General features: G+C 33.6%; 78 protein-coding genes and 3 pseudogenes. 49 read left to right on the top strand and 32 right to left on the bottom strand.

What is annotated here, in order from left to right; all coding sequences use genetic code 11:
- Positions 1-607: 607 nt before the first annotated feature.
- Entirely contained in the window at positions 608-1066 is a 459-nt protein-coding gene (locus Q4500_RS14070; protein WP_303600272.1) for a cold-shock protein, read from the top strand.
- A gap of 15 nt (positions 1067-1081) precedes the next feature.
- The gene (locus tag Q4500_RS14065; protein ID WP_303600271.1) at positions 1082-2029 is read left to right on the top strand and encodes an EamA family transporter; all 948 of its coding nucleotides are present in this window, start codon (positions 1082-1084) and stop codon (positions 2027-2029) included.
- Here Q4500_RS14065 and Q4500_RS14060 read toward each other — a convergent pair.
- On the bottom strand, positions 2010-2594 hold the full coding sequence (locus Q4500_RS14060; RefSeq protein ID WP_303600270.1) for a pseudouridine synthase: 585 nt from the start codon (positions 2592-2594) through the stop codon (positions 2010-2012). The two genes, Q4500_RS14065 and Q4500_RS14060, sit on opposite strands and share 20 nt — an antisense overlap.
- Before the next feature lie 120 nt (positions 2595-2714).
- Between Q4500_RS14060 and Q4500_RS14055 the strand changes: the two genes are divergently transcribed.
- The gene (locus Q4500_RS14055) at positions 2715-4268 is read left to right on the top strand and encodes a DEAD/DEAH box helicase (protein ID WP_303600269.1); all 1554 of its coding nucleotides are present in this window, start codon (positions 2715-2717) and stop codon (positions 4266-4268) included.
- 97 nt (positions 4269-4365) lie between these two features.
- Here the strand turns inward: Q4500_RS14055 and Q4500_RS14050 are convergent, their stop codons facing one another.
- From Q4500_RS14050 to Q4500_RS14030, 5 genes are all read right to left on the bottom strand, one after another.
- Positions 4366-4752 carry a hypothetical protein gene (locus Q4500_RS14050; protein WP_303600268.1) on the bottom strand — a complete coding sequence of 129 codons (387 nt, stop codon included), beginning with the start codon at positions 4750-4752 and terminating at the stop codon, positions 4366-4368.
- Positions 4753-4817: 65 nt separating this feature from the next.
- Positions 4818-5351, bottom strand: a complete 534-nt coding sequence (locus Q4500_RS14045; protein ID WP_303600267.1) for a carboxymuconolactone decarboxylase family protein — start codon at positions 5349-5351, stop codon at positions 4818-4820.
- Positions 5352-5463: 112 nt separating this feature from the next.
- Positions 5464-5640, bottom strand: a complete 177-nt coding sequence (locus Q4500_RS14040; RefSeq protein WP_303600266.1) for a hypothetical protein — start codon at positions 5638-5640, stop codon at positions 5464-5466.
- 90 nt (positions 5641-5730) lie between these two features.
- Positions 5731-6573, bottom strand: a complete 843-nt coding sequence (locus Q4500_RS14035; RefSeq protein ID WP_303600265.1) for an AraC family transcriptional regulator — start codon at positions 6571-6573, stop codon at positions 5731-5733.
- Positions 6574-6653: 80 nt separating this feature from the next.
- A complete protein-coding gene (locus Q4500_RS14030) occupies positions 6654-8906 on the bottom strand; it encodes a TonB-dependent receptor plug domain-containing protein (RefSeq protein ID WP_303600264.1) in 2253 nt (750 codons plus the stop codon).
- A gap of 213 nt (positions 8907-9119) precedes the next feature.
- On the opposite strand from Q4500_RS14030, the gene Q4500_RS14025 reads away from it, so the two are divergent.
- A complete protein-coding gene (locus Q4500_RS14025) occupies positions 9120-10220 on the top strand; it encodes an alkene reductase (RefSeq protein WP_303600263.1) in 1101 nt (366 codons plus the stop codon).
- Positions 10221-10281: 61 nt separating this feature from the next.
- On the opposite strand, the gene Q4500_RS14020 is transcribed toward Q4500_RS14025, so the two are convergent.
- The gene (locus Q4500_RS14020; protein ID WP_303600262.1) at positions 10282-10563 is read right to left on the bottom strand and encodes a hypothetical protein; all 282 of its coding nucleotides are present in this window, start codon (positions 10561-10563) and stop codon (positions 10282-10284) included.
- A 205-nt stretch (positions 10564-10768) separates the two neighbouring features.
- Between Q4500_RS14020 and Q4500_RS14015 the strand changes: the two are divergent.
- The 4 genes and pseudogenes from Q4500_RS14015 (at position 10769) to Q4500_RS14000 (ending at position 14585) form a co-directional block, all read left to right on the top strand.
- A pseudogene (locus Q4500_RS14015) lies at positions 10769-11376 on the top strand (SDR family oxidoreductase).
- A gap of 153 nt (positions 11377-11529) precedes the next feature.
- Complete coding sequence (locus Q4500_RS14010; protein WP_303600261.1) at positions 11530-12717, top strand: sorbosone dehydrogenase family protein; 1188 nt, start codon at positions 11530-11532, stop codon at positions 12715-12717.
- A 123-nt stretch (positions 12718-12840) separates the two neighbouring features.
- Positions 12841-13740 carry a sugar phosphate isomerase/epimerase gene (locus tag Q4500_RS14005; protein ID WP_303600260.1) on the top strand — a complete coding sequence of 300 codons (900 nt, stop codon included), beginning with the start codon at positions 12841-12843 and terminating at the stop codon, positions 13738-13740.
- A 5-nt stretch (positions 13741-13745) separates the two neighbouring features.
- Entirely contained in the window at positions 13746-14585 is an 840-nt protein-coding gene (locus tag Q4500_RS14000; protein ID WP_303600259.1) for an aminotransferase class IV, read from the top strand.
- Positions 14586-14589: 4 nt separating this feature from the next.
- Here Q4500_RS14000 and Q4500_RS13995 read toward each other — a convergent pair whose 3' ends face one another.
- Positions 14590-15432, bottom strand: a complete 843-nt coding sequence (locus Q4500_RS13995) for a hypothetical protein (RefSeq protein WP_303600258.1) — start codon at positions 15430-15432, stop codon at positions 14590-14592.
- 322 nt (positions 15433-15754) lie between these two features.
- Between Q4500_RS13995 and Q4500_RS13990 the strand changes: the two genes are divergently transcribed.
- The 10 genes and pseudogenes from Q4500_RS13990 to Q4500_RS13945 all read left to right on the top strand — a co-directional run bounded on the left by Q4500_RS13990 (position 15755) and on the right by Q4500_RS13945 (position 28626).
- Entirely contained in the window at positions 15755-15946 is a 192-nt protein-coding gene (locus tag Q4500_RS13990) for a cold-shock protein (protein ID WP_027067037.1), read from the top strand.
- Between the two features lie 247 nt (positions 15947-16193).
- Positions 16194-17579: pseudogene (locus tag Q4500_RS13985) on the top strand (AAA family ATPase); the annotation flags it as partial.
- 96 nt (positions 17580-17675) lie between these two features.
- Complete coding sequence (locus Q4500_RS13980; protein ID WP_073244317.1) at positions 17676-18122, top strand: KTSC domain-containing protein; 447 nt, start codon at positions 17676-17678, stop codon at positions 18120-18122.
- Between the two features lie 31 nt (positions 18123-18153).
- The gene (locus tag Q4500_RS13975) at positions 18154-19455 is read left to right on the top strand and encodes a DEAD/DEAH box helicase (RefSeq protein ID WP_303600257.1); all 1302 of its coding nucleotides are present in this window, start codon (positions 18154-18156) and stop codon (positions 19453-19455) included.
- Positions 19456-19492: 37 nt separating this feature from the next.
- Positions 19493-21043 (top strand): SDR family NAD(P)-dependent oxidoreductase, encoded by a 1551-nt coding sequence (locus Q4500_RS13970; RefSeq protein ID WP_303600276.1) that lies wholly within the window; start codon positions 19493-19495, stop codon positions 21041-21043.
- A 121-nt stretch (positions 21044-21164) separates the two neighbouring features.
- Positions 21165-23123 carry a hypothetical protein gene (locus Q4500_RS13965; protein ID WP_303600256.1) on the top strand — a complete coding sequence of 653 codons (1959 nt, stop codon included), beginning with the start codon at positions 21165-21167 and terminating at the stop codon, positions 23121-23123.
- Between the two features lie 3 nt (positions 23124-23126).
- The gene (locus Q4500_RS13960; RefSeq protein ID WP_303600255.1) at positions 23127-23960 is read left to right on the top strand and encodes a DUF2490 domain-containing protein; all 834 of its coding nucleotides are present in this window, start codon (positions 23127-23129) and stop codon (positions 23958-23960) included.
- A 22-nt stretch (positions 23961-23982) separates the two neighbouring features.
- Positions 23983-24819 carry an MORN repeat-containing protein gene (locus tag Q4500_RS13955; protein ID WP_303600254.1) on the top strand — a complete coding sequence of 279 codons (837 nt, stop codon included), beginning with the start codon at positions 23983-23985 and terminating at the stop codon, positions 24817-24819.
- Positions 24820-24988: 169 nt separating this feature from the next.
- Positions 24989-27988, top strand: coding sequence for a hypothetical protein (locus Q4500_RS13950; RefSeq protein ID WP_303600253.1), 3000 nt, complete (start codon positions 24989-24991; stop codon positions 27986-27988).
- Positions 27989-28122: 134 nt separating this feature from the next.
- A complete protein-coding gene (locus tag Q4500_RS13945) occupies positions 28123-28626 on the top strand; it encodes a GreA/GreB family elongation factor (RefSeq protein WP_303600252.1) in 504 nt (167 codons plus the stop codon).
- An 82-nt stretch (positions 28627-28708) separates the two neighbouring features.
- Here the strand turns inward: Q4500_RS13945 and Q4500_RS13940 are convergent, their stop codons facing one another.
- The 3 genes from Q4500_RS13940 to Q4500_RS13930 form a co-directional block, all read right to left on the bottom strand.
- The gene (locus tag Q4500_RS13940) at positions 28709-29266 is read right to left on the bottom strand and encodes a DUF4494 domain-containing protein (RefSeq protein WP_303600251.1); all 558 of its coding nucleotides are present in this window, start codon (positions 29264-29266) and stop codon (positions 28709-28711) included.
- A 188-nt stretch (positions 29267-29454) separates the two neighbouring features.
- On the bottom strand, positions 29455-30129 hold the full coding sequence (locus Q4500_RS13935; RefSeq protein WP_303600250.1) for a LytTR family DNA-binding domain-containing protein: 675 nt from the start codon (positions 30127-30129) through the stop codon (positions 29455-29457).
- A complete protein-coding gene (locus Q4500_RS13930; RefSeq protein ID WP_303600249.1) occupies positions 30122-31219 on the bottom strand; it encodes a sensor histidine kinase in 1098 nt (365 codons plus the stop codon). Before Q4500_RS13930 ends, Q4500_RS13935 begins: the two co-directional genes overlap by 8 nt.
- A gap of 190 nt (positions 31220-31409) precedes the next feature.
- Here Q4500_RS13930 and Q4500_RS13925 point away from each other — a divergent pair, with 190 nt between their 5' ends.
- The 8 genes from Q4500_RS13925 to Q4500_RS13890 all read left to right on the top strand — a co-directional run bounded on the left by Q4500_RS13925 (position 31410) and on the right by Q4500_RS13890 (position 37973).
- Positions 31410-31691: an EF-hand domain-containing protein gene (locus Q4500_RS13925; RefSeq protein WP_303600248.1), complete on the top strand. Its 282-nt coding sequence runs from the start codon at positions 31410-31412 to the stop codon at positions 31689-31691.
- Between the two features lie 27 nt (positions 31692-31718).
- Complete coding sequence (locus Q4500_RS13920; RefSeq protein ID WP_303600247.1) at positions 31719-33182, top strand: CotH kinase family protein; 1464 nt, start codon at positions 31719-31721, stop codon at positions 33180-33182.
- A gap of 91 nt (positions 33183-33273) precedes the next feature.
- A complete protein-coding gene (locus tag Q4500_RS13915) occupies positions 33274-34026 on the top strand; it encodes a hypothetical protein (RefSeq protein WP_303600246.1) in 753 nt (250 codons plus the stop codon).
- Between the two features lie 36 nt (positions 34027-34062).
- On the top strand, positions 34063-35124 hold the full coding sequence (locus Q4500_RS13910; protein WP_303600245.1) for a YHYH protein: 1062 nt from the start codon (positions 34063-34065) through the stop codon (positions 35122-35124).
- Between the two features lie 10 nt (positions 35125-35134).
- On the top strand, positions 35135-35773 hold the full coding sequence (locus tag Q4500_RS13905) for a hypothetical protein (RefSeq protein WP_303600244.1): 639 nt from the start codon (positions 35135-35137) through the stop codon (positions 35771-35773).
- A gap of 117 nt (positions 35774-35890) precedes the next feature.
- On the top strand, positions 35891-36679 hold the full coding sequence (locus Q4500_RS13900; protein WP_303600243.1) for a YHYH protein: 789 nt from the start codon (positions 35891-35893) through the stop codon (positions 36677-36679).
- 2 nt (positions 36680-36681) lie between these two features.
- A complete protein-coding gene (locus Q4500_RS13895; RefSeq protein ID WP_303600242.1) occupies positions 36682-37302 on the top strand; it encodes a toxin-antitoxin system YwqK family antitoxin in 621 nt (206 codons plus the stop codon).
- Positions 37299-37973, top strand: coding sequence for an SCO family protein (locus Q4500_RS13890; protein WP_303600241.1), 675 nt, complete (start codon positions 37299-37301; stop codon positions 37971-37973). The genes Q4500_RS13895 and Q4500_RS13890 overlap by 4 nt, the downstream gene beginning before the upstream one ends.
- Positions 37974-38049: 76 nt before the next feature.
- On the opposite strand, the gene Q4500_RS13885 is transcribed toward Q4500_RS13890, so the two are convergent.
- The 5 genes from Q4500_RS13885 to Q4500_RS13865 form a co-directional block, all read right to left on the bottom strand.
- The gene (locus Q4500_RS13885) at positions 38050-38727 is read right to left on the bottom strand and encodes a type 1 glutamine amidotransferase domain-containing protein (protein WP_303600240.1); all 678 of its coding nucleotides are present in this window, start codon (positions 38725-38727) and stop codon (positions 38050-38052) included.
- A 45-nt stretch (positions 38728-38772) separates the two neighbouring features.
- Entirely contained in the window at positions 38773-39771 is a 999-nt protein-coding gene (locus Q4500_RS13880; RefSeq protein WP_303600239.1) for an NADP-dependent oxidoreductase, read from the bottom strand.
- Positions 39772-40003: 232 nt separating this feature from the next.
- Positions 40004-41404, bottom strand: coding sequence for an NAD-dependent succinate-semialdehyde dehydrogenase (locus Q4500_RS13875; RefSeq protein WP_303600238.1), 1401 nt, complete (start codon positions 41402-41404; stop codon positions 40004-40006).
- Between the two features lie 20 nt (positions 41405-41424).
- On the bottom strand, positions 41425-42165 hold the full coding sequence (locus Q4500_RS13870; RefSeq protein WP_303600237.1) for an SDR family oxidoreductase: 741 nt from the start codon (positions 42163-42165) through the stop codon (positions 41425-41427).
- Positions 42166-42524: 359 nt separating this feature from the next.
- Positions 42525-43421, bottom strand: coding sequence for an AraC family transcriptional regulator (locus Q4500_RS13865; protein WP_303600236.1), 897 nt, complete (start codon positions 43419-43421; stop codon positions 42525-42527).
- Between the two features lie 197 nt (positions 43422-43618).
- On the opposite strand from Q4500_RS13865, the gene Q4500_RS13860 reads away from it, so the two are divergent.
- The 14 genes and pseudogenes from Q4500_RS13860 (at position 43619) to Q4500_RS13795 (ending at position 55962) form a co-directional block, all read left to right on the top strand.
- Positions 43619-44674 (top strand): L-dopachrome tautomerase-related protein, encoded by a 1056-nt coding sequence (locus tag Q4500_RS13860; RefSeq protein ID WP_034666740.1) that lies wholly within the window; start codon positions 43619-43621, stop codon positions 44672-44674.
- Between the two features lie 18 nt (positions 44675-44692).
- The gene (locus tag Q4500_RS13855) at positions 44693-44992 is read left to right on the top strand and encodes a putative quinol monooxygenase (RefSeq protein ID WP_034666738.1); all 300 of its coding nucleotides are present in this window, start codon (positions 44693-44695) and stop codon (positions 44990-44992) included.
- Positions 44993-45168: 176 nt separating this feature from the next.
- Positions 45169-45948: pseudogene (locus tag Q4500_RS13850) on the top strand (glycine betaine ABC transporter substrate-binding protein).
- Positions 45949-45961: 13 nt separating this feature from the next.
- A complete protein-coding gene (locus tag Q4500_RS13845; protein ID WP_303600235.1) occupies positions 45962-47059 on the top strand; it encodes an L-dopachrome tautomerase-related protein in 1098 nt (365 codons plus the stop codon).
- Between the two features lie 11 nt (positions 47060-47070).
- Positions 47071-47646: an alpha-ketoglutarate-dependent dioxygenase AlkB gene (locus Q4500_RS13840; RefSeq protein WP_303600234.1), complete on the top strand. Its 576-nt coding sequence runs from the start codon at positions 47071-47073 to the stop codon at positions 47644-47646.
- Positions 47647-47745: 99 nt separating this feature from the next.
- Positions 47746-48045, top strand: a complete 300-nt coding sequence (locus Q4500_RS13835) for a putative quinol monooxygenase (protein WP_299799646.1) — start codon at positions 47746-47748, stop codon at positions 48043-48045.
- 210 nt (positions 48046-48255) lie between these two features.
- Complete coding sequence (gene nfsB / locus Q4500_RS13830; protein WP_303600233.1) at positions 48256-48915, top strand: oxygen-insensitive NAD(P)H nitroreductase; 660 nt, start codon at positions 48256-48258, stop codon at positions 48913-48915.
- A gap of 217 nt (positions 48916-49132) precedes the next feature.
- Complete coding sequence (locus Q4500_RS13825) at positions 49133-50248, top strand: esterase-like activity of phytase family protein (RefSeq protein ID WP_303600232.1); 1116 nt, start codon at positions 49133-49135, stop codon at positions 50246-50248.
- 205 nt (positions 50249-50453) lie between these two features.
- Complete coding sequence (locus tag Q4500_RS13820) at positions 50454-51080, top strand: MarC family protein (protein ID WP_303600231.1); 627 nt, start codon at positions 50454-50456, stop codon at positions 51078-51080.
- 35 nt (positions 51081-51115) lie between these two features.
- A complete protein-coding gene (locus Q4500_RS13815; protein ID WP_303600230.1) occupies positions 51116-51646 on the top strand; it encodes an NAD(P)H-dependent oxidoreductase in 531 nt (176 codons plus the stop codon).
- Between the two features lie 60 nt (positions 51647-51706).
- Positions 51707-53611, top strand: a complete 1905-nt coding sequence (locus Q4500_RS13810; protein ID WP_303600229.1) for a monovalent cation:proton antiporter-2 (CPA2) family protein — start codon at positions 51707-51709, stop codon at positions 53609-53611.
- A 179-nt stretch (positions 53612-53790) separates the two neighbouring features.
- A complete protein-coding gene (locus tag Q4500_RS13805) occupies positions 53791-54381 on the top strand; it encodes a DUF6515 family protein (RefSeq protein ID WP_303600228.1) in 591 nt (196 codons plus the stop codon).
- A 165-nt stretch (positions 54382-54546) separates the two neighbouring features.
- Positions 54547-55164: a DUF6134 family protein gene (locus tag Q4500_RS13800; RefSeq protein WP_303600227.1), complete on the top strand. Its 618-nt coding sequence runs from the start codon at positions 54547-54549 to the stop codon at positions 55162-55164.
- Between the two features lie 30 nt (positions 55165-55194).
- On the top strand, positions 55195-55962 hold the full coding sequence (locus tag Q4500_RS13795) for a patatin-like phospholipase family protein (RefSeq protein ID WP_368389763.1): 768 nt from the start codon (positions 55195-55197) through the stop codon (positions 55960-55962).
- Between the two features lie 11 nt (positions 55963-55973).
- Here Q4500_RS13795 and Q4500_RS13790 read toward each other — a convergent pair whose 3' ends face one another.
- The 6 genes from Q4500_RS13790 to Q4500_RS13765 all read right to left on the bottom strand — a co-directional run bounded on the left by Q4500_RS13790 (position 55974) and on the right by Q4500_RS13765 (position 60846).
- Positions 55974-56585 carry a DEAD/DEAH box helicase gene (locus Q4500_RS13790; protein WP_303600226.1) on the bottom strand — a complete coding sequence of 204 codons (612 nt, stop codon included), beginning with the start codon at positions 56583-56585 and terminating at the stop codon, positions 55974-55976.
- Between the two features lie 122 nt (positions 56586-56707).
- The gene (locus Q4500_RS13785; RefSeq protein ID WP_303600225.1) at positions 56708-57607 is read right to left on the bottom strand and encodes an EamA family transporter; all 900 of its coding nucleotides are present in this window, start codon (positions 57605-57607) and stop codon (positions 56708-56710) included.
- Between the two features lie 139 nt (positions 57608-57746).
- Complete coding sequence (locus Q4500_RS13780) at positions 57747-58904, bottom strand: iron-containing alcohol dehydrogenase (RefSeq protein ID WP_303600224.1); 1158 nt, start codon at positions 58902-58904, stop codon at positions 57747-57749.
- Positions 58905-58945: 41 nt separating this feature from the next.
- Complete coding sequence (locus tag Q4500_RS13775; RefSeq protein WP_303600223.1) at positions 58946-59578, bottom strand: NAD(P)H-dependent oxidoreductase; 633 nt, start codon at positions 59576-59578, stop codon at positions 58946-58948.
- A gap of 10 nt (positions 59579-59588) precedes the next feature.
- Positions 59589-60260, bottom strand: a complete 672-nt coding sequence (locus Q4500_RS13770) for an NAD(P)H-binding protein (RefSeq protein ID WP_303600222.1) — start codon at positions 60258-60260, stop codon at positions 59589-59591.
- A 1-nt stretch (position 60261) separates the two neighbouring features.
- On the bottom strand, positions 60262-60846 hold the full coding sequence (locus Q4500_RS13765; RefSeq protein ID WP_303600221.1) for a TetR/AcrR family transcriptional regulator: 585 nt from the start codon (positions 60844-60846) through the stop codon (positions 60262-60264).
- 245 nt (positions 60847-61091) lie between these two features.
- Here Q4500_RS13765 and Q4500_RS13760 point away from each other — a divergent pair, with 245 nt between their 5' ends.
- From Q4500_RS13760 to Q4500_RS13745, 4 genes are all read left to right on the top strand, one after another.
- The gene (locus Q4500_RS13760) at positions 61092-62303 is read left to right on the top strand and encodes a patatin-like phospholipase family protein (RefSeq protein WP_303600220.1); all 1212 of its coding nucleotides are present in this window, start codon (positions 61092-61094) and stop codon (positions 62301-62303) included.
- A 124-nt stretch (positions 62304-62427) separates the two neighbouring features.
- Complete coding sequence (locus tag Q4500_RS13755) at positions 62428-62997, top strand: hypothetical protein (protein ID WP_303600219.1); 570 nt, start codon at positions 62428-62430, stop codon at positions 62995-62997.
- A gap of 553 nt (positions 62998-63550) precedes the next feature.
- Complete coding sequence (locus tag Q4500_RS13750) at positions 63551-64591, top strand: leishmanolysin-related zinc metalloendopeptidase (protein WP_303600218.1); 1041 nt, start codon at positions 63551-63553, stop codon at positions 64589-64591.
- Positions 64592-64790: 199 nt separating this feature from the next.
- A complete protein-coding gene (locus Q4500_RS13745; RefSeq protein WP_303600217.1) occupies positions 64791-66119 on the top strand; it encodes a DEAD/DEAH box helicase in 1329 nt (442 codons plus the stop codon).
- Between the two features lie 291 nt (positions 66120-66410).
- Here the strand turns inward: Q4500_RS13745 and Q4500_RS13740 are convergent, their stop codons facing one another.
- The 7 genes from Q4500_RS13740 to Q4500_RS13710 all read right to left on the bottom strand — a co-directional run bounded on the left by Q4500_RS13740 (position 66411) and on the right by Q4500_RS13710 (position 75071).
- A complete protein-coding gene (locus Q4500_RS13740; protein ID WP_303600216.1) occupies positions 66411-66809 on the bottom strand; it encodes a response regulator in 399 nt (132 codons plus the stop codon).
- 13 nt (positions 66810-66822) lie between these two features.
- Complete coding sequence (locus tag Q4500_RS13735; RefSeq protein WP_303600215.1) at positions 66823-69456, bottom strand: PAS domain-containing sensor histidine kinase; 2634 nt, start codon at positions 69454-69456, stop codon at positions 66823-66825.
- A gap of 474 nt (positions 69457-69930) precedes the next feature.
- A complete protein-coding gene (locus tag Q4500_RS13730; protein ID WP_299799672.1) occupies positions 69931-70791 on the bottom strand; it encodes an RNA polymerase sigma factor RpoD/SigA in 861 nt (286 codons plus the stop codon).
- Between the two features lie 345 nt (positions 70792-71136).
- Positions 71137-72414 carry a TRAP transporter large permease gene (locus Q4500_RS13725; RefSeq protein WP_303600214.1) on the bottom strand — a complete coding sequence of 426 codons (1278 nt, stop codon included), beginning with the start codon at positions 72412-72414 and terminating at the stop codon, positions 71137-71139.
- Positions 72415-72424: 10 nt separating this feature from the next.
- The gene (locus Q4500_RS13720; protein ID WP_303600213.1) at positions 72425-72877 is read right to left on the bottom strand and encodes a TRAP transporter small permease; all 453 of its coding nucleotides are present in this window, start codon (positions 72875-72877) and stop codon (positions 72425-72427) included.
- Positions 72874-73857 carry a TRAP transporter substrate-binding protein gene (locus tag Q4500_RS13715; protein WP_303600212.1) on the bottom strand — a complete coding sequence of 328 codons (984 nt, stop codon included), beginning with the start codon at positions 73855-73857 and terminating at the stop codon, positions 72874-72876. The genes Q4500_RS13720 and Q4500_RS13715 overlap by 4 nt, the downstream gene beginning before the upstream one ends.
- Positions 73858-74228: 371 nt before the next feature.
- Positions 74229-75071 carry a helix-turn-helix domain-containing protein gene (locus Q4500_RS13710; protein WP_303600211.1) on the bottom strand — a complete coding sequence of 281 codons (843 nt, stop codon included), beginning with the start codon at positions 75069-75071 and terminating at the stop codon, positions 74229-74231.
- A gap of 226 nt (positions 75072-75297) precedes the next feature.
- On the opposite strand from Q4500_RS13710, the gene hxlB reads away from it, so the two are divergent.
- Entirely contained in the window at positions 75298-75882 is a 585-nt protein-coding gene (hxlB, locus tag Q4500_RS13705) for a 6-phospho-3-hexuloisomerase (RefSeq protein WP_303600210.1), read from the top strand.
- 50 nt (positions 75883-75932) lie between these two features.
- The gene (gene hxlA / locus Q4500_RS13700) at positions 75933-76562 is read left to right on the top strand and encodes a 3-hexulose-6-phosphate synthase (RefSeq protein ID WP_303600209.1); all 630 of its coding nucleotides are present in this window, start codon (positions 75933-75935) and stop codon (positions 76560-76562) included.
- Between the two features lie 227 nt (positions 76563-76789).
- On the opposite strand, the gene Q4500_RS13695 is transcribed toward hxlA, so the two are convergent.
- On the bottom strand, positions 76790-77521 hold the full coding sequence (locus Q4500_RS13695; RefSeq protein ID WP_368389760.1) for a nitroreductase family protein: 732 nt from the start codon (positions 77519-77521) through the stop codon (positions 76790-76792).
- A gap of 205 nt (positions 77522-77726) precedes the next feature.
- On the opposite strand from Q4500_RS13695, the gene Q4500_RS13690 reads away from it, so the two are divergent.
- From Q4500_RS13690 to Q4500_RS13680, 3 genes are all read left to right on the top strand, one after another.
- Entirely contained in the window at positions 77727-78470 is a 744-nt protein-coding gene (locus Q4500_RS13690; protein WP_303600208.1) for a hypothetical protein, read from the top strand.
- A gap of 153 nt (positions 78471-78623) precedes the next feature.
- Positions 78624-79928 carry an NCS2 family permease gene (locus Q4500_RS13685; RefSeq protein ID WP_303600207.1) on the top strand — a complete coding sequence of 435 codons (1305 nt, stop codon included), beginning with the start codon at positions 78624-78626 and terminating at the stop codon, positions 79926-79928.
- On the top strand, positions 79919-80704 hold the full coding sequence (locus Q4500_RS13680) for a 5'-methylthioadenosine/adenosylhomocysteine nucleosidase (protein WP_303600206.1): 786 nt from the start codon (positions 79919-79921) through the stop codon (positions 80702-80704). The genes Q4500_RS13685 and Q4500_RS13680 overlap by 10 nt, the downstream gene beginning before the upstream one ends.
- Before the next feature lie 240 nt (positions 80705-80944).
- On the opposite strand, the gene Q4500_RS13675 is transcribed toward Q4500_RS13680, so the two are convergent.
- Together Q4500_RS13675 and Q4500_RS13670 are read right to left on the bottom strand one after the other, a co-directional pair.
- The gene (locus Q4500_RS13675) at positions 80945-82972 is read right to left on the bottom strand and encodes an NADPH-dependent 2,4-dienoyl-CoA reductase (protein WP_303600205.1); all 2028 of its coding nucleotides are present in this window, start codon (positions 82970-82972) and stop codon (positions 80945-80947) included.
- Between the two features lie 253 nt (positions 82973-83225).
- Positions 83226-84086 carry an outer membrane beta-barrel protein gene (locus Q4500_RS13670; RefSeq protein ID WP_303600204.1) on the bottom strand — a complete coding sequence of 287 codons (861 nt, stop codon included), beginning with the start codon at positions 84084-84086 and terminating at the stop codon, positions 83226-83228.
- Between the last annotated feature and the right edge of the window lie 199 nt (positions 84087-84285).

Genomic DNA, 84285 nt, shown 5'->3' with positions numbered 1-84285 from the left:
CTTGATGATGCCCATTGTACTCTTTTACTATTCTTAAAACTTGAAAAGAATGAATTTCTTCTTGTTTCTGTCGGTGTATTTCTGATAAAAGTTCTCATGATGTTTGATTTTATATTGATGATTAATAATTTTCTTATACTTACAAGACGAGGGTATTTGAAATTTGTTACAGTACTATGCATAAAAAGGTACTGTTTTTAACAGAAAACTATTTGATTATTTTGTTTATATACTGATTTACAGTAAGTTAAATTAATTCAAAGATTTTGTAATTTTAACATTATTTTCGAAATCCATTAATATAATTTGATTTTAAGGGTAGGAGAAAGGGCTAAAAAAAAATATAAAAGCATATATAATATGATGTGAATTAAAAATTATCATAAAGTCTCTTAAAAGTTTGCTAGTTTGAAGCCTACTAATGCTAAATAATTGAAATACAAATCATATCTTTGCAGAACTTTAAAGGGATGCAGATGATTCTTGCAATGACCTTACAACAAGTGGCATTAATAAGTTTACTCAAAATACTTACCATTTGTTATATACGTCAACACGTATTTCAATTCCTTTACAGTAAAATCTATTATTATCATTAAAATTACGAATGGCAAAATCACAACAGACATTTAATAAAACTGAAAAAGAAAAAAAACGCTTAAAAAAGCGTGAAGAAAAAAAGAAAAAAATGCTTGCTCGTAAAGCAGCTACTAAAGAGAGTGGTACTTCTGGTATTCCACTTGCTTATGTAGATTTCAACGGAAACTTGGTAGATACTCCGCCAGATCCAGCAATGAAAGTGGAAATTGAGGCAGAAGATATCGTTTTAGGTATTCCTAAAAAAGAAGAAGGTGATGTTGAAGAATTCGATCCAGTAAGAAACGGTAAAGTTTCTTTCTTCGATACAACAAAAGGATTTGGTTTCATTATAGACGCTGAGAACAACGAAAAATACTTTGTTCACGTTAGTGGTCTGATCGATGAAATTATGGAAAACGATAAAGTTTCTTACGAGTTAGAAAAAGGCATGAAAGGTATGAACGCCGTTCGTGTAAAGAAAATTTAGTTTTAAAGATTTTTAATGGCGAAAATGCAACGAAACACCGTCCTGGTAGTATTGTCATTTTTCGCCATTTATTTCATTTGGGGTTCTACCTATTTATGGAATAAAATTGCAGTAACAGAATTACCAGCTTTTATGTTGGCAGGTATTCGTTTTGTAATTGCTGGTATTCTTATTTTTATTATATCAAGAATATTAGGCTTCTCTCTTAAAATTACCAAACAACAATTCAAGAATACTATTCTTGCAGGCTTTCTATTTCTGACTTTTGGAAACGGAGTTGTGGTATGGGCTCTTAAATTTGTAGATAGCAGCTTTGCCGCTCTCGAAGTATCAGCTCAACCTTTAGTGGTTTTAATAATGATGCGCGTATTTCAAGGAAAGAAAATACAACCAATGTCAATAGTGGGTGTAGTTCTCGGGATAACAGGTATTTTTCTTTTAGTCGGACAGAAAGACATCATTGCACAAGACGGAGCGATATTGGGCATGGTATTAATTTTTTTCTGCATGCTTAGCTGGTCTTATGGTAGTTTATTTGTTGGCAAAGCCGATTTACCAAAAAACTTCTTTGTAAATACTGGTTATCAAATGCTAACTAGCGGATTGTCGCTTTTGATAATAAGTATAGTTCTAGGTGAACAATGGTCATCACCAACCACATGGAGTACGCCTGTACTTTGGTCTATGTCTTTATTGATTGTTCTCGGTAGCATCGTAACTTTTACTGCATTCAATTACCTGCTTCGTTTAGTATCTCCAGAAAAAGTTGCTACTTCTACGTATGTAAACCCGATAATTGCAATGATTCTGGGTTGGTATTTTTTAAACGAAGATATTACCATGCAATCAGTGATTGCGTCAGTTGTATTATTAACAGGTGTCTATTTCATTAATAGTAAAAAGAGCTTAACAATATTCTCAAGATTTTCAGGAAAACGTATTCCTAAAAATCCGTTAGATTAATGCTAACAGCAACTACTTCTCTTGGTGTCATATTCTCTAATTGAATATCACCAATGCGTACACGAATCAACCTAACTGTTGGAAAACCTACAGATGCAGTCATTTTACGAACTTGACGAAATTTCCCTTCTTTAATGATAATGCTTACCCATGAAGTTGGTCTGTGCCTACCAATTCGTAATGCCGAATCTGCATCGGGTAGAGATGGTAAATCGCTTAAAACCTTTATTCCACAAGGTTTGGTCTTGTATTTCTTTCCGAATATTCCGATAGTTACTCCTTCCGCTATTTTTTGAATTGCATCAGGTGTGATTAAGCCATCCAGTTGAACTAAATATTCTTTTTCAATTCCTGAACTATTTATAGTATCGCTCAACTTGCCATCAGTGGTCATTAATAGTAATCCTTCAGATTTTTCATCTAACCGTCCAATTGGCATTATCCCATCCGGAAAATCATAAAGCTCACTTAAAAATCGTTTTTTTCGAAGCTGCCGATCTTCTCCAGAGCTCATCTGACTCAACATTGCGAAGGGTTTATAGATTTTAAAATGGCTGTGTTGCATTAATTTTACCCCTTACGGTTTATTTTGATGACATATGGTCGCAAAAGATACCCTTTTTAACGCATGAATTAGTAATCTACTATAGAGAATGTTACCTTTGTACGCTCCAGAGAAGATTTTATGCAAGAGACAGTTTTTGAATTACAAGATAGAAAGACCGACAAGGAACTTTACAGCTATCAACAAGGAGCAATTCAACAAATTTTTGATAAGTTCGATTCAGAACGAGATGATTATCATTTACTATATCAACTACCGACCGGTGGTGGTAAAACAGTGATTTTTTCTGAAATGGTACGTCAGTATTTAAAAAACCACAACAAGAAAGTTCTGGTAATGACTCACCGTATTGAACTTTGTAACCAGACTTCTTCAATGCTAACCAGTTTTGGTGTTGTTAACAAAGTAGTCAATAGTAAGGCAAATCTTGATGACCATGAGCGTTACAGTTGTTATGTAGCCATGGTTGAAACCTTAAACAATAGGTTGAACGATGATCAATTAGATATTTCTGATGTTGGTCTTGTTATTATTGATGAAGCTCACTATAATTCTTTTACCAAACTTTTTAAGTTTTTTGAAAATTCTTTTGTTCTAGGTGTTACGGCGACCCCGTTAAGTTCTAATAAGGACTTGCCTATGAATAAAAACTATGATGAGCTTATACCTGGTGAAACCATAGAAAATTTAATAGCTAACGATTTCTTGGCTAGGGCAGAGGTATTTCAGTATGACATGGGACTTACATCTCTAGAAATTGGTTCTAATGGTGATTACACCGTTAAATCATCTGCTGATTTATATACGAGTCCCGCAATGCTTGGCAAGCTTTTAGAAGCTTACACCAAACATTCTAAAGGAAAGAAGACATTAATTTTCAATAACGGTATTGAAACATCTATTCAGGTATATCATACTTTCGAAGCTGCAGGTTTAAATATTAGGCACCTAGATAATACTGCTACTAAAAAGCAGCGTAAACAAATATTAAAATGGTTTAAAGAAACACCTGATGCTATTCTAACATCGGTTAGTATTTTAACCACAGGTTTTGATGAACCTACTATTGATACCATTATTTTAAACAGAGCAACAAAATCATTAACACTTTACTACCAAATGATAGGTAGGGGTTCTAGGGTTTTGAATAACAAATCGAAATTTACGGTTATCGATTTAGGTAACAACCTTTATCGTTTTGGACCATGGGGTGCAGACTTAGATTGGGGAGCTATATTTAAGTCTCCGAATTTCTACATGGATCGTATTAAAGACGATGAGGATATTGAAAGTGATTTCAAACTTGAGCTTTCTGATGAAGTTAAAGAAGAATTTAAAAACTCTAAGGAAACTTATTTCGATATCAAACAAACCTACGAAACGGCAACGTTTGCTGGGGAATCTTCTAAAGTTGTTCTAGAACGTTCTATTGCTCACCATGCATATATGTGTATAGAAAATAGCGAAGATGTTTATGATGCATTAGCCTTAGCTAAATTACTAAAAGAAGATATTGATAATCGTATTCATGTATACGGAAAATGTATTAGCAAGAGTACCTACAATTTCTTAAGCTGGTTAAAAGATGATTACCAAAAGAAACTTAACGCTTATTTAAGAGAGAACTTTGATACGGTTTTTGAAGATATTCATGGGCATCCGCCAGAAGATTAATTTGAATTGAAATTTTCTATTTCTTTAAAGAATTTTATAACATAAAAAAGGGCTGTTCAAAAATGAACAGCCCTTTTTATTTATAACTAATTAATGCTTACTCTACAATAAGACTGTACTGTGGTGTTGGATTTAAAGGACAGAAATATATGTATTCTCCTTTTTCCAGTTTAGTTTCTTTTGAATGACCTTCAGTATTATTCTTTACTGCAGCAGTTACATATGCTGTTTGAATATGATTTTCAGGTTTAGATGCATCTTTACCTTTTTTTACCAATACCAAACCAACATCTTTACCTACGTTGTTATTTGCAACATCGAAAACATAAGTTCCTTCGCTAACAGTAATTGATTTCTGCGTAAACTCACCAGTTGTCTGCTCTAACGCAATCTTCTTAACTGGTTGCTTCATCATTTTATCTTGCGCGTTTGCGTTAAATGAGAATGCCAATACGATAACTAAAATTGATAATACTTTTTTCATGTGTTTTAAATTTAAAGAGCTTTTGCTCAAATGGATATATTAATAATTATTGTTTATACTATTTTTTATAATGAAACTGCTACAGGAAAATCAACTGGTACTTGTGTCGTACTATGAATGTAGTTGGATATTGTTTTGTCACCTACTAATGAAATGGTGTCAATTAAATTTGCTTTTGTATACCCTGCTGCAAAATAGTTTTCTAAAACTTTTTCGTCTGTTCTACCTCTGTTTTCAGTAACATTCTTAGCCAATTTTGCTAAAGCGTCTAATTTAGAATCAAATGATGCCTTACCTGCTCTTAGTTCAATAATTTGCTCATCATTAAATCCGTTCATTTTACCTATTGCCGTATGTGCAGATAAACAATAGATACAGTTATTTACTTCACTAACCGCTAAGTTGACAACTTCTTTCTCTTTAGCTGACAAAGATGTTTTTGCGTTGGCAAAATTCAAGTAATTTTCTAATGCCGTATCACTATTTGCATATGTTGCATATAAATTAGGAACAAAGCCTAAAGCTTTTTCTAAATTATCGAAAATTGCTTGATTGTTTTCACTTACTTCTTCTCTTGTTGGTACGTTAAATGTGCTCATGTATTTTGTTTTAATTTTATTGATTTATTCTTTGATTTATCTTGTACAAAGGTATGTTCGCTATGAAGTACTTATCATGTAAAGACTTCCTTTCTACATGTCAATTTTTTCTTTATAGAAATGTATTGAATACTTTAGTTAATCTAGAAGAGCTATCAGAATCACAGTAGTAATCTGATAAATGGTTTCGGTGACAATGTTTTTCTACATTGATAGCATTAGTCACCACCGCCTTTTTAGACGTAAATATTTCTATTAAATTGAATATTGATTTGTGTTTTAAATTCATGTCTTTGTTGTTTTATTTCTACACTACAAAGATCTAGTTATTATGAATCTTAAAACGGACAATTTTACCCAAGGTGTTGTCGATACTTCCCTAAAATGATTTTTTGAGTTGTTTCTTGAAATCAGACGGAGATTGCTGTGTTTGGTTTTTAAAAAGACGACTTAGGTGCGAGGCATCATCGAAACCAATTTCATACGCTATTTCTTTTGCTGTCTTATCGGTATAAATAAGTAATCGCTTTGCTTCAAGAATTATACGCTCATGAATAATTTGCAGGGGAGTGGTATTAAATTTAGAAAAGGTATTAGATAAAGTTTTTGGAGATTTATATAATTTGTCTGCATAGAACGAAACTGAATGTTCTGACTTGTAATACTCTTCAACCAATAAATTGAATCCTCTTAGCAAATCAACTTTTACATCGTTGGCAGCTTCACTGAAACCTTCTTTAGCTTTTAGTAATCTTGTGCTCATAATCATAAAACGAGCCATGAGCATACGAAGCATTTCTGCTTGTATAGTGTCTTCAGTTTCTAATTCATCTACGAATACCTCATGTAAAGTGTCAAACTTTCGTTGATCTTTTTCGCCTAAATCGATTACAGGAATATGGGCATTTCCAAAAAATAACAATCCGGCACAGCTTACTTCTTGATCATGGTCTTTAATACAATAAAACTCTCTATTAAATTGATATACAATTAAGTCGCTGCCTTCTGTATATCGAAAAAACTGGATAGGTGTTAGTGCCAATAAACTATGTTCAGAAATTGTATACGGAACACCATCTACTTCTATAGAAGCTTTTTGATTAGTGGTTCTAATAAAAATATAAATTCCTGCTTGCTTTGGTTTTCTATATGATTCTAGCAATAACTCATTACCAATTTTAAGTAATCCACCTGTACTAAAATCTTTAAAAACTTCTTGCATGAAAACTTGGTCTAAAAAAAGGTTAATTCATTACATGAGTAACAAATCAACCTTTAAAAATTCTTTAAACAACAAACTTTTTAAAACCGCACAGAAACCTTACCTCTTAAATAAAACGGAGTACCAGGTGTAAAATGAATTTCTTCTACTGATGCGGTTTCGTTGAACAGTCTACTTTCTGTAGCAAACTGAGTTTCGTTCCATTCGGTATCAAATAAATTTTCAACAATTACACCAACTGTCCAGTTTTTGATATGGTAGTTTAGGTTTAAATCTGTTACGAAATAACCCTCTGCAACAATACTATTATCTTCATTTGCAGCTCTATCACCCAAATATCTATAGTTTAAGTTACCTGAAAAATTACCAATATCACTGAAAGACAATCCACCTACAGCTGTAAAATCGGGAGCTAACGGAATATAATCCTCACCATCAGCTTCTTCTGTACTTCTTGCATACGTATAGTTTACATCACTATATAGATATAACCAATCTAACATTTGGTAACGACCACCAACTTCAACACCAACTCTTCTGGTTTTACCACTTGGCTCAACAATACCGGCATCGCCTACATAAACAAATTCTTGATCCAAGAACAATCCCCATAAAGTTGCATTAAGCACTAGTTTATCTATTGGCTTAATGATAGTTCCGAAATCTACACCATATGCTTTTGGCAGCACATCTCTACCTTCATTTGCCGTTACTACTCGAGCATCGTTTGAATGAAATCCTAAACCGGTTTTTAAGAATAATTGCGAATTTCTATTCACGGAATATAAGGTGTTTAATTTCGGACTCACTAATGCCTTGCTTTCGCTTTTGTTATCATACAACTCGCTTAGCTTGTTTTCATATTCGAAATTGAAATAATCTAATCGTACTGAAGGATTAAAGGTCCAGTTTCCTGTTTTGTATTCTCCATTCACAAACCCATAGATATTGGTTTCGTCTACATCACCAAATGCATACTGCTCTAAAGATGTTTTTCGATTTAATGTATGCTCTAAAGTAACATCATCTACATTATCATTTCTAAATCCGATACCAGTAGAATATTTGAATCTATCATCAGATCCTACCACTATATCAATCTGTTCGAAAACAGTTTCGGCACCCATTATGGTTCTATCTTCATACTGTCGTATTTGGTCACCATTTATAGGATCTTCTAGAAAGAATGTGAAATTTGAGAACAACTCAAAATCATACTTGCTCACAAAAGCCCTTGTCTTTAAAAATTGATCCTCACCTAAGAATTTGGTATGATTCAACATTAAGTTCGTTCTGCTAGTTTGTCCGCCTTCAGTGTCATCAATAGCTCCAAAACGACCTATTATGTTTTGATCAATTGCGCGTTGCGGAATTTGACCAGAGGCATCCCACTTGCTTTGAAAATGAGAAGCGGTTAATGTCAGCTCTTCTTTTCCGATATCTTTATAATGATAGCGACCCAAAATGTTTACACGATTAAAATTTTGCGGCGAATCAAAAGGTCCGTCGGTCAAATAAATTTCTGAGGCTAAATACGCATCACTTTTACTACTTTCAAGAATATTGAAAAGACCAACAAATCGATTGGTGTTAAACTGACCCGACTCGTAAAAAATCATGCTTTTGTCAACACTTTTCTTAAGACTTAAATCGACATAGCCAGCAGTATTGAAATCTCCTTTATCTGCGTAATATGGTCCTTTTCCGAAGTTAATATTATCTATAGTTTCTGGAATTACAAAGTGTAAATCAGCATACCCTTGTCCGTGAGCATGAGATACCATATTTACGGGCATACCATCTACACTTATTGCGACGTCTGTGCCATGATCAATATCAAATCCTCTTAAAAAAATCTGTTCTGCTTTGCCGCCACCTGCATGCTGACCAATTAATAGACCGGGTACTTTTCTTAGTATTTCTTGAGATGATTTTACAGGGTTGTTCTGTACATCTACATTCACAATTCTACTCATGGCATCAACTTTAGAAACGACCACAACCTGATCTAAATTAATACTAGATTCTTCTAAAGTGATATTAACACCCTCTTTTAAATGGTCTTGATTTACTACAAGAATAAATGTTTTAAAACCTAAATTAGAAAAATAAACAGAGTCATTTACCGATGTAGAAGTGAGTGAAAATGCTCCTGATAAATTAGTATGGCTGTGCTGCCCTGATGTTTGATTAAAGATACCGACATTCTCTAAAACGGCACCCTCTTTATCGGTTACTTTTCCTTTAAGGTTCTGTGCTTCTACATTAATTGATGCAATAAAATAAAAGGGAAATATTAAAAGCTTTAATGCCCGATTATAGCTGTAAATCATAAAATAAAATCTAGATAAGGTTGTCTTTTAATCTACCTACGATAAAAAATGACAAAGGTTTTAAAATTTATAGAAAGGCAAACACAAGGTTTGGGCATATGAAACTAATTTTGATACGTTTTATAACAATGTTTTAACGATAAGAGTCAAGCAATTTTATGTAATTATTTGAACTTTGCGCGACAAACAATACACTTTACAAATTAAAAATATATGAATAAGCAAGCATTATTAACTCCGTTTCATAAAAACTTAGATTTAAAGAATAGGGTAGTTATGGCACCTATGACTAGAAGTAGGGCGGCAAATGAAGGAAACATACCTACAGAAGATTTACATGTACCATATTACGCTCAAAGAACATCTGCAGGATTACTTATTACTGAAGGCTCACAAGTCTCTAAAGATGCCGTAGGTTATATTAACACTGCAGGTATATATTCTAAAGAACAGGTAGAAGGCTGGAAAAAAGTAACGAAAGCCGTTCATGATAAAGGCGGAAAGATTTTTATTCAATTGTGGCATGTTGGTCGTATGTCTCACCCAGATTTTCACGATGGCGAATTGCCATTGGCTCCGTCAGCATTGAATCCTAATGCGAAATCATTCACAACTGGAGGATTTAAAGACACAGTGACCCCAAAGGCAATGACCATTGAAGACATTAAACAAACAGTTGAAGATTTTAAAAACGCTGCTATCAATGCTATTGAAGCAGGATTTGACGGAGTAGAAATCCATTCTTCTAACGGGTATTTATTTCACCAATTTTTTAATGGAACTTCTAATATCAGAACAGATGAATATGGAGGGAATATAGAAAATAGAACACGCTTCTTTTTTGAAGTTTTAGATGCTATGAAAGCCGTAATTCCACAAGAAAAAATAGGAGTACGATTTAATCCGTCGTTGAACGATATGTTCGGTATCACTTTAGACGAAGAAACAATACCAACTTTCGAATATATTATCAAGAAACTGAATGATTATGATTTGGCTTACGTTCATTTATCCGAACCATTTAATGACGTTTCTAATGTACCATTCGCTGTAGAACATATTGCGAAACATTTTAGACCTCTTTATAATGGAACTTTAATGATCAACGCTGGTTTTGATCAAGAATCTGGTAATAAAGTTATTGAAGTAGGTAGTGCAGATTTAGTTGCATTTGGTAAGCCGTTTATTTCTAATCCTGACTTAGTTGAGCGTTTCGAGCATAATTACCCGCTTGCAGATTGGGATGCAGACACTTTCTATACTCCTGGTAAAGAAGGATATATAGATTACCCTGAATACAGTGAAGCAAACTAAAACTTTTTTAAAAATTAATTAAAAAATAAAAGCAGCCAAATGGCTGCTTTTATTTTTCCTACTATCTAATTGTATCGGTGTCTTGTTCTAAATTTTCATTTTCGGCTCCGCCTTGACTATATAGTTGATTTTCTTCATCCTTTAGGTTCATTTGATTTTTTGGCAAACTACGTCCAGGTACATCTAAATCATTTCCTGCAAAATCAACATCATTTTTTCGATTGATTAATTGAACATCATCGCCACCATCTGTTCTTGTATTTTTAGTCTTTTCTCCTAATGCAGATAAATCTTGTTCTGTAACATCAGAATTATATTCCGCTTTATTATTTTCACTTTTCATAATTATTTTTTTAAGTATTATCAGCACAAGGTATAAGTACTACATTTTTATCCTTATCGCTTTCAAATAAAATTTATGCTCTTTTAAGAAAACCTATGTTGCATAACCTCATGTCAGTAGAAAAATGTAATTGTGTTAAGAAAAAAAGGTAAAGCATTAAGGTTAACGGTAGTATTTAGCCAACTTGCAAATAAATAATTTGAAGATGGAAAATGTATTAGTAGCTGGTGCCAATGGTACCACAGGAAAAAAAAAAGTAAACCTTTTAAAAAGTTCTCAATATTTTGAACCTATTGCAATGGTGTGTAAAGAAGAGCAAAGAGAACAGTTTGAAAAAGAAAATATAAAAACAGTTTTAGGTGATTTAGAAAAAGATTTATCACATACGATAGATAATATAGACAAAGTAATTTTTGCAGCTGGATCCGGTGGTAAAAAAGTAGTTGAAGTGGACCAAGAGGGTGCCAAAAATCTAATAGATGTTTCTAAAAAAGCAAATATTAAAAAGTTTGTAATGTTAAGTTCGATGGGGGCAGATAACCCTGAAGAAGCCAGTGACTTAAAAGAATATTTGAAAGCAAAACACAATGCAGACGAATATCTAAAATCTGCGAATATAATGCATGCCATTGTAAGACCTGGTTCTCTAACAAATGATGCTGGTACTGGTAAAATTGAATTAAAATCTAAATTAAATAAGCAAGGTTCAATTACCAGAGATGATGTTGCACAAACCTTAGTAAGGTCGCTATAAATTCAACTTTTGAAATAATACAGGGCGAAACCTTAATCGGGAAAGCTATGGATGCTTAATAAACAACTAAAAAATAGTCTCTAAACAAGATATAAAAGTCAATACTCATAGTATTGACTTTTTTAAGTTCAATAAAATTCCACCATTACTATTTAAAGTATCTATACTTAACCATGTTATGTATCTTCGTACTAAACTAAACAACCTAAAATATGAAAAGTTTATTTTTAAAGATAACTATGGCGCTCGCCGTAGTAATAGCGCTAAATTCTTGTAAAGAGAATAAAAAAGAAAACAATGACAGTGCCACAACCCAAGTAGAACTTGATAGCACAGATTTGGCTTTGCTAGACTTAAACTTACCTGAAGGTTTTAAAATTGAGGTTTACGCTAGGGGAGTAGATGGTGCGCGTTCTATGGCTATGGGTGATAATGGAACCTTATTTGTGGGTACGCGTACAGAAAACAATGTGTACGCTATTCAAGATACTAATGCCGATTTTAAAGCTGATAATATTATAGTCCTTGATACGATGGAAGTACCAAATGGTATTGCCATGAGAAACGGAGATTTGTATGTTGCTCAAGTGAGTAGCCTTTGGAAATATCCAAATATTGAAGATCAGATTGGTGGTGAGCTAGAAAAGGAATTAATTTATAATGATTTTCCAACGGAATTTCATCACGGATGGAAATATATAGCCTTCGGACCGGATGATAAGCTTTATGTTCCTGTAGGAGCACCTTGTAATATTTGTAATAAGACGGATGAAGATGAGCGATTTGCAACTATCTCAAGAATGGATCCTGACGGTAGTAATCGTGAGATTTATGCTAGAGGAGTTAGAAACTCTGTCGGGTTCACTTGGCATCCTGACACAAAACAAATGTGGTTTACAGACAACGGTCGCGACATGTTAGGTGATGATATTCCGCCTTGCGAACTAAACACAGTAACCGAAGCTGGTCAACATTTTGGATACCCTTTTTGCCATGGTGGTATTGTTAAAGATCCAGAATTTGGAGATTTACGCCCTTGTTCAGATTTTGTTGATCCTGCTTTACAGTTAGATGCTCACGTTGCTCCACTTGGTATTAAGTTTTATACAGGTAATATGTTCCCTGCGGAATATAAGGGTAAAGCTTTCATTGCAGAACACGGTTCTTGGAACAGAAGTAAGAAAGTAGGCTATCGAATTATGATGGTTGATATTGAAGATGGCGAAGTTGTTAGTAGCGAAACTTTTATTGATGGTTGGTTAGATGAAGTAGTTCAAAAAGCTACCGGAAGACCAGTTGATTTATTGGTATTAGAAGATGGTTCTATGCTTATCTCTGATGATTACGGTGATGCAATTTATAGACTATCATATAGCAATACAGCGGTAGCGAGTAACTAACAAGAATAACTTCTAAGATTTTAAAAAAGTAGCCTTTTTGGGCTGCTTTTTTCGTTACAAAATGTTTAAGTTCTTTTCGCAACCCTTATATTTATACTCCTTATTTATTTAGAACATCTTATCATGAACGACTCAAATTCTCGTAGAACATTCTTAAAACAAACAGGTGTACTTTCGGTAAGTTCTATGCTAACCTTATCTGTATTGCCAATGGATTATAAATATAAAATGGGTTTGCAGTTATTTACCATTCGCGATGCAATGGCCAAAGACCCTATCGAGAGTATTAAATATGCACGTGAATTAGGATATGTTGACGGGGAGATTTATGGCTATGATGTTGACAACGATACGTATTACGGTATAAAATCTAAGGAATTCAAAAAACAGATAGATGATTTGGATTTTACCATATCTAGCGGACACTACGATTTTTCTAGTCTTTTTAATGAGCCAATAGAAAAGCTTGAGCGTTATGTAGACCAATGCATAGAAGGTGCTATCACCCTTAATAGTAAATACATTACATGGCCATGGTTGGCACCAGAATATCGAACAATTGAAAATTTTAAAATTCTGAAGGATAAATTAAATGTAATAGGAGAACAGGTAACCAATGCCGGATTACAGTTCGCTTATCATAATCACGATTTTGAATTTACAGACCATAATGGTGAGCAAGGCTATCATATAATTTTATCTGGTACAGATTCAGATTTGGTAAAACTACAAATGGACATGTACTGGGTTGAGCATTCCGCAGATAAGAGTCCGGCTGAATTAATTGCTGAAAACCCTGGTCGCTATGTTATGTGGCATATAAAAGATATGGACAAAGTAACTCGAGATTATTCTGAAATGGGTAATGGATCTATTGATTACAAAAGTATGTTGTCATCTATCAACAAAGATGATTTACAATATTATTATATAGAACAAGGCGGTAATTTTGCTAAGAATTCTATGCAGAGTATTAGCGATAGCGCTACTTATTTCAAAAAACATCTTCAACGTTATTTATAAGCTATATGAGCTATCCTGATAAAGTATACCTAAACGGAAATATTTTAAATTCTACAGATGCTAAAATATCTGTTTTCGATCGCGGATTTATTTTTGGTGATGGTTTATACGAAGTAATGGTTCAGATAAATGGCAAATTCTTTTACGAAAAGGAACATCTAGAACGCTTACAATCAGGACTCCAAAAAATCAATATAGAATTTAATGTTATTGTGCTCTCAAATGAAATTGCCACTTTATTAAAGTCAGTAGGGCTAACCGATAAAGATTGTATGCTTTATATTCAAATTACTAGGGGAGTAGCACCAAGACAACATTCATTTCCTGCAGATATAAAACCTACAATTATGATGTATGCCGTACCAAAGGTTTTGCCTGAAATAAATACTGTAAATGCCCATGTAATTACCAGAAAAGATTTTAGATGGTCTCGTTGCGATATTAAAATGACGTCTCTTTTAGGTAATGTGATGTTGAATGAAGAAGCCATGCAGCATGAATGTTACGAAACTATATTACATAGAGACGGAGTATTTACTGAGGCATCTCACAGCAATCTGTTTTTTATCAAAAATGGAGTAGTATATACACATCCGGCAGATGAATATATTCTTAATGGTATTACTAGAATTGTAGTAATTGAGCTTTGTCACTCTTTAGGTATAGAAATTAGAGAAACTCCTATTTCATTATCAGAATTGAATACTGTTGATGAAGCATTCTTAACAGGTACGAGTACACAGATTGCTGCAATTCAACAAATTGATGACTACAAACTATATACAGGAAATGAAAAAGGCCCCGTAACACAAAGATTACAAGAGGCCTTTTTAAAACTTAAGTAAAATCTTAATCTACCTTGAAGTACGTAAAAAACTCATCTGTATCCTTAATATCCATAAGGTTTAAAATGTAGCATACTTCACTTAAGTCAGAAAAATCAAGTCCGCCTTCAGCAACACTTTCATTTAAATATCTACCATCTTTTCCGTTATACTTGTTTCCTAAACGGATAGCGGTATCCCAAACTTTGGTTAAATGTTCATCGTTTAACTTAGATTCCCAATCTACCTTACCATCAGACTTTAAACCTGGTGTACCATTACCCAATTCATTACCATCTGCAATTTTATGGTAATCTGTAACCGTTTTTGTATACATAAGTTTAACAGGTTTGGTAACAGATTCATTCCAATCGCTATGCTGAACTACATGAACACTTTCTCTTGTTTTAATCGAAAGATTTTTTCTTGACAACTCTTTAACCCATTCTGAAGTGAAATCTGACTGACCGGCTTCTGCCACCCAAATAGAACCTCCATTTTCAATGATTTTCAAAGCCTTAGTTACCACTTTAACTACCGAAGTTTTCCATTCTTTATCTGCATCTAACCAATTTTCATGGAAGACCATTGGCATGATTTCGTTTGGTGGCACATACAAACCTTCTTGAATACCATAAGTACCTGCAACTACGAGATAATTCAGATCTTTATAATCTGGGTGATTTAGTAGCGTAGCAAAACCTGCTGCGGTATGTAAATCGTCAATATCGGTTTTACAGTCTAACTGCACTAGCAATAAATCTTTATCAATATTGAATGCTGTTTTTTGTGCATTTAATCCCATACTAAAGAGTAGGGCAAATGTTAAGCCTAATATTATTCCATTTACACTGATTGCTTTTTTCATTTTAGGAAATTTGAGTTAATTGATTTGTTGTTTCTACTAAAGTATCAAATATTACCTTGATTATCATAGAATTTATAGCCACGCTAACCATGCAAACTTCGATTCTAATGGAGAACTAGTCCTATTGGAGGGTAAAAATGTGACTATTATGGAGTGGTTAGCTGCTCAAAAAAAGTAAGAATTGCCTTAATTATACTCAAAACAAGCAAAAACTCTTAAAGTATTCACAAAATTTCGATTTAAAATAAGTTTAAACGCTGTTTGTCAACTATTGGCGCCATCTTTGCTGCCTAATAAGTATTATAAATTAAATTACATTACAATGAGTAAAGGAACAGTAAAATTTTTCAATGACACAAAAGGATTCGGTTTTATCACTGAAGAAGGAGTTGAAAAAGACCACTTTGTACACATTTCAGGTTTAATCGACGAAATTCGTGAAGGCGATGAAGTTGAATTCGAACTTAAAGAAGGAAACAAAGGATTAAACGCAGTGAACGTTAAAGTTATCTAAGACATATATACTTTCAAGTTTAATAAAAAGCTCTTCAGAAAGGAAGAGCTTTTTTTATTACCGCTCATTTTTAAGTCTATCGAAATCTTTTTCTAATTGAAATAACTTCTCTTCTAGATTAAAGTTGGTCTCTGGTAATCTGTGATAGAACACGTATCTAACACGCCACATCTCTTTTATTTCTTTAGGTTGTAATTCTACATCATCTACATTTTTGTGCTCGGCACGTAAAACATAAGTATCATTTCATGAAACTATTGTTGAAGGAGTTTATTCGTTCAATTATCATGATTTTATTTCTAGAATGAATTTATTTGTTTCAGATGAAGTCCCCGCATTTTTAAAGTTTAAAAAGACAAAACACGAAATAACCGAAAAGCTAAAAATTGATTTAAAGTTAGAAGAATTTAAGCCAAGAGTGCTTACGTCTTTCGTACGTAATAAATTAATTGATGAAGTATATCTTCCAATTTTCGGTAACAATTTAGCGAAACAACTAGGTACGGTAGGTGCAAACAAACGTACCGATAGAATGGGTATGTTGCTTTTGATATCGCCACCAGGTTATGGTAAAACCACCTTGATGGAATACATAGCAAACCGACTTGGTTTAATTTTCGTTAAAATAAATGGACCGGCAATTGGTCATGAGGTTACCAATGTAGACCCTGCTTCTGCAAAGAACAGTGCTGCTCGTGAAGAACTTAAAAAATTGAATCTTGCTTTTGAAATGGGAAATAACGTGATGCTATATATTGATGATATTCAGCATTGTAATCCAGAATTTTTACAAAAGTTCATTTCCTTATCAGATGGTACTCGTAAAATAGAAGGTGTATACGAAGGTCAGCCTAAAACATACGATTTACGTGGTAAAAAATTCTGCGTAATAATGGCAGGTAATCCATATACGGAAAGCGGAGAAAAATTTCAAATTCCAGATATGTTAGCCAACCGTGCCGATATTTACAACCTTGGTGATATTATTGGCGAAACAGAACACTTGTTCAGACTAAGTTTAATTGAAAATTCACTTACCGCAAATCCTATTTTGCAGCAATTGGCAAGTAAGGAATTTGACGATGTGTATACATTGGTAGAACAAATAGAATCTAAATCTGACGAAGGTCAACTTATTGGTAACCATTCTAGTCAAGAAGTTGAAGAATATAAAAAGGTACTTGAAAAAGTACTACGGGTTAGAGACGTTTTGTTGAAAGTAAATGCAACATACATTAAAAGTGCTGCAATGCAAGACGAATATCGTACAGAGCCTTCTTTTAAACTTCAAGGCTCTTATAGAGATATGAATAAATTAGTGGCTCAAATTGTACCTATCATGAACGAAAAAGAACTAAACACCATGTTACGTTCTCATTATGAAAACGAAGCACAAACCTTGACAGGATCTGCTGAAGCTAATTTACTAAAGTACAATGAGTTAATAGGAAACCTTTCAACAGAAGAAGATATACGTTGGAGTGCTATTAAAGAACAATTTGTAAAGAACAATAAGCTAAAAGGATTTGGTAATGCTAATGAAATGGCACAAGTACTTTCCCAAATGATGGAATTTTCTGAAAATTTAGCGGGTATCAAATCGGTTCTTGAAAAAGGTCTGAATAACGAGTAGCTATCAACGAGAGGTTATTTTTTTCTTTTATTACTGAATTTCAAGCTTTCACGTCAAAATAAAGATGTAGTTTTGCACCCGCAAAAAAGCTGTATTATGAAGCGCATTAATGAATACAAGAAACTCTTCGGGGTTGAAAAAGAGATTGAACTTAAAGCACTTAAGTCCACGTATAGAGGCTTAGTTAAAGAATGGCACCCAGACAAGTTTCAAGAAGGTGATGAAAAAAGAGAAGAAGCTGAAGTTCAAAGTCGTCGTATTATTGACGGATACCACTTTTTGGTAAGTATCGCTCCTGAAACCAAAGAAGCTAATAAAGAAGTATACAACGAGTCTATAAACTCTGGTGTTGCTGATTTTCAGCATAATGGTTTAGTTTTAGAAGTTACTTTCGTTGATGGTGCTACGTATGAGTACTTCGGTGTAACGAAGCCTATTTTTCAGAAAATGATCAATTCTAACAAGCTGAACAGATTCGCGAAAAGAACAATTTTCCCAAATTATTTGTACAGAAAATCGAAACGTGACCTTCAAGAGGCATAATCGTATATAAATTAATGGTTATCAAAAACGCATGAAAAATCAAAAAGAGATTTTATCAAAATTGAATATTGATGCGTTAAATCCGATGCAAGAGAGTGCGTTAGATGCTATCTCATCATCGAATAATACCATTTTACTTTCTCCGACCGGTACAGGAAAAACTTTGGCTTTTCTTTTACCGGTTTTAGATTTTATGGACCATAACGATCCTGAAGTTCAGGTATTGATTTTAGTTCCTTCTCGCGAATTGGCTATTCAGATAGAACAGGTTATTCGTAATATGGGTACTGGTTTCAAAGTGAATGCCATTTATGGTGGTAGGGCAATGTCCAGAGATAAGATAGAGCTAAAACATACTCCTGCAATTTTAGTTGGAACACCTGGTAGAATTCTTGACCATTTTATGGCAGATCGTTTTACCAAAGAGCATATTAAAACTTTAATTCTTGACGAATTCGATAAGTCTTTAGAAGTCGGATTTGAAGAGGAGATGACTGAAATTCTTGCGGATTTACCAAATCTTAAAAAGCGTATTCTTACTTCTGCAACGGAAGCTGTTAAAATTCCCAAGTTTGTTGGAATGGAAAACCCTAGAAGAATCAATTATCTTAAGAAAGATACACCTTCAAAACTTACCATTAGCACAGTTATCTCTGAAGAAAAAGATAAGTTGAAAACATTAGTTCAACTTTTAAAATATATTGGAGAAGAACCAGGTATTATCTTTTGTAATTTAAAGGATAGTATTGAAACTGTTAGTTTGTTTCTAAGTCAGAAAAATATTCTACATGAGTGCTTTTCTGGTGGTATGGAACAGAAAGACCGCGAACGTGCTTTAATTAAATTTAGAAATGGTAGCAGTCGTATTTTAGTTGCAACTGATTTAGCTGGTAGAGGTATTGATATTCCTGAATTAAATTTTATCATTCATTACGAATTACCACAACGTATTGAAGAGTTCACGCATCGTAATGGTAGAACTGCTCGTGTAAATGCAACAGGAACTGCCTATGTTATAAAATGGGATCAAGAATCGTTACCAGGGTTTATTTCAAATTCAAAACCAATTAGCATCGGTAAAACCAATAGGTTAGGGGACCCTTTTTGGGAAACGTTATTTATTTCTGGTGGTAGAAAAGATAAAATATCTAAAGGTGATATTGCGGGACTTTTCTTTAAACAAGGTGGTTTGAACAGAGAAGAATTAGGAGACATTGAACTAAAACAAGATTGCGCTTTTGTAGCAGTGCCTAAAAGCAAATCAGATAAACTTGTAAACGAGTTAAACAACTCCAGATTAAAAAAGAAAAAAGTGCGTATTACCGTACTTTAATCATAGTTAGTATTTTTGCCCTTTTTAAGGTAGTATGATGAAGGATAAACAACACGAGAACGAAACTGAAATCGATTTAACTGAGATTGAAAGTTGTATTGAAATTTTAAATCGTTTGGTAACAGATACCAATCAAATATTTGAAATTCCTGAAGATAGAAGAATTGCCTTAATTAAAGTTGCTGGTCAATTATCTCGCCCAAACAAGCAAGAGTTCGCTAAAAGGGTAAAGGATGCCAAACGTAACGAAAAAAGAAAGCAAGCTGTTCGCGATAAGCATGCTCGTAAAGAAACAGGTATAAGAAGCGCACGTGAAGCTCATGTATTTGTTGCTCCAAAATTACTACCCGCTGCTGAATTGGCAAGTAAAGATTTACCAGAACTAACAACACCTCGTAATTGTTACGTTTGTAAGGCTGAGTTTACTAAGCTGCATCATTTTTACGACACCATGTGTACAGATTGTGGTGATTTCAATTATGCGAAAAGATTCCAGAATGCCAATGTAAAAGGTCAGGTTGCGGTTATTACCGGATCTCGCTTAAAAATTGGTTATCATATTACGTTAATGTTACTTCGTGGTGGAGCTACCGTTATAGCTACCACACGTTTCCCTGTAGATTCTGCGCTTCGTTTTTCTAAAGAGGAAGATTTTATGGAGTGGGGGCATAGACTTAAAATTCACGGTTTAGATTTACGCCACATCCCTAGTGTTGAAATATTCTGCAATTTTATTGAGCAGCAATATGACAAGCTCGATATATTAATAAACAACGCGGCACAAACGGTACGTAGACCCGCAGGTTTCTACCATCACTTAATGGAAAATGAAGAACGTGAGTTTTCTTCATTGCCAAAGTTTGCCCAAATGGTTTTAAGCGACCATGAAAGTTGTTTAGATGAATTAAAATCATTCAGCTCTAAAGCTTCTCCAAATCAAAACATGCCGGTTACTTGGCACGGACCAGAACCTGGTATCGGTTTACGAGCTTCTGCGAAACTATCTCAAATTCCGTATAGTTTTGATAATGCCTTAGTTGCGCAAGAAGTATTCCCTACGGGTGAATTAGATGCCGATTTACAACAGGTAGATTTACGAAAAACGAACAGCTGGCGTTTAAAATTAGGCGAGATAGAAACCACTGAAATGATTGAGGTTCAGTTGGTGAATTCCGTAGCACCATTTGTGTTATGTAATCGATTGGCAGAGTTGATGAAGAAAGAGAACACTGGTCAGAAACATATTATTAATGTAACTGCGATGGAGGGTAAATTCCACCGTTTCTTCAAGGAATCTCGTCACCCACATACCAATATGGCGAAGGCTGCATTGAACATGTTAACGCATACTGCTGCTGGTGAATTGGCAAAAGACGGAATCTTCATGAATGCAGTCGATACGGGTTGGGTAACTGACGAAGACCCTGCAGAATTGGCTAAGAAGAAGCAAGAAGTACACGATTTTCAACCGCCTTTAGATATTGTTGATGGTGCTGCTAGAGTAATGGATCCACTTTTTGACGGTATCAATACGGGCAAACATTGGTGTGGTAAATTTTTAAAGGATTACTTCCCAATTGATTGGTAATATCACAACGTTTAAAAGCTTTTATTGCTTCATTCTCAATTGTTTAGAAACGTTTAATAAAAAGTTAAAATTTATACGTTTCTAATTTACTAGTCTGAATCTATTTTCGTTTTTTTGCGGAATGATTAGGCTAACTACCAAAGTATTACTACAATTTCTTGCATTTATTATCGTCGGAATTTCTATTCCAATGAATGCTCAAGAAACTCAAACGTATAACGGACCTTTACAAATAGGTAAGTATGACGGTAAAGCAACTTACTCTTACAAACTTGTTGAGAACGACACTGTTCTTGATGGCGATTTTACAGTATTACGTTCCAATCTTCAAGAGCTCTTAGAGAAGCAAGATTATTCGTTTCAATTTAAGGGTTCTTTCGTAAACGGTACTGCTAACGGACCATGGAAATTTCAATTCGGAGAATTCAATTCTAAAAGTCAGTCTGAAGTAATAGATTATCAATACCGTGTTCTAGTTAGTGGAATTCAGAAATCTGCTATTGGTAAAATTAAAATGGGCAAGCCCAATGGTAAATGGACTATTTTAGAAGAAGAAATAGAAAATTCTGAGATATCTAAGACCTTATTTAAAAGTGTTATCTCTTTCGATAACGGTGTACCACAGCAAAACTTTAGTATCAATAATGAAAACTATACACTTGTAGGTAGATTTCTGCGTGATGGTTTGGCGCATGACGAGTGGTCGTTGTTTCCTTCTAATGGTATGGACCAATCTGAAAGTTGGTATTTTAAAGATGGTCTATTACAGTCTATTAGAGTAGATGATGAAAGTGATCATAAAACTATAAAGGCTTATGAAGGGTATAACGGTCAAACTAAAATCATCAATCTAAATGCGGGTTATATTAAAGCTTTAGAAATTCAACTTTCGCAAGTAGATGTTGATATTCTTCATCATAATAGTCTACCAGAACTTTTAAAACAAAATGCAGCACGTTATCAAGAAGTAGATGAGATATTATCTGAATTGGGTAAATCAAAGTTTCTACCAGAGTTGAAAGTTAAGGTTCCTTATTACCCTCTTGATTCATTAGAGGTTACTAAAGTTGATAGTATTGTATCTTATTATAAAAAAGCACATGAGTTAAGCGAATCTATCTTGCATAATTCACAATTGAATATCCTAAAATTATCCGATAATAATACAGCATATCAATATAATACGGTACTTCAATTGAAGGAAAATTTCTTAAAACCTATTCAAGAAATTGTAAGTTATGATTCTTTAAAAATTTTAGAATATACATCGCCAGAGCAACTAGTAAACCATGTGTTTCCTACCGGAATGCCAAGATCTGAAATGGATATTAAAATCAAAATAGATAGTGTTGAAGCATCTAAATTGTATTCGATTCCATCTACCGCTTTAATCAATTTCGAAAATTCAAATATCGAGAATATTGAAGCCGTTGCTAAAATGGGTTATGACGGAATATTAGCTATTGCGAATGAAGTAAAGGAATCGCTGGCTCAGGAAAAACGGCAGAATGAGTTAGCGAGTTTAGAAGAAGAAATCATATCACAGAACGATTTATTAGTAACTTTTATTGAAGCGATAAACGATAGTATTTCACTAAAATATGCCAATTCTTTACATCAGATTAAACTTTTTGCTAGTACTACGTTGAACGATTACTCAAAAGTAAAATCTGCTCAAAACAGATTAGCTGCTGCTAGAAATACGGTTGGATGTCTTGACAATTTAAACGATTTATCAAGAACAATTTCGCAAATGCCAGTATACCATACGGCTATAAAAGAAAGTTATACCGATCGTATATGGAATCCGTTTATGGCAACATTGATGGATGAGGATATTAAAAAGAAAATCACTTCAGCTTACTCCAAAATTTTAGAACCTTACTTCTTAACTGAAATAGAACAACATATATCATGTGAGACTATTGAAGATTTAAACAACACTATTACGGCTACGTACAAAAAGGTTCTAGAACTTAAAAATCAAGACACCAAAAAGCTGGAACGAAAGCTCAAAAAAGAAAGAGACCCTGTTACCGTATTAGAGATGTTGAATGTACAAAACACTACAAAGCAATAACCTATGAAAACGTTTCGTAGACATATCGTAAAGCTTTCTTTTTTAATGCTTTTCGCCTTATTTTTTCAAGGATTAGCGCAAGAAAAGGAAGCAGTAGAATTGCCAGAATATTCGAAGTATAAAGATTTAGGTACCAAAACCTGGATCAATACTTACGGGAATATTAGAATAAGCAAACGCTTATTTTGGGACGCACAAACACACCTTAGGTTATTTGAAACGGAAGCTACACCATTTTTCGGGCAAGTAGCTCAAGTTTATAATAGACATGCCATTGGATATATACACTCGAAATATTTTAATGTTCGTTTAGGCGGAGTATTACGTTTAAACTTCAATACAGACGAAACCTCTACGGACCGAAATTTAGTGCCTGAATGGCGTATTTGGCATCAGTATCAGTTTGCGCAGTCATTGGCTAGTATGATGATTTATCACCGTATTCGTATTGAACATCGTTGGACACAAAGTTTTGTGGAGAATAGTGAATACATATTTAGAAACCGATGGAGGTATATGTTTAGAATGAAAATTCCGTTGAACGATCACAAGCTAAAACCTAAGACATTATATGTTGCACCTGAGGCTGAATTAATTATGCAAAGTGGAAAAGCCGTTGTCGATAGTCCTATGGAAGATTTACGATTAACAACAACGTTAGGTTATATTCTTACACCAAGATTGACCGTTGCTGCCGGTGCAATGTATTCACAAGGTCAAGATCTAAAGAACGGCGGATATTACAAGCAAAGTTGGGCGATGCGTTTTCACGTATATTTCTCTCCAGATTTCAGAAAGGTAAAAAACAAGCTTCCAGAAATTCACTTAACAGATTAATACCATAGAGCAAAAACACACTATGAAAAAAAGAGATGTAACATTGTACGGTCTGTTAGCCATCATATCCGCATTGGCAATTTATTTTGGTATCAAGTCAAGTACGCTTCAAAATGAAATAGGAGAGAGTAGCAAGGCAAAAAAGGAGTTAGATGTTCTTGTAACCGGCAATAAGGAGTTAGTTGCAATCGACTCTGTTTTAATGAAAGGTGATTATAATAAAGCTATTGAATCTTACAATACTACACTTCAAAATCACGAAGAGTTGAACGCTGTTATTCCATTACGTATTGCTCTTGCTCAAAAGTTAATGCAAAACAATATTGTAAATGCTACTGATAAGGAAACCGAAAAAACTTCCATCGATTCAATTGCTATTGACCCAGTTGCGCAAAGTGAAATTAGAAGTATCGATTCTTTAAGTTTTGCATTAGAAAAAGCCCGCGTTCAGTTAAGTAATATGCGAAAGCAGCTTAATAACAAATCGTTTGGTGAATACCTTAGTTTTACTAGTAAAAAAGGTACTGATTTGCATTATGTTGGGCAGGTAAAAAATAATAAAGCCAATGGTGTTGGTATTGCCGTACTTGAAACGGGTAGTAGGTACGAAGGTGAATGGAAAGACAATCTACGCGAGGGCAATGGAACATTTTACTGGCCTGATGGTGAATATTACATTGGTAGTTACAAAGATGACTTGCGAAATGGTGAAGGCACTTATTTTTGGCCTAACGGTGAAAAATATAAAGGACAGTGGAAAAACGACAAGCGAAATGGCAAAGGTATTTTTCACAAGAAAGAAGGCTCTGTCATAAGTGGCATTTGGGAAAATGATAAGCTTAAAGATACTGACAAGTAGATAATACACTATCATAACAGTATATTATATAAATTTCTGCAACGAGATTAGATCAAACCTCAATATGTAATGGTCATATTAAGAAAATCGCAAAAATCATCTTGAACGTATGTTTTGCATAATGGTTTAAGTAACTTTAGGTCTTAACCAAACTATTATTCAAACCTAAATGAAATCGTTCTTTCGTTACCTAACCGTTGCATCGTTTGTATGCATTTCTTCATCCCTTTTTTCTCAAGATTTTTCAGCATTGGAGTATCGTACTATTGGTCCGTCACGAGGTGGTCGTGTTACCACTGTTACCGGTACACCTGTTTTACCGGGTACTTTTTACCTAGGCGCTTCTGGTGCTGGAGTATGGAAAACCGATGATTATGGTACATCTTGGAACAATGTTTCTGACGGTTTTTTTGATACGGCCTCTATTGGTGGTATTGAAGTTGCCGTCAATGACCCTAATATCGTTTATGTTGGAACTGGTTCTGACGGACTTCGTAGTAATATTATTAGTGGTAAAGGAGTTTATAAATCTATAGACGCCGGAAAAACCTGGGATCATATCGGATTAGCAAAAGCAGGACAAATTGGAGCTGTAGAAATTGACCCTACCAATAGTAATATAGTTTGGGTTGCAGCAATTGGCGATGCGTTCAAAGCAAATGAAGAACGTGGTATCTATAAAACGATTGATGGTGGTGTTACTTGGGAAAAGATGCTACACATATCTAACACAACCGGATTTGCAGATTTAGAGCTATTACCCGGAAACCCTAATGTTGTTTATGCTGCTGCTTGGAAAGCACAACGTACACCTTGGACTATCATATCTGGAGGAGAAAACAAAGAAGGCGGTATTTATAAGTCTGTAAATGGTGGTAAAGACTGGATTAAACTAGAAACAGGTTTACCGCAAGGATTAATAGGTAAAATAGATTTAGCCGTTTCTGCTATTGATTCAAGTATTCTTTATGCTGTAATTGAAGCACCTGGTGATCAAGGCGGTGTATACAAATCTGTAGATCAAGGTAAGACTTTTGTACAGACATCTAATCATAAAGGGTTGGTCAATAGACCTTTCTATTATATTAATATAGAATTAGACCCTACCAATCCTGATATAGTGTATTCAAATGCCAACCCATTATTAAAATCTACCGATGGCGGAAAAAATTGGACAACGATGTCGGTTCCACACGGTGATAATCATGATATATGGTTAAACCCTAATAATCCAGATTTATTAATTCAATGTAACGATGGTGGTGCTAATGTTTCTCATAATGGTGGTAAAACATGGTCATCGCAATTCAATCAACCAACAGCAGAAATATACCAAGTTTCTGTCGATGATCAATATCCTTATTGGATCTATGGTGCTCAGCAAGATAATACCACCATAGCGATACCAAGTTCAGCACCTAGTGGAACTTCTGCTCAGGGTACTCAAGTTATGATTGAGGTGGGTGGTTGTGAAACTGGTCCGTCAATACCAAAACCGGGCAATCATAATATCGTTTATAACAACTGTAAAGGTCGCTTTAGCGTTTATAACAAAATTACCGGAGTAGGTAGGGAATATTCTATTGGTGCTTCTAATATTTACGGTCATAATCCTAAAGATTTAAAATATCGTTTTCAGCGTGTAGCTCCTGTTCATGTTTCACCACATGATCCAGATGTTGTTTATATGGGGTCTCAATTTGTGCATAAAACAAGAAATGACGGAGTTATTTGGGAAACCATTTCTCCTGATTTAACAGCTTTTGAAGCTGATAAGCAAGTGATTTCCGGCAGTCCGATTACCAGAGATATTACAGGTGAAGAATATTACAGTACTATATATTCCATAAGAGAATCAAAAATCAAAAAAGATTTGATCTGGACAGGATCAAATGATGGTGTGGTTTCTTTGACTCAAGATGGCGGACAAACTTGGACGACCGTAACGCCTAAGAAAATGCCTAAAGGTGGTAGAGTGGAGTCTATTGAACCTTCTCAATTTAATCCTGCGACAGCATATATATCTGTAGATAGACATTTATTAGGTGATACTACCCCATATTTCTATAAAACGGCAGATTATGGTAAAACATGGGAATTATTGAGTACTGCTACAAACGGAATTCCGTCTGACTATACCGCTAAAGTATTACGTGAAGACCCTGAAACGGCGGGAATCTTATATGCAGGTACTGAATACGGCATGTTCGTTTCTTTAAACGATGGCCAAGATTGGAAATCTTTTCAGCAAAATTTACCGGTAACACCAATTACCGATATCATTATTAAAAGAGGAGATTTGGTTTTAAGTACTATGGGACGTGGTTTTTGGGTATTAGATAATATTACCTCCTTAAGAAATACAGATATTGCGACACTTTCGGATACTCCTGTTTTGTTCAAACCAGATAATACGATTAGATATCGTACACCAAGAAGAGCAAAAGGTTTTCCTGACTATCCTTCAACCGGAGTATTAATTGATTATTACTTGCCAAAGGAACTTAAAAGTGAGGTGCAATTAGAAATTTTAAACGCTAACAAACAGTCTGTCGCTTCTATTTTAAGTGATTCTACAAAGATTAAATCAAATAAGGAAGAAGTTGAAAACATGGGGCTTAGTATGACTTTTAGTTACTTTGATACAAAGCTTGAAACCAAAAAAGGTATTAATAGATTTCAATGGGATATGCGCCAAAAAGGAGCGTGGAGCGACAAGGAATCTAGAAGCTACAAAAATGGACCAATAGTATTGCCAGGAACTTACACGGCAAAACTTATAGTAGGTAAAGAAACATTTGAGCAACCTTTTGAAATTCTGGTTGATCCAAGATTAGCTGAAGAAGGTATCGATGAAACAATTATAAAAGAACATTTAGTTTTTGAAAACAAAGTGTTAGCGCTACTGACCGAGGCTAGAAAATTTCAATCGCAATTAGAGAAAGAAATCAAGAAAACAACAGGAGACAAAAAAGCTTCTTTAGAAAAAACATTAAAAGAAATCAAGAATGATGAAGGAGCTTATCCACAGCAAATGCTAGTGCCTCAAATTGCATATTTATCTTATATAGTTGGAGGTGCAGATAAAGTACCTGGTAATGAAGAAGTAGAGCGTCTAAAAGATCTTCAACGGCAATTTACTGCTATTAAAGAACAGGTAGCATTCTAGTTTCCTATTTATTAATAATTAGCCCTTCGTAAGTTTATAGATTTTTTTGAAAATATTCTTTGAGACAATTATTTAATTAATGTCATTAATGCTATCTGTACATATGTTTTAATTTTATTTGAAATAAGTATATAATGAGCAGAGGGTTTGTTAAAGAAGAAGATCAGGAAGAAATACCAATGGTGCCGCCAAGGGCAGATTTACCCAACGGAGCAGTTAATTATGTCACCAAAATAGGGTATAACAATTTGTTGGAAGAAAGAAATGCCTTATCAGTAGAAAAAGATTCTTTACAACACGACAATGAGAAAGAAAGACGTATTGCGAGTAATTTGATTAATGCTAAATTACAATTGTTGAATGAACGAATTTCAAGTACTAAAATTGTAACACTAAACGAACAACCTCAGAATGAAGTGCGTTTTGGTGCGACAGTTACAGTTATAATCAATAATGCTGAAACATCACAACAATTTCAAATAGTTGGTGTTGATGAAGCAAATATAGCGAAGGGTAGAATTTCATTTCTATCTCCTATTGCTCGAATATTAATCTCTAAACATATTGGCGATACTGCAACATTACAACTAGGTAAAGTAGAACGCGTGTTCGAAATTATGGAGATATCGTACACGTGATAAAGTAAATTATAATCTGCTATGAATAAAAACGAGGACCTAATTGGTCCTCGTTTCTTATAAACTAAATATCTAACTGCGCTTATTCTTCACTTGACATTGCGTCACTCATTTCTAATTCTTCATCCATTGAATTATCAACCGGAACTGAATCTTTTAAAACATTGAATTTCTCTACTCGTTCCATATCATCTTCTTCACCAGAGAAATAGGGAAACACATCCATAATAGGCGATTCTGCTATTGAAGGTACCGAGTATTCACCCATGGTATCTTTCATTACACTAATCGTATTATCATAAGCTTCTTTTACGTCATTCGCCTGTATCAATAAATACATGTTCGTTTTACGTTCTTTACCACTTTCTTCATCAAAAGCAATTAAAGACACTTTAGATTTAAACCATCTATCTGAATTCTCGAACGGATGAATCTCGGCAAAATTAGCGACCTTAATATTGGTGATTTTAATTTCTTCTGTATCGCTTAAGTAAACTGACATCTCTTCAGTAATTCTACTTTCGGCTTCGGTATAAGAAATGGCATCAACCAAAAAAGGTTCTGTTTTTACCTTTAACATTCCTGAAGCTTCGTCTAGCTTTCTATATTTTATTTTACACTCGTACCAAGTTGCGCTCATAATTTCCTTTTATTTTGGGGTGCTAAATATACTTCTTAGTCATAGTTTGAAAAGCTAAAAAACATAATAGATATTCACAATTTAAAGGTGATGAGTATAGTCTACTTAAAATTAGACACTTAGGTGTTCTTCAAGAATTTTAAAAATTTTGAATAATTGGATAGTATAAAAATGAAAAGGATTAGTAATTAAAACAGTTCATCTTTTACTACATCATAGTATGAGTCACTTACGGGTATAATAACATCTGAAAGCAGTAAATCTCTACCCTTTAAGCCTGTTACACTGTTCTTATTAATGATATATGATCTATGCACTCTCATGAACATAGAACTTGGTAACTCTTGTTCTAAGGCTTTTAAACGTTGATTGCTTATAATTTTCTTATCAGCCATATGAAATGTAACATACTCGCTATCGCTTACGATATACTGAATATCTTCAAATTTCACTTTGTGCAAATCATAACCAGATTTAATAGTAAATGATTCAGACTTTTCTACTGTTTTATTGGTTTTCACCTTATTTACGGCAGTAACAAAGCGTTCAAACGTAATAGGTTTTAATAGATAATCTACTGCATTTAATTCATATCCTTCTAAAGCGTATTGAGAGTACGCTGTGGTGAAAATTATCTTAGTGTTAGAATCTACCATTTTAGCAAAATCCGTACCCTTTATCTCGGGCATTTGAATATCCAAGAACAAAACATCTACATCATGTTCTTTCATTAATTGTAAAGCCTCTAACGGATTTTCGGCCTCACCTACCAAATTCAAAAAATCTAACTTTTCTATATAAGTTATTAGTAAGGCTCGTGCCAATTCTTCGTCATCTACGACTATACAATTTATACTATTCATTCAACTGCAGTTTTAAATTCACTTTAAAAGCCTCTGTGGTTTCATTTATGACCAATTCATGACGGTTTGGATATAGAATTGTCAAACGTTTCTTTACATTATCTATCCCAATACCGCCAACATCATCCTTTACTATCTTAAATTCAGGTTTACTATTCTCTAATTCAAAATCAAGACTATTTTCGGTAGCATTAATTTTCAGATTAATAAAGGTGCCTGTTACTTTTTCAATATTACTATGCTTTAAGGCATTTTCCAAAAAAGGAATCAATAACATGGGCACAACTTGAATATTCTGATTTTCTATAGAATATGTAGTAGTTATAGGATATGTTTTACTACTCTTAAGACAAAACAATTTTATATAATTTTCAATATAATCTATCTCTTTATAAAGCGGGACAATTTCTTGCTCACACTCATACAAAACATACCTAAGCATATCAGACAAATAACTAATACTCTTTTGTGTTCTTCCAGAATCTATTGCAGATAATGCATATATGTTGTTTAAGGCATTAAATAAAAAATGCGGATTGATCTGTGACTTCAACAGCTTTAATTCTGTCTGTAAAGCTTCATTTTTATTGATTACGATTTCCTCTTCTTTGCGCTGAGCTAATAGAAATATCTCCACAAGCGTAGCAATCACGTAGGCAATTGCAATCAATAATAAATTAATAAAAAAACGTGATGGAGGTCTTCGGTTACTTTCTAATGGTGGTCCATTCTCAAATCTAGGTCCTGACCCTGGTCCAAGCCCTTCGGGTCTCGGTCCTAATCTAGGTCCAGGTGCCTGACCTATGGTATTTTCTGGTCCTAGTATCTGATCTGGAACAACATTAGTTAATATTAGGGTGACTACAAAAACCGTAATTATAGAGACTACAGTAAATGCTATATACTTTTTCTTAAGTAATAATTGTGGAACCGTATAATAGATTAATATGGCAATTACTAAAATCTGAAACACGAGCGCCATTCCATTTTCCGCTGCAAATTGAATATCACTGCCACTAAAAATCCAAGCAGTTGACCAAATCAGTAACCAAAGCGCTACGTGAAATATAAAATTCTTATGTCTGTTCATGTTGCAAATAAAAGGAATAAAAATTCAAACAAACCCCGTAAACAAGGGTATAAATAGGTGATTCTAAAGAGTTCGCTGTTTATAACATAGCATTCACTTAAAAGTAAACGGTAAACACTTAATGCGCTCATATTACATTAAAGATTCTTACATCTTTGTTCTCGAATATTAATTATTAAAATTAAAACATATGAAACGTATTACATTAAAAACAGGATTATTATTTGCCATGTTGGTTGCTTTTGGAACCGTTACCGCAAATGCACAGTCTAAAGGAGATAGAAAAGAACCACCAACGACTACTGAGCTTTTAAAGCAAATGGATAAAGATGAAGACGGTCAACTTTCTAAAGAAGAAGTAAAAGGACCTTTAAAAGATGATTTTGATAAGATTGATGCGAATGAAGATGGTTTTCTTTCTAAGGAAGAATTAGATAACGCTCCTAAACCAAAAAGAAGATCTAGAGACTAATTTACATTAATCCTTAAAATTTTACACATGAGTTATAAAGATATCAAGTCTGTTTTTCCAATTGAAAAGATGTTGTTTTTCTTATTTATTTCTGTTTTTATTGCTTGTAGCGATGATGACACGATAACAACTACTGACGAGGATGATGAAGAAATTGTAGAAGAGGAAGAAGTTAGTACAACTGTTGACGATACCGATTTTGAGGCTACAGATTGGACCACGGCAACACACAGTAAAGACGCCGACCCAGATTTTGAAGAGGTATTTGAAGATAATGCTGTAAAACGCCTTGATATTGTTATAACCGAAGAGCGTTGGGATAGTATGTTAGATAACATGACATCTCTTTATGGTTCTTTTGGCGGATCTAACCAAGGAGGCGGACCAGTGGGCACTACATCAACTGATGAGGATCCTATATTTGTTCCTGCAGAAGTATTCTATGAAGGTATAGAATGGTATAGAGTTGGTGTTCGATTTAAAGGAAACTCTAGCTTACAATCTACTTGGCAAGCTGGGAACTTAAAACTTTCCTTTAAACTAGATTTTGACGAGTATGAAGATGATTATCCTCAAATAAACAATCAACGCTTTTATGGATTTAAGAAGTTAAGTCTTAAAAATAACTTTGACGATAAATCAATGCTTCGCGAAAAAGTGGCTGCAGATGTGTTTCGCAGTGCAGGGTTAGCCGTTTCAAACACTGCATTTTACACGGTTTATGTTGATCATGGAGATGGTCCTATTTATTTCGGATTGTACACCCTTGTTGAAGAAGTTGATGATACCGTAATAGATGAGCAGTTTTCTGATGATGACGGAAATTTGTATAAGCCAGATGGTGATGCCGCTACTTTTGCCGCAGGTACTTATGATGAAGATGAGTATGTTAAAAAAACAAATGAAGATGATGCTGATTTTACTGATGTAGAAAGTCTTTTAAATATTCTACATGATGCGTCAAGAACAACAGATGCTGCAGCATGGAGAACAAATTTAGATGCTACGCTTGATACGGATGTGTTCTTGAAATACTTGGCTACCAATACCGTTATACAAAATTGGGATACTTATGGTAGAATGTCTCACAACTACTATCTATATAATAATCCAGATAACAGTAAGTTAACGTGGATACCATGGGACAATAATGAAGCTTTACAAGCTGGGAAACAACAAGGTTCTGCAGAGTTAGATTTCTCAAATATTACAGCATCGCAATGGCCATTAATATCATACTTGTATACTGATGATGTTTACCAAGCAAAGTATGATGCCTACGTTCAAGAAGTTATTGAAGGTCCGTTTAACGAAGCAACGGTACAAGCATTGTATGCTACTTATTCTGCACTAGTAGAGCCTTATGCAACTTCTGAAATTGATGGGTATACATTTTTAAATTCTAGTACAGATTTTCAAAATGCAGTAAATGAACTAAATGCACATGCCACAAGTAGAACTGCGGCCGTAAATAGTTACTTAAATAGATAATAATTGTTGTTGAAGTTAGCTCAAAGCTTCATGAGAAATCATGGAGCTTTATTTTCAAACAGTCTTACGACAGATTATATAATAACTTTCAATGGTATTATTCAGAAAAGTTAGACGAAAATTAATAGACTTAGAAAAATTCAAAAGTTATTTTATTTATGCCCTTGGTGAAGTGTTGTTAATTGTTGTTGGGCTTTTAATTGCATGGAAAATAAACAGCATTAATGAAATCAAGAAGAATAGAATCGTTGAACTAAAAATATATAAAAGTTTAAGTCAAGAACTGGATACTAATTTAATTGTTCTAGATAGTGCCATTGTAAAATATACAAATAGTATACAAAAGCTTCAGAATACTATTAATTATTTGGGTATTCCTACCAATGAATTATCACAAGAGGCTAAAGCCTTAATAGTGAATTTAAACTATGAGAGAACTATAGTGCGCGATGAAGCTATTAACTCGATAAATGTTACTAACAAATTTGAATTTATTGATAGTGATTCTCTTAAACAATTGATTGCTGCTTACCCTAATGAATTGGATAGTTTTGATAATCAACAAGATAAAATTGAAAGTATTATATCGAATAGGTTAAAACCCATTATAGAAAAGCATATTTCATTAATTGAAATTCTGCCTCAAAATAGCTATAACTACAATAGAATGAAAGTATATGGCAATCAATCTAACTATACCGAATTACTAGTAAATAGAGAGTATCAAAACAGTATCATAGATAGACTATTGCAAACTAAAGGACAATTGACTATTGCAAAGAATTTAAGACAGAAAACAGAAACAATTGCCACAAAGTTGAATCAAGAGTTGAACAGACCCTAATCACTTTAAAATAATAACAATTTAATACATAAAATTATGATCCATAAAAATAAATACTTGATTTTGGCTTACTTTCTTTTTGCCTTTACCGCTATAACCTTTGTAAGTTGTAGTGACGATGACTCTTCGTCTACAGATGATTCGGTAATTGAAGATGAAGACGATACAGTTACCGATGGCACTGACGATGACACCACTGATGAAAATATAAAAACAGTAAGTGTTGATGCTTCTTATTTTTATATTACCGATGGCTCTGTAACTATTACAACTGTGCCCTGTACTTTATCTGACGGTACTGAAACAGATTGTTATCAAATAGTTACGACCAGTCTACCTGGAGATCATGAAATGGGACCATGGTGCCCTGGTAATATTGAAGATGACGCTTCAACAGGGGGTATTTGGCTAGAAGATGGAGAAGTATACGATGTAGATGGTGCTTTCGTTGAAAATATGGCAACATTCTATAATGATCCAAATTGGTTAATGTACGATGCCAACGGAGATATTTATATTACCGATACCCAAGAAGATTGTGAAAATGCCGCCAACCCTGATGTAGGAGAAGAATATGAGAACTTCTGTGTTGAATGTCTACCTTCCTATATCACTGATTTAACGCAAACATGGACTATTCCTATTACTCCGGTTTCACAAGATACTCCTGTACTATTTACTACCACAGGTGGTGGCCCTGGAGATCCAGGAACAACAACAGCTCCATCAACACGTGGTGTTGCTTTAAATGGTATCGAATTTTCTGCTCCGGCGCCAGTTGATAATATTCTTGGTGCCTATACTTTAGCTCCCTTTGATGATGCTGGCGGACATATTAACGTTCACCAAGGTTATCATTACCACGCAGCAACGGGCTTTAGTACTAAAGTAGCGCAAGATGACGGGCATGCTGCCTTAATTGGTTATGCTTTGGATGGATTTGGAATTTATGAATTGGTTGATAGCAGCGGTGTCGATGCTACTGATTTGGATGAACTACGAGGACATTCTGATGATACTAGAGGTTACCATTACCATGTAGATGCTGCAGGTAACAACAACTTTATTGATGGATTAAAAGGTGCTTACGTAAACTAAAAATATTATTATGAAAAAGTATATCCTAATTTATATAACCGGGCTATTTTCATTGCTAGGTTATGCCCACAACCCAGATGCCTCTACAACTATGCTAGTTGAGAAGGAAAACAACACCTGGGTGCTACAGATCAGTTCTTCTTTAACCGCTTTTCAGCAAGAAGTACGAACACATTTTGCAGAAACTCCGTATAAAACCCCCGAGGAGTTTCAACAAATGGTATTGGAGCACATTAAAAACAATTTGGATATTAGTTTCAATGATGGTTCAAAAATTACATTAGGTCAAGCAATGGTTAAACTAGGTCATGAGACAAAAGTAGTGTTTGAAGTATTTGGTATTCCTTCAGATTTACAATCCTTAAGCGTAAAAAATGAAACTTTTAAAGATATTGGTAGAAGTCAAAGTGCTTTGTTCATTTTTAAAGATGGCTTCAGTAAAGATCAATTCATTTTAAATAATGACAATGACCATACTATAAATTTAAAAGTTAATGGAAATAAGTTCGTTGAACCGAGTCAACAAAATGCAGGAGTATCTCCTTCGTTAATCATCTTGGGTTTAATAGGTATCACATGTTTAGGTCTATTGATAAAAAATATTTTTCTGTTGAAAGAAAAATCTGTGAGTGAAAATGTTTCATCTTAATCTAAAACCAGATTCACTTAATAGAACGTGTAATTCACTGATTTCTAAAATCTGGTATGCACTTAGTTAGTAGTATTGTAGTGTTGAATCGCTGAAATCAAGCTCAAATTAAATATTATGAAAAAAAATAGTCTAAAAAGAATTTCCCAAGTGTCATTTGTTTTGGCATTATCGTTCATTACCTTAATTGCATGTAGTAGCGACAGTGTTGATGATGACATTACAGAAGACATTGCTAATAATGATGACGATGATTCTGAAGAAGTCGTAACAGAATTACATGCTGCCTATGCTGCATTTAATTCAGATGCTGTAACTGTTTATTTAGATGGCTCTGAAGTTGTTATAGAAACTACAGGGTTACCTAATCATGAAACAATTTATTGGGGTGAAGGTAATGCTTTGTATAGAGAAGAACCTGACGTTAACAAAACCCCAAGTATTATGTCAAGTAATAATAATGCCACAACTATTAGAGTAGATGCAACACCTAATTTAACCGGCAGTACAATTGAAACAGAATTAGGTACTATTGGTATCGCTGTAAGTGGTTCTTCATTATTTAATGACCAAGAAGGTGGTGGTGCACTAGATCAAGCAGCTGCTAGTTTAGATTGGACGGGAGCTCATATCGGTCCTGGGGTATATCATTATCATTTAGAGCCCGTTGCGTTTTCAGATGATGATGAAAAATTAGTAGGTGTTTTATTAGACGGTGTTTTTCTTTATGGTCGTAAATGTAATTCTACAGGTGATTATCCTTCAGATCTAGATGCTTCTGGGGGGCACACTTCTACTACTCAGTATACTGATGGTGAAGAAGAATATCATTACCATATTATAAATGAAATTTATTCAACAACAGGATCATACCTTGCATTTGCAGGTCCTTACCAAGGATATTAAGAATGAGAATAGTTCACTTCCATATTATTTGTTTTATACTAATTTTTCAAGTTGGTTGTAAAAATACAACTGAGCATAAAGCTTTGGTTGAAGAACCAATAGTGATTAAGCAAGAAACTAAATTTAAAGAAGAATTAAAGCTAAATCAATTGGAAGGAACTTGGTATTACAAAAACTCACCTTATGATGGTTATTCAATAGCCTTACATGAAAATGGAACTTTAGCTGAAAAGGTGGGTTTTGTAAAAGGTAAAAGAGAAGGCGTTGTACAAAGATGGTCAGATACCGGTGTATTACGAGTTGAATTTCATTATAAAAATAATCGTCTAGAAGGTTCGTATAAAAGTTGGTGGGAGAATGGGCAATTAGCTCAAGAAGCTAACTATGCTAATGGAAACATGAACGGAGTAGAAAAGAAATGGTACGCAGATGGTCAATTGGCAAAAGAACGGCAATTGGTTAACGGTAGAGAAGAGGGATTACAAAAAGCGTGGTTAAAAAACGGAACTTTGTATGTGAACTATGAAGCTAAAAACGGACGTATTTTTGGATTACGTAGAGCAAATTCTTGCTATCAATTAGAAGATGAAGTTGTAATTAGATCAGAAAACGAATTATTATGAACAAGACAATACTTTCTATAGTTGTTATACTTCTTTTTGCTGCTTGTAAACAAACAGTAAAAAAAGAGAACATACAGGTTAAAGAGACCAGTAGGGTAGAGCACTTGCCTTATTATAATGATGAATCATTTACCCCACATTGGATAACTCCGAATACTGAAGAAGAAAAACAATTTCACAAAATTCCTGATTTTAAATTGGTGGATCAGTTAGGAGATACATTGACCCAGAAGTCTTTCGAAAATCAAATTTATATTACTGATTTCTTTTTTACTACCTGCCCAGGAATTTGTCTTAAGATGACGAATAATATGACAAAGGTACAAGAGGCTTTTTTAGAAAATGATGAAGTAGCTATTCTTTCACATTCAGTAACTCCTTCAATAGATTCTGTATCCGTACTTAAAACATATGCCGAAAAAAACGGAGTAATAGATTCTAAATGGCACTTAGTTACTGGTGATAAGAACGAAATTTATAATTTAGGAAGAAACGAATATTTTGTAGAAAATGATTTAGGCATACCTAAGGATATCAATGATTTTCTACACACAGAAAACTTTTTGCTCATTGATAAAAATAAGCACATACGCGGTATTTATAACGGATTGAATAGAGCTTCTATAGCGCAATTGATTACCGATATAAAAGCCCTATTAAAAGAGCGTTGATAGAGATTGATTAAGTAGTAAACACAAAAAGCCCGTAAATTAATTTTACGGGCTTTTTCATTTAATATTCTGAATGCTATTTCAAAGCTGCCAATAACTTCTCTGCAACCAATTCAGATGATGCAGGATTTTGACCTGTAATTAAATTACCATCTTGAATTGCGTATGCTGCCCAATCTTCTTTTTTAGAATAGATTCCGCCATTTTCTTGTAGCATGTCTTCTACTAAGAAAGGAACAACATCTGTTAATTGCACTGCCGCTTCTTCTGTATTGGTAAAGCCAGTTACTTTTTTTCCTTTTACTAAAGGATTTCCATCAGTTCCTTTAACACCTTTTAATGCTGCAGGCGCGTGGCATACAAATGCAACTGGTTTCTCTTGCTCATTAAATGTTTCAATCAATTTAATTGATGTCGCATCGTTCGCTAAATCCCATAACGGTCCGTGACCACCTGGGTAGAATACCGCATCAAAATCAGATGCATTTACCTCTACTAATTTCTTGGTATTGTTTATAACGCTTTGCGCATCTTTATCCTCCTTATAACGCTTTGTATCTTTTGTCTGAGCGTCTTCTGAATCACTACTTGGATCAATTGGTGCTTGACCACCTTTTGGAGTAGCTACTGTAATCTCAGCACCTTTGTCTAAAAGTGCGTAATATGGAGCTGCAAACTCTTCTATCCAAAATCCTGTTTTCTTTCCTGTGTCTCCCAATTGATCATGAGAGGTTAATACGAATAATATTTTCATTTTATTTTTTGTTTTTAAGTTATTGATTTATAATAAGTCTTGTATTTAGACTTTAACTATCATTTTTCCTTTATTCTTACCATCCATCATATCTAAGAACGCTTGTGGTGTATGCTCAAAGCCTTCAACGATGGTTTCTTTATATCTTAATTTACCTTCACCCAACCAAGTAGATAATTGCTTCATGGCTACTGGGAATTTGTCTGCGTAATTAGAAACTATAAAACCTTGCATTAGTGCACTATTCTTAACTAAGAAAGGTTGTACAGCTACTGCCATCGGAATTTCTGTTTTATTATAGACTGAAATAGCACCACAGTTAATAATTCTTGCAAACTGATTGATATTGAATAATACCGCATCAGAAATTGGTCCGCCTACGTTGTCAAAATATATATCAACTCCGTTTGGTGCTACTTCTTTAATAGCAGCATTCATATCCTTGGTAGTTTTATAATTGATACCATGGTCGAATCCGAATTCAGATTTCAACATATCAATCTTTTCATCTGTACCAGCTATACCTATTACTTTAAGTCCGAGAATTTTACCTATTTGACCTACAACGCTACCAACGGCTCCTGCAGCACCTGAAACAACTAAAGTTTCACCTTTTTTTGGTTTCCCTATTTCGTGAAGACCTAAAAAAGCTGTTAAGCCCGTCATGCCGACGATACCTAAATATGCACTAAGTGGAGCCTTACTTTTATCTATTTTCTGCAAGCCTTCACCTGTTGAAACCTGCTTTTCTTTCCATTGTAATAATCCTGATACAAAATCACCTTTCTTAAACTTGCCGTTGTTAGATTCGATAACTTCAGCAACCACACCAGAGCTTATGGGCTCATCTAAATTAAATGGTGGTACATACGACTTAGCATCGCTCATACGACCTCTTAAATATGGGTCAACAGAAATATATTTGGCTTCTAACAATAGTTGACCATCAGTAATACTAGGATTAACATCAGTTTCAACAAATTCAAAGTCAGAAAGAGTAGGAGTACCTACCGGACGTTTTTTTAAATTAATGGACTTATTCATAAGTTACTATTTAAATTCTATACTAAATTATTGTCTATAGAGTTATGTGATAATAAGTACTATTTCTAGTTTGCTTCTATATAACTAATAGCAAATTTATAATCTATATTTCTTAGACAGTTCAAAGATATTACAAAAAAGAATGAACATTCATTTTTTAACAAAGGTTTATAAAAATGCAACTATATTATATAAAAGGGGCAGTCAAATGACTGCCCCTTTTTAATTGCTTTTATTTATTATCCATAATAACGATGGACTTAACATTTACAAACTCTTTCATTCCAAATCCGCCATGTTCACGACCGTAACCAGAATCTTTTACTCCGCCAAAAGGCATTGAAGGTTCTGCTAATCCGAAGGAATTTATAAATACCATTCCCGTATCAAAATGTTTCTCTGCCAATTCAATTGCCTTATCAACATCTTTAGAAAAGATTCCGCCGCCTAATCCAAATCTGCTATCATTAGCGATACGCATAGCATCTTCATTGTCCTTTGCTTTAATTAATGAAGCAACCGGTCCGAATAGCTCATCATCATATGCTGGTTGACCTGGCGTTACATTGCCTAAAACCGTGGCAGGGTAGAAGTAACCATCCCCTTCAGGAATTTTTCCGCCGCATAATATTTCTGCTCCTTTATCTACACTTTCTTCAAGTTGTTCATGAATTTTTTTTCTCAAATCTTCACGAGCCATTGGTCCTAGTTCCGTTTCCTCTTTTTTGGGATCACCTACTTTTAAGGCATCCATAGCCTTTACGAATTTCTCTTTAAACTCGTCATACACTTTTTCTGTAGCAACAAATCGTTTTGCGGCTATACAGGTCTCTCCATTATTGTAGATTCTCCCCATAACACTCTTTTCTACAGCCAAATCAATATCTGCATCATCTAACACCAAATAGGCATCATTACTACCCAATTCTAATACTGTCTTTTTCAATTGTGCACCAGCCAATTCGCCAATTTTTTCTCCTGCAACCGGACTGCCGGTTAAGGTAACACCTCTAATTAATTTGTGTTCTATTATCGCATTAGACTGCTCATGATCAATAACCATGACATTGAATAAATTCTCAGGTAGACCAGCTGTATCAAATATAGATTTCAATAATTTTGCCGTACCTGTAACGTTAGATGCATGTTTTAGCAAAATACTGTTACCAGCCATTAAGTTAACAATAGTATATCTTAATACTTGATAACTTGGGTAGTTCCATGGTTGAATACCATATATAATTCCCATGGGTGAATAGGTTATAATTCCTCTTCCTCCATCAGATAATTTTCTTTCTTCATTTTTTAAAAATTCTGGAGCGTTCTCTGCAGAATAATCGCAAATTGATTTACAAAGGTCGACTTCATGCTCGCTTTGAGAAAGTAGTTTACCCATTTCATCGGTCATTAATTCTGACAATTCCTTCTTATAATTCTGTAATTCTTTACCTATAGATTTTATAATCTCGCCGCGTTCTTCAATGGATTTCATTTTCCATTTCAAAAATGCTTTTTGAGATTTTTGGATGCTTTCCTCCACCTGGTCATCTGTCATATAGGTATGAGAAGCTATTTCTTTGCCTGTTGTAGGGTTAATTGTTTTGAATGTATCTTGTTTAATTGTCGTAGACATAATTTGTTTTTAAATTTTATTTATTGTTGTTCACTTGGTACCAAATACACATCATTGATGTTTACTCTATTAGGTTGCGTTAAAACATAGTAGATGCTGTTAGCAATATCTTCTGCTTCTAAGGTTTCCATCTTTTGCATTTCTTTCATCATCTCTTTAATATCTTCATCACTAATGGTGCTTGTCAAATTAGTAGCGACTGCATCAGGTTCTATAGAGGTGATATTAATTCCGAATTTCGGTGCCAATTCTTGACGCAGTCCTTCTGAAAACATTTTCACTGCAGATTTGGTTGCACAGTACACTGCACCACCTGGAAAATATCTATTTGCAGCCATTGAAGAAATATTAATGATATTACCGCCTTTATTCGCTTTTAGCTCTGGTAATACTGCAGCAACCCCGTTCAGGACTCCTTTTATATTCACATCTACCATCTTATCCCACTCGTCAGTTTTAAGTTTTTCAACAAATGATAAAGGCATTAATCCTGCGTTGTTTATTAAACCTGATATTTTACCGTATTCGCGTTTAGTTTTAGAAACAACATTATCGAAATCTGCTTTCTTTGTTACATCGCCGGCTACTACTAAAGCTTCTCCTCCTTTTTTAATTATGTTAGATTTCAGGTCGTTTAACTCATCTTCGCTTCTCGCCATTAAAACAACCTTAGTTCCATTTTCGGCTAGTTTTATTGCTGTTGCTTTGCCAATTCCGCTTGATGCTCCCGTTATTATAATTACTTTATCTTCTAATTTCATAGTGTATTAATTTTGATTTGAAGACAAGTTAATAGGTATGAAATGACTCTTTTAGCTAGATTAAATGAAGTATTGACGGATATGGGAATGAGGTAAGATTGAAACTTTACGAGTCAAAAAAACCAACGAAATAGAACCTCCTAGCAAGTACACAAGTAATTACACTAGCAATATGATAAATGCTATCGTTAATAATTGGGTAGGGTATTCAGTGGTCATTTAATATATGACCGTAAGCTGTATGATAGCATGTACAGCAATGCATTAAGTTGTTCTAGACCCAAAAAAAAAGTAGAAAACAGACAATTATCGACACCTCTATATCGTCGGCAACACGATTAATTAAAAAAAAAGATTGTTTAAACACTTGCGGTTGGTGTGCAAGAATTTCGTTTCAATAACATATATTCTCCATTATTTTTAAACTCACGAATGGAAGTGCCAGCGTAACGTTTAAAAGTTTTTGAAAGATGACTTACATCGGTAAAACCTAAATCATCTGCAATTTGTGTTAATGTGTAATCTGAATTTAAAAGGCGAATCTCTACTAACTTCAGTTTTGCCTTAATGATATATTCTCGCAAAGACATGCTCACTTGCTTTTTAAAATATTCGCTTACATACGTAGGTGACATCATAAAAACATCGGCTAAATTTTCAACTTTCAATAATTCAGTCTTGTCAATATTGGTATTTATATAAGTCAGCATTTTAGTAATTCTTTCATCAGAGTTGTTCTTTGGTAATTCAAAGTAGCTACTTTTTTTAATATTGCGTATTAAAATCTCTAAGATGCTGGTCATTAAACTGGTAACTAGGTTTACAGACTCTTCACCGTAATTTCTAGATTCTTGAAGAATCATATTAATAAGATTTTCTAAATAATTTCGATCCAATTCATTTTTGATGATATCTCCAGGTAATTGGTTATAATTAGATAAAACATATGAAGCTTCTTTAAACCACTCGTTTCTATCAATACTTAATCTATTAGCACTTTTAAAAAAAGAATCGGTAAATTTTAGAAATACAAATTTGGTAGGTTTTTCTATAGTAAACGAATGACATTTTAAGGGTGGTAACAAAAACATAGTATTCTTGCTATAGACATAATCGTTATAGTTTATGCATTGTGTGCCTTCGCCATCTTTTATCAATACAAACTCGAAAAAATTGTTCTTAACCGGGCGTTGTTTCCACTCAGACAATTCAATTTCTTGTATTTCAAAAGGTTTATACACTTCTAATACTTGCATTTGAGTCAATTTTAATTGCATTTGAGTCAATTTTGATAAGAATTTCAGTATATTTAAGTAATTCAAATAAAATCAGGTAAATAACAACATATTAACCTTTTAATATACATAAATATCCTTTAGGTATACAAGTTAAAAGAGGTGGTCTGCCAATAACTTTGTCTTGCACTTAAATATTAACTTTTAAATATAGAGATATGAAAAGAATACTATTGCTTACAGCATTATCATCTGTGATGGTAATGTGTAAATCTGCAAACGAGAAAAAAGAGGTGACCGTTCAAGAATCAGCGCCAACGGAAAATGTTTCACAAGAAGTAAAAACTGTAGAAACTATTTTTGCTAGTGATACCATAAGACCTGGTAATCTAGCTTTAACTGGTAATGGCAGATTATTTGTTACCATGAACCCTATGATGTCACCTGACACTAAAGTTTTTGAAGTGTACAAAAATGGTAAAAGTAAGGCTTACCCAAACGCCGAATATGCGACTGGAGAAAACTCGGTTTTTAAGGCAGTTATTGGCATAAGAGCTGACAGCAATGACAATCTTTGGTTATTGGATATGGGAAACAAGCAATTTGTGATTTGGGATACTAAGTCAGAAAAATTAGTTAAGACTATAAAAATTCCGGCAAACGTAGTAAAACCGGCTAGTTTTTTACAGGATTTTGTGATTGATGAAAAACACAACCGTGTGATAATTGCAGATATGACCCAGGGTGATTTAAAAAGTGCGCCTGAGCCTGCATTTATTGTAATCAATACCGAGAATGGGGAAGCTAAGAGAATGGCACAGAGTCATCCATCATTGATGCCAGAAATGGAAGGTGGTTTCGCGCTAAATCCAATAGCTATTGATCCACTATATAACTGGGTATATTTTGGAGCCTTACACGGCAACACCATGTATAGGGTACCTGCAGCTAACTTTGGTAGCGATGAAGAACTAGTAAATTCTATAGAAACATATGGTAAAAAATCATACTCAGACGGCATGGCAGTAGATGCTGTCGGAAATGTGTATGTAACTAATGTAACAGATGGGGAAATAGGGCTATCTACTAAAGAAGCTTATGTCCCTTTAGCAAAAATTCCTGAAGGGCAATCTTGGCCAGATGGTCTTTATGTAGCTAACGATGGATTTTTATACGCTACAATTGATCAATTAAATAGAATACCACCTATGAACAATGGAAAAGATGATAGTGAAGGCCCTTATTTAGTAGTTAAAACAGAATTAGTAAAGTAATTTATAAAACAAAACATCATGAGAAAATCATATTTGACAATAATAGCAAGAATTTTAGTAAAAGAAGAGCATAGAGAGTTTGTAAAAGCAGAATTACTTAAACTGTTAGATGTTACTAGAGCTGAGGAAGGTAATATTAGTTATGACCTTCACCAAGACAATGAAAATCCTAATTTTTTCTTATTTCATGAAAAGTGGGTTAATCGTGAGTTATGGCAAAAACATATGGATAATAAATATTTGGCCCATTATATGAAAGTAACTGATGGCAAAGTGGAAGAGTTTATATTAAATGAAATGACGGAAATAGGGAACTAATAAATTTTTAAACACACGCAAGTATTACTGCGTGTGTTTTTGTTTAAAACTAAAAATTTTTTCAGTAACCATATGTAATTGTACAGATTTAGGTAAGTAAATTGTCTTTCTTTTATAAGCTACTTCTATCTAGATTAAAGGTGCAATTTCATGTTTCATTTTTAAAATTATAACAGATGTCGAAAACAATAAATTTAGGCGTAACCGATTTGTCTTTTCATCGTATAGCGGCCTCTTTGGTAGCCAACACATTGGAAGAAATAGGTTTTACCGTAAAACGCACATATTCACCTCACGAAGAGAATTTTGAGCGATTAAAAGCAGGCGATGTAGATATGTTGGCTTCGGCATGGTTGCCTTCCAGTCACGGTATTTATAAAAATGAGGTCGAAAAAGCAGTTCCTTTAGTAGAATTAGGACTTCACTATAAACCGTATGCTCTTTAGGGAGTGCCAGATTATGTGCCAGAAAAAGAGGTTTCAAAGATTGCAGATTTGCTGAAACCAACTGTAGTATCAAAAATTAAAAAGGATATCCAAGGGATAAACCCAGGTGCAGGCATTACGCGTTTTTCTATTCAGATGATGAATGTTTACGGACTTAATGACGCAGAATATTCATTTCATACAGGTACTGAAGAAGATTGTTTCAGTGCTTTTGAAAATGCGGTTGAAAAGAAAGAATGGATAATTATCCCTCTTTGGAAACCTCAATTTTTACACTATAAATACAAAATAAGAGAACTAAAAGAACCTAAAGGTCTATTAGGTAGTGTTGACAAAGCTGTCTTATTGCTACGCAAAGACAAAGAAAATATGTTCACCAAAACTCATCTGCAAAAATTAGATGGTTTACAATTCACTAATGACATTATTGCAGAATTAGACTATAAGGTTTCAAGAGAAGGTAAAAATATAGATGAAGTAACAAAACGGTTGTTGAAAAATCACCATTAAAAAAGAACACACAATGAAAAAACATATATTTATTTTGACTACAATTTTAACAGGCATGACGGCAAATGCACAAACAGAAGCTGAAGTTTTTACCACAACAGATGAAGCCGTGGGGAACATAACATTTACTAATAATGGCGATTTGGTATACAGCCAACATCCTTTTTTTGAACCTGTAATCAGAGTTAAGATTATGGATGCCAAAACTAAGGAGAGTAAACCATTCCCCAATGAAGCATGGAACACACCTAGAGATACAGACGATAATTATTTAAGCAATGTATTAGGCATTAGAAATGATGAAAACGGTATTATTTGGATGCTAGATATGACACAGCGTAATAATGTTACTCCAAAAATTGTCGGTTGGAACATGATTACCAATCAATTGGAACGTATCTACTATTTACCTGAATCATCTGCGCCAAAAGAATCACAACCAAATGATATGGTTGTAGATACTAAAAACGGATATTTTATTATAGCGGATGAAGGTATTGGTAATGGGGGAAATGGTAGTAAAGGGGCTTTTATTGTAGTTGATATGAAAACCGGTAAAACACGACGTGTTTTAGAAGGTACACGTACAACTTCACCAGAAAATACTCCTACTGTTATTAATGGTGAACATTTAGCTGTTGACGGTAAAGATTTGCTGATTGGTAATGACGGTATAACCGCCGATGCCAATTTTGAGTATATCTATTACGGCCCATTGAACGGAACTAAAATTTATAGAGTTAAAACGGTTGATTTGGTAAACGAAAATTTATCCGAAGATGAGCTCGACAGTAGAATTGAAACGTATTCTGAAAAGCCTAATAATGGCGGTATGAGTATCGATAAAGACGGTAACCTATATCTAACTGCTATAGAAACAAATAGAGTCGCTGTGGTACTAGCAAAAGATAGAAGTGTAAAAACTATGGCGCAAGACGAAAATATGGTTTGGCCGGATGGTGTAAGCTATAATCATGTAGATGGTTACATGTATGTATCTGCAGCTCAGGTAAACAGAGGTTCTGCCTTCAATGAAGGTAAAAGCGTTGCCACCAAACCCTTTTATATCTTTAGATTTCAACCTTTTGTAGAGGGCGTTTCATTTAGATAATTAGAAAAGAGATGGATTTATTTAGTCAAACAGACCTATTTTTCACAAATGAAGTCCGTAAAATAGAATTTGATCTACCAGGAGCCGATGTTACTTTATTTGAGAATTTCTTCAGTTTAGAAGAAAGTAATAAGTTGTATGCTAGCTTACTTCAAAATACACCTTGGCAGCAAGAGCAAATTACCATTCACGGTAAAGAGGTTGATTATCCTAGGTTAACTGCTTGGTTTGGAGATGTTACCAAGGAGGTTAAATATACGAACACAAAGAGTAAAATGCACTTATGGAATGCTGATTTACTTTTTATTAAAGAACGTATAGAAAAGGAAGTACCTATTAAATTTACACGCTGTTTGCTCAATTATTGTCGCGACGGAAAAGATAGTGTAGTTTGGCATCAAGATTATAAGGGAGATCAACGACATCATACCGTAATTGCTTCTGTTACCTTTGGTGCAACCAGACCCTTTCAATTAAAACACGTATCAAAAACAGATTTAAGACGTATAGACATTCCATTGGCAAATGGTAGCCTTCTATTGATGCAAGGTGCTACCCAAGAAAACTGGAAACAAAAAAACCTATAGCCCCAAGAATTAACCTAACCTTTAGATGGATTGGTTAATTTATTCGGCATCAATCTTTACATTTGACTTTCAAACGTTATAACCAATTTGAAACATCTTATGAAAAAATCTTATCTAACCTTAGTCGTTCATATTTTAGTAAAAGAAGAATTTAGAGAAGAAATAAAAGCTGAATTGTTAAAACTTGTCGGTCCCACTAGAGGGGAGGAAGGTTGTATTGCTTACGACTTACATCAAGACAACGATAACCCGAATTTGTTCTTGTTTCACGAAAAATGGGTAAATCAAGATTATTTGGCCAAACACTCGCAAAGTGAGCATATTGCAGCATACAGGTTGGTTTCTAAAGATAAATTAGAAAATGTTAGCGCATACAAGATGACAGAACTTACTAACTAGGTTTGTATTAATAGAGGTTTAATTCTAAAATTAAGGTATACTAAACAGTTATTTCTATCAGAATTTGGTTCATTTTGGCAATTTTTTAAGATTTACCCTCTTAAAACCTTTCTTTTTACCTTAATCTCCTTTTTTTGTACTCTTACTTTAGTGTTTTGTGTATATATCTTTGTTTTAAAATAAGAATCAACGGTATTAAAATTTAAAAAGATGAATTTACAAGAAACATTAGATTGGAGATATACAACTAAGGAATATGACACAAGCAAGAAAATATCTGATAATGATATGGCTGAAGTCAAAAACTTGTTAAGAATGAGTCCTTCAAGTGTAAACCTTCAGCCTTGGCATTTTATAGTTGCCGAAACTACAGAAGGTAAAGCACGTATAGCAAAAGGAACTCAAGGTTTTTTTAGTTTTAACGAACCAAAAGTGACCAATGCTTCAGCTGTTGTTTTATTTTGTTCAAAAATTGATGCAGATGATGCCTACTATCAGCATATTGCAGATACAGAAGATGAAAGCGGAAGATTTCCTAACCAAGATATTAAAAACGGCTTCTTAGGTGCTGTTAAAGCATTTGCAGGTATTCATAAATACGATTTAAAAGATCTTCAACATTGGATGGAAAAGCAAGTATATCTTAATATAGGAAGTTTTTTATTAGGTGTTGCTAGTCTAGGTATTGATGCTACACCAATGGAAGGTATTGATATGAAAGCATTAGATGAAGAGTTCGGATTAAGAGAAAAAGGGTTTACTTCATTAGTAGCCGTTTCTTTAGGCTATAGAGCTGAGTGTGATTTCAATTCTACAGAAAAAACACCTAAATCTAGACTACCAGAAAACGAGCTTTTTACGGTAATATAACATTCATCTAATATGAAAGTAATAGGATATAAAGAGAATTTTCCAACTGAAGATGTTAACTCACTTCAAGATACAACTCCGATTACTTTTATAGTAATGGAATAAAAAAATTCTTGCTTGGTAATATAAAAGTATTGAAACGTTCAGAACTTAAACACGAACAGTGATTTAAGAGTAATTTTACCACTGTTAATATGGGCAACTATAGATTAATCAAATGAGTAAACTAGCTAGAAATTTATTGGTGTTCACAGTATTATTGGTGATTTCATGCGGTACTAAAAATGACACTACTAAGATTGAAACCAGTCTTAAATTACGTTTTGTTGATGAATATATTTTATCAGACGAAACCACATTTGAAAATACTAGAGTAGGAGGATTATCTGGTATCGATTATGCAAATGGCACCTGGTATGCTATAAGTGATGATAATGATTCTCCAAGGTTTTATAAGGCAATCGTTTCATATGATTTAAAAGGATTTAATACTATTCAGGTTACAGCAGTAACTCACTTTAAAGACGAAAATGGAAATAATTTATCTAAAGGAATGGTCGATCCCGAATCTATTCGATATGATAATAGTGCTTTTATTTGGACAAGTGAAGGGAACATAAAAGATGGATTAAAACCTTTTGTACAAGTTGCAGATTCCAACGGAATATTTGTTAAGGAGTTTATTTTAGCTGAACGTTACTTACCTAATACAGATGAAAATTTTGGTCCTCACCATAATGGTGTTTTTGAGGGTATAACATTGAGTTACGATAAAAAAGGATACTGGGTTGCGATGGAATTACCGTTGAAAGAAGATGGAGTAGAACCAACTTTAGAAGACACAGATTCACCTGTAAGAATCGCTTTTATAAATAGAGAAACAGGGCATTTTGAAAAGGAAATAGTTTATGAGCTAGATAAAGTGTCAAGACCAGCTATTAACGGGTCTGCGTTTGAATTGAATGGTATTGTAGAGATCCTAGAATATAATAAAAATAAGTTTTTTGTTTTAGAACGTTCGTATTCTATGGGATACGCTGACGGAGGTAATACCGTTAAAATTTACGATGTAGATGCTAGCAAAGCTACCGATGTAAGCAGTATCAATAGTTTAAAAGGTGCTAGCTATACCCAAGTTACCAAAAGTCTTCTGTTCAATTTTGAGGATATTCGTAAAGACTTAACAAACGGAATTGTTGACAATATTGAAGGAATTACTTTTGGTCCTAATTTTGAAAATGGTAATCAATCATTAGTCGTAGTAGCCGATAATAATTTTAGCCTTTATGGTCCTCAGCTTAATCAATTTATCTTGTTTGAAGTAGAGAAGTGAAAATGTAGTAAATACTAATAAATTAATTTTAAGTTTAAAATAGTATTTAGACTAAAAATATTCTATAAAATTCATTACTCAGCTGAGATTAATATAAAATTTTCTTAGCTTAACTCCATTTCTGATAATTCTAAAAATATTCAAAATATCCTTGCAATTTTAGCAAGAAATCAAGTTCTTGCACGATTAAATTTTGCTCAAAATAATGGATGATTTAATTACATTTTCTATTGCTGTTTTTACTGGTTTCTTTGCCATTACAAACCCAATTTCTAACATGACGGTTTTTCTGTCTTTGACTCAAGGGGCAGATGAAAAAACAAAGGCTGATATCAATAAAAGAGCAAATATTATTGCCTTTATTATTGTACTGGTATTTGTCCTTTTAGGAAAATATATATTCGAATTATTTAATATTAGCATTCCTGCCTTTAAAATTACAGGTGGTATCTTAATATTCTATATCGGTTTTGACATGCTGCAATCAAAACAGTCTAGTGTTAAAAACATTAAACATGTAAATATTGATGAAAATATTGCAGTTTCGCCATTGGCCATTCCTATTTTAGCTGGCCCTGGTACTATTGTTACAGCTATGAACTTTGTATCTAGTGCTCAACCTGTTCATATAACTATAGTTATTGCGATTTTTGCTTTCATGAGTTTACTAACTTATTTTACCTTTAGATTAAGTAATTTAATCGTTAAGCTAGTGGGCTACAATGTTATTTCGGTAATTGGTAAAATTATGGGTTTAATCATTGCCATTATTGGTACAGGTATGATCATAGAAGGAATAAAAATTTCTTTTAATCTGGTTACCAAACAATAAGCAGCTTTAGCAATCTTTCTTTAACTTACTGAAATATGAAAAAAGTTCTTGTCTTATTTGCTCATCCTAAGTACGAAAAATCTCGGGCGAATATGGTTTTAGTAAATCATATAAAAAATAAAGAGGGCGTTACTTTTCATGACTTGTATGAAGAGTATCCAGATTTTCATATAGATGTGCCTTTCGAGAAGAAATTGTTAAAAGAACATGATGTTATTATATGGCATCACCCAATGTATTGGTACAGCTGTCCGCCGTTATTGAAACAATGGATAGATATGGTGCTGGAGTTTAATTGGGCGTACGGACCTAAGGGTAGAGCATTATCCTCTAAAATTTGCTTAAACGCTATTACCACAGGTGATAGTAAAGATTTATATTGTACCCAAGGAAACAATAGCTATACCATAACAGAGTTTTTAAGACCTTTTGAACAAACTGCTAATTTATGTTTAATGAACTATAACAAACCCTTTACCGTGATGGGCACATACAAATTAACAGATGAAGAACTAGAGGTTTATGGAGCACAATACAGCTCATTTATAGACGGGCTACAAACTTAAAACCAATAATTTCATTACCCAAGTATTGTCTACAAATACATTACTAATAAACCAACCAATATGACCGGCAGCTTATTATTTGAGGCAATTGTTTTCCTATTAGGAGCAATCATTTGTGTTTCTATTGCGAAAAAATTAGGACTCAGTTCTGTTATCGGCTATCTAATGGCAGGTGTAATTATAGGACCATATGTATTAGGGTTTATAGGTGAAGAAGGTCAAGATATTCTTCATTTTGCTGAATTCGGAGTTGTGGTTATGCTATTCTTAATCGGACTTGAAATTGAGCCAAAGAATTTCTGGAATATGCGAAAGTCTATTGCTGGTTTAGGCGGGCTACAGGTTGGTGCAACCATGGTACTATCATATCTCTTTTTTATATTATTAGATTTTGATTGGAAAGTAGCTTTGGTTATTTCTATGGCGGTAGCGCTATCATCTACTGCAATTGCCATGCAGACCATAAAAGAGAAAGGATTAATGGATACTACCTTTGGTAATTCTGCCTTTTCTATACTATTATTCCAAGATATTATCGTCATCTTCATGTTGGGTGCCATTCCGTTACTTTCAAATACAAATGTGGCGGCAACTACCGATACCCATGACGCAAGTAGTAATCTTTTAGATGGTTTACCAATGGGCTATCAAACACTCGCAATTATATTATCTGTGGCATTGATTATAGGTGCAGGGCAGTATTTAATAGTACCGATGTTAAGAAAGGTAGCACAGACTGGGGTACGAGAACTATTAATTGCTTCTGCGTTATTAATAGTATTCAGTATTTCTTTTTTAATGGAATATGTAGGACTATCGCCTGCTTTAGGAGCATTCTTAGGTGGAGTAGTGCTATCTAATAGCGAATATAAACATGAGCTAGAAAGTACCTTAGAACCTTTTAAAAACTTGCTATTAGGATTGTTTTTTATTGCCGTTGGAGCATCCATAAACTTTGTGGTTATTGCCAAAATGCCATTGACCATCGGCGGAATATTAATTGCCGTCATTTTAATTAAAGCCTTGGTTCTATTTGTTATTGGTACGGTATTTAAAATGAAACTAGATCAGAAATTATTACTGACCTTCGGCTTGGCACAAATTGGGGAATTTGCTTTCGTACTTCTTTCATTTGCTTTTCAGTTGAATATTCTAGAACAAGAACAAATGGATATTTTACTGGTAATTACAGCATTAACAATGTCCTTAACACCAATTATAAGTATCATAAACGAACGATTGATTCTACCTAAAATTGGAACAAAAGAATCTATTAAAAGACCAATGGATCACATTGCTAAATCGCAAAATGTTATTCTAGTCGGCTTCGGTCATTTTGGTAGTACGGTTGGTCGTTTTCTAAGATCTCATGGTATAGAAGCCACTATTCTAGATCAAGATTCTAACCGTGTTGACTTTCTTCGTAAAATGGGGTTTGAAGTATATTACGGCGACGCCACACGTATAGATCTATTAGAATCTGCAGGTATTGCACAAGCTAAAGTATTAATTTGCGCAATTGACAACCCTAGTGTTACCAAAGAAATTACAAAAATGGTAAAAGAAAAGTACCCGAATGTTGAACTCATGATTCGTGCTCAAAATCGGTATGATGCCTATGAATATTTGAATATGGGCTTCGAAAATATTTATAGAGAATCTCTAGATACATCTTTATCATTGGCCAAAGATGTATTGAGCAAGCTTGGCTTTAGAAAATATACCTTAAACCAACAGGTACAGAATTTTATTAAATATGATGAAACAAGTTTAAGAAGATTGGCCGCTGAACCAAAAGGAGAAGAGAACTATATTTTTAAAGCTCGTAAAGAATTAGAAGAGCAGCAAAGATTGTTAGAAGAAGATTTCAAAAGAGGCATTATTGAATATGGCAATCATTGGGACAGTGAATCTATTAGAAAAGTATTAGAGAATCAGCAAGATGATAATCCGAATTCTAACTAATTTCCATTTTTATATCTAAATAATAAATTTTCTACTTCTATAGAATCCCGAGATTCATAGATAAAATTTACCTACCCGTCGATTTCTAATTTAATTGTAGGATAGTAGATTAAACCATTATTTAATTCATATGTCAAAGTACTGAACGCAAAAAAGTATAACCTTTTAAATTCAAGACAATGATAACAAATACTAAAACATACGCAGTACTAGGTTTATTTCTAATAGCTTTTGCTTTACCTAGCACAGCACAAACACGTAAAAGAACAGCAACAAAAACAACAACTACAAGAACTACAACTGTTACTAAAACACCAGGAAGAGTTTCTAGTAAAAAAGTTCAATATAGAACGCCTACTAAAAAAGTAGTTTCGGTTAGAAATGTACCAAATAGAAGTGTTGTTAAACATAATGGTCAAAATTACTACTACGCTAATAACAGGTATTACACGCAATCTCGAGGTAGATATATTGCAATTGCACCTAAGATTGGGTTTAGAATAAATAACTTACCTCCAAATTATGCAAGAATCAATTACAACAATCATTTATACTTTAATGTTGGTGGTACCTTCTACGTAGAATCAAATGCTGGGTACGAAGTCGTAGATCCTGAAATAGGAACTATTGTTTACGAATTACCAGATGGATATGAAAAAGTAACTATTGACGGCTTAACATATTATGAATATTCTAATATACTTTATGAAAAAGTACAAATAGATGGTTCTAGAGCTTATGAAGTGGTTGGGATCATTGATATGGAGTAACATATAATTTAGTTTTAAAAATGAAAAGGCTTACGAATTACTTCGTAAGCCTTTTTTTTATTTCAATCTATAAAACATGATATTGGTTAGGTTCAAGAAAAACCGAATTACTTACTTTTACATTGGTTCCCGGAATACATTTCTAAATTTATTAAACATTTTAAGATGCCTCCAATTAATCAATTTGTTATAGCTTTTGCACTTCTTTTTTTAGGTACTGTTGGTTTTTCAGATAAAGACGTAGCGCCAATAAAAAATACATTTTACTTTGATATTATACATAAAGACAATGTGATCGGTAGTTTAAAGGCATCAAAGACCATTAAAGATTCTAAAGTTCATTACCAAAGTGTAACTACTATAAACACAAGGATCATCAAAGAAATAGATGTAAATTATTTATATAATGTTACCTATGAAAATGATAAATTAAAAAGGGCAAACGTACTTATAGATGTTAATGATAAACCCTATGCCGATATTCTTACCAATTGGGAAATTGATTATTACCAAATATCTAAGAATGACAAAAATGAATTAGTGGTAGAAGAGGATATCAACTACGCCACCATATTGCTATATTTTGATGAACCTATAAATGTCAAGCGATGTTATTCTGAACAAGACGGAAGTTTTAACACTATCATACCTTTAGGCAATCATTCCTATAAAAAGATAAATTCTAAAAATCATGAGAATATTTACTACTATAAAAATGGCTTTTTAGAAAAGGCTGAAATTAATGGAGGATTAATAAAATTTGACATTATTGCTCAAAAATGATTATTTTAAAAGGTAATAAGAACATAAATTATGATAAATACCGGATTAGTACTATCAGGCGGAGGCATTAGGGGAGTAGCCCATATAGGTGTAATCAAAGCCTTAGAAGAGCATAGTGTTTATGCAACTCATATATCTGGCACAAGTGCAGGTGCTATTGTTGGTGCCTTATATGCCGGCGGAGTAAAATGGGAAGATATTTTAGAGTTCTTTAAAGTAATCCCGATTTTTCATGCCAAGAAATTCGCTCGTAATAAACCCGGATTTTTAGACACCGAGAAGTTTTATGATGAGTTTAAAAAATTCTTTCCTCATGATTCTTTTGAATCATTACCTAAAGAATTATTTATTACGGCTACCGATATTATTAAAGGCGAATTAAAGATTTTTAAAAAAGGAGAATTAATAAAACCTGTGCTTGCTTCTGCAACTTTCCCTGGTGTTTTTTCTCCAATTAATATTGATGGATCATTCTATGTAGATGGTGGTGTGTTAAACAATTTTCCTATTGAACCTTTAAAACCATCATGCGACAAAATAATCGGTAGCTATGTAAATGCTCTAAAGGCTATTAAAATAAAGGACTTAAAACATTCTTATAATGTTTTAGACAGAGCCTATAAAATAAAATCTGCCTCTGAATCGATTGCTAAGTTTCCAGAATGTGAACTAATCATATCACCAGAAGAGCTTTGTGAATATGCTACATTTGATATGAGGTCTATAGATGCCATTTTTGATATTGGCTATAATAGCACTATTGATGCACTAAAGAAACAGGGGTATTCAAAGAAATAATAAAGCTTATTTTATAACTTCACATGACTGGCACGTTCCATGAAATAATCTTCAAAACGTTCTAATTTAGGGTGCATTTTTTCTGAATATATCACATATTGGCATTTCATAATACTCTGTGCAACAGTAATCATTGCTGTGTAGTCTGATTTCTGGATTAAAAAGTCACCATCATCAATACTACATATTTTTAATTGTGAAGTACTTACACCATTTAATAAAAACAATTTGTGTAGGGTAGTAGGGGTCGTAATCAATATATCTATACCTTCAAATATTTCTGATTTTTGAATGTCTATATGTAGCTCTTTATAACTTGCATATACACGTAACGAACAGTATTTGGTATACCTCAAAAATTCATCATAAAGTTCAAGTACTTTTTCTTTATTCTGAACTACTACAACAGCTCTAGGTGCATTACCTTCTGCCTTACATTTTAATTTTTGTAAGGTTGTCAAAATCAAGGTGGTTGTTTTGCCACTGTCCTTTGCTGCCGTACAATATACATTTGCACCGCTTTTTATAATAGGAATACTTTTCTTTTGAAATGCTGTTGGTTCTTCTATAGAAAACTCTTCTAAAGTTTCAAGTATGTATGGATTCAGTTTTTTAAAAGACATAATATGTTTTATAAAATTCTACGTTTATTAAGAATATATAAGTTTGCAAAGATACAGCCTACCAACGGGCTTACCGTATTATAGCGCTCTAATTTCTTATAACAAGAAAGCAATACAATTTCTTATGAATAAAGAATAAGAAAGACACCAAGCATAATACCTGCTAGAGGTACGAGCTTTTTACGTTTGTTGTGTTCTTTGAAGATAAAACCACCAACGACTACAGCAATCAATATTTGGCTTCGCTTAATAGCAGATAACAACATAATCAATGCATCTGGATCTTGTAACGCTTTAAAATAGAAGTAGTCTGCAGTTTGCAATAATATACCCACCATTGGTATGGTCCATCGCCATTTAAAAGAGCCTTTTAAATTCGGGTTTGTGGAACGTGTAATAAGTACTACCATACCAATAATTAACATAGTATAGGTACAGAACCAAAATTGCAGGGTAGGTGGGTTCAACGCTAAACTTTGTATTAAAAACTTGTCGTACAAGCCACTTGAAGCCCCTAAAAAGGTAGCTCCTATGATGGCAAATATCCACTTATTGTTCTTAAAGTTTATGCCTTCTTTTTTTCCGATTTTGGAATATAGAAAAACAGAAAATATAATTAAAAAGAAGCCGATCCACTGCAAAAAATTAGGGCGCTCTTGATATATTAAAATCGCACCGATAAAAGTGAAAAACGGACCAGCAGAACGTATTGGTGTTACAATGGTAATTGGTAAATGCTTTAAAGCTTGATAAGCCAATACCCATGATGATGCCATAATCATAGATTTGATTATGATAAAGCCATGTGTTTTCAATGAAATATCGGATACAAATAATTCTAATGCCTGTAATTCCTCCGGATAATATTTAGAACCAAAAAACAAGGGTAAAAACAATAAAAAACCTGTTATCAAAGTACCTAGTAAAACAGAAAAAGCATCATTGCCTTGTACTGCATGTTTCTTACATAAGTTGTGTAATCCTAAAAAAAGCGCTGCTAAAAGTCCGAGGTACATCCACATAATGCGCGCGAAGATATTGGTTTTTGACTGTTCTTCCTTCCAGAATTCAAAATCAAATTCTATTTGTAATTGGCACAGCCGTAGATAAAAAAAGGACTGTCTAAAATTAGACAGCCCTTTAAAAAAAAATCTATTTAGCTTAGTAAGCCATTTTCACAATCTTCTGCGCATCTTCAGGCATTAAAGATTGACGCTCACCTAATTTCCATCCACGGTTTGTAAAACGTTTTGCAATTTCTTCGGCAGTACCTTCATAATCTTTGGTATAATCTGACAACTTGGTATCGATACCTAATTCATGAAAGAATGCCTCGGTTTTCTCTATTGCAGCATATGCCTTGTCGTCTATACTACCTTCGGTAATATTCCAAACACGTTCACCGTACTGCGATAATTTTTCTTTTTTAGCCTCAAAATTGTACTTATAGTGACTTGGTGCGATTACAGCTAAAGTACGTGCATGATCAATACCGAATAATGCCGTTAACTCATGACCCATCATATGTACTGCCCAGTCGCCCGGAACTCCTTTTTGAATTAATCCGTTCAACGCCATAGTACAACTCCACATAAAATCTGCAGCTGGCTTATAGTCCGTTGGATCTTTTAATACTTTAGGTGCCACTTCAATTAGCGTTTGCAAAATACTTTCCGCAAACCTGTCTTGTAACAATGCATCAATTGGGTAAGTCATGTACTGTTCTAATACATGTGTAAAAGCATCTGTAATTCCGTTTGCCAATTGACGCTCAGGAATTGATTTTATTACTTGAGGGTCTAATATTGAAAACTCAGGAAATAATCCTGGTCCGCCCATAGCTAGTTTTTCCTTAGTCTCTGCTCTAGTGATAACCGAACCAGAATTCATTTCTGATCCTGTTGCCGGTAAAGTTAAAACGGTACCAAATGGCATACCTTTTTTGGTTCTAATGTTTTTCGTTAAAATATCCCATGGGGTATCTCCATCATATACTGCTGCTGCAGATAAAAATTTAGTTCCGTCAATTACAGAACCACCACCAACTGCTAATAAATAAGTGATTTTTTCATCTTTAATAAGCTGTAAAGCTTTCAACAAAATTGCATACTCAGGGTTGGCAGGTATACCACCAAATTCAACTACCTCAATGCCTGACAATGAAGTCATTACTTGATCGTAGATTCCGTTTTTCTTAATACTACCACCACCGTAGAGCATAAGTACTTTAGCATCTTCAGATATTTCTTGATTTAATTTATCTATCGTATCCTTACCAAAAATAATTTTAGTCGGATTTTTAAATTCAAAATCATTCATTTTCTTTTTATTTTTTATTGTTCACTTGCATTAATGACCGCTTATTCAATAACAGTTACCAAATCTTCCATTGGTTTTCTAACCTTTACTAAATTCACCAACCAATCTTCACTTTCATTTCTATACCCCAATGGTAATAGCACTGCACTGCGCAATCCTTTTTCGCGTAAGCCTAAAATTTTGTCTACAGCAGCTGGATCAAAACCTTCTATAGGTGTAGCATCTACTTCTTCAAATGCCGCAGCAACGATCGATTGAGAAAATGCGATATAAGCTTGCTTTGCAGCATGATTAAAGTTTTCTTCAGGATCTTTCTGAGGATACATATCTAACAACATTTTTCGGTAATTTTCCCATCCTTCGTTTTTAAAACCACGAATTTCATTGGTTAAATCGAACATATAGTTGATTCTATCTTCGGTATAATTATCCCAAGCTGCAAAAACCAGTAGATGAGAACAATCTGTAATCATAGACTGGTTCCAAGCTACAGGTCTAATCTGTTCTTTGATATCTTGATTTTTAACCACTATAATTTCAAACGGTTGTAACCCACTAGAAGTAGGAGCAAGGCGAGCTGCCTCTAAAATACGTTCTACTTTTTCTTCAGCTACCTTTTCTCCGTTCATTGCCTTAGCGGCATATCTCCAATTTAATTTATCTAATAATTCCATTTTAATCTTTTTATTTTAAGTTACGTTTTGCTAATTGTTCTATATCGTTTGATGTTATGATAACATCGGTATTACTCGTTGTATTTGCTAAATTCAACATTGCCTGAGCAATGCTTTCTGCATTGATAATTTTATACTTTTTCAGTGTACCAATAAATAGCGGCTGAATAACTTTGAATAGTACCAGGCCTATTTTTTCTAAAACCCTTTGTTCTTCTCTATCACCTCCAATTAATGAGGGTCTTAGTATTGAAGTATTTGGAATGCCTTGGTTGACAACATCTTGCTCCATTTCTCCCTTAGTTCTGTTATAGAACACACTACTTTTTTTATTGGCTCCCATTGCAGACACTACTAAATAAGTTGGGATACCGTTTTCTTTAGCTAATGTCGCTGCAGCTACAGGTATACCATAATCAATGTTTTTATACATTGTTTTATCTGGCGTCTTTTTGGCTGTGGTGCCTATACAACAATACACTTCATCTGCCGTAAATTCATTTTTGAATTTTTCTAACTCCAAAAGATTACCAATGTACTGTTGCACTTTGATTGGTAGCCCTTCTATTCTCGATCTAGAAAATAATTTAATCGTTTCGTACCTGTCATCGATAAGTAGTTTTTCTAATAATAACCCACCTGTTAAACCCGATGCCCCTAATATAATTGCCGTCTTTTTCATCTTATTCACATACCTTAATACTGCTCCAAGCTGCTTGATATGCTTGTTCTAATTCTTCTTTATCCATTTTTACCGAACCGCGAATTTGCGTAATCATTAGAAAAGAAAGCGGGTTAATTGAATAAGCATACAGCATATAATCTGATAAAGGCTTTATAATGCCTTCTTTTTTACCACGCGCCCACAAATCGAGCAAAGGCTGTAAATGCTTAATACCCTCTTGTCTGCTTTCTTCATCTATCATCGGTGTATTATCGCATTGTGCAAGAAACATTGCATTAGCACTTTCTTTAAGTTTAAACTCCGCAATACGTTTCCAAATTACTTCAAAACCTTCTTCAACAGACATAGTCTCATTATAAGTAGCAAATGCATAGGCTGTGTAGCTAGTCTTAACTTCGATATAGGTCTTGTTCACTAGATCTTGCTTATTTTCAAAATAGAGATATATAGTCGCCGGAGAGACACATGCCATTTTTGCAATCTTGCTCATGGGTGTCGCATGAAAACCGTCATTGTTTACCAATTCTATAGTGGCATTTATCAATGCGTTTCGTTTGTCTATACTTTTTTGAAGTGCTGCCATTTTTATTATTTCAGAGTACAAAGATATAGAAAATGAACGTTCATTCTTTTTTATTAACAGAACTTTAATTTGTAAGGCAGAAATAGTAATTAAAAAAACATAATATCCTTATAAAAACTAAGCACATTCTGCAAACATGGTATTTCTTATTTCTATAACTTTAAGAAGTAGTATATAGGTAGTTCCCCGTCCTTTTCAATTTTATATTGAATCTCTTAACTTGTTATTCTAAATAACTATACTAAATGTATAAAATTCTATCGTTAGATGGCGGCGGAAGCTGGGCTATTATTCAACTACTTACCCTAAAAGATAGATATGGTAATATTGAAGGTCGCGAAATATTAAAAAAGTTTGACCTCGTTATAGCCAATTCGGGCGGAAGTATTGTGTTAGCGGCTCTTGCAGAAAACTATACTCTAGATAAGGCAATCTCCCTTTTTAAAGAAAAGCAAAATAGAGAGCAAATTTTTCATAAGAACTCTTTCAAAGATCGTTATTTTCCTGTGGATTATTTGGGACTTTTTAATGCAGGATTTGGACCAAAATATAGTGCTACCAAAAAAAAGGAAGCTTTTGAAAATCTGTTTCCAGAGATTGATAAAATTCAGATGGATGAGCTGCCAAATCTTATTGGCAAAGCATCACTGAAAATAGTGGTTGCTACGTATGATGCATTAAATAACAGAGCTAAATTCTTTAAATCGTTTTCAACAAATCCTGAAGGATATGATTCTGTTAGATTAACTCAAGCTATAAACGGCTCATCTAATGCTCCTGTTCAATATTTCGATTTTCCGGCACGTTTTAAAGCTAAGCAAAGTGAAATATATTATGAGTTATGGGATGGTGCCCTAGGCGGATTCAATAACCCTATTTTAGCCGGAATCATAGAAGCCCATAAACTAGGTGTAGACTTAAAAACGGTTCAGATTATATCTCTAGGCACCAGTAATTCATTAATGTCGTCTGAAGCGAAACAAAATTTTTGGGATTGGAAACAGATTGCACTAATTTTTAGAAGAAAGAAATTTGCTTTCTCTAAATGGAAACCGCAATTCAACTTCTTTAAAGAAACGGTATTACACCAAGCAAAAACTATTTTATACCAACCACCAGATACGGCCAACTATATTGCTATGATGTTTTTACAGGTAGCTACGAACAAATTACTTAACGAGCAAATTATACGCTTATCGCCCTTAATTCATTATGATAAACAAACTGAAACATCAATAATTCCTTTAGTTCAAGATTTATATAAATTAGATATGGACCTAACCAAAGATGAGGAAATTGAAACGTTGATTAATTGTTTTAATGCTTGGAAAAGCGGACAATTATATAATCAACCAATAGAATTTAAAGTGGAACGTAATAACAATTTATCTTTTATTAAAGGTGATAAATGGTATCAAGAGGGGATGGATAGGTGGAGGAGTTGGGAAGCTACTTAATAATCTCCCTATTAAAAATCCCCTACCTAGAACTAAAACTCTTTATAAAATAGTCAGCTTAGTTATTGTAGTAAAGTTTATCAATGCTTTTGCCTATTTTTGAGAAACTAGATAACTCAACACCATGACACTAAAACAGCAACTTTACATCATAACTTTTTTATTTGCATTACCACTTATTGCTCAAGAAATTAGCCCTTCTGAAGTATTTTGGAACACTTTAAAATCTCATTGCGGTAAAGCATATGAAGGTAGTTTAGCTTTACCTGAAGAAGATGAAAATTTTGGTGGTAAAAAACTTGTTATGCATGTTAGATCTTGTAGTGATAACGAAATTAAAATTCCGTTTTATGTAGGAGACGATAAATCTAGAACATGGGTTATAACTAAAGATAATGACATTCTTACTTTAAAGCATGACCATAGACATGAAGATGGTACCGAAGATGATGTCAATTTTTACGGTGGTACAGCCAGTAATGCGGGTAAAGAAGATATTCAGTTTTTTCCAGCAAATGTCGCAACTCAAAAAATGATACCTGGTGCTGCTACCAATGTTTGGTGGATCACATTAAACGATACTACCTTTACTTATAATTTAAGAAGACTTGGCATTGACCGAGTCTTTAAAGTAGTAATGGACATCACTAACCCAATTGAAGAACCAGAAGCTCCGTGGGGTTGGATTGATTAAATATTTGATTTGAAACCTAATATTTAAAAGGTTATATAAATCAAAATTAATGTGTTTTCTACTTCAGATAATTTATATCATTAATAGATAGATTGATGTGACTGCAAACTATATTGCTATGATGTTTTTGCAAGTAGCTTCTAGGATATTACTTATCTAGCAAATTATAATCTTAACGACTTTTATTCATATTGATGAACAAACTGAAACATCAACCATTCCATTGGTTCATCTGTTTGTATAAGTTAGCAATGGACTTCATTAAAAATGAAGGAATTTAATCATTGATTAAATATTTCGATGTCTGGAAAACCGGACATTTATATAATTAGCCTGTAGAGCTCAAGTAGTGCGCTTTAATGATTTATCTCTAATTAAAGGGGATATATGGTACAAAGAAGTAGTGGATAGGTGGAGAAGCTGGCAGAAAAATAAAGTCAGTTTATTATATTCTACCAATTGTTATTATGCTTTTTTTATGTTAAATTTAACAAAACATAAACATTATCTTTAAACTATAACATAAATATTTAACATTAAACACTATATTGATATGAAGAACACGATTAAAAAAACGGGCAAAATTTTAGCCTTAGGTTGTACATTTGGCGCAATGCTATTTACTTCTTGCACCGAGGATAAATTGGCATCTGATGTAGAAGAAACACAAGAAGTGAAATCTTTAGAAATCAAATTAAAAGCGCCCACTAATACACCTATTATTATAGATGATCTTGGAGTTACAGATTTGCAAACGGCAAAATCAAGTAATGCTACCAAAGGTCGTTACAACATTACATTGAAGTATTTATTACCTCCTACGGAAAGGCAAGTGGAAGTATTTGAAGCTGCAGCCGCTCGCTGGGAAAGAATTATTATTAAGGATGTGCCAGATGTTGCTGGTCCAATACCTTCAGCTTTTGCAGGTTTCCCAGATATTGATGCTATCGATGATTTGGTTATTGAAGTAGCGTTAGCTCCTATTGATGGACCAGGAGGCATTCTTGGTCAGGCAGGTCCACAATTCGTAAGAACAGATGACTTTCTATCTTTGACAGGAGTTATGTTCTTTGATGTTGAAGATTTAGACTTCCTTGAAGAGATTGATTTGTTCGAAGAAGTTATCGTTCATGAGATGGGTCATGTATTAGGTATAGGTACGCTTTGGAATACAGCTCCTTTCGGATTTGATAGAACGCTAAGAGCTGGTCCTGATAGCAACCCTTACTTTACAGGTAAAAAAGCAAACGTATTTTGGAATGCCGAAGGTGGAACGGATGAATTACCTATTGAGAATATGGGTGGCCCTGGTACTGCTTTGGGTCATTGGAGAGAAGCTACTCTAAATAATGAACTAATGACAGGATTCTTAAATCTTGGAGAAAATCCTTTAAGTAGAATTACAGCGGGGTCAATGAGAGACCTTGGTTACGGTTCTGCTTCTGTTGGCGAGTCTTATGACTTACCACGTGGTACAGCAGGTGTTGACCTTAGTGATTTAGGTGATGAAGGTACTGCTGAAAATCCAGGTTTAAATATTGCTAAAATGGAAGAATTAGTTCCTTTAAGAGGTTTTGTAAACGTTAAAAAATAATGCTTAACTAATATTAGTTTTTACTCAGTAGCATTACTTATATAAAGCTTGTATCATTAATTATGATGCAAGCTTTTTATTATTATATCCTGATTAAAACCCATTACTCTTAAAAAATCTTAATTACTTTAATTATAACCTTTTGTCGTTAATACCCTTACCCAGTAAAACTGTACCTATCTTTGCATAAAATTATTTTATGTCAAGCCAATTTTCGGATTTAGGAATCAATATTGAAATTCAACAGAGTTTAAAGGAATTACAAATTTCTGTACCTACAGATATACAGAAAAAATGTATTCCTGTTGTCCTAAATAAAAAAGATGACCTTGTTGCATTAGCAAAAACAGGAACTGGAAAAACAGCTGCGTTTGGCTTACCATTACTTCAATTAATCAATACAGAAAATACAGCAGTACAAGCTGTTATTTTAGCGCCAACAAGAGAATTGGCACAACAAATACACGCCAACCTAATTTCATATGCCAAACATAGTCCGGCGATATCTATTGCTTCAGTATGCGGTGGTATACCTATAAAACCTCAAATAGAACGCTTAAAAGAGGATACTCATATTGTAGTAGCTACGCCTGGTCGTTTAGTTGATTTGGTAAAACGCGAGGCTATAGACATTAAAAAATTAAAGTACTTAATTTTAGACGAAGCCGATGAAATGGTAACTGCCCTGAAAGAAGATTTAGATACTATAATTGAAGGCATTCCAAAATCTCGCCGTACTTTATTATTCACTGCTACCATGTCTGGCGCAATTAAACAGTTGGTTCAAAATTACATGTCTAAACATGTAGTTCATGTTGAGGCAGATATGTCTACACTTGGTCATCAAGGTATTGATCATAAATATGTGGTAGTTGAGCCTATTGAAAAATTAGATGTGCTTATGCACTTTTTAAATACAAAAGAAAGGCAACGTGGCATCATTTTCTGTAAAACAAAAGCGGCAGTAAACAAGTTGGCTAAAAAATTAGCTATAAATAAATTTTCATCAGGTGCTTTGCACGGTAGTTTATCTCAAGGAATTCGTGATCGTATAATGGGTCAGTTTAGAGATGGGCATATAGATATATTGGTCGCTACCGATTTAGCTGCGCGCGGTATCGATGTAAAAGAACTTGGGTACGTAGTTAACTATCATTTACCTGATACATACGATGCCTATGTTCATCGAAGTGGTAGAACAGCTAGAGCAGGGGCGAAGGGACTTTCATTAACCATTCTACAAAAAGAAGAAGTTGCAGAAGTATTTAATTTTGAAAAAGAATTAGGTATTTCTTTTTCAAAATACCAAAAGGCAGATGCACAGAGTATAGAAGAGAACAACACATTGCTTTGGGCTAAAAAAATCTTTAAAACCAAGCCTAATCGCGAAGTATCTGAAGAATTCAAAACTAAGGTAAGAACCATTTTTCATCACTTGACTAAAGAAGAATTAGTGGAGAAAATATTAGCGAATTACCTAGCTCAAAATGCAACCACAAATTCAAAATCTGAGGATTCTAAACAATAACGATTTATTAGTTATGGAGAACCTGATAGTGCTGCACTCTATTTAACCTGGTATGTTTATTTTGGTGGTCAACCTTTAGATGCTTGGTTAAATAATAGGTTTTGAAGATGAATAGAGGTATTTAAATAGCTTAGATAGCGGCTAAACTACGTGTAAATATCGGTTTATAGATACTTTTTTAGTAATACGAATTTGGTGGTTTTTTTATCTAATTTTCTTAATAGAAGTCTGTGAAAACTATACTACGGATAGCTTTTCGAAAATCAGAAAATATCAAAAAATTTTTTAATATTATTTCTTTTGAATTAGTATATCCAACACCTTAGTTAATTTATCTTTATTGAGAGGTTTTGACAAATAATCTATAACATGTTGGTCATTACTAGCTGCTTCCATATCTTCATTACTTATAGAGGAGCTTAACATTACGATAGCACAATTTGCTTTTTTATCGACTGTAAATTTTGAAAATTCAAGTAAAAATCCAAACCCATCCATAATGGGCATTTTAATGTCTAAAAATATAAGTTCAGGAAAATTATCGGCTTTAGTTTTCAAATATTCCAAAGCTTCTATTGCTGAAGACTTTACAGTGATGGTCTCTGCAATATTTTCTTTTTCAGTAACAATTTTAGAAACGTAATTATCTATAGAATTATCATCGACTAGCATTATCTCCTTTAACTTCATAGCAAATTTTTTATTATAAGGAATTAGGTAATATGATACTGAATTTAGTTCCTTTTTCAAATTCAGATATTATATGTATAGAGCCTTTTAGTTTCTCTATTGTTTCTTTTACGATATATAGTCCCATTCCTGAGCCTGTAGATAACGTAGTAGCTCTATGAAACATATCGAATACTTTATCAATGTACTCTTCTTTGATACCTATACCGTTATCTTCAATATCAATTATAACATTTTTATCATCGACTGTAATGAAGACATTTAGAAAATGATTTTTTTTGTTCTTGTCATGATATTTAAAGGCATTTGATATTAGGTTATTTAATATTATTGATATGCGTTTTGGGTCAGAAAGAAAATCTACAGTTTGCTTTATATCCAAAGTAAGCTTTGGTTTGTAATCGAGGTCCATGTATTTTAAATCTTCATAACTAGATTTTATAAGCGATTCAAAATTAATTTTCTCATGTGCTAACTCTGTTCTTGTATTTAATGAATAATCTAAAATGTCAGCTATGAACTTATCCATTTTATCTATGGTTTGGGTCATTAAGTTAATAGGTTCTTTATCAACTTTTCCAGAAGTATCTATTTGCATTTCAAGAACTTGGATTAAGCCTTGTAATGAAGTTAATGGAGATCTTAAATCATGAGACGCACTATACACAAAACGATCTAATTCAGTATTAATTTTAAGTAACTCTTCGTTGCTTTGAGTTAATTCATCACTTATCAATTTATCTTTAGTAATATCTTGTATAGTGCCTTTTAATATTACATTACTATTTTCATCTTTTACTATTTCACCAACCTCCTGAATATATTTTTGGCTAATTTCATTTGAATTTATAAAGTACCCAATAGTATATCCGGTTTCATTTTTAATTGCATTCGATACCAATTCATCAATAGCATTTTCATTTTCGAGAATACATTTTGATTTATACCTTTTATATAAATTTTGAGGTGAATTTTTGTCCAATTCAAAAATTTGATAAATTTCATCTGAGAAAAAGATTTCCTTGGTTATAGGGTTATATTCCCAATTACCAAGTTTAGCCATTCTTTGGGCTTCCTTTAATTTCAAATTTGTACGTTCTAACTTCTCTTCAGTAATTTTAAGTTGGGTTATGTTGTTATGTGATATAACCAATTTATCCAATTCAGTACCAAAGGGCTCTACATGCATTGTAAACCAACGCTTTTCATCTTTATAATGACATGGATATTCTATTTCAAAATGTCGTGTCTTTTGGTTGAGAACAGACATTAATCCATCCAATATATTTTGCGACAATTCATCTCCTTCAGATATCCCATGCTTACATACTTCTATGTAATTGCTTCCTACTAAGGTACTTTCATAATTGTGTCCGCCATTGTTTACAGAATAATCATTCCAAGCTTTATTCACGGCCAAAACCTCGCCAGTTTTATCGATTACAGCAATATGAGCCGTTAACGATGATAGAATACCTTTATTAAAAGCTTCACTTTCAACTAAGGCTTTTTCTATTACTTTTTTCTCTGTAATATCTGTAAAATAAATAGTCAACCCATCTGGGGTAGGGTATATTCTATTTTCAAACCATTTACCATAAGAAGAAAAGTATTCTACTGAAATATGTGCTTTTTGAGATTTAAAGGCGTTTAAACAGGCATTATAAAAAGGAAGGCTGACTACCTCTGGAAATTCGCTCCATATATGTTTGCCCATCAAACTTTCAGGGGTTCTACCCACAAATTTCCCTGCTTGTTTATTGACGTAGGTATAACACCAATTAGTATCTAAAGTTGTGATGCCATCAGAGATACTGGTTAAGGTTTTCTCATACTGAGCACTAATCTTCTTCTCACTAATTTTCTTTTCAACTTTAAGATCAAGGTATTTTTTTTTATAATTTAAAATTGAAAGGACTTCGCGGTTTTGATTGGCTATAAATGAAGTGGTTTCGAAAACTTTATCTATGTACTTTAAATAAAGAAACAGTATTAACGAAAAGATTACTGCAGATAATGTTTTTGCAATAAAATTACCTATTAGAGCAACTGTGTATTTCGAAGTACCAAAGAAAAGTACTGTATGGAATGCAAACGCATCAAAAATGAGTACGGACCAAAGTGATAAAAGAAGTATTAAAAAGTAATGTTTTTTATCAATCTTAGAAATCAAAAATTGATAAATACTAGTTAATAAGATAAAGTCAAAAAATAACAGAAATGTTCCAATGAAAAATACTTTAAAATTTAAATTGGGAAATAAAGTGAAATTTACATCGCCAGTTCTATTAGTATTTCTTATAAAATAATCTTGAATAGCTGCGATTTCAAATAAACCAATAATGAAAGCACTTGAAATAAGAATTGCAATAATTAATATTCTAGCACTTTCGACACCCTCTTTTATATAAATTAATAAAACAGCAAATAACATAGCACTAAACAATACAATAGATTGTGGAAATACTGGAAATTCTCCCAAAATCATATATGGTTCTATGTAATCAATATTAATTTGAAAATATTGTATGCCACCTAGTAAAATATATAGTGGAGCTAAACCTAATCTATTTCTTAAATTGAATAAAAGAAGAATACATGTAGACACTATCAACAATAGTATTAGAGTAGAAAGGACAACATACATAATAACTATTTTAACATGAATTTAAGAAATATTTTAACCAATTGAAAATTGTTTTAAGGTGAAAAACAACTAAATAATGTTACTTAAACGCTAAATATTACCTAATTAGTATTGTAAGAAAAATATTACTATAATTAATATTGAATTACCGTAAATACAGCAAATGCTATTTCTTGGATTTAAAGCACGTTCAGTTTTTTAATATATAATAGCAAAAAAGAAAGGACTAGATAATAGAATATTCAATAGTTCATAATTCTGTTCAAGAATAATTTAAAAAACAGTAAAAAATACTATTTCGTTATGCTTTAAAATTATTTAGCAGCAGCCAAGCAATATAGAAGAAAAATTTTCGCTCATATATTATTAGAATACTAAATATCAATAAATTGAATCACCATTTAATTTTTTATCAAATAGAAAAGCCGACTTTATAAGTCGGCTTTTCTATTTGATATATGTAAAGTAACGGGGCTACAAATATGCTTTCAACATTTCGTTTTGAGACTTGTTACGCAATTTACGTACTGCCTTTTCTCTAAGTTGTCTAACACGCTCTCTTGTTAAGTCAAAAAGTTCTCCAATTTCACTTAAACTTTTTGGGTGACTCTCACCAATACCATAATAGAGCTTAATTATTTCACTTTCTCTGCTTGGTAATGTATTTAACGCTTGATTAAGATCAGTTTTAAGTGAATCCATCATCATACCTGCATCTGGTCTGTTTGCATCTTTAGAGCTAACCACATCATATAAATTAGATGATTCTCCTTCTTGAAAAGGGGCATCCATAGACAAGTGTCTCCCTGAATTTTTTAAAGCAAGTTTTACTTGCGTGCTACTCATATCAAGTTCTCTCGCTATTTCCGTAGTACTTGGTGGTCTTTGTAAAGATTGCTCTAGTGTAGAGTATACTTTATTTATCTTACTGATTTCACCAATTTTATTCAGTGGAATACGTACCATCCGTGACTGTTCTGAAATCGATGATAGTATTGATTGTCTGATCCACCATACGGCATATGATATAAACTTAAAACCTCTGGTTTCATCAAAACGTTTTGCAGCCTTCACTAAACCAATATTTCCTTCGTTGATTAAATCTGAAAGTCGTAATCCGCTACCTTGATATTGTTTAGCCGTAGAAACTACAAATCGCAGATTGGCGTTTACTAATGTATTTAGGGCATTTTGATCTCCTTCGCGTATTCTTCTAGTTAGTTCCACTTCTTCATCTGCGGTAATCAAATCAATTTTTGATATTTCTTGAAAGTACTTTTCTAATGATTTAGTGTCTCTGTTTGTAATTTGCTTAGTGATCTTCAGTTGCCTCATATATTGTCTTTGTTTTTATCGTTGTTATAATTTAAGCTATTTTTTAATAATATCCTAATGAATTCAAGTATTTGTTGTTATTATTTTAATTATTTTTTAAAATCGTCTAATTAAATCTAATATTTATCCTGAAATAGATAAGATTTTATCAAATTGATAATAGATAGGCAACAACGTATTATTGTATTTAGATATCCAGAAAATTTAAAGGTATAGATGAAACTATGATTGTGTACTTTAAAAATAATTCACTTTCATAAATTTAAAGCAATATGTAATATTTGTTATGTGTCGTGTATAGAATTAAACTCTAAATACTAAAAAGTAAATAACAATTGAGTGACACTAATCAGCCATCAAAAGTTCAGGTAAAAACAAGGTTATTTGTGGAAATAAAGTAACTAAAATAAGTACTAAGAAACTAATACCCAAATAAGGTAAATTGGCGATGCTTACTTTCTCTAAAGGTACTTTCCCTATACCAGATGCTACAAATAAACAAACCCCTAGAGGAGGTGTCGTTAAACCAATAATTAAATTCAATAGTGCAATAATTGCAAAGTGAATTGGATCTACATCAACACTTATAGCAATTTTTAATAAAATTGGGAATAGAATAAGTAATGCCGCTATCGTCTCCATAAAGGTACCTACAAGAATCAAGAGAATATTTATAAGTAGAAGAACTACATATTTATTATCCGAAAAACCCAAAATCATATTAGATATTTCATGAGGTACTTTTTCTGAAACCAATATATAACCAAACAAGTTAGCAAAACCGATAAGGACCATTAAACTCGCAGACGTTTTCATGGCATCAATAATAATTGCCATAGTTCTTTTAAAATTCAATTTCTTGTACACAAATGCGCCCACTACAAAGGCATAAAGTACTGCTATAATTGAGGCTTCAGTCGGCGTAAATACACCTCCTATTATTCCGAAAAGAATAATAAAAGTCATTAATAATGACCAAAAGGTATCTATGAATCCTCTAAAAATTTCTTTCAAAGAACTACGCTCGTGCTTGGGATAATTTCTTTTTTTAGCAATGTAATACGTAAGAATTAACATTGCCACACCCAATAATAAACCAGGTAATGCACCGGCTAAAAACAATTTACCAACGGACAGACCACTTAAGGTTGCAGCTATAATCATTGGTACACTTGGTGGTATAATTGGACCAACGGTAGAGGAAGATGCGGTAACCGCGCAAGCAAAGTCTGCATCATAACCCTCTTTTTTCATAGCGGGTATCATTACCGAACCTATACTTGCAGTATCTGAAATAGCTGTGCCAGAAATACCCGCAAATAGCATAGAAGACCCAATATTTGCCAATGCAAGCCCACCAGGAACATGACCTATTAAATGATTACAGAATCTAATGATTTTTGCGGTTAACCCACCTTGGTTCATTAAATTACCTGCTATAATAAACCCTGGTATACTTAACAAAACAAAAACATCTATACCAGAATACATTTTCATGGGCATTACAATCAAATCTGTCCCATTAAATATCAAAAATACCATACATGATATACCAAGTGAAAATGCTATTGGAAATCGTAATAGGAGGCATACAACAAAAACCACAAAAAGAATTGTAATCATAAGTTCGATATTAATTTTTTGGTTTTTGATCTAATAGATGTACTAAAATGGAAAGTCCCATGATCGCTATTCCTGAAAATGATATGGCCATTTTAAATTTTAAACTTGGCGATTTTTCTATTAATCCCAACATTAAAAAATCTATAGCGTAATAGGTAAAAAGAATAATGAATATAACAGTTACACCCCAAACAAAATAAGTAAGCCGTTTTTGTAAACGAGGTTTTAGTTTTTGAGCCAAGAAACCAAAATCGACGTAATAAGAACCCCTAACCGCTAAACCGGACGCAAAAGCAATCGCATAAATAAAAGCTACCCTTGCTGCTTCTTCTGACCAAGAAGGTGCCTTGACCATAAAAAACCGACCATATATTTGAATCAATGTAATCCCTATAAATAATAAAGTACTGGTAATTGTACCCCATATCATCAATTTTCTAAAAGTTTTAATTAGTGATTTCAAGGTAAATCTTCTTTAACTGAATTATATATTATCTGCATTTCTGGTGAAAGAATATCATACATGGTGGTACCACATTTTTGTACAAATGCCTCGTTGTCAACATCAACAAAAATCATACCTTTAGCTTCTAATTCTTTCCGTATTTTCTTTTCATTTTCTAGAAATAAGGTTTGATGATAATCAATCATCTCTTTTGATGTTTTTAAAAAAATATTTTGTAAATCTTTCGGAAGCTTATTAAATGATTTCTCTCCAATAACTGGGTAGGTCCAGCTTACTACATGGTTCGTAAGGTTCACGTATTTTTGAACTTCATAAAATCCTGATACTTTAATTAGTGCTAATGGATTTTCTTGTGCATCTATAGTTCCTTGTTGTAATGAAGTAAATACTTCTGAAAATGCCATCGGAGTTGTTTTTGCCCCCAAGGCATCCCATGCGGTTACAAAAGATGGCACATTGGGCACTCTCAAAATTAATCCCTGTAAATCATCTGGATGTTTTATTGGTCTATTAGAAGTAAGTTGGCGAACACCTGCTTGAAAATATCCAAGTGGTATTAAGCCTGTAATTTCTTGCATTTCTTGAGAAATACGTTTACCTAAAGGTCCATTCATTAATATTTCAACGTCATCTGGACTCTTTAATAAAAAAGGCAACTCGCAAAATGTCATAATTTCTGTCCAGTTACTAAGTAATGAACTGGTAGTGGTCATATCCAGAACGCCCGTCTGAATCATTCGTATAGCTTCTACCTCTTTAGCCAACTGTTCAGAGGGGAAAGTTTCTAATTGTAAACGACCATTAGATTCAGCTTTTAAGCGTTCTCCAAAAAATATAAATGCTTTATGCCAAGAATGATCTTCGCTTACTAAAAGACTTGCTTTTAAAACAAAGTTGTTTTGATTTGTTGTCCTGCAACCTAATAAATTTATTAGAAGACAGTAAAAAAAAATAATCCGAAACTTTTTAAAAACCATAAAACCGGTTGAATTATTTAATTATTTAGTAGTCAATATACAAAGATTAAAGCTATAATAGAGCCCTCCTTTTTAAATACACTTCTAATAATCAAATTGTTAAATAACTAATTCTATAGAATTAAGTATACTTTGAAATAATTCTTGCCTAAACCGTAATTGTTTTGATGATTTATTGTAAAAAGAGTATTTCTTAATACCTATTTACCCTTTAAATTTTAGGCTTAGTTATGAAAATATCAACTTTTAAGTGAATTAAGAAGCTATTCGGTAAAAATCAAAATTAAAATTTACTGGCAATCCTTGAAGCATTAAAATATCGATTATTAAGTAAAAGGCAAAACCAAGTATACAAACAACTTTGAAATACGTTAACTATACAAGGTATTATCATGCGAGATAACATGCTCTTTTACTTTATTCTGAAACTCTTGCGGAGTTTGTTCTGCGTGTTGTTTAAAGAAACGACTAAAATAGGAGTGATCTTTAAAATCTAGGTTATACGCAATTTCCTTTATCGTACTCTCACTATGTATAATCTGTCTTTTGGCTTCTAGAATTAATCGATCATGAATTAATTGTACTCCGGTTTTATCTAGCTTTTCTTTCAATATCTGATTCAATCGTTTTGCGCTAATACCCAATTGCTCTGCATAGAACTTGGCATTACGCTCTTCTTTATAATTGTTTTCAAGCAAAAGCATAAACTCATAAACACGCTTTTCATTAATATCTTGAAGTGTAAAATGTTGTTCTTTTAAATGAATCAACTTCAATAAAAAAACTTTTAAAAGTGCTTTCACCATGATTAAGTTTACAGTCTCTTTATTGTAATCATCTTTTAGCAATTGCAGAACGGTAGCCAATCCTTTACTGGTCTCTTCATTTACCTGTAAACAAGAAAACTCTCCTTGAATATTGAAAATTCTAAAAACATCTAACAAAAACTCCTTTAAATCACCTTCCAACAATTCTTGCTTAAAGGAAATGAGCACTCCGTTTTTTCCTGCTTTATTCAATTGATGAACCCTGTGAGGGGGAATCAAATAAATCCAATCCCCTTTTAAAGTTTGAAAATCATGCTGTGGTTCATGAAGCGCATCCTCATTAACCAACCATACAATTTCATAGAAATCTCTTCTGGCAGGGTCATTTAAATAGGCTGGGGGACAGTTGCCTAAATCTTTAATATATAATACTTGATCACTCAGCATAATTCTATCTTTTTAGCACTTCAATAGTCATTTTCAACAAGTAATTATTACATGTTATAATTCAGTCATTTCCAAAATGTACCACAAAAATAGAAAATAATACCATTGATATTTGTGTTATGGGCAGATTGTACCACACATCTATCAAATTGTATAAGTAATAGGATAAGTACGGCTATAACTTTGTACTCGAATTAATGAAGCAGTAAAAAATTACACAGTAATTATGGAAAATTTACTTAAAAACAAAGATACCCAGTTGGTTGAAAGTGCTATGAATATCATTATAAATGAGCACATAAAACTAGTACATGCCATAAATTATGAAGAAGTAGCTGCACTGATTCCTATTATAACCAATGCTAAGCATATTTTTATAATGGGCGCTGGTAGAACAGGGCTAATGATGAAAGCCGCCGCTATGCGTTTAATGCACTTAGGCTATAGTGTTCATGTAGTAGGCGAAACCACTTCACCAGCAATTACAGAAGGGGATGTGTTAATTGCAGGTTCTGGATCTGGTACAACTGGCGGTATTGTAAATGCTGCAAAAACTGCGAAGAAAGTTGGTGCAGATGTCGTCTGTATTACAACTAATAGTAGTTCTCCATTGGCTGAGTTATCAATACAAACAGTATTAATACCTGCTGCACAAAAGCAAGAGCGTGACGAAAATGTTTCTCAACAATATGCTGGTAGCCTTTTTGAACAATCGTTGCTTTTGGTATTTGATGCATTAATACAAACGCTTTGGGATCTTGACGGTAGTTCTGCTTCTGAATTATGGAAACGTCATGCGAATATGGAATAATCACGAATAGAAAAATAGATACAAATTAATAACATTTTAAATAGAATATTATGGCAAGATTACAAGTAGCAATAGATTTATTAAACATTGATGACGCTATTGCATTAGCAACAAAAGTTGCTCCGTATATAGATATAATTGAGTTAGGTACACCGCTTATTAAAAGTGAAGGTTTAGCAGGTATTAGAAAGATGAAAGATGCTTTTCCTGATAAATTGGTATTGGCTGATTTTAAAACTGCCGATGCTGGTGAACTAGAAGCTAACATGGCTTTCGGTGCTGGTGCGGATTATATAACAGTTTTAGGTGCAACTGGCGATTCAACAATTGCAGGTGCAGTAAAGTCAGCAAAAGCACATGGTAAAGGTGTAGTTGTAGATACTATCGGAGTAAAAGATAGAGTAAAACGTGCACAAGAAGCTATTGCTTTAGGTGCTGAGTTCGTAGAATTGCATGCTGGTTTAGATGAGCAAGCTGAAGACGGATACTCTATTCAAGTATTAATTGATGAAGCAACTAGAGCAGGAGTGGCAGTTTCGATTGCAGGCGGTGTTAATTTAAGCAGTATTACCGCGGTTAAAAACTCTGGCGTAACGGTTGCAGTAGCTGGTGCAGCTATCTATGGTGCAGAAGATCCTGCTAAAGCTGCCAAAGAATTACAAGCATTGGCAATGGCTTAAGTAGTAGAAGACGATAGTTACACTTTTACAGCAACACAAATCCTCATTATTTTAATGGGGATTTGTTGTTTTATAAAACTACCCATACTTTCAGATTTAAATTAATTCATCTCAAAATGTGTATAAATCGTAGATAATCAAATATTTAAAATCTAAAATCAATTACAACCAAAAAATCCTATCTAAACTATTATTAAATAGGATTTAAAATATCTTTACTTAAAGTATTACTCATAGAATTTAGAAACCTCATCTAATGATTTTCTTTCAATATCCGGCACATAGGTTGGTGTCTTGGGGTAACCAACTGGCAACAGTAAAAATGCGCGTTCATTACTTGGCCGACCCAATAACTTTGCTAGAAAGTTCATCGGACTCGGAGTATGTGTTAGTGTAACCAATCCGGCATTGTGTATTGCTGTAATTAACATACCTGCAGCAATACCCACAGATTCGTTTACATAATAATTTTTTACTTTTTCACCATTAGTATCTAGATTATGTACTTTTTTGAAAATGATAATAAGCCATGGGGCATCTTCTAAAAACGGTTTGTACATATTCGTACCCATCGGTTCTAAATCTTTCAACCAACGGTCGCTCATTCTACTTTCATAGCTTTCTTTCTCTTCTGCTTCCGCGGCTTCTCTAATCTTTGTTTTCAATATCGGGTTAGATACCGCACAGAATGTCCATGGTTGTTTATGCGCACCTGATGGTGCTGTAGAAGCCGTTTTAATCAACGTTTCTATCACTTCTTTTGGCACAGGTGTATCTGCATACTCCCTTACCGATCTTCGTTCATCTAAAAGCCTATAAAATTCTTCGCTCTGTTTTATAAGTTCCTGTTGAGACAAGGCATTTTCTTTATAGAGTACATGCGTATGTCCGTTTATAGATATATGAGATTCGGTTGCCATTTTTTTAAGTGTTGTTTGTATTACATTTTCTACTCTCAAAGATATTGCTTTTTTAAAGTATCAATTAGCACAGTTGTTTTGATTACTAAAACGATAGTTATCGGCTAGTAAAAGTGAAAATCTAATTCATTTACCAGCAAATATGATACGTTCACTGAGAGCTACTGTAGAGCCACTTAAACTTTGCATCTTGCTTTAGCATTAGTGCTAAGTTTGAAACCATAATAAACAATAGTATTTAAGTATGAGATTATATTTTCAAGTAATGATAGTTTTAGCACTAGCAACAAGCCAGGCGCAAAATACAGAAGACAACATCACTTACAGCAGTTTTATTGCTGACGAAAATGTTCACGTACAATTAAGCACTGTAGACCAAGCAACAATGCTTACTATGTTACATAAAGGGTTTTATGTGTATTTTGATGTTAAGGGCAAGCGAAAAAAGAATGTCTCGGTACAATATCCAATTAACATTGCACCTCCTGAACGCCCAAATAGAAACGATAGAGAAAATGTTAATAGAGAGGAGCTAGACCAAGATGAAAGAAGAGGGCCTGATTTAGTTAAGTTGGTCTCCGAAATGCCAAAAAAGGCTGAATTCACCAACCTAGATTTGGTACAAGAGTTTCATTTAGACTTAAACAAACTAGGGGTTTCCATTACTTATAATTATAATGAAGATAGCAAAGAACTTCAGTACGAACTAATCATTCCTAAACAGGAAATTAGCGACGCTAACTTCTCTAAACTATCCATTGGTATCGTAACACCTAAAAGGGAAAAAGAATCTAAAGATAAAGATTCAAACATCAGTTTTGGCGGTGGTGGTCAAGGCGGTGGAGGTGGTGGTAGAGGAGGCCAGGGCGGTCCCGGTGGAGGTCAAGGCGGCGGTGGTCGCGGCGGATCTCAAGGTGGACCATCACAGCAAAATGATAGACCAGCAGAAACATCTCTTGATATTTGGTTTAAGGCTGACATAGGTTAAATAGACTGTTGTACGTTTTAAAATCAATAATTATTGACTCACTAATAGCTTTAATCCCTAAAATATATAGTTATAAATGATGATTCGAAAAATGTTCTAAGATTCCGTCAACGATACGTGTAAAATGCTTCTTTTCTTACTATTTTAATTTTCATGGAAGATAGAAGTAAGTTTATACGAACTGAAATACTAGCAGGTATTAGTTCATTTTTAGCAACATTTTATATCATTATTGTAAATCCATCAATTCTTTCTGCTTCCGGTATGCCCTTTTCTGCAGCGGTAACCTCAACGGTTCTAGTTTGTGCCTTTGGTAGTATTATGATGGGGTTATATGCAAAGAATCCCTTTATTATCGCACCAGGAATGGGTTTAAATGCTTTTTTTACCTATACCGCCGTATTAGGCTTAGGTTTGAGCTATCAAGCTGCCTTAGGTGCCGTATTCTGGGCAGGTATTTTATTTCTATTATTAAGCGTTCTTAAAGTCAGGGATAAAATTGTACTTGCCATACCACACTCCCTAAGATTTGCTATTGCCGCCGGTATTGGACTTTTTATTTCTTTTATAGGTTTCCAAAATGCAGGTTTTATTATTGATGACAAAGCTACCTTAGTTGGTCTGGGTTCACTTAAAGAGCCTATGTGTCTTACTTTTTTAGTAGGACTACTCATTACTGCCATATTAATAGCTAAAAGGGTTACGGGAGCTATGATTATAGGTATACTATTAACTACTATTCTTGCCTGGCCAATTGGTAGATTGTGGGGAGACGCCTCTATTGTAAATTATGGTATCCCTACTATTGTTAATTACTCAGGAGTTTTCTCGATGCCAGACTTCAGCTTATTATTTAAAGCTGACTTATTAGGATCTATTAAATATGCATTTTTACCAGTCATCTTTGTTTTTGCATTTACAGATTTATTCGATAGTCTTTCTACATTCGTAGGTTTATCAGAAGCATCTGGCTATAAAGATGAAGACGGAAACCCAAAAAATCTAAAAAAATCTTTAATGGTTGACGCGATTACCACCATATTTTCAGGTTTGGTAGGCACGAGCTCAGGTACTGCATATATAGAATCTGCTGTTGGTATTCGAGAAGGTGGTAAAACGGGACTTACAGCAATTACTGCTGGCATTCTTTTCTTACCGTTTCTATTCTTCTCTCCATTGTTATCCATAGTTCCAAGTATAGCCAGTTCTATTGCATTGGTTTTAGTAGGTTCTTTTATGATGAAACCGTTAACCAAAATTGATTGGAATACGGCAGATGAAGCTATTCCGGTTTTCTTTACCATGATACTAATGCCATTAACCTACAGCATAACCACAGGAATCATTTTTGGCTTTCTAATATATACTTTACTCAAGCTCTTTGTTGGCAAAAAATCGAAAATAAACCCAGTGTTATTAATTATAAATGCATTATCAATTCTTTACCTATGGCTATAAGACACTATCTAATTTTTCTAATGCTATTTACTTTATGCGGAGTAAAAGCCCAACGTATTGCAATTATGGGTGCGATGGACGAGGAAATAGAACTTCTAAAGGGGCAATTAGAAAACAAAGAAGAAATAGAGAAAAACGGAATTATATTCTATACCGGTAAACTTAAAAATAAGGAAGTTGTTCTATTAAAGGCTGGTATTGGAAAGGTAAATGCGGCATACAGTACTGCAATACTTACTACACATTTTAAACTTAATGCGCTAATTTTTACTGGTGTCGCAGGCGGATTGCACCCAGATATACAACCAGGTGATATTGTTATTGCCGATAGTTTGGTTCAATATGATTTTGGGCAATTACAGGATGATAAATTTATAACATGGCCAACACGAAATCTTATTAAGAATACTAAAAATCCTTTATTTCTTTCTGTAGATAGCACATTACTTAATACTAGTAAAATAGTCTCCAATACTATTCAACTAAAAGCATTTAAAGGTAGAGTGCCTAAATTCTATGTAGGTACTATTGCTACTGGTGATACTTTTGTAAGCGATGCTATGAAGGCTAAAGCTTTATACTCTAATTTTAATGCGCTTGCCACTGAAATGGAAGGAGCGGCTGTAGCTCAGATTTGCACAATGTTGGATCTACCTTATATTGTAATACGTAGCTGTAGCGATAATGCAAATACCAACGCTCATACAGATTATTATAAATTTGTTGAAATAGCTGCCGTAAATTCAGCCCAAATGGTTTTGGCTTTACTTGAATGAAGTAAGAGAAGATGTAAGTTCTAATGTTTTGAATAGTTAAACAGACCTTTTTTGATAAATAAGATGTCGATTAATTTTTAAGGAAAATAACATCCTTGAATTAGTTGGGACCTATATCGATGGAGACTTAAATTCCCCATACTACCGATAAAATTTTAAAATTTACCTATGAATACGGAGCGTTTTTATCACTAAGCGAATAATTCATTTTAAATAATGCCTTTGCATACATAAACAGTATTAAATTTCAGCGGCTAATCTACAAGCTTGATTTATGGCACGTTTAGCATCTAATTCTGCAGCAACATCGGCACCACCTATTACATGTACTTTTATACCTTTTGCCTGCAATGGTTCTAAAAGTTCTTTAAATGGTAATTGTCCTGCACAAATGATAATATTATCTACTTCTAGTATTTTTTGCTCGTCATTTTGGGTATAATGCAAACCTTCATCATCTATCTTAGTATACTGCACTTCATTAATAAATTGTACATTTTTCTTTTTCAACGTAGAACGATGAATCCAACCAGTGGTTTTACCAAGATTTGCACCAAACTTACCTTTGCTGCGTTTGAACATAAAAATTTCTCTTGGCGACGGGTGAATTTTTGATTGTATATTCTCAATACCACTACGCGCCTCTAAGGTCTTATCAATTCCCCATTCCTTAAGCCATGCATCTATATTTAAAGCAGTACTTTCCCCTTCATGGGCTAAATATTCTGAGACATCAAAACCGATTCCGCCAGCGCCGATAACCGCAACACGTTTACCCACATTTTTTTTCAATTTTAATACGTCTATATAATTCAGGACTTTTGGGTGGTCAACACCATCAATTTTCGGAGTTCTTGGTTTTATTCCGGTCGCTACAATAACTTCATCAAAATTTCCATTTTTCAAGTCTTCTGCAGTTACTCTAGTATTCAATTTTACAATTACACTATGCAGCTCTAGTTGTTTATTAAAATAGCGGATAGTTTCATAAAATTCTTCTTTACCAGGTATTTGCTTTGCTAGGTTAAATTGTCCGCCTGTTTCTTTTTCACCATCAAAAAGCGTAACATCATGCCCACGTTGTGCCGCTACTGTTGATGCTGCCAAACCTGCCGGACCAGCACCTACAACGGCTATTCTTTTCTTTTTTTCTGTTGGGTTATAATTCAATTCCGTTTCATGACATGCCCTCGGATTCACCAAACAACTAGCAACCTTTCGTTGAAAAACATGGTCTAAACATGCTTGATTACAACCAATACAGGTATTTATCTCATCTGCCTTGTCAGCTTCAGCCTTATTGACCCACTCTGGATCTGCTAAAAATGGTCGTGCCATTGAAATCATATCTGCATGACCTTCCGCTAAAACTTGCTCAGCAGTTTCGGGCATATTTATTCTATTAGACGTAACTAACGGAATTGATAATTCTTCTTTCATCTTTTTGGTCACCCAAGTAAATGCCGCTCTAGGTACCGATGTTGCAATAGTTGGTATGCGGGCTTCATGCCAGCCAATTCCTGTATTTATAATGGTGGCACCAGCTTTTTCTATTTCTTTACCTAAGGCAACCACTTCTTGCCACGAGCTTCCTTTTTCTACCAAATCTAACATTGATAAGCGATAGATAATAATAAATTCCTTACCAACGGCTTCACGTGTTTGCTTTACTAATTCTATAGGTAAACGCATTCGGTTTTCATAACTGCCACCATAATTATCTGTACGTTTATTTGTTCTTTCAGCAATAAATTGATTTATTAAATAACCTTCAGAACCCATAATTTCTACGCCATCATAACCCGCTAGTTTTGAAAGATTAGCAGAGTTCACAAAATCACGAATGGTGCGATTAATGCCAGATTGGTTGAGCTTAAATGGCTTGAAAGGGGAGATGGGAGATTTTATAGCAGATGGTGCAACTGCAAAAGGATGATACCCATACCTGCCAGCATGCAATATTTGCATACATATTTTACCACCTTCTTTATGTACGGCATCAGTAATGACCTTATGATGTTTCGCATGTTTTTTAGTGCTCATACGTGCTGAAAAAGGACCTGTCCAACCTTGTACATTGGGCGCTATTCCGCCAGTTACTATTAATCCGACTCCGCCTTTTGCTCGTTCGGCATAATAAGCGGCTATCTTATCTATACCATTTTTTTCCTCTTCTAATCCGGTATGCATTGAACCCATTAAAATTCGATTCTTTAGGGTGGTAAATCCTAAATCTAAAGGCTCAAAAATATGCTTGTACTTGGTCATTACATGTTACTTTTTAGTTGATTTTTTATTATGCATGCATAATAGTTAACAAGATACGTTTTTAATATTTGAAAACTAACTAAACCTTTTTTGAGTATAAACTGCTTATTTTCAATTATACAGTTAGATTTTGACTATCCGAAGTTCTTCAATCGATAGTTTAAAACCTTTGTAACCAGAATAAAATAATCCCTATAAAACCAAAAGTTTCATAGGGATTTTCTTTATTAGTAAACGGACTAAACCTTTAAAATTATTCTTTTATAACACGTGCAAATTTGTACGTAATACCAAAATTAATACCGAAAGATGAATACGGAACTTTTTGAGATAATTCTTTAGAAGTATCTGTATTAGTGTTCGACAAATTATCAACATATGTTGTCTTTTTATCTACTCCCGCAGGTAAATTGTCAATAGTATACAATCCGCTAACCGCAACTGTACCATCAGGTAGCTTAACATCGGTATTAAATTCGGCTATTTCAGAATCTTTACGCTTTAAACTGATTCCGTAATACTCTACTTCGGCAAAAACGCTGAAATTAGAATCTAGGTCATACTTATACCCAAGTGCACCTACGAAACCTAATGGAAAATGTCCGTGAAAATCCTCTGTATAATTTGTTTCAGAATATGATCCTACAGGCACACCAAAAGCTTCTGCCTCAGCTTCAGAAAAAACTGATTTCTGATAAATTACTCCCTCAGTTTTTCCACCTAATTTTAATAGGGCTCCGAAACGGCCATATATATTATTGGTGAACTTATATACAACAGAAGCAGAAGCGCCAAAAGCTCGCGCTCTTGCAACCGCATTTACCTCTGTACTTGGTAAGTCAACAATAGATACATCTTGATCTGTTCCATGTAAATAACCTAAACTTAAATCAACCCCAAAAGAGTCATCAAAGAAATATGTTCCTCTTAATTGAACATTAATACCTTCACCATAACTACCATAAGAATTCTCAGTTTCAGAGGTGTTGATTCGTTCTCCTAATTTCATAGTTGCACTACCTATTGCGTAACCAGAACTGGCAGACACTTGCCATTGCCCATGAGATACCGAACTAATTAAAACGGCTGCACAAACAGCTACTAAGTGTTTCATAATAAATGATTTATAAATTTAAAATTGATTTTAAAGTAAAAATTAAACCACGTTAGATATTGATTAACATAGTTTTAAACAATTATTTTAAAAGTATCGTTACGATTTAAATTGCATCTTTTAAATTAGTTCATCAAAGTTACTTTTTTAGTAAAAGTTCTTACATCTATAGGTATGGTTTAACACTCTATTTAAAATT

The sequence above is a fragment of the Maribacter sp. 1_MG-2023 genome (assembly GCF_030547005.1).
Taxonomy (GTDB): domain Bacteria; phylum Bacteroidota; class Bacteroidia; order Flavobacteriales; family Flavobacteriaceae; genus Maribacter.
This window is presented reverse-complemented; position numbering and strand designations above follow the sequence as displayed.

What these genes read in the sequence shown, in the direction of transcription:
- Q4500_RS13715 (WP_303600212.1), bottom strand. Translation starts at nt 73,857, where the DNA reads ATGGTTTTTAAAAAGTTTCGGATTATTTTTTTTTACTGTCTTCTAATA.
- Q4500_RS13940 (WP_303600251.1), bottom strand. Translation starts at nt 29,266, where the DNA reads ATGAGCGCAACTTGGTACGAGTGTAAAATAAAATATAGAAAGCTAGAC.
- Q4500_RS13680 (WP_303600206.1), top strand. Translation starts at nt 79,919, where the DNA reads ATGGCTATAAGACACTATCTAATTTTTCTAATGCTATTTACTTTATGC.
- Q4500_RS14050 (WP_303600268.1), bottom strand. Translation starts at nt 4,752, where the DNA reads ATGAAAAAAGTATTATCAATTTTAGTTATCGTATTGGCATTCTCATTT.
- Q4500_RS13895 (WP_303600242.1), top strand. Translation starts at nt 36,682, where the DNA reads ATGAGAATAGTTCACTTCCATATTATTTGTTTTATACTAATTTTTCAA.
- Q4500_RS13750 (WP_303600218.1), top strand. Translation starts at nt 63,551, where the DNA reads ATGAAGAACACGATTAAAAAAACGGGCAAAATTTTAGCCTTAGGTTGT.
- Q4500_RS13835 (WP_299799646.1), top strand. Translation starts at nt 47,746, where the DNA reads ATGAAAAAATCTTATCTAACCTTAGTCGTTCATATTTTAGTAAAAGAA.
- Q4500_RS13780 (WP_303600224.1), bottom strand. Translation starts at nt 58,904, where the DNA reads ATGAATGATTTTGAATTTAAAAATCCGACTAAAATTATTTTTGGTAAG.
- Q4500_RS13735 (WP_303600215.1), bottom strand. Translation starts at nt 69,456, where the DNA reads ATGTATGTTGTCCTTTCTACTCTAATACTATTGTTGATAGTGTCTACA.
- Q4500_RS13840 (WP_303600234.1), top strand. Translation starts at nt 47,071, where the DNA reads ATGGATTTATTTAGTCAAACAGACCTATTTTTCACAAATGAAGTCCGT.
- Q4500_RS13765 (WP_303600221.1), bottom strand. Translation starts at nt 60,846, where the DNA reads ATGGCAGCACTTCAAAAAAGTATAGACAAACGAAACGCATTGATAAAT.
- Q4500_RS13855 (WP_034666738.1), top strand. Translation starts at nt 44,693, where the DNA reads ATGAGAAAATCATATTTGACAATAATAGCAAGAATTTTAGTAAAAGAA.
- Q4500_RS13790 (WP_303600226.1), bottom strand. Translation starts at nt 56,585, where the DNA reads ATGTCTTTTAAAAAACTGAATCCATACATACTTGAAACTTTAGAAGAG.
- nfsB (WP_303600233.1), top strand. Translation starts at nt 48,256, where the DNA reads ATGAATTTACAAGAAACATTAGATTGGAGATATACAACTAAGGAATAT.
- Q4500_RS13820 (WP_303600231.1), top strand. Translation starts at nt 50,454, where the DNA reads ATGGATGATTTAATTACATTTTCTATTGCTGTTTTTACTGGTTTCTTT.
- Q4500_RS14010 (WP_303600261.1), top strand. Translation starts at nt 11,530, where the DNA reads ATGAAAAGTTTATTTTTAAAGATAACTATGGCGCTCGCCGTAGTAATA.
- Q4500_RS13935 (WP_303600250.1), bottom strand. Translation starts at nt 30,129, where the DNA reads ATGAATAGTATAAATTGTATAGTCGTAGATGACGAAGAATTGGCACGA.
- Q4500_RS14060 (WP_303600270.1), bottom strand. Translation starts at nt 2,594, where the DNA reads ATGCAACACAGCCATTTTAAAATCTATAAACCCTTCGCAATGTTGAGT.
- Q4500_RS13730 (WP_299799672.1), bottom strand. Translation starts at nt 70,791, where the DNA reads ATGAGGCAACTGAAGATCACTAAGCAAATTACAAACAGAGACACTAAA.
- Q4500_RS13825 (WP_303600232.1), top strand. Translation starts at nt 49,133, where the DNA reads ATGAGTAAACTAGCTAGAAATTTATTGGTGTTCACAGTATTATTGGTG.
- Q4500_RS14040 (WP_303600266.1), bottom strand. Translation starts at nt 5,640, where the DNA reads ATGAATTTAAAACACAAATCAATATTCAATTTAATAGAAATATTTACG.
- Q4500_RS13915 (WP_303600246.1), top strand. Translation starts at nt 33,274, where the DNA reads ATGGTATTATTCAGAAAAGTTAGACGAAAATTAATAGACTTAGAAAAA.
- Q4500_RS13990 (WP_027067037.1), top strand. Translation starts at nt 15,755, where the DNA reads ATGAGTAAAGGAACAGTAAAATTTTTCAATGACACAAAAGGATTCGGT.
- Q4500_RS13810 (WP_303600229.1), top strand. Translation starts at nt 51,707, where the DNA reads ATGACCGGCAGCTTATTATTTGAGGCAATTGTTTTCCTATTAGGAGCA.
- Q4500_RS13815 (WP_303600230.1), top strand. Translation starts at nt 51,116, where the DNA reads ATGAAAAAAGTTCTTGTCTTATTTGCTCATCCTAAGTACGAAAAATCT.
- Q4500_RS13775 (WP_303600223.1), bottom strand. Translation starts at nt 59,578, where the DNA reads ATGGAATTATTAGATAAATTAAATTGGAGATATGCCGCTAAGGCAATG.
- hxlA (WP_303600209.1), top strand. Translation starts at nt 75,933, where the DNA reads ATGGCAAGATTACAAGTAGCAATAGATTTATTAAACATTGATGACGCT.
- Q4500_RS13745 (WP_303600217.1), top strand. Translation starts at nt 64,791, where the DNA reads ATGTCAAGCCAATTTTCGGATTTAGGAATCAATATTGAAATTCAACAG.
- Q4500_RS13805 (WP_303600228.1), top strand. Translation starts at nt 53,791, where the DNA reads ATGATAACAAATACTAAAACATACGCAGTACTAGGTTTATTTCTAATA.
- Q4500_RS14025 (WP_303600263.1), top strand. Translation starts at nt 9,120, where the DNA reads ATGAATAAGCAAGCATTATTAACTCCGTTTCATAAAAACTTAGATTTA.
- Q4500_RS13875 (WP_303600238.1), bottom strand. Translation starts at nt 41,404, where the DNA reads ATGTCTACGACAATTAAACAAGATACATTCAAAACAATTAACCCTACA.
- Q4500_RS13670 (WP_303600204.1), bottom strand. Translation starts at nt 84,086, where the DNA reads ATGAAACACTTAGTAGCTGTTTGTGCAGCCGTTTTAATTAGTTCGGTA.
- Q4500_RS14030 (WP_303600264.1), bottom strand. Translation starts at nt 8,906, where the DNA reads ATGATTTACAGCTATAATCGGGCATTAAAGCTTTTAATATTTCCCTTT.
- Q4500_RS13960 (WP_303600255.1), top strand. Translation starts at nt 23,127, where the DNA reads ATGAAAACGTTTCGTAGACATATCGTAAAGCTTTCTTTTTTAATGCTT.
- Q4500_RS13760 (WP_303600220.1), top strand. Translation starts at nt 61,092, where the DNA reads ATGTATAAAATTCTATCGTTAGATGGCGGCGGAAGCTGGGCTATTATT.
- Q4500_RS13925 (WP_303600248.1), top strand. Translation starts at nt 31,410, where the DNA reads ATGAAACGTATTACATTAAAAACAGGATTATTATTTGCCATGTTGGTT.
- Q4500_RS13785 (WP_303600225.1), bottom strand. Translation starts at nt 57,607, where the DNA reads ATGTGGATGTACCTCGGACTTTTAGCAGCGCTTTTTTTAGGATTACAC.
- Q4500_RS13860 (WP_034666740.1), top strand. Translation starts at nt 43,619, where the DNA reads ATGAAAAGAATACTATTGCTTACAGCATTATCATCTGTGATGGTAATG.
- Q4500_RS14035 (WP_303600265.1), bottom strand. Translation starts at nt 6,573, where the DNA reads ATGCAAGAAGTTTTTAAAGATTTTAGTACAGGTGGATTACTTAAAATT.
- Q4500_RS13710 (WP_303600211.1), bottom strand. Translation starts at nt 75,071, where the DNA reads ATGCTGAGTGATCAAGTATTATATATTAAAGATTTAGGCAACTGTCCC.
- Q4500_RS14045 (WP_303600267.1), bottom strand. Translation starts at nt 5,351, where the DNA reads ATGAGCACATTTAACGTACCAACAAGAGAAGAAGTAAGTGAAAACAAT.
- Q4500_RS13865 (WP_303600236.1), bottom strand. Translation starts at nt 43,421, where the DNA reads ATGCAAGTATTAGAAGTGTATAAACCTTTTGAAATACAAGAAATTGAA.
- Q4500_RS13845 (WP_303600235.1), top strand. Translation starts at nt 45,962, where the DNA reads ATGAAAAAACATATATTTATTTTGACTACAATTTTAACAGGCATGACG.
- Q4500_RS13795 (WP_368389763.1), top strand. Translation starts at nt 55,195, where the DNA reads ATGATAAATACCGGATTAGTACTATCAGGCGGAGGCATTAGGGGAGTA.
- Q4500_RS13910 (WP_303600245.1), top strand. Translation starts at nt 34,063, where the DNA reads ATGATCCATAAAAATAAATACTTGATTTTGGCTTACTTTCTTTTTGCC.
- Q4500_RS13690 (WP_303600208.1), top strand. Translation starts at nt 77,727, where the DNA reads ATGAGATTATATTTTCAAGTAATGATAGTTTTAGCACTAGCAACAAGC.
- Q4500_RS14065 (WP_303600271.1), top strand. Translation starts at nt 1,082, where the DNA reads ATGGCGAAAATGCAACGAAACACCGTCCTGGTAGTATTGTCATTTTTC.
- Q4500_RS14070 (WP_303600272.1), top strand. Translation starts at nt 608, where the DNA reads ATGGCAAAATCACAACAGACATTTAATAAAACTGAAAAAGAAAAAAAA.
- Q4500_RS13950 (WP_303600253.1), top strand. Translation starts at nt 24,989, where the DNA reads ATGAAATCGTTCTTTCGTTACCTAACCGTTGCATCGTTTGTATGCATT.
- Q4500_RS13995 (WP_303600258.1), bottom strand. Translation starts at nt 15,432, where the DNA reads ATGAAAAAAGCAATCAGTGTAAATGGAATAATATTAGGCTTAACATTT.
- Q4500_RS13975 (WP_303600257.1), top strand. Translation starts at nt 18,154, where the DNA reads ATGAAAAATCAAAAAGAGATTTTATCAAAATTGAATATTGATGCGTTA.
- Q4500_RS13770 (WP_303600222.1), bottom strand. Translation starts at nt 60,260, where the DNA reads ATGAAAAAGACGGCAATTATATTAGGGGCATCGGGTTTAACAGGTGGG.
- Q4500_RS13755 (WP_303600219.1), top strand. Translation starts at nt 62,428, where the DNA reads ATGACACTAAAACAGCAACTTTACATCATAACTTTTTTATTTGCATTA.
- Q4500_RS13970 (WP_303600276.1), top strand. Translation starts at nt 19,493, where the DNA reads ATGAAGGATAAACAACACGAGAACGAAACTGAAATCGATTTAACTGAG.
- Q4500_RS13920 (WP_303600247.1), top strand. Translation starts at nt 31,719, where the DNA reads ATGAGTTATAAAGATATCAAGTCTGTTTTTCCAATTGAAAAGATGTTG.
- Q4500_RS14055 (WP_303600269.1), top strand. Translation starts at nt 2,715, where the DNA reads ATGCAAGAGACAGTTTTTGAATTACAAGATAGAAAGACCGACAAGGAA.
- Q4500_RS14000 (WP_303600259.1), top strand. Translation starts at nt 13,746, where the DNA reads ATGAGCTATCCTGATAAAGTATACCTAAACGGAAATATTTTAAATTCT.
- Q4500_RS13880 (WP_303600239.1), bottom strand. Translation starts at nt 39,771, where the DNA reads ATGAATAAGTCCATTAATTTAAAAAAACGTCCGGTAGGTACTCCTACT.
- Q4500_RS13890 (WP_303600241.1), top strand. Translation starts at nt 37,299, where the DNA reads ATGAACAAGACAATACTTTCTATAGTTGTTATACTTCTTTTTGCTGCT.
- Q4500_RS13930 (WP_303600249.1), bottom strand. Translation starts at nt 31,219, where the DNA reads ATGAACAGACATAAGAATTTTATATTTCACGTAGCGCTTTGGTTACTG.
- Q4500_RS13900 (WP_303600243.1), top strand. Translation starts at nt 35,891, where the DNA reads ATGAAAAAAAATAGTCTAAAAAGAATTTCCCAAGTGTCATTTGTTTTG.
- Q4500_RS13725 (WP_303600214.1), bottom strand. Translation starts at nt 72,414, where the DNA reads ATGATTACAATTCTTTTTGTGGTTTTTGTTGTATGCCTCCTATTACGA.
- hxlB (WP_303600210.1), top strand. Translation starts at nt 75,298, where the DNA reads ATGGAAAATTTACTTAAAAACAAAGATACCCAGTTGGTTGAAAGTGCT.
- Q4500_RS13870 (WP_303600237.1), bottom strand. Translation starts at nt 42,165, where the DNA reads ATGAAATTAGAAGATAAAGTAATTATAATAACGGGAGCATCAAGCGGA.
- Q4500_RS13905 (WP_303600244.1), top strand. Translation starts at nt 35,135, where the DNA reads ATGAAAAAGTATATCCTAATTTATATAACCGGGCTATTTTCATTGCTA.
- Q4500_RS13740 (WP_303600216.1), bottom strand. Translation starts at nt 66,809, where the DNA reads ATGAAGTTAAAGGAGATAATGCTAGTCGATGATAATTCTATAGATAAT.
- Q4500_RS13800 (WP_303600227.1), top strand. Translation starts at nt 54,547, where the DNA reads ATGCCTCCAATTAATCAATTTGTTATAGCTTTTGCACTTCTTTTTTTA.
- Q4500_RS13885 (WP_303600240.1), bottom strand. Translation starts at nt 38,727, where the DNA reads ATGAAAATATTATTCGTATTAACCTCTCATGATCAATTGGGAGACACA.
- Q4500_RS14020 (WP_303600262.1), bottom strand. Translation starts at nt 10,563, where the DNA reads ATGAAAAGTGAAAATAATAAAGCGGAATATAATTCTGATGTTACAGAA.
- Q4500_RS13955 (WP_303600254.1), top strand. Translation starts at nt 23,983, where the DNA reads ATGAAAAAAAGAGATGTAACATTGTACGGTCTGTTAGCCATCATATCC.
- Q4500_RS14005 (WP_303600260.1), top strand. Translation starts at nt 12,841, where the DNA reads ATGAACGACTCAAATTCTCGTAGAACATTCTTAAAACAAACAGGTGTA.
- Q4500_RS13965 (WP_303600256.1), top strand. Translation starts at nt 21,165, where the DNA reads ATGATTAGGCTAACTACCAAAGTATTACTACAATTTCTTGCATTTATT.
- Q4500_RS13945 (WP_303600252.1), top strand. Translation starts at nt 28,123, where the DNA reads ATGAGCAGAGGGTTTGTTAAAGAAGAAGATCAGGAAGAAATACCAATG.
- Q4500_RS13685 (WP_303600207.1), top strand. Translation starts at nt 78,624, where the DNA reads ATGGAAGATAGAAGTAAGTTTATACGAACTGAAATACTAGCAGGTATT.
- Q4500_RS13675 (WP_303600205.1), bottom strand. Translation starts at nt 82,972, where the DNA reads ATGACCAAGTACAAGCATATTTTTGAGCCTTTAGATTTAGGATTTACC.
- Q4500_RS13980 (WP_073244317.1), top strand. Translation starts at nt 17,676, where the DNA reads ATGAAGCGCATTAATGAATACAAGAAACTCTTCGGGGTTGAAAAAGAG.